Below are 113867 nucleotides of genomic sequence, written 5' to 3'. Positions count from 1 at the left end.
GGACTCGTCCAGTACGAGGGCGAGGGTGCCGTCGGCCTGACCGGGCCCGAGGTGGGCGCGCAGGACGGCGGGCTCGGCGGCCACCGCGGTCCGTACCGCCTGCTGCACGGCGGGGTCGGCGAGGGGGTCGGCCGTCGTGCGGCCCTCGGCGAGGGCGAGCAGCGCGGAGCCCGTCAGCTCGTACGGCACGGGTCCGGCCAGGTCCAGCACGATCGTGTCCGCCTTCTCGTGCGCCGCTGCCTGCAGGGCCTGGTGCAGGGGTACGGCGACGGGGCGGGCCGCCGGGTCCCAGCGGGCCAGCGAGTCGGTGGAGGTGAAGGCCGGCAGGGCGGTGCGGGATCCGGCCTTGAGGGTCGGGACGGCCATGTCGCTGGTCTTCTCGCGGCGCAGCCCGTTCTCGTCCTCCTCGACCTCGCCGAGGACGGCCACCACCGGGACGAGCAGCCGGGCGCCCTTGAGCGCCTCCAGGACGGGGCCCACGGCGGTGCGGTCCTCGGCCCAGGCGGTGAGCGCGGCGCTCAGCCGGGGGTCGGCTGTGCCGTCGTCGTCGGAGAAGCCGGAGTCGGGAATGTTCTTGTTCGCCACGGTCACCGACCCTATCGGGCGGATATCGGGGGGATGCTGCTGGGCTTGTGCGGCCCCGGAAACCGCTTGTTCACAAGGTTCACGGCTTTCTCAGATTTCCCTGACACACATCTAACCTTCGTCTAACGGCGCGCACAGTCGGCGCCCCGAGCATCGCGGGCATGGAGTCCTTCAGAGCCCGCCGCAGCCGCCGCGCGCGTCCGTCCAGGACGCGCACCCTGCTCCAGATCGCCCTCGCGAGCGTGGCCGTCGTCGGCGTCACGGCCGCCGGGACGGTGTATGTGAAGGCTCGGGCGCACTCCGGTGCGAGCCCCGTATCGTCGTCGGCGACGGCGTCGGCCTCCACCTCGGCCACGGCGGACGGGGAGGATGCGGTGGAACCTGTTGCACAGCCGACGGTGGACTACGGCGCGCTGCTGGCCGAGGCCGTGAAGTCGGTGTCCGTCGAGAACGGCACGCAGGTGTCGGTGGCGGTGCTGGACCTGGATTCGGGCGAGAGCGCTTCGTACGGAGACGGTGCCTTCGACACCGCGAGCATCGTCAAGGTCGACATCCTGGCGACGCTGCTGCTGCAGGCGCAGGACGCGGGCCGGCACCTCACGGCGAGCGAGAAGTCGTACGCCACCACGATGATCGAGAACAGCGACAACACCGCCGCGTCCGCGCTGTGGCGGACCATCGGCAAGGCGGACGGGCTCGACGCCGCCAACAAGCGGCTGGGACTCACGGACACCGAGGGCGGCGACGACATGCTGTGGGGGCTGACCCAGACCACGGCCGCCGATCAACTCGCGCTGCTGCAGCAGGTGTTCGGGGACGACTCGGCGCTGAGCGAGGCCTCGCAGACGTATCTGCAGGGGCTGATGGGGCGGATAGAGGCCGACCAGCACTGGGGCGTGTCGGCCGCGGCCGACGGCTCCAAATGGGCGCTGAAGAACGGCTGGCTGGCGCGCAGCACCACCGGCCTGTGGGACATCAACAGCATCGGGCGGGTGACGGTCGACGGCCGCGACTACCTGGTGGCCGCACTGTCCAAGGGCAACTCGACGCAGGCGAAGGGGATTTCGCTGGTCGAGTCGGCGGCGAAGGCGGCGGTCTCGGCGCTGGCCGGGGACACCTCGGCGTCGTCCGCTGCTGCTTCTGCTTCGCCCTCCGCCTCGGTCTCGGAATAGCAGGCCGACGGCTCAGAAGCCGTCGAAGCGTGGGCGGCGGCCGCGCCACAGGACGACGGCCGCGACGAGCAGTACGCCGCCGAGGCTGCCCGCGAGCGGGGCCGCCCAACTGCTGGTGCCGCCTTCGGACTTGGCGGCGTCCGGGCCGGAACCGAAGTACTTGTCGCGATACGACGCCGCCTGCAGGCCCTTGGGTTTGAGGCGGCCGGCGGCCTTGATGGCGGCGGCCGGGTCGATCATGCCGAAGCCGCGGGAGTCGTCGCGGCCGCCGGTGGGGGCGTTGCGGGCGGTGTTCTCGAGGAGCTGCTTGATCTGGGCGGGAGTCAGCCCGGGGTGGGCGGCCTTGATGAGCGCCACCGCGCCCGAGACGAACGCCGAGGCCGCGCTGGTGCCCCAGCCCTCGTAGTACTTGTGGTCGGGGTCGGCGATGACGATCTTGTCGCCGGGAGCGCTGACGGTGGCGTACCAGCGGCGGGTGGAGAACGAGGCGCGGGTGCCGAAGCGGTCGACGGCGGTCGCGGCGATGACGCCCGGGTAGGCGGCCGGGTAGGAGACGTGGTCGCCCTTGTCGCCGCCGTTGCCTGCGGAGGCGACGACGGCGACGTTCTTCTTCAAGGCGTACTGGATGGCCTCGTCCTCGGCGGGTTCGGGGTGGGCGGAGGCGGAGTCGTCGCCGAGGGAGAGGTTGATGATGTCGGCGCCGTGGTCGGCGGCCCAGCGGATGCCTTCGGCGAGGGCGTTGCCGCGGGTGGAGCGGGCCTTGCCGCGGGCCGAGTCGCCGTCCTCGAGGATCACGCGGACCGGGAGGATCTTCGCCTCGGGGGCGATGCCCATGACGCCGTCGGAATCGCCCGCGCCGTGTCCGTGCCCGGCGATGATGCCGGCCATGGCGGTGCCGTGCCGGGCCCAGGCCCGCTGCCCCTGCCTGGCCCCGAATCCGATCATGTCCTTGGCGGGCAGGACGTTGCCGGCGAGGTCGGGGTGGTCGGCCTCCACGCCGGTGTCGAGGACGGCGACGGTGATGCCCTTGCCCTTGGTGGTCTGCCAGGCCTGCTGGGTGTGCATGGCGTCGAGGGCCCACTGCTGGGCGCGGATGCCGTCGGCGTGGGCGACGGTGGGCGGGACGAGGGCGAGGGAGGCGGCAAGGAGGACGCTCAGCGCTCCGACCCGGTGCCTCGCTCCGAAACGACGTTCTGCTCCGATACGGCGGTCTGCTCCGCTCCCGTTCTTCACGAGGGGTTCTCCGTGGGCGAGGTGACGTCTTTGCGCAGGGCCCGTTCGATGCGGTCGGCGAGGCCCTGGGCCTCGTTGCCGAGGCCTGCCTGGGCGGGGGCCGAGGTGGCGCCGGACTGTATGGCCTGCTCGGCGGAGAGCGGGGTGTCGACGGTGCGGCCGTCGGCCCAGCCGGAGACGGCGTAGACGACGACGGGGGCGTCGGTGAGGACGGAGACGGTCCAGGAGGCGCGCTGCTTGGTGCCGAAGTGAGCGGCGGCGGTGTTCTTCGCGGCGTAGGGGCGGGGCATCAGGTCGGTGCGGGTGCCGAGGCCCTGGCTCTGGAATCGCTTGGCGAGGGACTCCATGGATGCGGTGTCCGCCTCGGTGAAGAGGAGGCCGACGGTGGTGACGAAGCTCTGGGTGGCGTCGGTGTAGGTGGCGCGGAGCAGCCGCTGGCAGCCGACCGGCGCGAGGGCCTTCTTCAGCAGCGGATCGAAGGCGTCCTTGCATCCGCTGTCCGGTGCGACGGCGATGCGGGTCCAGGTCCGGTCGGCGCCACCGGGGCCGGCACCCGTCCCCTGCACGGTCCGCGGGAACAACTGGTCCACGGGCACGCTGTGCCACAGACTTCCGGCCTCGGCGAACGTGTCCTGCCCGCCTTCGTCCCCGGAACCCCCGACCAGCCAACTCCCGGTCATGGCCCCGCCGATGAGCCCGAGCCCGAGCACGACACAGGCGGCGACGGCGGCGGTACGCGACCGCACCCGGTCCCCGAGCGGCCGCGGCCGGACCCGCTCGTCGTACCCCTCGGGCTCCCCGAACGACACGACGGGCCGCCGGGTCCCCTGGGTCCCTCCGGGCACCGTCGGAGCACTCCAGGAGAGCGCCGGGTCGGGCCCCGCACCCGCGGTTTCCACCCGGCTGCCCGGCGTGGGCGGCATGGGCGGCGACTGCGACACCTGGGGGGAGCTCGGGCGGGTGGAGGGCATGGGGGGAGTGACCGGGCGGGCGGGCGGCATGGGCCCGGCGGTCGCGTCCGGGCGCCGCGGCGGTTCGGCGGGAGCCGAGGCCGGCGTGGCCTTACCCGCGGAGGCGTCCGGAGTGGGCGGGACGGCCGGGCCGGAGCCGGAAGCCGCACGCGCAGGAGGCATGGGCCCAGCAGCCGACTCGGGGCGCCGCGGCGGATCCGCGGATGCCGGAGCCGACGGCACCGGCCGCCCGGCCGAACCGGCGGGGGCGTTCGGGGGCTGCGGGACGGGGCGGACCCTGGGATCGGCCGGTGCGGATGTCCGGCCCGTGCCCGGCACGGTGGTCGGGCGGGCAGGTGTCTCGGCCGGGGGGATCGGGCGCAGGCGCGTGGTGGTTTCCTGAGCGGTTTCCGCGGGGGCGTTCGTGCGGCCGAGGGATGGTGCGGGGCGGTGGCTCGGGCGCGGTGGTACGGCGGTGCCCGGTGGGGTCGTACCGCCGCTGCCCCGCTCCTCCTCGCGGCCGGCCGCCGGAGGGGTGTCCGGGAAGCGGGCCGTGGCCTGCGGCGGGGGCGGGGTCTGCGGACCGGCGTCCCGGGCGAAAGGCACGCTCGGGCTCGGGGAATGCGGCTGCGGCTGCGAAGAGTTGGCCGCCGCAGAGCCCGCGGAGGAGTCGCTGCCGGGGCGACGCGCCGAGTCCGCGTCGGATCCGGGTCCGCGCCCGGATGACGAGACCGCACCGGGCTGCGGCTGACGCCCGGACGACCAGCCTCCCTCGGCGTCCCCGCCGTCCCAGGACGACCAGCCCTCACCCCGCGCACCGCCACCCCGGGACGGCGGCAGCGCGCCGGAGCCGGTCCCGGGACGGGACTGTGCCGCCGGAGCAGGTTCGTTCTCGGCAGGTGATTCAGGCCCGGCTTCGGCGTTCGAACCCATGGCGGGCGTGCGGTGGCCGAAAGCCTCGAAGGGTTCGGAGCCTCGCCATGGGGACCAGACGCCGCCGGACGCCTGCGTGTCCGGCGTACGGCCGGAGGGCGTCGCGGCGTCCGGCTGAGCTGCCGGTCCGGTGCCGGCCCGGCTCTCCGAGGGCAGCGGGCCGACCGTCGGGGGCTGGGGTGGGCGCGGCGGAATGGAGGCGTGCTGCGCTTCCGTGCTCATGCACCCCCCGTTTCCTCCGCGCCCGGGCCGTCTACCTGTACGCGGGCCGTCGTCCTTGCGCTCAACCGGTCGACGCCGGGCCAGTCCGTCCCGGGCACGCATACCCGTACGGGCGGATCGGCATCCGGATGCATGTGCAACGGCCGCCGTTCCGCCGTACGTGCGCGTCACTCTACGGGCTGCCCCTGTCGATACGGGAACCAGTCCACGAGCACGGGGCATCTGCCCGGAACGTCCCCCTACCCTGCGGTAATCCTGTCTGGCAGGCTTCGTTCATGACTGCGCGCGCCGCCGACCGAGTCCGCTACGACCGGGCCACCGCCCATCTCGACGCCCCCCTCGCCATCGTGGACCTGGACGCCTTCGACGCCAACGCGGACGATCTCGTTCGCCGGGCGGGAGGCAAGCCGATCCGGGTCGCCAGCAAGTCCGTCCGCTGCCGGGCCCTGCTGGAGCGGGTCCTCGCGAAGGACGGGTTCGCGGGCATCATGTCCTTCACCCTCGCCGAGTCCCTGTGGCTGGCGCGCGGCGGATTCGACGACATCCTGCTCGCCTATCCGTCCGCGGACCGCGCCGCGTTCGCCGAACTGGCCGCCGACCCCAAACTCGCCGCCGCCGTGACGGTCATGATCGACGACCCCGCGCAGCTCAGGTTCATCGACGAGGCCCGCGACGGCGGGCGTGAAGTCATCCGGGTCTGCCTGGAGTTGGACACCTCGCTGAAGCTGTTCGGGGGGCGCGTGCGGGTCGGGGCGCGTCGGTCGCCGCTGCACTCCCCCGCCCAGGTCGCCGACATGGCCCGGGTGGTGGCACGGCGGCCGGGGTTCAAGGTCGTGGGGATCATGGCGTACGAGGGGCACATCGCGGGCGTCGGTGACTCCGTCGCCGGGCGGCCGCTGCGGTCGCGTGCCGTACGGCTCATGCAGGCCACCGCCCGCCGGGAGCTCGCCGAGCGGCGCGGCGAAGTGGTGCGCGCGGTGCGGGCCGTCGTACCGGATCTGGAGTTCGTCAACGGCGGTGGCACCGGCAGTGTGCAGCACACCGCCGCCGAGGACGCCGTCACCGAGATCGGCGCCGGGTCCGGGCTGTACGTACCGCGGCTGTTCGACAACTACACATCCTTCAGCGGCCGTCCGGCCGCGCTGTTCGCCCAGCCCGTCGTACGGCGGCCGGGGGTCGGGGTCGTCACGGTCCTCGGCGGCGGATACCCCGCCTCCGGTGCGCCCGGAAGCGACCGGCTGCCCGTCCCCCACCTGCCTCAGGGGCTGCGCTACGACCCCCAGGAGGGGCCGGGCGAGGTGCAGACGCCGCTGCTCGGCTCCCCCGCCGACGATCTGCTGATCGGCGACAAGGTGTGGTTCCGGCACGCCAAGGCCGGTGAGCTGTGCGAGCGCTTCGACGTGCTGCATCTGATCGAGGGGGATGCGGTGACGGCGGCCGTCCCGACGTACCGCGGGGAAGGCCACACCTTCCTGTAGCCGGTACGCGGTCGGTCAGTACACGGTGTCCGGCTGGTCCGGGACCACGAAACCGTCGTCCCGCAGGAGGGGGTCCTTGGAGCCGTCGGACGCGTTGTGGGCCCTGGTCGAGCACGGGTACGGGTCGGGCCTGCGCGGCAGGGGCGCGATGAACATCGGGTTGATCAGCCAGCGGCCGTCCGCGTCGTCGTAGGCCCGGCACATCAGCTCGGTCTTGTTGCGGTTGAGGACGAGGTGCGCGCCGGTCGCGTCGCCGACGAAGGTGACGTCGGTGTCGGCGTCCCCGGCCGCGAGGGCCGGGCGCCGCGGCCACGGCTGCCGCTGCCAGGCGGCGGCGCCCCGGATACCGTAGATCTCCTGGTTGATCCAGCAGCGTTTGCCGTCGATGTAAGGGATCGCCGTGCCGCGGGTCGCGGGTACGTTGCCGCAGCCCTGGTTCCGGGGTGTGATGCGGCCGCGGCGGTCCAGGAGCGAGCGGATGGCGATGGTGTGGGCGGGGTCGATGCCGACGGCCCGGGACCAGACCTCGGTGATCGGTTCGGAGCCCGCGGAGACGATGTAGACGTCGAATCCGGCCCGTTGGAGGGTGCGGATGAGGTCGCGCTGCTGGTCGTAGTAGCGGACGTAGGCGGGGACGGTGCGGGTGCCGAGGGTGCGGGTGGCGCCGATGGGGGCTGCCAGGGCTTCGGTGCGGGCCCTGCGGGCGTAGGAGGAGAGCTCGGCCGGGGTGCGGCCGGCGAAGAGCTGGGGTACCCAGGCGTACTGCGGGACGGTGCGGCGGTGGTTCCAGGTGCCTGCGAAGGCGGGGGCGCCGCTCGTGGTGGTGGCGTTCTCGCGGATGTCGAGGATCTCGTCCGTGCAGCGGGGGTTCGTCGAGGTGCGCAGGGGTTCGGGGGTGCCGGTGCCGCAGGCCTCGGTCAGGGCGCGGTCGGCGGCGTCCGTGAGCCAGGGGCTGGTGTTCTTCCAGCGGGCGGGGCGCAGGAGTCCGTCATGCCTGAGGGACCAGGAGAGGGTGGCGTCGGTGACGTCGTTCTTGGTGACCGTGTTGTCCCAGTCGAAGACGGCGACCGGGTGGCCGGCGGCTCCTGAGCAGGTGCCGCGCTCGTCGATCACCCGCTGGAGGCGGGCGCGGTTGTCGCCGTACCAAGTGCCGGACAGGCGCGGGCAGTTCGAGTGCGAGGTGACGGGGTGGGCGGTGGGCGCGGCCGCCAGGGCGGCGGCCGCGGCCAGGGTCCACGCGAGAAGGGGTCGCATACGCGTGGACCGTACCGTTTCGTCCCTACAGGGGCGTGACGTACGCGCCCGCGATTCCGCCGTCCACCAGGAAGTCGGTGGCGTTGACGAAGGAGGAGTCGTCGCTGGCCAGGAAGGCCACGGCGGCGGCGATCTCCTCGGCCTCGGCGAACCGGCCGACCGGGATGTGGACCAGACGGCGGGCGGCCCGCTCCGGGTCCTTCGCGAACAGCTCCTGCAGGAGCGGGGTGTTGACCGGGCCCGGGCAGAGGGCATTCACACGGATGCCCTCGCGGGCGAACTGCACGCCCAGCTCGCGGGACATGGCGAGCACGCCGCCCTTGGAGGCGGTGTACGAGATCTGACTCGTGGCCGCGCCCATCCTCGCCACGAACGACGCCGTGTTGATGATGGAGCCCTTGCCCTGCTGCCGCATGTAGGGGATGGCGGCCTTGCAGCACAGGTAGACGGAGGTGAGGTTGACCTCCTGGACGCGCTTCCAGGCCTCCAGGCCGGTCTCCAGGATGGAGTCGTCGTCGGGCGGGGAGATGCCCGCGTTGTTGAAGGCGATGTCGACGCTGCCGTAGGTGTCGTAGGCCGTCTTGAAGAGGGCCTCGACCTGCTCGGCGTCGGTGACGTCGACCTTCACGAAGGTTCCGCCGACCTCGTCGGCGGCCGCCTTGCCGCGGGCCTCGTCGACGTCGCCGCAGACGACGTGCGCGCCCTCGGAGGCGAGCCGGCGCGCGGTGGCGAGGCCGATGCCGCTGCCGGCTCCGGTGATGACGGCCGTGCGGCCGACGAGTCGACGGCAGATGGTTTCTTCGGTCATGAGCGGCTCAGGCCTCCGTGCTGATGAAGACGTTCTTGGTTTCGGTGAAGGCGGTCAGGGCGTCCGGGCCCAGCTCGCGGCCCAGGCCGGACTGCTTGTAGCCGCCGAAGGGGGTCCAGTAGCGGACGCTGGAGTGGGAGTTGACGGACAGGTTGCCGGCCCGGACGGCCCGCGAGACGCGCAGGGCACGGCCCAGGTCGCGGGTCCACAGGGAGCCGGCCAGTCCGTACGGGGTGTCGTTGGCGAGGCGGATCGCGTCGGCCTCGTCGGTGAAGGGGAGGAGGACGGCGACGGGGCCGAAGATCTCCTCGCGGGCCGCGGCGGAGTCGTGCCGCTCGCCGGTGAGGACGGTCGGCGGGAACCAGAAGCCGGGCCCGTCGGGTGCGCTGCCGCGCAGGGCCGGGGCCTCGTCCGGCACGAACGACCGTACCCGGTCCAGCTGTTGACGGCTGATCAGCGGGCCCATCTGGGTCTTCTCGTCGGCCGGGTCGCCCACCACCACGCCGGCCAGCGTGTCGGCGAGCAGCTCACGGACCTCGTCGTACACCTGCTCCTGGACCAGGATCCGGGTGCGGGCGCAGCAGTCCTGGCCGGAGTTGTCCAGGAAGGAGAAGGGGTCGACGGCGGTCTTGAGGTCGGCGTCGGCGAAGACGATATTGGGGCTCTTGCCGCCGAGTTCGAGGGTGACGGGCTTGACCAGGCGGGCGCAGCGCTCCATGACCTCGCGGCCGGTGCGGGTGGAGCCCGTGAACACGATCTTCGCCACGTCGGGATGGTCGACGAGGGCGCGTCCGGCGATGTGGCCATACCCCGGGAGGACCTGGAAGAGGTGCTCCGGCAGGCCCGCCTCCAGGGCGAGTTCGGCCAGCCGCAGGGCCGTCAGCGGAGTGGTCTCGGCGGGCTTGAGGACGACCGCGTTGCCCGCGGCGAGGGCCGGGAAGGAGCCCCAGGCGGCGATGGGCATCGGGAAGTTCCAGGGGGCGATCACGCCGACCACGCCGAGCGGTTCCTGGAAGGTGACGTCCCAGCCGCCCGGCACCGGGATCTGCTTGCCGAGGAGGCGTTCGGCGCCGCCCGCGGAGTACAGCAGCAGGTCGCGGGCGTTGCCGGCCTCCCAGCGGGCGTTGCCCAGGACGTGGCCGGCCTCGCGGACCTCCAGCTGGGCCAGTTCCTCGACGTGGGCGTCGACCACGTCGGCGAAGCGGCGCAGCAGGCGGGCCCGGTCGGCGGGGGCGGCGGCCGCCCAGGTCCGCTGGGCAGCCGACGCGCGGGCGACGGCTCGGTCCACATCGGCCGCGTCGGCGGCGGGGACGGTGGCGACGACCTCCTCGGTGGCGGGGTTCAGTACTACGAGTTCGTGCTCGGCAGACAACAGGGGCCTCACATGCGTTCGAAGGAGCGGCGCAGCTCCCAGTCGGTGACCGCGGCGTCGAAGGCCTCGAGCTCGACGCGCGCCATGTTGCGGTAGTGCGCGACGACCTCGTCGCCGAAGGCGGCCTTGGCGATCGGGCTGTTCTCCCAGAGCTCGGCGGCCTCGCGCAGGGTGGTCGGGACATGCTCGTACTCGGCGGTGTACGCGTTCCCCGCACAGGGCTCGGGCAGCTCCAGTTTCTGCTCGATGCCGTACAGTCCGGCCGCGACCAGCCCGGCGACAGCGAGGTGCGGGTTGACGTCACCGCCGGGCAGCCGGTTCTCGAAGCGCAGGGAGCGCCCGTGCCCGACGACTCGCAGCGCGCAGGTGCGGTTGTCGTAGCCCCAGGCGACGGCGGTCGGAGCGAAGGAGCCCGGCTGGAACCGCTTGTAGGAGTTGATGTTGGGGGCGTACAGGAGCGAGAAGTCCCGCAGGGCGGCGAGCTGTCCGGCGAGGAAGTACCGCATGACGTCCGACATGCCGCCGGGGTCGTCGGAGGAGCCCGCCATGGCGTTGTTGCCGGCCGCGTCCGCGAGGGAGAGGTGGATGTGGCAGGAGTTGCCCTCGCGCTCGTTGTACTTGGCCATGAAGGTGATCGACACGCCCTCCTGGGCGGCGATCTCCTTGGTGCCGGTCTTGTAGATCGCGTGCTGGTCGCAGGTGACGAGGGCGTCGTCGTAGCGGAAGGCGATCTCGTGCTGGCCGGGGTTGCACTCGCCCTTGGCGGACTCGACGGTGAGGCCGGCGCCCGCCATTTCGTTGCGGATACGGCGGAGCAGGGGCTCGATGCGCCCGGTCCCGAGGACCGAGTAGTCGATGTTGTACTGGTTCGCCGGTGTCAGCCCTCGGTAATTGGCGTCCCAGGCCTGCTCGTAGGTGTCCTTGAAGACGATGAACTCCAGCTCGGTGCCCACCTGGGCGGTGAAGCCGTGCTCGGCGAGGCGCTCCAGCTGGCGGCGCAGGATCTGCCGCGGGGCGGCGACCACGGGCGATCCGTCGTTCCAGGCGAGGTCGGCGATCAGCATGGCCGTACCGGCGTTCCAGGGCACGCGGCGCAGGGTGCGCAGGTCGGGGTGCATGGCGAAGTCGCCGTAGCCGCGCTCCCAGGAGGACATGGCGTATCCGTCGACGGTGTTCATCTCGGTGTCGACGGCAAGGAGGTAGTTGCAGCCCTCGGTGCCGTGGTGGAGGACCTCGTCGAGGAAGAAACGTGCGGCGAACCGCTTGCCCTGGAGCCGCCCTTGCATGTCGGGGAAGGCGAGGACGACAGTGTCGATCTCACCGCTCGCGACGAGGGCGTGCAGTTCCTCGACGCTGAGCGGGGGTGTGCGGTCTGCCACGGGAAAGCTCCTTCGGCTTCTGCGCTTTTTTCGGCCGGGCCGGAAGCCATAAGGTATTGCGGAGAACCATTGCTTGGGAAGGGGGTGCGGCGGGATGTCACTGGATCCGGACGGCAGCCTGGAGGACCGGTTGACGCCGGTACTGCGGCCGGTGCGGGCGGGCAACGGCTTCGAGGAGGCACTGGAGCAGATCCTGCAGGTCGTACGGCTGGGCCTGGTGCCGGGGGGCGACCGGCTGCCGGCCGAGCGGGAGCTGGCGGAGCGGCTCGGGATCAGCCGGGTGACGCTTCGGGAGGTGCTCAAGGTGCTGCAGGACCAGGGTCTGGTGGAGTCCCGGCGCGGGCGCTACGGCGGAACGTTCGTCCTGCCCCGCGCGGACGCGGGCGGCGAGGACGAGCTGCGCCGCCGGATCACCGAGGTCGACATCGAGGACGTCCTGCGTTTCCGGGAGGTCCTGGAGGTCGGGGCGGCGGGGCTGTGCGCGACACACGGCCTGGGCGAGGAGCAGGCGGACCGGCTGCGCGAGGCGCTGGCCCGCACGGGCGACGCTCCGCTCGCCGACTACCGCCGCCTGGACACCCTGCTCCACCTCACCCTCGCCGAACTGTGCGGATCGCCGACGCTGACCGCGCAGTACGCGGCGGTCCGGGCGACCGTGAACGACCTGCTCGACTGCATCCCGCTGCTCGTCCGCAACCTGGAGCACTCGCAGCGGCAGCACGTCGCACTGGTGGAAGCGGTCCTCGACGGGGACGCGGACGGGGCACGGGAGATGATGCGGGAGCACTGCGCGGGGACGGCGGCGCTGCTCAGGGGGTTCCTGGCATGAGGGGCCGCGGCCTCGGAGGCCTTGCCTTCGAGGGCACCTCTCAACAAAGGTATGAATCCAATCCTTTGCCGGACCGGGAGGACGCATGGCGGACGGGCCGCTGATCGGCATCAGTACCTATCTGGAGGCCGGGGCGCGCTGGGGCGTGTGGGAGCTGGAGGCCGCGTTGCTGCCGGCCGGCTATCCGCGGCTCCTGCAGCGGGCGGGCGGGCTGGCCGTGATGCTGCCGCCGGACACGCCGGAGCATGCCACGGCGGCCGTCGCGCGCCTCGACGGCCTGGTGATCGCGGGCGGACCGGACATCGAGCCGGTCCACTACGGCGCCGAGCCCCACCCGCGGACCGGCCCGCCGGCCCGCGCCCGGGACGCCTGGGAACTGGCGTTGATCGATGCGGCCCTGGCCGCCCGAGTCCCCCTGCTGGGCATCTGCCGGGGCATGCAGCTCCTGAACGTCGCCCTGGGCGGCACCCTCGTCCAGCACATCGACGGCCACGCGGACGTCGTCGGCGTCTTCGGCCACCACCCGGTCAAGCCGGTACCCGGCACGCGGTACGCCGCCGCCGTCCCGGAGGAGACGCTCGTACCGACGTATCACCACCAGGCCGTCGACCGCCTGGGCACCGGCCTGATCCCGTCGGCGCACGCCGCGGACGGGACGGTGGAGGCGGTGGAACTGCCTTCCGTCGACGGCTGGGTGCTGGGCGTGCAGTGGCATCCGGAGATGGGGGACGATCTGCGGGTGATGCGGGCGCTGGTGAAGGCGGCGACGCCCAGGTGATCCGCCCCGCCAGGGGGCTCCGCCCCCTGGACCCCCGATCGGCCTGAACGGCCTCGTCCTCAAGCGCCGGACGGGCTGAATCGGGCTGAGCCGAATCCAGGTTCCTAGCCCCGCGTCAGCGACAGCAGCTCCCTCGCCGGCCCCACCGGCCGATGCCCCGTCGGCCACACCGCCCGCAGATCCCTGGCCAGCGCGACGCCGTCGACCGGCACCCGCACCAGCCGCCGCATCGCCAACTCCTCCCCCACCGCCAGTTCGCTCAGCACCGCGGGCCCCGCCCCGCTCACCACCGCCGCCTTCACCGCGGTCGTCGACGACAACTCGATCAGGGGCCGCGCCAGACCGCCCAGCGCCGCGTCCAGGACCTGCCGGGTTCCTGAACCCTTCTCGCGGAGGATCAGGGGCGTGGCCGCCAGCTCCGAGGCCTCCAGCGGACGCCGGCGGCGGGCCCACGCGTGCCCCGGTGCCGTCACCACGATCAGCCGGTCGTGGGCGATGACCGCCGAGTCCAGGCCGGGCGGAACACTGACGCCCTCGACGAAGCCCAGGTCCGCCTCGCCGGACAGCAGCCGCTCAGCGACCGCCGCCGAGTTGCCCGCAAGCAGGGACACCGCCGTGTCGGGGCGCTGGGCGCGCAGCGCCAACAGCCAGCCGGGGAGCAGGTATTCGGCGATCGTCATGCTCGCCGCCACCCGCAGCCGGGAGTCACGCCGGTCCCGCAGCGCCTGCGCCCCCGCGTCGAAGGCCTCCGCCGCCTCCACGATCCGCCGCGCCCAGTCCGTGACCAGCGCACCGGCGTCCGTGAGGCGGGAGCCGCGCGGTGAACGGTCGACGAGGGCCACACCCAACTGCCGTTCCATGGACCTGATCCGGCTGCTCGCCGCCGGCTGCGTGATCCCCACCTCCCGCGCCGCCCCGCCCAGACTGCCCAGCCGTGCCACCGCCAGCAGCAGCTCCAGCGCCCCGAGATCCGGCACGCGGTGCCCCAGCGAGACGGCGGGAGCCGGCTGCTCCTCCCTGTTGCTCATAACCCAAGCTTATGCCCTCATAGAGAGATGCTCCCTGGTCGCAAGGGACCGGCAGCGAGACGGTGGGGACATGGTCACCGCAGCCCAGCCCCTTCCGCGTGCCACCGCACGCCCCCCGCGCGCCACGGCCGTCCGTCACCTCGGACCCAATTGGTACGCCGCCGTCATGGGCACAGCCGTCGTCGCCACCGCCGGGTCGGCACTCCCGCTCGGCATCCCCGGCCTGCGCACCGTCTGCGCGGCCGTGTGGGCGCTCTCCCTCGGCCTGCTCCTCGCCCTGCTCGCCGCCCGCGCGCTGCACTGGACGCACCACCGCGACCAGGCCCGCGCCCACCTCCTCGACCCGGCGACGGCACCGTTCTACGGCTGTCTCGCCATGGCCCTGCTGGCCGTCGGCGGCGGCGCCGTCACCGTCGGCCGGGACTGGATCGGGCTGGACATGGCGCTCGTTCTCGACACCGTGCTGTTCATTGCCGGGACGGTGGTGGGGCTCGCGGCCGCCGTCGCCGTCCCGTACCTCATGGCCGTACGGCACAAGGTCGAGCCGGGGCAGGCCACGCCCGTGTGGCTGCTGCCCGTCGTAGCCCCCATGGTGTCCGCGGCGCTCGGGCCGCTCCTGGTGCCGCACCTGCCGGCCGGGCAGCCCCGGGAGACGCTCCTGCTCGCCTGTTTCGCGATGTTCGGGCTCAGTCTCCTCGCGACCCTGCTGATGCTGCCGGTGATCTTCGGTCGGCTGATCGCCGGTGGGCCGCTGCCGCTCGTCCTGACCCCGACCCTGTTCCTGGTGCTCGGGCCGCTCGGGCAGTCCACCACCGCCGTCGGCAAGTTCGCGGACGTGGCACCGGGGGTCGTACCGGCGCCGTACAGCGAGGGATTCGGCGTCCTCGCCGTCCTGTACGGCGTGCCCGTCATGGGCTTCGCGCTGCTCTGGCTCGTGTTCGCCACCGCCCATGTGGTGCGGGCACGGCGGCAGGGCATGGGCTTCGCGATGACGTGGTGGGCGTTCACCTTCCCGGTGGGGACGTGTGTCACGGGTGCCGAGGCGCTCGCCCGGCACACCGGGCTCGTCGTATACGACTGGCTCGCGGTCGGGCTGTACGTCCTGCTCGTCGCCGCCTGGGGCACCGCCGCCCTCCACACGGCGCGCGGTCTGGTCAGCGGAGCGCTGCTCGCAGCGCCTCGCCCAGTACCCGGGGGGCCTCTGCCAACGACGGTCCGTACCATGTCACATGGCGCCCGCTGACGAGGGCGCACTTCAGCCCTGGGAAGGCCTCCGGACCGTCGTCGGCCGTGAAGCGGTACGGCTCGTCCGGCAGTACGACGAGGTCAGGGGCGGCCGCCCGCAGTTCGTCCAGGGGAATCCGGGGATAGCGCTCGGCGTGGGTCGCGTACAGGTGGTCCACGCCCAGGCGGGACAGTACGTCGCCCGCGAAGGTGTCCCGGCCCAGCACCATCCAGGGCCGCCGCCAGATCGGGACCACGGCCGTCGTACGGTGCTCCGGCGGCGGCAGGGCCGCCCAGACCGTCTCCGCCTCGTCGAGCCAGCGGGGGCGGGACTTCGCCCCGCAGGCCTCCAGCACGCGGGCCAGCTCCGCGAGCGCCTGTGGTATGTCACATACCACCGTCACCAGGACCTCGACGCCCGCCGCGCGCAGCGCCGCCAGGTCGGGCCCGCGGTTCTCCTCCTCATTGGCCACCACCAGGTCGGGGGCGAGCGCGAGGATGCGGTCGAGCTTGGGATTCTTCGTGCCGCCGATGCGGGGGACGTCCAGGTCCGCGGGGTGGCTGCACCAGTCCGTCGCGCCGACCAGGGCGCCGGGCACCGAGACCGCGATCGCCTCCGTCAGCGACGGGACGAGGGAGACGACGCGCACCGGCACTACCTCGACCGGTTCTGGACCGCCTCGACGTGCTCGGCCACCGCGACGACGACCACGCGTGTGTCCGACACGGTCGCCCGCCACCGGTGGCGTACGCCGCCCGTCAGGTACAGGGTGTCGCCGCGGCCGAGCCGGTAGGCGCGGCCCTCCGCCTCGATCTCCACCGCGCCGTCGGCGACGTACATCAACTGGTCGTTGCGGTACTGGAATTCGCGGCCCGCGTCATGGTCCCCGGTGAACTCCGAGGCGTGCATCTGGTGGTGACCCCGCACCAGGGAACGCACCCGCGGTTCCGCCGCCGGCTCGGGCTCGGCGCGCACGACGTCGACGCTGCACGCCGGGTCCGCGGCGGCGAGGAGTTCCACTGCGGTTGTGCGCAGGGCGTCGGCGACCTTTTCGAGGGACGTTCTGCTGGGCCGCGCCCTGTCGTTCTCGACCTGGCTCAGGAACGGAACCGACAGGCCGCTGCGCTCGGCCACGACGGCGAGGGTGAGCTGCAGCGCCCGGCGGCGTCGCCGCACGGCCGCGCCCACTCGCAGGGGCTGATCCTTGTGGTCGTCTTTGTGGTCGCCCATCGCTCCGGCTCCCTCCCCAGCTCGTGGTCCGTATGGCGTGGTTCCGCATTCCGTGCACCGGTGTCCGGGTGCGGTACTTCTGATGAGTTCTCTGCACCTTACGCAGGTTCGGCAAACCGTTTCATGCGCCCGTCACATCCCCGTAAACACTGCGTGCGGTCAATTCGCCAACTCTGGCCCGTGGATGAGCTCTCCGGACTTTGCGGGCGCGGATTCCTCCTTCGGGACGAAGCCGCTGACCAGCGGGGCCGCAGGGCCGTCGGGGCCGGTGCCGCGGGCCATGGGGGTTCGGCGCGGGTGCGGCCGTCTCCGGGCGTGCGGATCGCCCTCCGGGCGGCCCGTCCGATGCCGGGATCGCATGCGTACGTCCGCCGGCTCCCGACGTCCGCGGGCCGACGCCCAGTTGGCGTTCCGTGTCGCGGTCCGGCCGGTAACGGCTGGTCAGTTCGATGGTGTCACCATGCACCGGGGTGGTGTCCGGGGTGCCTTCGGCGCGGCCGGCCAGGGTGTACGGCACGGTGCATGTGCGGTCGGCACTTCCGGCCGGGAGGGCGGTGAGGCTTGGGCGATGGCGTAGCGCTATGTGGTTGGCCGGATCCTTTTCGTACGCCCTTCACGCGCGCGTGGGCGGCCCGTCGCGAAACGGACCGCCCACGCGCGCGTGCTCCCGCTACTGAGGTGTCATCCGGCCGGCCACGTCCGGGTGCTCCTTGAGCCAGGCGGCGACGGCCTCCTCCTCGTGGCCCTGGCCGCGCTTGTTGATCTCGGCCTCCAAGCTGCCGAGCTCGTCCTCGCTCATCCTGAAGTTCTTGATCCACTTGGTGAGCTGCGGGTACTGCCCGGGGAACTTCTCGCTGGAAATGGTGCGGATCGTGTTGCCCGCGCCGAAGAGCTTCTTGTCGTCCTTCAGCTTGGTCAGGTCGTACCGGCTGTAGGCCCAGTGCGGCGACCACAGCACCACCGCGACGGGCTCCTTCTTGGCGTAGGCGCGCTTGAGCTCGGCCAGCATCGCCGGCGTGGAGCCGTCGACGACCTTGTACTCCTTGTCGAGGCCGTAGCCGGGCAGGACCTTCGTCTTGAGCAGGTTCATCTCGCCGGTGCCCGGCTCGATCCCGATGATCCTTCCGCCGAAGGTGGACGCCTTGCCCTTGAGGTCCTCGAGGGACTTGACGTCCTTCACGTACGACGGCACCGCGATCTCCAGCGAGGTCGGCCGGTACCAGGTGCCGAGGTCCTTGAGGCTGTCCTTGCTCTTGTCCCAGTAGTTCTTCTGCGCGTACGGCAGCCAGGCGTCGAAGTTGAGGTCGAGGTCGCCGGAGGCGAGGCCGGTGTAGACCGGGCCGACGTCCATCTGCTTCAGGTTGAGCCGGTAGCCGCGCCGCTCCAGGACGTTCTTCCAGAGGTAGGTGACGGCGATGTCCTCGTCCCAGGGGAACCAGGCGACGTTCACGGGCCGCTCGGCCTCGGCGGCGGCCGTGGTGTGCTGCACCGGGGCCAGCTTGTCGACGACACCGGGGTTCTTCTTCAGCCAGGCGCGCACGGCGTCCTGCTGCTTGCCCTTGCCCGCCGTGTTGATCTCGGCTTCGAGGCTGGTGAGCTGCTTCTCGCTCATCCGGAAGTTCTTCAGCCACTTGCCGACGACGGGGTTGTCGCCCGCGAAGCCCTTTCGGGCGACCGTGTGCACGCCGTCGCCCTCGCCCCAGGCGCCCTTGGGATCCTTGAGCTTCTTCAGCTTGTAGTCGTTGTACGCCCAGTGCGGCGACCAGAGCGTGACGACGACCGGTTCCTTCTTGCCGTACGCCCGCTTGAGCTCGGCCAGCATCGCCGGCGTGGAGCTGTCGACGACCTTGTACTCCTGGTCGAGGCCGTAGTCCTTGAGGACCTTGCTCTTGAGCAGGGCCATCTCGCCGGCGCTGGACTCGATGCCGGTGATCTTCCCGCCGAAGGTGTTCGCCTTGCCCTTGAGGTCGTCCAGGGAGTCGATGCCCTTCATGTACGAGGGGACGCTCAGCTCCAGAGAGGTCTTGCCGTACCAGGCGCCGAGGTCGTCGAGCTTGCTGCCGTACTTCTTCCAGTACTGCTCGTGGGTGGTCGGCAGCCAGGCGTCGGTCTGGAAGTCGACGGTGCCCTGGGCGAGGGCGGTGTAGAGCGGGCCGGCGTCGAGCTGCTTGGCATCCACCTGGTAGCCGCGCTGTTCGAGGATCTCCTTCCACAGATAGGTGGAGGCGACGCCCTCGTCCCAGGGGATGTAGCCGATGCTGATCTTCTTGCCCTGGCCGACGTTCTTGCTGTCGGCGACCGGGGTCGAGTCGCTGTTGCCGCCGAAGATGCCCATGCCGCCCGCGACGAGGCCGAGGATCACGACGCCGATCACGGCGACCTGCGGGCGGGGCCGGTACGACCGGATCTTCAGGCCCTGGGCGGCGCGGGCCTTGGCGGCGGCGCGGCGGCCCAGCGGGGAGACGTGGGTGCCCAGGGCGCCGGTCATGCGGTCGAGGTAGATCGCGAGGATCACGATGGCGACACCGGCCTCGGTGCCGAGGCCGACGTTGAGCTGGCCGATGGCCTCGATGACGTCGCCGCCGAGGCCGCCGGTGCCGACCATGCCCGCGATCGCCGCCATGGACAGGCCGAGCATGATGACCTGGTTCACGCCGGCCATGACGGTCGGCAGTGCGAGCGGCAGCTGGACGCGCAGGAGAGTGTCGCGGGGCGAGGTGCCGAACGCCTCGGCGGCCTCGACCAGTTCCTTGTCGACCTGGCGGATGCCCAGCTCCGTCATGCGCACGCCGGGGGCGAGCGCGAAGATCAGGGTGGCGACGATGCCCGGGGCGGGGCCGGTGCCGAAGAACAGGATCGCCGGGATGAGGTAGATCATCGCGGGCAGCGTCTGCATGAAGTCCAGGACCGGCCGGACCAGCCCGCTGACGCGGTCGGAGCGGGCGGCCCAGATGCCCACCGGCACCGAGATCACCAGCGCGATGATCGTGGCGACGAGGACGAGCGACAGGGTCACCATCGCGTCGTCCCAGAGTTCGAGGGAGTCGATGAAGGCGAATCCCACGAAGGTGAGGACACCGGCGAGGGTGCCGCGCAGCCAGAAGGCGAGCACGGCGAAGATGCCCGCGAGCAGCAGGGGTTCGGGGGCCTGGAGGACGGTGCTGATGCCGTCGTAGGTGCCCGAGAAGACGGTCTTGAGGAAGTCGAAGAGCCAGGACATGTGGCCCAGCAGCCAGTCGACGGTGCTGTTGACCCAGTCGCCGAGCGGAATCCTAGGCATGGGCGGCCTCCTCGTTGCCGAGGAAGGCGACCAGGCGCCTGGTCGGGACCACTCCGACGAGTTCTCGTTGCGCGTCGAGGACGGCCACCGGGTGGGTCAACCGGGCGCTGATCGCACAGAGTTCGGTGAACGGCGTGTCGGGCGTCGCGGTCTCGCAGCCGCTCTCGCAGCCGCAGTCGGCCTCGTCACCCCGTACGTCCGTGTCCATGACGGCGGACGCGGTCAGCACGCGGGAGCGGTCGACGTCCTGGATGAAGGAGGCGACGTAGTCGTTCGCGGGCCGCAGCAGGATGTCCTCGGCCGTGCCGGTCTGGACGATGCGGCCGTCGCGCATGACGGCGATGCGGTCGCCCAGGCGCATGGCCTCGTTGAGGTCGTGGGTGATGAAGACGATGGTCTTCTTCAGGGTCTGCTGCAGCTGGAGCAGCTGGTCCTGCATGTCGCGGCGGATCAGCGGGTCCAGAGCGCTGAACGACTCGTCCATCAGCAGCAGGTCGGCGTCGGTGGCGAGGGCGCGGGCGAGGCCGACACGTTGCTGCATGCCGCCGGAGAGCTCGTCGGGCCAGGACTTCTCCCAGCCGGCCAGTCCGCACAGGGCCAGCGCCTCGCCGGCGCGCTGCTCGCGCTCGGCGCGGGGCACGCCCTGCACGGCCAGGCCGTAGGCGGCGTTCTCCAGGACGCTGCGGTGCGGGAACAGCGCGAAGTGCTGGAAGACCATGCTGATCTTCCTCGCGCGGACCGCACGCAGTTCGCGGTCGCCGAGCGCGGTCAGGTCCTGGCCGTCGAAGCGGACGTGGCCGGCGGTCGGCTCCAGCAGGCCGTTGAGCATGCGCAGCAGCGTGGACTTGCCGGAGCCGGACAGGCCCATGACGACGAAGATCTGGCCCGGTTCCACGGTGAAGGAGGCGTCGATCACGGCGGCTGTGGTGCCGTCGGCGCGCAGCTCCTCCCGGTCGGCTCCCTGCCTCAGCCGCTCGACTGCGTCGTCCGGTCGTCTGCCGAACACCTTGTAGAGCTGTGCGGCCTCAAGTCTGGCTGACACGCGTGCCTCTCGTCTTGTGGGGGGTCAGGGAACGAGGCCGCGCCTGCCCCCGGCCGACCAGGGCAAACGCGGGAGTGGTTCAGTTCACAACCAGTGCGTAGGATCGCCGTCGGTGCTTCACATCGGCGTTGGGGGAACGGCTGTGGAACGACCGGACGACAGACGCGCCTCGGCGCTGCGCTTCGCGACGGAGCTGGTGGCCTGGATCGCGACGCCCTGGGCGCTGTGGTCGTACTCCTGGCTGCCTGCCGTGTTGTCGCTGGTGGTGCTGATCGGCCTGCCGACCGTCTTCTCCACGCCGGGCGACAAGGCGAACGTGATCGTGCCGGTTCCGGGCGCGGTCACGATCCTGCTCGTGCTGCTCCAGCTCGGTGCGGCCGTGGTCTCGGCCTGGTGGATCTGGCCCGTGTGGGCAGCCGTCCTCGTCTCCCTCCTGGCCGCCGCCACCCTTGTCACGGAGCGCCCGCGATGGCGGTGGCTGCTCGCCTCCGGGTGACTGTCAGTGGCGTACGGCATGATGCGAAGCGTGACCGGACGACTGATGCTCCTCGACACCGCTTCGCTCTATTTCCGCGCCTACTTCGGCGTGCCGGAGTCCGTGAAGGCCCCGGACGGCACTCCGGTGAACGCCGTGCGCGGGCTCCTCGAATTCATCGACCGCCTGGTCAAGGACCATCGCCCCGACCATCTGGTGGCGTGCATGGACGCCGACTGGCGCCCCCAGTGGCGGGTCGACCTCATCCCCTCCTACAAGGCGCACCGCGTCGCCGAGGAGCACGAGGCGGGGCCGGACGAGGAGGAGGTGCCGGACACGCTCTCCCCGCAGGTGCCCGTCATCGAGGCCGTCCTCGACGCGCTCGGCATCGCGCGCGTGGGCGTCGAGCCGTACGAGGCGGACGACGTGATCGGCACGTTCACGGCGCGGGCGAAGGGCCCGGTCGACATCGTCACCGGCGACCGCGACCTGTACCAGCTGGTCGACGACGCGCGCGGGGTGCGCGTGCTCTACCCGCTCAAGGGCGTGGGCACGCTGCAGCTCACCGACGAGGCGTGGCTGCGCGAGAAGTACGGGGTGGACGGCAAGGGGTACGCGGATCTGGCGCTGCTGCGCGGCGACCCGAGCGACGGGCTGCCGGGCGTGCCGGGCATCGGCGAGAAGACGGCCGCGAAGCTGCTTGCCGAGTTCGGCGACCTGGCCGGGATCATGGCCGCGGTCGAGGACCCGAAGGCGAAGCTCACACCGTCGCAGCGCAAGCGGCTGGACGAGTCGCGGCCGTACGTCGCCGTCGCCCCGAAGGTCGTCAAGGTCGCGGACGACGTCCCGCTGCCGGACGTGGACACGACCCTGCCGCACGCCCCGCGCGACCCGGCGGCGCTGGACGAGCTGGCGGTCCGCTGGGGACTGGGCGGGTCGCTGCAGCGGCTGCTGGCGACGCTGGGGACGTGACGATTCCGCCGACGCACGCTCATCAAGTCTTCATGGGAGAGGTGTTAACTGGGGGAAGATGCTAACTTAGGTAAACCTAAGCTTGGGAACAGGGAGGCCGCCATGGCAGAACGTCCGGCACGGAAGCCGCGGAAGGCCCAGTCCGCGCAGGTCGTCCGCACCGAACGGCTGACCCCGCACATGCAGCGCGTGGTCCTCGGCGGCGAGGGTCTGGCCGGGTTCTCGGCCGACACCTGCACCGACCACTACGTGAAGCTGCTGTTCCCCCCGGCCGAGGGTGTGACCTATCCCGAGCCCTTCGACGTGGAGCGCATCCGCGAGGAGTTCCCGCGCGAACAGTGGCCGGTGACCAGGACGTACACCGTGCGGGCCTGGGACCCGCAGCAGCGCGAGCTGTCGTTGGACTTCGTGATCCACGGCGACGAGGGCCTGGCCGGCCCGTGGGCGGCGCGCGTCCAGCCGGGCGAGACCGTGCACTTCATGGGCCCTGGCGGCGCCTACGCCCCCGACACGAGCGCCGACTGGCATCTGCTCGTCGGCGACGAGAGCGCCCTGCCGGCGATCGCCCGCTCCCTGGAGTCGCTGCCCGACGGTGCCACGGCGCACGCCTTCGTGGAGGTCTCCGGACCCGAGGAGGAGCAGAAGATCGACTCCGACGTGGAGGTCGTCTGGCTGCACCGCGGGGACCGGCCCGTGGGCGAGCTGCTGGTGGAGGCCGTACAGGCGCTGGAGTTCCCGGAGGGCCGCCCGCACGCGTTCGTGCACGGCGAGGCGCACTTCGTGAAGCAGCTGCGCCAACTCCTGCGCTGCGACCTGGAGATCCCGCGTGAGGATCTGTCGATCTCCGGTTACTGGCGGCTCGGCCACAACGAGGACGGCTGGCAGGCCTCCAAGCGGGAGTGGAACGCGCGTATCGAGGCGGAGCAGGAGGGCGCGGCGCCGGCCGCGTGAAGGTCCTGAAGGGGCGGCACCTCAGTGAGGTGCCGCCCCTTCAGTGTGCTCACACCGACCGCTGGTACGACCGGAACGTCCGGATCGACAGCCACACCGCCGCCACCGCGAGCGCCAGCAGCGCCCCGCCGCGGCTGAGCACGTCACCCCAGTCGGGGTGCTCGGACAGTGCCGAACGGCCCGCGACCATCGCCCAGTTGAGCGGGTTGAAGTCGGCGATGTGCCGCATCCAGGAGGGCATCTGGGACGGCGCCATGAAGGCGCTCGACAGGAACGTCAGCGGCAGAAGCAGGAAGGTGTTGATGCCGATGATCGACTCCCGCTCCTGCACCAGCATGCCCAGTGCGTTGGACAGCGCCCCGAAGACCGTGCCGAGCAGCACGGAGGCGAGGACCAGGATCGCGATGCCGCCGATGCCGCCCGGGTAGTCGGCGCCGCCCGCCAGCGCGAGCAGCACGATGACGACCGACTGGAAGGCGGTGACCAGACCGTTGTTGACGACGTTGCCGTTCATCAGCGCGGCCCGGCTGACCGGTGTGGTCAGGAAGCGGTTGAGCGTGCCCCGCTGGATCTCCTCCAAGGTGCCCATCCCGGCCCACATGTTGGAGCTGAGCGCGCTCATCACGACGACGCCCGGCACCAGGTAGTCGAGGTATGTGGTCGTCCCGAAGCCGCCCAGCTCGACGACCTTCTTGAAGAGGTTGCCGAACAGGAACAGCCAGATCACCGGCTGGATCAGCGTGATGATCGCGTACGCGGGCTGCCGTGTGAACACCATGAGTTGACGCTGCGTCATGTACCAGGTCTGGGAGACGGCCGTGCTCATCGCGCACCTCCGGCGAGGACGAGGTTCTCGGTGGCTTCGGCGTCGGCCTCGGAGTAACGGCGGCCGGCGTAACGGAGGTAGACGTCGTCGAGGGAGGGCCGGGCGACGGTCGCGGCGGCCACACCGACTCCGGCGCGCTCCAGGGCCCCGAGCAATGCGGGTACGGCGGCTGCTCCGTCGTCGGCGCGGACGCTGACGCGGCGCCCGTCCACCAGCACCTCGTGCATGCCGGGCAGTGAGCCGAGGGCGCCCTTGAGGAGCGTACGGCCGGCCTCGCCGACCGCCTCCCGCAGCTCCAAGTGGACGGCGTCGCCGCGCAGTTCGCCCTTGAGGGAGTCCGGGGTGCCTTCGACGACGACCCGGCCGCGGTCGACGATGGCGATGCGCTCGGCGAGCCGGTCGGCCTCCTCGAGGTAGTGCGTGGTGAGCAGGATCGTCAGGCCCTCCTCCCCCGCCAGCCGGTCGATCTCGTCCCACATCGCCGTGCGGGCTTCGGGGTCCAGGCCGGTGGTGGGCTCGTCGAGGAAGAGCACCTCGGGCCGGTGCACCAGGCCGAGGGCCACGTCGAGGCGGCGTCGCATACCGCCGGAGTAGCCCTTGACCTGGCGCCCGGCGGCGTCGGCGAGGCTGAAGCGGTCGAGCAGTTCGGCAACGCGCGTGTTGAGCGCGGCGCCCTTCAACCCGTAGAGCCTGCCCTGGAGTTGGAGGTTCTCGCGGCCGGTGGCGACCGGGTCGGCGCCGGAGCTCTGGGCGACCACGCCGATCGCGCGACGCACCCGGTCCGGGTGGCGCAGCACATCGTGCCCGGCGACTGCGGCGGTGCCCGAGTCGGGCTTGGCCAGGGTGGTGAGGATCTTGACGGTGGTGGACTTGCCGGCGCCGTTGGGTCCGAGGAGCCCGAAGACGGTGCCCGGTTCGACGGTGACGTCCATGCCGCACAGGGCGGTGACCTCACCGGCGTAGGTCTTGATCAGCTGGCGCGCCTCCACTGCGGGCGCACGGGTAGCACTCACGACTGCTCTCCTGAATGAGCGGATGACAACTGATCCGTCCGCATGAAGAGCGCCGGGCTATCCTGGGTGTGCCGCACCTCGATCGCCTGGAGCCGCTTCACGGCGGATTCAGTTCGGGGTTCGAGACCCCGGCAGAGCTGCTGCAACAGCTCGGTCGGGGTCGTTTCTCGTTATGTGAACTCCGGTGGCAGCTCCCCCGTTTCGTGGAAGTGGCGCCACCCGTCGACGCCCGGCAGCGAGCCCTTCTCGATCTCCTCCAGGAAACCGCGGACCCAGTCCGCCTGCGCCTCGACCATGTGCAACTGGTACTCGACCTCGACGAGGAAGAGCCGCGGGAGCGTCTCGTAGAGCTTCTCCAGCGCCGCGCGCCCGCTCGCCACCTCCACCTCGAGGTTCTGCAGCCGCTCCGCGAGCAGCCGCACCACGTCGTCGGGAGGCAGGGCCCCGAGCAGCGACAGCGCGGTCTCGAAGATCGGGAACTCCTTGGCCGGGACGGCCAGCAGATCGGACAGCCAGTCGGCCATCTCCTCCCGCCCCGCCTCGGTGAGCCCGTAGACCGTGCGCTCGGGCCGGTTGCCCTGCCGCTCGACGTCGGCGACCTCGACGAAGCCGTGCTTCTGAAGGTTCTGCACGACCGTGTAGAGCGAGCCGTACTTGATCTTCGTGCTGACGTCCTTGCCCTGCCTGCGCAGGGTCTGGGCGATCTCGTACGGATGCATCGGCTTCTGCCAGAGCGTGACCATCACGGCAAGAGCCAGCGGATTGCTGAGCTTGCGGCGCTTCATCGCCATGACGATCACCTCGCTTACGAATATCCGTGGCCGAACATATCGCGATCCACGGCCAGCCGTCAATACACACGATGTATCGCGTTTCGGTGTGCATAGCAAGGGCGTGAGGACTTGGGCCCGCCGTGGACATGGCGGCGTGACGCGCACGAAACAGCCCGTCCCTAATTTCTGTCGCCTGACAGGAACTCCGCGCCACTCTCCGCTCCCCGCGCCGAAGGCAGGTGCCGCCGTGACGACAACCACCCCCTCCGACGTACGCCCCGACCCGCCGCACTCCCCCGACGACGGCTCCCTCGCGGAGTTCGGCTACCGCCAGGAACTGCACCGCAGCCTGGGCCGGTATGCGTCCTTCGCGGCCGGGTTCTCCTTCATCTCCGTCCTGACCACCGTCTTCCAGTTCTTCGCCTTCGGGTACGCGTTCGGCGGCCCCGTCTTCTTCTGGGCCTGGCCGGCGGTGCTGGTCGGGCAACTTCTGGTCGCCGCGTGCTTCGCGGAGCTGGCCGCCCGGTATCCGATCTCGGGCGCCATCTACCAGTGGTCCTCGAGGCTCTCGAACCTCACCTTCGGCTGGTTCGCCGGCTGGATCATGGTGATCGGGCAGATCGTGGTGGTCGCGGCGGCCGCGCTGGCACTCCAGATGGTGCTGCCGGCGATCTGGTCGGGCTTCCAACTGGTGGGCACCGACCCGACGGTGACGTCGCAGGACGGCGCGGCCAACGCGGCCGTCCTCGGGGTGATCCTCCTGGTCCTCACCACACTCGTGAATATCGTGGACAACCGCGTGCTGTCCGTGATCAACCGGGTCGGCGTGACGGCCGAGATCATCGGCGCGGTCCTCATCATCGTGCTGCTGCTCACCCACTCCGAGCGCTCCCCCGGCATCACCTTCCACACCACGGGAGCCGCAAGTTCCGGTCTGTTCGGGGCACTTGCCGTGGGTTCCTTCACGGCGGCGTACGTGATGATCGGCTTCGACAGCGCGGGCGAGATGAGCGAGGAGACACACAATCCTCGGCGTACGGCGCCCCGCACGATCCTCACCGCGCTCGGCGCCGCGGGCCTGCTCGGCGGCCTGGTCATCCTCGGCGGCCTGCTCGCCGCGCCCAGCCTGACCGACGGTCACCTGGGCGTCGACGGTCTGAGCTACGTCCTGACCAGCCGCCTGGGCGACGGGGTCGGCAAGGCCCTGCTCGCCGACGTGGTGGTGGCGATCGCGGTGGCCACCCTCGCCATCCAGACCGCGGCCTGCCGGATGCTGTTCTCCATGGCCCGCGACGGCCAGCTCCCCTTCGCCCGGCGTCTCGCCCGCGTGAACCCGCGCACGGGCATGCCGAGCGCCCCCGCTCTCGTCGTCGGCGTCCTCGCCGCGGCCCTCCTGCTGCTCAACTTCGCCTCCCCGGACGCGTTCCTGGCCATCGGCACCACCTGCATCGTGATGCTGTACCTGGCGTACGCGATGGTCACGGGCCCGCTCCTGATCCGCCGCCTGCGCGGCGAGTTCACCCCCGAGGGCACGGACGAGACGGGCGGCAAGCTCTTCTCCCTGGGCCGCTGGGGCATCCCGGTCAACGCCCTAGCCCTCCTCTACGGCCTCCTCATGACGGTCAACCTGGCCTGGCCGAGGGCGGCGGTGTACGACCCGACGGGCGGGCACTGGTACTTCCAGTGGTTCACGGTGCTGTTCCTGGGCGCGACGGTGGTGCTCGGCGTGGGCTGGCGGGCGTATCGGAGCCGTACGACCGCGGCTGTGCCCGAGGCGGCCGTATAGGTCAGGCGCCCCGCACGCGCGCGTGGAGGTGCATGTCGTGCCAGCCGTCCGGGTGGAGGAAGGCGCTGCGCTTGATGCCCTCCAGAGCGAAGCCGGTCTTGGCGGCGACACGGCAGGAGGCCTCGTTGGCGGTGGCGTGCAGGAGTTCGAGGCGGTGGAAACCGATCTCCTCGAAGGCCCAGCGGGTCAGGGCGGCCGTCGCGCGGGCGGCGACGCCCCGGCCACGGGCCGCCGCCGTCGTCCAGTACGCGACCTTGGCCAGGCCGTCGACGAGCACGATGTCGCGCAGCGCCACCCGCCCCAGCAGCCGGTCGCCGTCCGCGTCGACCACGGCCCACTGGGCGATGCGTTCCGCCTCCCACTGCTTCAGCCACCCCTCGATCCAGCCGGCGGCCTCCGCCTGCGAGCCGCTGGCCATGAGGTGCCACTGGTGCATGAGCGGGTCCTGGAAGGCCTGGTGGACGGCCGGCGCGTCCTCGGTCCGCCAGGGGCGCAGGACCAGCCCGTCGCCGGTGGGGAGCACGGGCTGCGGGGTCCGGGCAAGGGCTCCGGCGGGCAGGACGGGGCTCGTGGTGTAGGGCATGATCCGCATCCTGCCCCCGGGGCGCGGCCGGTCCAACGGGTTTTCCCGGCGCCGTACGCTTGATCGTGATGCGACGCAAGCCACGGATCCCGCCCTCTCCCCTGCCACAGCGGCAGGGGGTGGATCCGGTGCGGGTGCGGCTGCCCTTCGGGGGCCCGTGGGCCACCGTCCGCGAGCACCTGGTGCAGCGGCTGTCCGGCGCGGGGGCCGGTGTCGTGGACGGGATGTTCGACGCGGGGAAGATCGTCGGGGCCGACGGGCGGGCCGTGGCGCCCGACGCGGCGTACGAACCCGGCATGTTCGTGTGGTTCCACCGGGAGCTGCCCGACGAGGTGCCGGTGCCGTTCCCGCTGGAGGTCGTGCACCGCGACGAGCACATCGTCCTCGTCGACAAGCCGCACTTCCTCGCCACCACCCCGCGCGGCAGCCATGTCACGCAGACCGTGCTCGCCCGTCTGCGCCGGGAACTGGGCATCCCCACGCTGGGCGCAGCCCACCGCCTGGACCGGCTCACCGCCGGGCTGGTGCTGTTCACGGTGCGGCCCGAGGAGCGGGGGACGTACCAGTCGCTGTTCCGTGACCGGCGCGTGGGGAAGGAGTACGAGGCGCTGGCTCCTTACGATCCCGGGCTCGCCCTGCCCCGGACCGTGCGGAGCCGGATCGTGAAGGAGCGGGGCGTGCCGGCGGCCTACGAGGTGGCGGGCGAGCCGAACGCCGTCAGCCGCGTCGAGCTGATCGAGCACAACACGCACGGCCTCGGCCGGTACCGGCTGACCCCGAGCACCGGGCAGACCCATCAGCTGCGCGTCCACATGAACGCGCTGGGGGTGCCCATCCTCGGCGATCCGCTCTACCCCGTGGTGACCAGCCCCGTGCCGACCGGTGACTTCCGGCGGCCCCTCCAACTGCTGGCCCGGGCACTGGAGTTCACCGATCCCGTCACGGGGGCGGAGCACCGGTTCCGCAGTGCGCGAACCCTCGAGGCCTGGAGCTCCTACGGCGACTGGGCCGCTGCGTAGCCGTGCCTCGACCGTCACAACTGCCGCGCGTGGCCCACCAGTTGACTTGCACAGCTATGAACGAATCGGCACCAACTCTTTCGGATCGAGTCCACACATGACAACATTTCAACCAAGTGCGCCCCTCGTGTGCCGTCGTACGCTCCTTCTACGCTCCTTCACGGGGACCTGGGTCGCGCGCACGCTTGGGATTACAGCGAGAAGTGGGATGTTCTTGCGGAGGCTCGGGTCATGGCACCAAGTCGCGTTGCGGTCGAGGCAGTAACCCCGGACATGCCGGCTTGGAAGGGCTCTGCATTACCCGCGAAACCCACTTTCACCGGCTGCCCTTCGACGGCTACGTGGACTCAGTCGCGCAGTGCCGACGGATAAACGTGCCGTGACGCCATCCCATGGATGGCCTGTCCAGTTCCGCGCTTCCCACGCCCCGTGTTCGAGGGAGATGCTCGCCAACAAGATCGTCAGCCACTCTTCGTGATGAGGACATCGCTATGCCGACTCTTGAGCTCGACGTACCGTTCGCCCTGCGGACAAACCCCCGGCTGGAAAAGGCTCTCCCAGGACATGTGCAGCGGCTGTGGAGCTTCGGCCTGCCGGAGAAGGTCTACCTGGCGCAACGGTGCCCCGACATCGTCGGAGGGTGGTGGCCCGAGGCACATGGCGATGACCTGGACTTGGGGCTGGACTTCTTCGCCTGGCTGTTCCTGGTCGACGATGCCTTCGACGGCCTCAACAAACAGGACGCAGAGAAGCTGATCAAGACGTTCACCGGCGTCGTGGAGGGTGCCGGCGGCAATGGCGACAGCCGGGTCGACTTCTTCGCCGATGTGTGGGCCCGCCAGTGCAAGGGGATGTCAGCCCGGTACTGCCGGCGCGCGGCGGACAACTGGACGAAAGTGTTCGACGCCCTCCTGACGGAGGTTGTGAACATGTCGGAGGGCCACTTCCCCACGATCGAGGAGTACCGAAGTATCCGGTACCGATCCGGATACATGCCCCCCATACTCGATATGACCGAGCGCCTGCGGGGTTTCGAGCTGACGCCGGAGGTATATGCCGACCCGGTATTCCAAACCCTCTACGACGCGAATGTGTGGTGTCTCAACCTGGTCGATGACCTCTTCTCGTTCGAGAAAGAGGCGGCTCAGGGAGAGCCTCACAATATGGTGCTCGTCGTCGAGCGTGAGCGTGGCTGCTCGCGTTCGGAGGCGGTCGATGCGGTGGTGTCCATGCTGGGTGACCACCTCGCCGACTTCCTCACGGCTGAGGCCCGGCTGTCGGCCGCACTGGAGGCCCGCGGCGTCTCGCTGACGGACCGGGCGAACACCTACGCCTTCGTCGACGACCTGCGATCCAGCTGCGCGTCCTCCTACTACTGGTGCCGCAGCTCTCCCCGATACACCGGGGAGATGGAGTGGCTGAGCTTCCGCGACGACTGAGCACGGATGCGCCGGCCGGTGACTTCCAGTGCCCGCTCCAACTACTGGCGCGGGCACTGGAGTTCAGCGACCGGGCCGGTCAGTAGCCGCGCCACCACAGCCGGAAGCGGCGCCAGGCGCCCTTTCGGCGGGCCGGTTCCTCCGGTGCCGGCGCGGCCGGCTGGGGCGCCGTAGCCGGCTGGGTGGGTGCGGCCGGCTGCGGCTCCGGGGCAGCGGCGGCCGGCTCGGGCTGCGTGGTGCCGATCTGCCAGTCGGTGCGCTGCGGCGGGACGAGGGCGGGGCCGGGCAGCGCCTTGACCTCCTGCTGGGGCTTCGGCTCGAAGCGGACCGGCAGTTCCACCAGGTGCCGGTTCGAGATGGACGCCCGCCAGCGCAGCTCGTTCTCCTCGCAGGCGAGTTGAACGTCCGGGAGGCGGGTCAGCAGCGCGTCGACGCCGACGTCGGCGATGGCGCGGCCGATGTCCTGGCCCGGGCACTCGTGCGGGCCGCCGCTGAAGGCGAGGTGGGAACGGTTGCCCATCATGTTGGCCGACGGGTCGGGGCGTACTCGCGGGTCGACGTTGCCCGGCGCGATGCCCAGCAGGAGGCCGTCGCCCTTGCGGATGCGCTGACCGCCCAGCTCGGTCTCCTGCGTGGCGAAGTAGCCCAGGATGGTGCTGAACGGCGGCTCGTCCCACAGGGACTGCTCGACCGCCTGGGGCACCGTCATCTGGCCGCCGTTGAGCTGGGCACGGAACCCGGGGTCGGTGAGCACCACTCGCAGTACGTTGGCGAGGAGGTTGGCGGTGGACTCGAACGCGACGATCAGGACGACGCGCAGGTGCTGGCTGACCTCCTCGTCGGTGAGCCCTGCCGGGTGGTTGATCAGATGGCTGGTGAAGTCGTCCTCGGGTTCGGCACGGCGGCGGACGGTGAGCCGCATCAGGGTGTCCATGATGTATTGGTTGCTGGCGATGGCGGTCTCGGTGCCCTTGAGCATGTCCCGGGCGGCCTGCACGATCCGGTCGTTGTACTCGTCGGGCATGCCGAGGATCTCGCACATCACCGCCATCGGCAGGTGCTCGGCGAACTGACTGACCAGGTCGGCCCTGCCCTCCTTGCAGAACTTGTTGACGAGGTGCTGGGTCGCGCGGTTGATATGGCGGCGGATGCCCCGGTGGTCGATGGTCGACATGGCGCCGGTGACCGCGCCGCGCAACCGCAGATGCTCGTCGCCCTCGGCGTGGCAGCAGATGGGCTGCCAGGCGATGTGCGGCATGAGCGGGTGATCCGGCTTGATCGTGCCGTCCTGCAGGGCGGTCCACAACCGGGTGTCCCGGCTGTACTGCGAGGGAGTGCTCACCATGTGCAGGTTCTCGCTGTGGCCGAGCACCACCCACATCGGCACGTCCTCGTGCAGCAGCGCGGGAGCCACGCTGCCGTGCTCGGCGCGCAGCTTCTCGTACACGGCTCCGAGGTCCTCGGCCTCGGGGCCGTAGAGCCGTCGCAGCCCGCCGGCGCCGATGCCGTGCGCGGGGCAGCCGGGGGGCGGGCCGGCCATGGACTCGTCCGTACCGGTCGGGGAGAGGGGTTCAGGCGTCACGATGCTCGCTCCGAAGCTGAAGTGAATCCGGTGTACAGGAGGTGATGGGGTCCCCCGGGTCCGGGCGGTTCGAGCGAGGCCGGGAACGTGGGGGAGGTCGTGCGCGGGACGGGGACGGGCGGGCCGTACGGCTCGGGGACGGGACGGGGCTGCGTACGGCTCGGCTCGATCCGTGCGGGTGTCAGGTGGGGGCCTTCGCCCTCGCCAGGGAATGCAGGAAGCGCAGCAGCGTCATCAGGACGTCCCGGCTGGAGGCCCGGCGGCGCGCGTCGCAGTCGATGATCGGGATCTCCTCGGCCAGGTCGAGCGCGGTGCGCAGATCGGAGATGGGGTAACGAGGCGCGTCCGGGAAGGAGTTGACGGCGACCACGAAGGGCACGCCGCGCTCCTCCAGCCGCCCTATGACGTCGAAGCTGACCTCGAGCCGGCGGGTGTCGATCAGCACGACCGCGCCCAGCGCGCCCTCGAACAGGCCGTTCCACAGGAACCAGAAGCGTTCCTGACCGGGCGTGCCGAAGAGGTACAGCACCAGCTGGTCGGTGATGCTGATGCGGCCGAAGTCCATGGCCACGGTGGTGGCCGTCTTGGTCTCGGAGCCGTAGTTGTCGTCGACCCCGACGCCGGCCTGCGTCATGGTCTCCTCGGTGGTCAGCGGCCTGATCTCGCTGACCGAGCCGACCATCGTCGTCTTGCCGACTCCGAAGCCGCCCACGATCACGATCTTCACCGCGGCCTGGGCCGTGTGCGGCAGATGATCCTCTGTTCGTGGTCCGGGGATGGTGTCAGAGCCTTTGAAGTCCATGCATCACCGCTTCGAGGAGGGAACGGTCGGGTAGCGCCTGCCGCACGATCGGGGCGCGCGCCTGCACCAGTTCTGCCGTCAGCATGTCGGTCAGCAGTACGGTCACCACGCTGAACGGCAGGCTCAGATAGGCCGAGAGCTCGGCCACCGACAGGGGGGCCGTGCAGAGCCGGAGCATCGCCGTCTGCTCCGGAGGGGCGGAAGGCGGCGGGTCGGCGCGCGCCACGATTAACGTGACCAGGTCGATGTCGGCGCGCTCCCCGTCAGGCCCGGCGACGACGTAGAGCCGCTCCGGGGCCTTCTCGTCTCCCTCTTTGCCTTTGCCTTCTTTGAAGAGGGGTGTCGGGGGAGGTGTCGCGGTTTCCTGACCGGGATGTCGCCGCCGGCGTTGCGGAGGAGTCATACGGTCTGCCCGTTGCGCCGGGGCGGACTGGTGAGATGGGCCCCGATGCGTACGACGAGATCACGCATGCGGTTGCTCATCAGGCCGGGTTCGGCGACCACGTCGGAGAGCACCGCGAGGTAGGCGTTGGCTCCGGCGGCCATCAGATAGAAGTAGCCGCCGTTGATCTCGATGATGACCAGCTTCATCCGGCCGTCGCTGCCCGGGATCTCGTGGGCGACGGCGCCCGCCAGGCTCTGGAGTCCCGCGCAGGCCGCGGCGACGCGGTCGGCGGCGTCCGGATCACCCCCGTAGCGAGCGATGCGCAGACCGTCGGCGGAGAGCACCACGATCATCTCGATGCCCGGTACTCCGTCGGCGAGATCCTTGAGCATCCAGTCGAAGTTGGCTCGCTGCTGGATCACTTGTGGTCCCTCTCGTCGTCGGCCTCGATATGGGCCGGCTCGGTGGTCGGCTGCGTGAATGCGGTCGGGTCCGGGTCGCCCTTGAGGCCCTCCCAGAACGCCTCGACCCACAGCCCGGGTTCGGGTTCCTTCGTCTCCGGCTCCGGTTCCGGCACGGGCGTCGCCCAGGCGGGCCGGGTCGCCCGGGCCTCCCGCTCCGCCTCTTCGGCGGCGGCCTGTTCGGCGAGCCGCTGGCTGAGCGGGATCTTGACCCGGCTGCGCCGCTGCGGCAGGCCGCCCGCGGTCCACTCGGTGACCTCGGGGACCTCGTCCTCCATGGACACGCCGGCCGGGATGCGCGGGCTGGTGGGACGCCGCCGCTTCGGTGCGCGCTTGGGACCTTCGAGCGCACCGAGTTCGAGTTTGGGCGCCGCGGTGGCGCCGATGCCGTGGGCGAGGCCGGGAGCGAAGTCGCTGGTCATCATCGCGCGCGGCACCACGAGGACGGCGCGGACACCGCCGTATGCGGAGGAGCGCAGCGAGATCTGCATGTCGTACGCCTTGCACAGGCGGCCCACGACGGCCAGGCCCAGTCGGGGGGAATCGCCGAGTTCCTGGAGGTCGACGCCGGCCTTGGCGCGCTCCAGCATGGACTCGGCCTTGGCGCGGGCCTCCTCGCTGAGGCTGACGCCGGCGTCTTCGATCTCGATGGCGATGCCGGTCTGCACCTCGGTCGCGATGACGTGCACCTTGGTCTGCGGCGGCGAGTAGCGCGTGGCGTTGTCGAGGAGTTCGGCGCAGGCGTGGATGACCGGCTCGACGGAGATGCCGCTGATGTTGACCTTGGCGATGTTGTCCAGCGAGATGCGCCGGTACTCCAGGATCCGGGACATGGCGCCGCGCAGCACGCTGTACAGCGGAACGGGCTGCGGCCACTGGCGTCCGGGGCGGCCGCCGCCGAGCACCGCGATGGAGTCGGCGAGGCGGCCGATCAGCGCGGTGCCGTGGTCGATGCGCAGCAGGTCGTCGAAGACCTCGGGGTTGCGGCCGTGGTCCTCCTCCATCTCCCGGAGTTCCTTGGCCTGTTGGTGCACGATCGCCTGGACGCGGCGGGCGATGTTGACGAAGGAGCGCTGCGAGGAGTCCCGCAGGGCTTCCTCGGTGTCGATGATGTCGAGCATCCGCTTGACCAACGCCACCTGGGCCTTGGGCAGTTCGCGGTAGGCGGGGTCGATGTCGCCGAGTTGGCGGATCACCTCTCTGGGCGAATTCCCCCCGCGCAGGTAGTGGATGGTGGTCGGCACGATCTCGTGCGCGAGGCGGTGCATCTCCTGGTCGTGTCCGGCGATGCGCCGTTCCATGTACGCACGGTGACGGGCGCTCTCCTCGCGCAGGGCCCGCAGGGTGCGGCCGCGGCGTACCGCTTCGGCCGTCGTCGCGACCACCAGAAGCGTGGCGATGGCACCGCACCAGACGACGGCCACGCGGGCCGGCACGGTCACCAGGGCGACGGCTGCTCCGGTCGCTGCGGCCATCAATATGGCGGGCAGCAACAGAACGCGCGCGTAAGGAAGTTCACGGCGCCCGGGAGGGGATTGAACACTCACCATGTAGGCCCTCTGAAAAGGATCGGCTGGGTGTCTGGGGAGCTTGCAAGTGGGGTACGCATGGGACTGCGCTGGATCTTCGGTATTTTTGGGAACAAGCGCACGAATACACCTCAACTCGGTGCGCTGCGGGCGAGCTTAGTCCGACCGGATCATCGCCGTGTCATATTCAGCAAGCACCTGAAATGGGCCCGACCCAAGGGGTACTCTCGGCTCCATTTGCACACTCAGCCTCTGTTCGAACACGGTGCGTCACTGCGTACGGGCGTACGAAAATCACTCACCGTGACGGGTGAAGACCAGCTTGCCTGGTGCTCGTTCAGACGCCGGCGATCCGCAGGGCCGCGTCCGCCGTGGCCTCGGCGAACACCGACACCGGGCGCTCGGGGTCGGAGCGGTGCACGAGGATCACGCCCTCGATCAGACCGAACAACAGGTCCGTACGGAGATCGAGCTCGCTCTTGGCGAGCACGCTCCCGGCGGCCGTGCCGGCCAGCAACTGCCGGTAGGCGTCCTTGAGTTCGGCGCGCACGGCATGGAAGCCGGCGAACCGCTCGGCGCGCACCTCGGGCAGCAGATAGAGCCCGCCGAGGTTGTGCGGGCCGCCGCACAGCAGCTCCACGTCCGTCCGGCACAGCTCCCACAGCCGGTCCTCGGGCGGAGTCGCGTCGTCGGCCAGGAGCTGTCGGGCGTAGGTCAGCGAGGGCGTGACCGTGGACTCCAGCAGCTCGGCGAGGAGCTCCTCCTTGCCGGAGACGTAGTGGTACATGGAGGCCTGCCGCATACCCGCACGCTCAGCGACCGCACGGGTGGTGGTGGCCGCGTAGCCACGGGTGGTGAACAACTCCGCGGCGGCCGCGAGCAGTTCGTCACGGGGCTGCAGACCGCTGTCCGGCCGCTGTGCGGCCCGCGGCCTGCCGACCCGGCGGCCGCCTCCTCCACCCGGCGTTCCCATGCGTTCGATCCTCGCACACGGCCAGGCAGGACGATCTCCTGACGAGCTCCGGGCGGCCTTCGTGAGGGCTCGGTAACCCAGCGGCAACGCGCGGGCAATGCCCGCGACCCGCCCGCCTCCTAATTTCTGTCGGGCGACAGAAATAACCCGGGAAGAGACCCCACACCGGAGCCGGAGGTCCCGCGATGGCGACAGCGACCACACACGGAGCCCGCGACCACGCACGCGCACAGGAGGGCACACACGCCGAGGCCATGCCCGTCGTGCCGTCGGCCGCCTGGCCGAACCCGCCCTGCGAGGCGGGCCACCTGGTCTGGGCCGAGACGGTGGCGGGCGGCAACTACACCCACCGGGTGCTGGCCCGCGGCACGGAGCTGCGCCTGACCGACCTGCAGGGCGATGCCTGCGCGCACCTGCTGCTGTACGTGGCCGACCGGCCCTGGGAGCGGCTGAACGTGGCCGACACCGTGAAGGTCCAGTGGAACGCCTACCTCGCCGAGGGCCGGCTGCTCCTGTCCGACCAGGGCCGCGTCCTCGCGAGTGTCGTCGCCGACACCTCCGGTCGGCACGACGCGCTGTGCGGTACCTCCACCCTCGTACGCAACTCGCAGCGGTACGGCGACGGCGCCCCGCAGTCCGCCTCCCCCGCGGGCCGCGAGCTGTTCAAGCTGGCGGCCGCGAAGAACGGCCTTCAGCCGCGCGACCTGCCGCCGTCGCTGTCTTTCTTCCAGGGCGTCGAGGTGCGCGAGGACGGCGGCCTGGACTTCACCGGCTCCACCGGCCCCGGCGGCAGCGTCACGCTCCGCGCCGAACAGGACCTCACCGTACTGATCGCGAATGTGCCGCACCCGGCCGACCCGCGCCCCGACTACGTCAGCACCCCGCTGGAGGTCCTCGCCTGGCGCGCCGCGCCGACCTCACCGGGCGACCCGCTGTGGGAGGCCACGCCCGAGGGCCGCCGCGCCTTCCTGAACACCGCCGAATTCCTTGCCGCGAGGGGGCTCACATGACCAAGACCGTCGTTCCGGCACGCGCCGCCTGGTCGTCCGTCGTCCGCACGGGCGAGACGCTGACCATCACCGACCTGCACGGCAACCAGGCCGTCGACTTCCTCGTCTACGACGCCCACGACACTTCGGTCCGCTACAGCGCCCCCGACACCATCCACGCCCAGGGCAACATCTTCCTGACCACGGGCAGCGTACTGATGTCCAACGAGCACACCCCGCTGATGACGGTCGTCGACGACAAGGTGGGCCGCCACGACACGGTCGGCGGCGCCTGCTCCAAGGAGTCGAACACCCTCCGCTACGGCCACCACACCTGGTCCCAGCACGCGTGCGTGGACAACTTCCTGGCGGAGGGCGCCAGGCACGGCCTGGGCAAGCGCGACCTCGTCTCCAACATCAACTGGTACATGAACGTGCCCGTCGAGAAGGACGGCACCCTCGGCATCGTCGACGGCCTCTCGGCGCCGGGCCTGAAGCTGACCCTGCGCGCCGAGCGCGACGTGCTCGTGCTCGTCTCCAACTGCCCTCAGATCAACAACCCTTGCAACGGCTTCGAGCCGACGGCGGTGGAGATGACCATCGAGGTTGCCGGATGAGCTTCGACACGCTGCTGGTCGCCAACCGGGGCGAGATCGCGGTCCGGATCATCCGCACCGCCCGCGAACTCGGCCTGCGCACGGTCGCCGTGTACTCCGACCCGGACCGCTCCGCGCCCCACGTCCGGCTCGCCGACGAGGCGGTGCGGCTCGGCCCGGCGCCCGCGAAGGAGTCGTATCTCGACGCCGACCTTGTGCTGAAGGCGGCCAAGGACACCGGCGCGGGCGCGATCCACCCGGGCTACGGCTTCCTGTCCGAGGACGCGGCCTTCGCGCGCCGCTGCGAGGACGCCGGGATCGTGTTCGTCGGCCCGACGCCCGGGCAGCTGGAGCTGTTCGGCGCCAAGCACACGGCGCGGGCGGCGGCCGAGGCGGCGGGGGTGCCGCTGGCACCGGGGACGGGGTTGCTGGCCTCGGTGGACGAGGCCCTCGCGCAGGCCGCCGTGATCGGCTACCCGGTCATGCTCAAGGCGACCGGCGGTGGCGGCGGTATCGGTATGTCGGCATGTCGCTGCGCCGATGAACTGACCGACGCCTGGGAGCGGGTGCAGCGCGTCGCCTCCGCGTCCTTCTCCTCCGCCGGTGTCTTCCTGGAGCGGCTCGTCGAGCATGCCCGCCATGTCGAGGTGCAGGTCTTCGGCGACGGCGAGGGCAGGGTCGTCACCTTCGGCGACCGCGACTGCTCCCTCCAGCGCCGCAACCAGAAGGTCCTGGAGGAGGCCCCGGCGCCGGGACTCCCGGACCGCGTGCGCGAGCAACTCGCCGCGAGCGCCCGCGACTTGTGCGCCTCCGTCGCCTACCGCTCCGCCGGAACCGTCGAGTTCGTCTACGACGCAGCCCGCGAGGAGGCGTACTTCCTCGAGGTCAACACCCGTCTCCAGGTGGAGCATCCGGTCACGGAGGAGATCTACGGCGTCGACCTCGTCGCCTGGATGCTGCGCCTGGCCCGCGGCGAGTCCGACGTCGTACGCGATCCGGGCGCACCCCGCGGCCACGCGGTCGAGGCCCGCCTCTACGCCGAGGACCCCTCGCGTGAACACCGGCCCAGCGCGGGCCTGTTGACGCGGGTCGAGTTCCCGCCGGGCGTCCGCGTCGACGGCTGGGTGGAGACCGGCACCGAGGTGACGACGTCGTACGACCCTATGCTCGCCAAGGTCATCGCGTACGGCCCCGACCGCGCCCACGCGCTCCAAAGGCTCGAGGAGGCGCTGGCCCGCACCCGCGTCGACGGCATCGAGACCAACCTGGGCCTGGTGCGCGCGGCGCTCGCCGACCCGGACTTGCGGGCCGCCGGTCACTCCACGGCGACACTGGCCTCCGTGACCGACCCGACGCCGCGTGTCGAGGTCCTCTCCGGCGGCACCCTCACCACCGTGCAGGACTGGCCGGGCCGCACCGGCTACTGGCAGGTCGGCGTGCCGCCGTGCGGCCCCATGGACGACCTGTCCTTCCGGCTCGGCAACCGGGCGCTCGGCAACCAGGAGGGCGCTCCCGGCCTCGAATGCACCCTGCAGGGACCGGAGTTGAGGTTCACGCACCCCACGACCGTGTGCGTGACGGGGGCTCCGGCCGAGGTCACCGTCGACGGCACGCCGGTCGCGCAGTGGGAGCCGGTGACGGTGCCCGCGGGTGCCGTACTGGAGATCGGCGCACCGGCACGGCACGGCCTGCGCACCTATGTGCTCTTCGCCGGCGGCCTGGACGTTCCGGCCTTCCTGGGCAGCGCGAGCACCTTCACGCTGGGCCGGTTCGGCGGGCACGGCGGCCGCGCGCTGCGCACCGGCGACGTGCTGCACGGCGGTGCGGTCGCCGACGGGGCCCCGGTGCCTGTCGAGGACCGCCCGTCCTTCACCGCCGTATGGCACGTCGCCGCGGTCGAAGGCCCGCACGCCGCACCGGAGTTCTTCACCGAGGAGGACATCCGCGACTTCTACGCCGCCGACTGGAAGGTCCACTTCAACTCGGCCCGCACGGGCGTACGGCTGGTCGGCCCCAAGCCCCGCTGGGCGCGCACGGACGGCGGCGAGGCGGGCCTGCACCCCTCCAACATCCACGACACCCCGTACTCCGTCGGCGCCGTCGACTACACCGGCGACATGCCGGTACTGCTCGGCCCGGACGGCCCCTCGCTCGGCGGATTCGTCTGCCCGGCGACGGTCCTGAGCGGCGAACGGTGGAAGCTGGGCCAGCTGCGCCCGGGCGACACGGTGCGCTTCGCACCGGTCGGCGTCGACGGCTCGCCCCGCGCGGACATCGTGGACGGCGGCGTACTGGCCCGGGACGGCGACATCACCTACCGCCGCAGCGGCGACGACAACCTGCTGGTCGAATTCGGGCCCATGCAGCTCGACCTGGCGCTGCGCATGCGCGTCCACGCACTGATGGAGGCGGTGACCGAGGAGGGCCCCGACGGCATCACGGACCTCACTCCGGGCATCCGCTCCCTGCAGATCCGGGCCGACCCGAGGCGCCTGCCGCAACCTCAACTGCTCGCCGCCGTACGGGAGATCACGGCGACCCTCCCGCCCACGGACGAACTCGTCGTCCCCTCCCGCACCGTCCACCTCCCCCTCTCCTGGGACGACCCGGCGACCCGCGAGGCGATCGCCCGCTACATGGCGGGCGTCCGCGACGACGCCCCCTGGTGCCCGTGGAACATCGAGTTCATCCGCCGGGTCAACGGCCTGGAGTCGGTGAACGACGTGTACGACACGGTCTTCGACGCGGAGTACCTCGTACTCGGCCTGGGCGACGTGTACCTGGGCGCCCCGGTGGCCACTCCCCTCGACCCCCGCCACCGCCTGGTGACCACGAAGTACAACCCGGCGCGCACCTGGACCGCCGAGAACTCGGTCGGCATCGGCGGGGCGTACCTGTGCATCTACGGGATGGAGGGCCCGGGCGGCTACCAGTTCGTGGGCCGTACGACGCAGGTGTGGTCGGGGTGGCAGCAGCGCGGCGCGTTCGAGCCGGGCTCGCCCTGGCTGCTGCGCTTCTTCGACCGCATCAAGTGGTACCCGGTGGACGCGGACGAACTCCTCGACCTGCGCGCCGACATCACCTCCGGCCGCTTCCTGCCGCGCATCGAGGAAGGCACCTTCTCGCTCGCCGAGTACCAGGCCTTCCTGGACGAGAACGCCGAGTCGATCGGTGGGTTCAGGGCTCGGCAGCAGACAGCGTTCGCCGCGGAGCGGGACGCGTGGGAGGCCGCGGGCGAGTTCGCCCGGGCCGAGGCGGCGTCCGCACCGGCGGCTCCCGCGGCCGAGGTGACCGTCCCGGCGGGCGGCCGCCTGGTCGAGGCCGAATTCGCCGCGTCCGTCTGGCAGTTGAACGTCGAGCCGGGCGACGAGGTGACCACGGGGCAGCCTCTGCTCGCCCTGGAGGCGATGAAGATGGAGTCCAGGGTGCACGCGCCGATGGACGGCGTGGTGGCGGAGATCCTGGCCAGGCCGGGCGACCAGGTTGAGGCGGGGACGGCACTTCTCGTCCTGGCCCCCGCAGCGCGCTGAACCACACCGAGGAGCAAGAGATGTCCACTCTGACCCGTGTCCGTGCCGCCTACGCCCGCATCGAGGCGGTGGACCGTCCCGAGATCTGGATCGACCTGCGCCCGCAGACGGAGGTCGAGGCGGAGGCCCGGGCGATCGACGCCCGCGTGGCAGCAGGTGAGCAACTCCCCCTTGCCGGGCGCCTGTTCGCCGCGAAGGGCAATGTCGACGTGGCGAGCCTGCCCACCACCGCGGGCTGCCCGGCCTACGCCTACGAGCCCGAGACGGACGCACCGGTCGTCGCCCGCCTGCGCGCGGCCGGCGCGATCGTGCTGGGCACGACGAACCTGGACCAGTTCGCGACGGGCCTGGTGGGCACGCGTTCGCCCCATGGCGCCGTGCGCAACGCCCATGACCCTTCCCGCATCAGCGGCGGCTCCAGCTCCGGCTCGGCCGTCGCCGTGGCCCTGGGCATCGTCGACCTCGCCCTGGGCACGGACACCGCGGGCTCGGGCCGGGTCCCGGCCGCTTTCAACGGCATCGTCGGCCTCAAGCCGACCCGAGGCCTGGTCCCGACAACAGGCGTGGTCCCGGCCTGCGCCTCCATCGACTGCGTGACGGTGTTCGCCCGCACGCTCCCGGAGGCCGAGCAGGCGCTGTCCTTCATGGCCTCCCCGCCGGACCGCGAACTCCCGCCGCTCCCCCAGCGCGCCCCCGGCCCGTGGCGCATCGCGATCCCGCCGCGGGAACAACTCGGCGAACTGGACGAGGGCTGGGCTCAGGCGTACGAGGCGGCGGTACGGCAGCTCGAAGCAGCCGGGGCCGACATCCGCACCCTCGACCTGGCCCCCTTCACCGAGGCCGCCGCGATGCTCTACGAGGGCGCGTTCGTCGCCGAGCGCTACACAGCAGTAGGCACCTTTGTCGACAAGGCGATCGCGGACGGCGCCCAGGGCCTGGACCCCACCGTCGCCGGCATCATCACCCGCGCCCGCGACATCCCGGCCCACCAGCTCTACGCCGACACCGACCGCCTGTCCGCCCTGCGTGCCCGCGCCCTCGCGGAACTGGCCGACGCGGACGCCCTGCTGCTCCCCACCACCCCCGGCCACCCGACGCTCGCCGAGGTGGCCGCCGACCCGCTGGGCGCCAACGCCCGCCTGGGCCGCTTCACCAACTCCACCAACCTCTTCGACCTGGCGGCGGTCGCCGTCCCGGCCGGCGAGGTCAACGCCCTCCCCTTCGGCGTGATGCTGATCGGCCCGGCGTTCACGGACGAACGACTGGCCCGGATCGCCGCACTGCTCGAGCCGGACACACAGGTGGCTGTGGTGGGCGCGCACCTGACGGGCCAGCCCCTCAACCCCCAACTCCTGGCCCTGGGCGCCCGGCTGGACCGCGCAACCACGACCGCCCCCGCCTACCGACTGCACGCCCTGCGGACGACGCCGCCCAAGCCGGGCCTCGTCCACGTCGGCGAGGGCGGCGCGGCCATCGAAACGGAGGTCTGGACCCTCCCCGCACAGGGCCTGGGCCGCCTGCTTGCAGCACTCCCCCGCCCAATGACCCTGGGCAGCGTGGAACTGACGGACGGCACCCACGTCCCCGGCTTCCTGTGCGAACCGTCCGCCCTGACGAACGCCGAGGACATCACGTCGTACGGCGGCTGGCGGGCGTATCTCAGCCGCTAGGCGTTCGGACCCGCAAGCCGCGTACGGCGGGAAGGGGACGTGTCGGGGGGTGTCCGCCCGCAGCGGCGGGCGTCCACCCCCGAGCACAGCCCCACCGGACAGCACCGCCCGACCGAGGACGGACACCCCCCGGCGCGGCCCCGCCCCACAACACACCCGCAGGCGCTACCCGCACCCCACCAAAGCCGCAGCTGCGCCGCAGGCATCAGGGACGCGGGGCTGCATCAATACGCGACTCCATCGCCTGATCCGCACGCGCGCCCGCCCGACGACAATCACCCCACCGACGAGTAGGCCACCACACCCCGCAGCAGCAGATCGACCGCCTTGCGCGCGTTCTTCGCGACCGTCGAACTCTGCCCGCCGGACACGGGTGCCGCAGCCGAGATCTGCCCGAGCACGTCGATGACCTGCTTGCACCACCGCACGAAGTCCCCGGCCGGCATCTCGGCCTCCCGCAGCACCTCGTCGAGCCCCTTGCCGTCGGCCCACATGTATGCGGCCCAGGCGAACCCGAGGTCCGGTTCCCGCTGTCCCACGCCCTCGGTCTGGGTGATCCGGAAGTCCTCCTCCAGGGCGTCCAGCCGCCCCCAGATCCGCACCATCTCGCCGAGCGCGGCCTTCGCCTTGCCGGAGGGCAGCTTCGGCGCCATGGCGTCGTCACCCACCCGTGCCTCGTACACCAACGCCGAGACGCAGGCGGCCAGTTCGGCAGGGCCGAGCCCGTCCCAGACACCGGCCCGCAGGCACTCACTGGCCAGCAGGTCGAGCTCGCCGTACAGCCGCGCCAGCCGCTTGCCGTGCTCGGTGACCTCGTCACCCCGCAGGTAGTCCAGCTCGGTCAGCAGCGCCACGATCCGGTCAAACGTCCGCGCGATCGTGTTCGTCCGGCCCTCGATACGACGCTCCAGCTGCGATGTGTCCCGCAGCAGCCGGTGATACCGCTCCGCCCAACGCGCGTGGTCCTCACGCTCGTTGCACCCATGACAGGAGTGCGCACGAATAGCGGTCCGCAGGCGCGCGATCTCACGGTCGTCGGCCGCCTGGGAACGCTTCTTCCGGGCTCGCTCCGGCGGAATGTGCCCGGCCTTGGTACGCAACGCGGACGCGAGGTCCCGACGCGACTGCGGCGACCGCGGGTTGAAGGACTTCGGAATCCGCATCCGCTCCAGCGCCTCGACCGGCACCGGGAAGTCCATCGACGCCAGCCGCTTGACCTGCCGCTCCGCGGTCAGGACCAGCGGACGCGGCCCGTCGTGGTGCTCGAAGCCCCGGTGGCCGTTGGAACGCCCGGCCGGCAGCCCGGGATCCAGCACCAGCGCCAGACCGGCGTACTTGCCTGTCGGCACATGGATGACGTCACCCGGCTTGAGCCTCTCCAGCGCGACGGCGGCCTCGGCACGCCGCTCGGCCGCACCCTGCCGGGCCAGCTCGGTCTCCCGGTCCTTGAGCTCGCGGCGCAGCCGCGCGTACTCCTCGAAGTCGCCCAAGTGGCAGGTCATGGAGGCCTTGTAGCCCTCGAGCCCCTCCTCGTTGCGCTGCACCTGCCGGGAGATCCCGACGACCGACTTGTCGGCCTGGAACTGCGCGAAGGAGGTCTCGAGGAGCTCGCGCGAGCGGTGCCGCCCGAACTGCTCGACCAGGTTGACCGCCATGTTGTACGACGGCTTGAAGCTGGAGCGCAGCGGATACGTACGCGTACCGGCCAGTCCGGCCAGATGCTCGGGGCTGATCCCGCGCTGCCACAGCACGACGGCATGACCCTCGACGTCGATACCGCGCCGCCCCGCACGCCCCGTCAACTGCGTGTACTCACCCGGGGTGATGTCCGCGTGCTGCTCGCCGTTCCACTTGACGAGCTTCTCCAGCACCACCGAACGCGCGGGCATGTTGATGCCGAGCGCCAGTGTCTCGGTCGCGAAGACAGCCTTCACCAGACCGCGGACGAACAGCTCCTCGACGACCTCCTTGAACGTCGGCAGCATGCCCGCGTGGTGGGCCGCGATACCGCGCTCCAGGCCCTCCAGCCACTCGTAGTACCCGAGGACGTGCAGGTCCTCGGTCGGGATGGCGGCGGTGCGCTCCTCGACGAGGGCACGCACCTTGCCGCGCGCCTCGTCGTCGTTGAGCCGAAGCCCGGCGTACAGACACTGCTGTACGGCGGCCTCGCAGGCGGCGCGGCTGAAGATGAAGGTGATGGCGGGCAGCAGGCCCTCGGCGTCGAGCCGCTCGATGACCTCGGGGCGCCCTGGGGTCCACACCCGCGACCGCTGTCTGCGCTCCCGCTCCCGGTCGGCCTCGCGCATCGCCCGGCCGCGTCTGCGGTCCTGGTACGACGGCCGCTGTGCCTCCATGCGGGCCAGGCGTGTGAGGTCGGGGTTGACGGCCTTCTTGTTGCCCTCGCCCTCCTCGAACAGGTCGTACATCCGCCGCCCGGCGAGCACGTGCTGGAACAGCGGCACGGGCCGGTGCTCGGAGACGATCACCTCGGTGTCGCCGCGGACCGTGTCGAGCCAGTCGCCGAACTCCTCGGCGTTGGAGACCGTCGCCGACAGCGAGACGAGGGTGACCGACTCGGGCAGGTGGATGATCACCTCTTCCCATACGGCACCGCGGAAGCGGTCGGAGAGGTAGTGCACCTCGTCCATGACCACGTAGCCGAGGCCGAGGAGGGTCTGCGAGCCCGCGTACAGCATGTTCCGCAGCACCTCGGTGGTCATCACGACCACCGGGGCGTCGGGGTTGATGCTGTTGTCGCCGGTGAGCAGCCCGACCATGCCGTCGCCGTAACGACGGCACAGGTCGGCGTACTTCTGGTTCGACAGCGCCTTGATGGGTGTCGTGTAGAAGCACTTCTTGCCCTGTGTCAGGGCGAGGTGGACGGCGAACTCGCCCACGATCGTCTTGCCGGAGCCGGTGGGCGCGGCGACCAGCACGCCCTTGCCCGCTTCGAGTGCCTGGCAGGCCTCTATCTGGAACGGGTCGAGGCCGAAGTCGTACATCTCGCGGAAGGGGGCGAGCGCGGTGGCCTGCTCGGCAGCGCGCCTGCGGGCAGCCGCGTACCGCTCAGCCGGGGAGAGGTCCTCTGTCATCGTGCTTTCGAGCGTACCGGGCCGCACTGACAACAGGACGATCATTATCCGTTCCGGGCCCCTCGCCGGGCACAGCACAAGGGCCGGACGGGTCTTCCGTCCGGCCCTCGCTCATGCCGCCCGCCTCGTGGTGGTGCTCAGGTGACGTCGTCGTAGCCGTTGACGCTCCCGTTGGCCTGCTCGGGCACGGCCGGCCTCGCCGACACGCGCTCGACTTCGCCGACGGGTTCCGGCGTCAGGTCGAGGTCCGACGCCTCGTCGTCGTCCAGCTCGGCGTCCGGATTGGCACGCTGCCGGCGCCGGTCGTTCAGCATGGCGACGCCGACGGCGATGAAGTACAGGACCACGATGGGCCCGGCCAGCGCGATCATGCCGAAGGGGTCGGTGGTGGGAGTCGCCACCGCTCCGAAGACGAAGACGCCCATGACGACGCCACGCCACCAGCTGACCATCCTGCGGCCGGTCACCATGCCCGCGAAGTTGAGCATGACCAGCACCAGGGGCAGCTCGAAGGCGCCGCCGAAGATCAGGATCATCCGGACGATGAAGTCCAGGACCTTGTCCATCGGCAGGATGTTCGCCGAGCCCTGGGGCGTGATCCCCAGGAGCACCCGCATGCTGATGGGCAGGATCGTGTAGGCGAGCCAGGCACCGCCCAGGAAGAGCGGAACGGCGGCCGACACGAACCAGTACGTGTACTTCCGCTCGTGCTTGTGCAGGCCCGGTGCCACGAACGCCCAGAGCTGGTAGAGCCAGACCGGGCTGGAGAGGACGGCGCCCGCCATGAAGCACACCTTCACCGTGGTGGTGAAGGGGGACAGCAAGTCGGTGTACGCGATGACAGCGCAGGTGCCTCCGGTGGACTCGCCCAGACCCGTCGTGCACCGCGGCACAGGGTCTATGAGGAAGTTCATCAGCTCCTGGCTGTAAAAGGCAGCCACCACGGATACGACCGTGATGGCCAGCATGCCCTTCGCGAGCCGGTTGCGGAGCTCACGAAGGTGATCCACGAGCGGCATCCGCCCCTCGGGATCCTTCTCCTTCTTGCGGGCAGACTTGAGCAACCCACGTCCTCATCTCGTGCGGCAGGCCGGAAGTCTCCGGCCCTGCGTCAGCGCTTGGTGGTGTCCGTCGGCTCGCTGACCGGGCGCGAGCTCGTCACGTCGCCGGGCGAGGCCTGGATGGTGCGCTGAGCCGGGGGCTGCTCGTCGGTGTTGGGCGGGCCGGCCGGAGTGGCCGTGCTGCTGCCCTCTTCCTTCATCGCCTTGGCCTCGCTCTTGAGGATGCGAGCGGACTTGCCGAGCGAGCGCGCCATGTCGGGAAGCTTCTTCGCGCCGAAAAGCAGAACGACGACGATGAGGATGAGAATGATCTCGGGGGCGCCGAGCCTTCCGAACATAAGTTTTACCTTCTCACCGAGGCGGCTTGGGGGTGGGATGCTGTCCGACCGGTCGGACAAGTGTCCGATCGACCGTGCTGCCAGCGATCGTAACGCTCAGGGGTAAACGTGAGGCAATCCCCGTGCGTACTCCCGGTCCGCGGTCCGGGCCTCGTTCTCCGGGCCGCGACCAGCAGCGTACCCGCCAGGGCGGTCCCGGTGACAGGTCGAAGTGACCCAAACCGCCTGAAGCGCAGGACTCACACGCCTTGCACAGCGGCGCTCAGAGGGAGTCCACAGCGCGGGCCGTACTCACGGCCGCCCGCTCGAGGTCCTCGGCGGCTCTGTTGATACGGCGCGCGGAGTCCGTGACCTGCCTGCCGAGGCGCTGCGCCTCGACGAACACACGCACAGCGAACACTCCGAGGACGGCGAGACCCAGAAAACCCACGGCTACCGCGAACATCGGCCAGAACATGACGCCGAGCCTAGACGGTCCGCGCCCCGACAACCCCCCGCAAGAGATCACGGGGCGGTAGCTGCCGGCCTCCCGCACGCTGTAATGACAGCCCCCAGGACCACGTCGGCCACCGCAAGAACAAACGGAAACAGGGCCTGCCGCAGCGCCACTAGACCGCGGAGTGCAGCCGCAAGGTCCGGACCCCGCCGCCGGTCAGCAGCTCGACAATCCGCTCTCCTGCCGGCTTGCGGACCGAGGCGCCGCAGTCGGGGCAGGTGAAGGAGTAGAAGGTGGTGCGGCTCGTGGCGCCGATCGCGAGGCGCAGGGCTGCGGCGGCGAGCTCGAAGCTGCCGCGGCAGTCCGGGCAGCCCGCCCTGAACGTCACCCGGGACACGCTTCTCATCCCGGCGAAGGCGGCCGCCACCGACATGCCCCCCGCGCCAGACACCGACGACTCGCTCAAAGCCCCTGCTCCTCTTCCCTAGGTCGTTCGCCTCCGGGGCCCCTGGGCCGGCGCCCCCTCCAGCGCACTCCCGCCTGTCGGACTACCCGTCGTGAACCGCATGCCCTCCGTGCGCCCCCTGCGCCTCGACCCCGTCGTACGCCGCCAGCGCCTCACGGGCCGCCCGGCGGGCGCTGTCGGCCAGCTCGGGCGGCGAGACGATCCGGCCGTCACGGCCGAGCCGCAGCGCCAGCCGCCGCAGGGACGTCGGGTCAGGGGTCCGCAGGGTGATACGCAGCCCGCCGTCCGGAAGCTCATCCGCACTGTCGTGCGGGTAGTACTCGGCGACCCAGCGGCCGCCGGGGCCGACCTCAACGACGACCTCGGGGTCCTCCGCGGCGGGCTGCACCAGCGCCTCCGACAGGTCCCTGAGCTCGATCTCGGGCGGCGCGGACGGCTCGTCCAGGATCCTGATCTCGGCGACCCGGTCGAGCCGGAAGGTGCGGCGCGCCTCGGAGCGGCGGCACCAGGCCTCCACGTACGTGTGCCCGACGCTGACCAGCCGGATGGGGTCGATCTCGCGCTCGGTGAGCTCGTCGCGTGCGGGCGAGTAGTAGCGGATCCACAGGCGGCGCCGCTCGGAGATCGCACGGTCGACGTCGGCGAAGACGCCGCCCTCGGACTCGAAGGTCACCGACAGCCGGGAGCTGGCGCCGGCCGCCTCGCCGGCCGCGGCCTCCAGCTTGGCGTTGGCCCTCAGCAGCGCCTGCCGGTCGCTCTCCCGCAGCCCGGGCAGCGTGGACACCGCGCGGGCGGCCACCAGCAGCGCGGTCGCCTCGTCGGCGGCCAGCCGCAGCGGCTCCGCTGTTTCTTCGCCGAGGGCAGCGGGGTTGTGCCACCAGATGCGCTCGCCGTCGGTATCGATGTCGAGCAGGTCGCCGCCACGGAAGCTGGTGCCGCACATGGGCAGCACGTCCAGGTCGGAGACCAGCTCGTCCTCGGTGATGCCGAAGGCGCGCGCGACGTCCTCGACCCGGGCTCCGGGGCGCTCCTTGAGATACGTCACCAGGGAGAGCATCCGCCGGGTCTGGTCGATGGCGTTCACGGGCCTGACCGGTTTGCCTGCCACCTGCTCGCTCCCCCTCAGCCCTTGGCCACGGCACGCAGCCGGTCCACCACGTCCGCGCGCAGCTCGGCCGGCTCCAGCACCACCACGTCCGGCCCGAACTCCACCAGCCAGGCATCCAGCCCGTGCCCGTACGGAATCTCCAACTCGTCCCAGCCGTCGCCGAGTTCCCGCACCGCGGTGGCCCTCGCCCGCAGGGGGTACCCCGACCCGGAACGCAGCCGGATCAGCGCGGAGCGGTCGGCGGTCTCCCCCGCCCAGCCCGCCACGGTCTCCCGGACGGTGACCACATCCGGCACCTCGGCGGTGAACGGCCCGCTGCGGCTGCGCACCTTGCCGGTGATCCGCGACAGCCGGAAGACCCGTTCGGCACCGCGGTCACGGTCCCAGCCGGCCAGGTACCAGTGGCCGCGCCAGCACTCCAGCGCCCACGGCTCCACATGCCGGGGCTCGGGGTGGGCTGCGGTGGCCTTGCGGTAGTCGAAGACGACCGGGCGGCGGTCCCGGCAGGCCAGCATCAGCGGCTCGAACGCGACCTCGTGCACGGGGATACGCGGCTCCAGGGCGCCGTGGACCTCGTACGGGTCGACGTCCTCCGGCAGCCCGGCCGCGCGCAGCTTCTGCAGGGCGCCGCTGGCCGCGCCCGCCAGCCGGGCCTGCTGCCACACCTTGGCGGCGAGCCCCAGCGCGGCGGCCTCCTCGGCGTCGAGGGTGATGGGCGGGAGGCGGTTGCTGTCGCGGCGGGCGAGGTAGCCCATCTCGCCGTCGAGGTTCTCAACGGTCTCGATGACCAGGCCGAGTTCGCGCAGATCGTCCTTGTCGCGCTCGAACATCCGGCTGAAGGAGTCGTCCGAGTTGGCTTCCAGATACGCCTCGATGGACTCACGCAGCTCGCGCTTGCTGAGCGGCCGCCGCGTCCCGAGCAGACACAGCGCCAGGTTCATCAGCCGCTCGGCCTTGGCAATGGCCATCGACGCCCTTCGCCTCCCTATGGTGCTTGACGACGTTGACCGTACCGCCCCCAGGTGGCGCGGCAAAAGCCGAGGGCCCATGCCCGGACAGGCATGGGCCCCAGGTGATCGGGTCCGGTCGGAACCGACGATCAGACGGCGACGAGGTCGACCACGAAGATCAGGGTCTCGCCCGGCTTGATCGCCGGCGTCGGGCTCTGGTTGCCGTAGGCGAGGTGGGCAGGGATGGTCAGCTGGCGGCGGCCGCCGACCTTCATGCCCTGCACGCCCTGGTCCCAGCCCTTGATGACACGGCCGCCACCGAGCGGGAAGCGGAACGGCGTCCCGCGGTTCCAGCTGGCGTCGAACTCCTCACCGGTGCTGAAGGCAACGCCCACGTAGTGGACGGTGACGGTCTGGCCCGCCTGCGCAACAGCGCCGTCGCCCTCCCAGATGTCCTTGATCTCGAGGTCCGCCGGGGGCTCGCCGCCCGGGAAGTCGATCTCGGGCTTCTCGATGCTCACGTCTCTAGCTCCTGCTTGTCTGCGGAAAGGCAACACGCACAGTCTTACATCACCGGGCAGTTACATCTTGGCCAGGATGTCGACCGAGAAGACCATCACCGAGTCCTTCTTGATGCCGCTGTTGGCCGGCGGCTTGTCGCCGTAGCCCAGCTTCGGCGGGATGACAATGAGGACCCGGCTGCCGACCTTCTTGCCGGTCAGGCCCTGCCCCCAGCCCTTCACGACCTGCTGGATCCCGAACGACTGCAGCGCCTTGCGGTCGTACGTCGAGTCGAACACCTTGCCCGAGTCCCAGAACACGCCCTTGTACTGCACAAGCACGCTGTCCTGCGCTCCGACCACAGCGCCGTCGCCCTCGATGATGTACGTCGCCACCAGCTTGGTGGGCGCGGCCTTCTTGGGGATGTCGATGGACGGCGCCGCACCGTCGGTGTTGGTGCCGACCTTGGGCAGCGCGGCGTCCTTCTGCGCCACCTCCGTCCCCTTGGCGGAGCTCTTCGCGTTGAACGTGGCCTGCACATCCACCACGAACACCAGCGTGTCGGTACCCTTGATGCCCGCCTGCGAGTTCCCCGAGGTGCCGTACGCCCACGTGGGCGGAACCGCCATCTGAACGCGGCTGCCGGTCTTCTTGCCCGTCAGCCCGTACCGCCAGCCGTCAATGATGCTGCCCTGGGCGAGCTGGATGATCAGAGGCGTCTTGCGGTCGTAGGAGTTGTCGAAGACCTTCGCCGTGTTCCAGATCTGGCCCAGGTAGTGGGCCTGGACATAGTCGTTCTCCGCGACCGTCTTGCCTCCGCCCGCAATCAGCGTCTTGACCGCGAGGTTCTTCGAGGGGTCGCCGGTGCCCTTGGCGACGGTCGGCTTCTCACCGAACTTCGTGCCCGCCGTGATCGCCGGCAGCGGCCCCTCGACGATCTTCGGCGGCGGCGCGGCGGACGTGGCCGATGCGGAGGGCGACGGACTCGCTTCGGCCTTGCTCGAGTCGGACTTGTCCGAGCCGCATGCGGCGAGCGTGACCAGTCCTGCGGGTACGGCGGTGAGAAGGGAGCGTCGGCGCACGGTAAAAGCCTCGTATCGGTCGATCTTGTGGATGGCGTGCGCGCAACTCTACGGCGTGAGAAGGGCGCCGTACGGGAAACGTACGGCGCCCGTGTTGCGTTCCGGCCTATCACCGGAACGCGTTGTTCACATTGCTCACATTCCTGCGATCAGCTTCTCCACCCGGTCGTCCACCGAACGGAACGGGTCCTTGCACAACACCGTGCGCTGCGCCTGGTCGTTGAGCTTCAGATGGACCCAGTCGACCGTGAAGTCCCGGCGCTGTTCCTGGGCCCTGCGAATGAAGTCACCGCGCAGCCGGGCCCGAGTGGTCTGCGGGGGAACGGACTTGCCCTCGAAGATCTTCAAGTCGTTGCAGATCCGTGCTGCTTGACCCTTCCTCTCGAGCAGGTAGTACAGCCCACGACGGCGGTGAATGTCGTGGTAGGCGAGGTCTATCTGCGCGACCCTCGGATGCGACATGGTCATGTTGTGCTTGGCCCGGTACCGCTCGATGAGCTTGTACTTCATCACCCAGTCGATCTCGGTGCCGATCCGGTCGAGGTCCTCGGCCTCGATCGAGTCCAGCGTGCGGCCCCACAGCTCCAGGACCTGTTCGACGGTGCCGGTACGGATGCCGCGACGCTCGCAGAAGTCCACGGCTTTCTCGTAGTACTCGCGCTGCACCTCAAGGGCGGAGGCCTCGCGGCCGCTGGCCAGGCGCACCTTGCGCCGGCCCGTGATGTCGTGGCTGACCTCACGGATCGCCCGGATCGGGTTCTCCAGGGTCAGATCCCGCATCACCGTGCCCGCCTCGATCATGCGCAGCACCAGATCGGTCGCTCCGACCTTGAGCAGCATGGTCGTCTCGGACATGTTCGAGTCGCCCACGATGACATGCAGGCGGCGATAGCGCTCGGCGTCCGCATGCGGTTCGTCGCGGGTGTTGATGATGGGCCTCGAGCGGGTCGTCGCCGAGGAGACGCCCTCCCAGATGTGCTCGGCCCGCTGACTGACGCAGTACACCGCGCCCCGCGGCGTCTGCAGCACCTTGCCGGCGCCGCACAGAAGCTGCCTCGTGACGAGGAACGGAATGAGGATGTCCGCGAGCCGGGAGAACTCCCCATGGCGTGCGACGAGATAGTTCTCGTGACAGCCGTAGGAGTTGCCCGCCGAGTCGGTGTTGTTCTTGAAGAGGTAGACGTCGCCCGCGATTCCCTCCTCGTGCAGGCGTCGTTCGGCGTCCACCAGGAGTCCTTCGAGAATGCGCTCGCCCGCTTTGTCGTGGGTGACCAGTTCGGTCACGTTGTCACACTCGGGTGTCGCGTATTCCGGATGTGAGCCCACGTCGAGATAGAGGCGGGCGCCGTTTCGCAGAAAGACATTGCTGCTGCGGCCCCATGACACGACACGGCGGAAGAGGTACCGCGCCACCTCGTCGGGAGACAGGCGGCGCTGTCCCCTGAACGTACACGTGACGCCGTACTCGTTCTCCAGCCCGAAAATGCGGCGGTCCATGACTGAACATTACGCCCGATCCCCTGACCTGAAACGGGGTTCGACGGCACGGTTTGGATCATTTTCCGATGAAGCCGCAACCACCGCACGCCCTGCGGGAGCTGCAAGGACCCGCCCGGTGGCCAGCAGAACCAGCAACGACACGGCCCCCGCGGCACCCGGCACGGCGAAGCCCCACACCGCCCCGCCCCACTCGACGACCGGGCCCGCCAGGCCCGTTCCCACCGAGGAACCCACCGTGAACGTCGTCACAATCCAGGAGAACGCCTCGGTGACCGTGCCACGCGGCGCGTGCCGGTCGACGAGGACGAACGCACAGGCGAGACACGGCGCAAGGAAGAGCCCGGCGACGGCCGTGAGCGCCGTCATCGCCACCGGACCCGGCGTCAGCGTGAGCGGCAGGTAACACACCGCCAGAAATGCCACCAGCACCCGCAGTCGCCGCTCCGGCGCACCGCTCCACTGCCGCGCCCCGTACGCCGTACCCCCCACGAGCGCGCCGAGGCCGACGGCCGCCATCAGCCAGCCGTACACCGCATCCCCGCCGTGGCCGTCGGCGTAGGCCACAGCCGCGACCGCGATGGAGCCGAGCGCAATCCCCACGGCCAGGAACGCACCGAGCAGGACGAGCAGTCCGGGCGAGCGCAGCGCACCCAGCCAGTGCGCCTCGCGCGGCGCCGAACGCCACGCGCGCGAGGGCGGCGACACCACCACCGACAGGGCACCCAGCACACCGATGACGTTGACGAGCACCAGCGCCGCCTGCGCCGACCACAGCGACACGCACAGGGTCACCAGCAACGGGCCGACGGTGAACATGACTTCCTGGGCGACGGCATCCATCGCATACGCCGTCTGCACCTGACCCTCGCTGCGCAGCACCGAGGACCACAGCGCGCGCAGACCGCCCTCCAGGGGCGGCGTGAAGAGCCCCGAGAGCGCCACGCACGCGTACGCGAGCGCCAGCGGATCGATGCCGGCGAAGGCGAAGGCGGACATGGCGAGCGCGGAGCCGAGCGCCGCAGGCAGCTGGACACGCGGCTGCCCGTACAGGTCCACAAGCCGCCCCAGCAGCGGCTGCCCCACGGCATTGGCCACCCCGTACACCGCGGCAAGCCCGCCGGCCAGGCTGTACGTGCCGCCCTCAGCCCGCACGAACAGCACAATCGCGATCGCGGCGACGGCACACGGCAGCCGGCCCACGAGCGTGCCGGCGAGCAGACGCCCGGCGTGCCTGGTCCTGAGGATCTCCACGTATCCCGCAGCCATGTCCGCTCCCCCTCACCCGGACCGTCGCCGGAAGTTTTACGTATAACGTCCGCTCTCATACGTACCATGTGCGCTGTTCACGAGTCCAGACGAAGGAGCAGGCCCACGGTGGCACCAGGCAGCACCCGCCCCACCAGCCGTGACGTCGCCCAGGCCGCCGGCGTCTCCCAGGCCGCCGTCTCCCTGGTACTCGGCGACAAATGGCGCGGCCGGGTCTCCGAGGCCACCGCCGAACGCGTACGCGAAGCCGCCCGCGACCTCGGCTACCGGCCCAACCTCGCCGCCCGCAACCTCCGCCTCGGCCGCACCCGGACCGTGCTCCTCGTGGTCCCGGCACTGACGACGGAGTTCTTCGCAGGCGTCTACACAGGCGCAGCCCGCGTCGCCGCCGACCACGGCTTCGGCGTGGTCCTCTACCCCTCCCCCGAAGGCATCGGCCCCGCCCGAGACCCCTTCGCCTCCGCCCAAGCCGCCCTGGACGGCGTCATCGCCTCCTCCATGGCCGCCGACGCCCTCACCGCCATCCGCGGCGACCAGCTGCCCCTGGTGATGCTCGACAGCGACCCCGGGGGCAGCCTGGGCGCGGCGACGGTGAACCTGGACATCGCGGACGGCGTCCGTCAGGTCGCCGACCACCTGCTGGGCCTGGGCCACCGGCGCTTCCTGCACCTGGCGGCAGACGTGGCGTCCTGGACCTTCGAGGCACGCGCGCGTGAACTGACCGCCCGGGTCGGCGCCGTCCCGGGCACGTCGGTACGGACGACCCGGGCACCGATCTCCATCGAGGGCGCACTGGCCGCCGCCGAGGCAGCCCTGTCCGCGCCGGGCCCCCGACCCACGGCCCTGGTCTGCGACGACGACAAACTCGCGGCCGGCGCCTACAAAGCAGCCCGCCGCCTGGGCCTGCGCATCCCCGACGACATCTCCGTCACCGGCCTCGACGACCTCGCCCTCGCCACCGCCCTCGACCCCGAACTCACGACCGTACGCCTCGACGCCGAACTCTTCGGCGAACACGGCATGCGAGCCCTGCTGGCCGTCCTGGAAGGCCGCACCCCGGACGCGGGCGACATCCCCGTCGACTTGGTCGTACGGGGCTCCACAGCGCCGCCAGGCGCCCCCTGAACGCCCTGTGCCCCGGCCGCATCGACGACCGGGGCACCCAAGGAGCGGGGTGAGGCGGACTACTCCTCGTCCGAGCCCTCCTCCGAGCTGCTCTCGGCCTCCGTGGCCGCTCCATCAGCCTCCAGAAGCCGGGACAGCTGGCGGCCCACGATCCGCTTGAACTTCCGCGCCTGCGGACGCGTACGGTCCAGCACCGCGACCTCCAGACGCTCGGCGGGAATCTCCCGCTGCGTGCCATTCGTGTCACGGGACAGAGCCTGGACGGCCAGCTTCAGCCCCTCGGCGAGAGACATGCCCTCACGGTGCTGCTGATCGAGATAGGTGCTGATCTGCTCGGCGTTGCCACCGACCGCGACCGAGCCATGCTCGTCCACGATCGACCCGTCGTGCGGCAGCCGATAGATCTGGTCACCCTCGGGCGTCTCACCGACCTCCGCAACGACCAGCTCCACCTCGTACGGCTTCTCGGCCGCACTGGAGAAGATCGTGCCCAGCGTCTGGGCATAGACGTTGGCGAGACCACGAGCGGTCACGTCGTCACGGTCATAGGTGTAACCACGAAGATCGGCATACCGCACACCGCCGATCCGGAGGTTCTCGTACTCGTTGTACTTACCGGCGGCCGCAAAGCCGATCCGGTCATAGATCTCGCTGAACTTGTGCAGCGCACGGGACGGGTTCTCGCCGACGAACACGATGCCGTCGGCATACTGCAGCACGACCAGGCTGCGGCCACGGGCGATGCCCTTGCGGGCGTACTCCGCCCGGTCGGCCATGGCCTGCTGGGGTGAGACATAGAACGGCGTCGACACCGGTTATCCGTCCCTTTCTGTCGAAGTCACTGGATCACCTTGATAAGACAGGCCGTCGGCTAGAGCAGCGCAGCCCGCGGACCGTCGGGCTGCTCCAGACGCCGCTCCAGGATCGAGCGGGCGATCTCGGAGGACTCGTCGTCGGTGAGCCGGCGGAATCCGTCCTCGGTGATCACGGTGACGATCGGGTAGATCCGGCGGGCGACATCGGGACCACCGGTCGCCGAGTCGTCGTCTGCCGCGTCGTAGAGGGCCTGGACCACGAGGGTCGTGGCCTCGTCCTCGGTCAGCGCGTCATGGAAGAGCTTCTTCATGGCACCGCGCGCGAAGATCGAGCCGGAACCGGTGGCAGCGAAGTTGTGCTCCTCGGAGCGGCCGCCCGTCACGTCGTAGGAGAAGATACGGCCCCTCTCGCGGTCCACGTCATACCCCGCGAAAAGGGGAACCACGGCCAGCCCCTGCATGGCCATGCCCAGGTTGGAACGGATCATGGTCGACAGCCGGTTCGCCTTGCCCTCCAGCGAGAGCTGCGCCCCCTCGACCTTCTCGAAGTGCTCCAGCTCGAGCTGGAACAGCTTGACCATCTCCACGGCCAGGCCGGCCGCACCGGCGATGCCCACCGCCGAGTACTCGTCGGCCGGGAAGACCTTCTCGATATCGCGCTGGGCGATGACGTTGCCCATGGTGGCGCGACGGTCACCGGCGAGCACGACACCACCCGGGAACGTCACGGCCACGATCGTGGTGCCGTGCGGCGCCTCGATCACACCCTGCGTCGGGAGCAGCTGCCGGTTGCCCGGAAGCATCTCCGGCTGGTGCTCGGACAGAAAGTCCATGAAGGACGACGACCCAGGCGTCAGGAAGGCAGCTGGTAGACGCCCGGTGCTACGAGTGTTGGCTTCCACGCGATTCCTTCCAAGTAAGCGGCGGCCCGACGGACAGCGTCGGGGTCATCTCCCAACTTGCCGATGGCCGAATTGCAGTTGAAGCACAGTACGCCTCGGACCCTACCCGTCTTGTGGCAGTGATCCACATGAATGGCTGGGGCCTTCAGACAGATCACACAGAGACCCATCTGAGCCGCAACCATCTCCTCACGCTCGGCTTCCGTCATGCCGTACTGGCGCTTCAGATGGCCCGCGCGGCCCTCGGCGGCCCGACACGCCTTGCAGCGCGTCGACAACCCATCCGAGGCCGTTGCATTGCGGTGCCACTCGCTCCACGGCTTGACCTCACCGCACTTCAGGCAGAGCTTGTGCCCCTCTGGCACCTCTACCTTGGGTCGCACCTTCCGCCCCAAGCTCTGCTGACGCGTCCGGTGATAGTCCGATGCACAGTCCCGACAGTGCCGCTGCAAGCCATCCAGGTTGGACCGCCTGCGAGCGAAGGCCGCGTGCGGCTTGATCTCACCGCACCGCACGCAACGCTTCACGCCCTCTTCGCTTGCCAAGTTCGACGCCCCCCGTAACCTTCGAATCGAAGGTTACTCGCCGCCTTTCTGAACGAATGACCGAACGAAATCCTCTGCGTTCTCCTCCAGGACGTCATCGATCTCGTCCAGGACGGAGTCCACGTCGTCGCTCAGCTTCTCCTGGCGCTCCTTGAGGTCTTCGGATGCCTGCGCCTCGGGCGCCTCCTCGACCTCCTCCGTGGAGCGCGTCGCCTTCTGCTGTCCGCCGCCGGTGTCCTTGGTCGCCATAAACCCTCACCCCGCTCGGTTCGACGTTCTTGATCAGACCCTACAAGCAGGGTCTGACATCGGCCCCGCAGTTCCTACAACGTACGGCGGCCACCTCGATGATTCCCTGCCGCCAGAAATTCCACCCTGCCCGGCGACCCGGGTACGTGGGCCCGCTCAGCCGCCGGACAGCACCCTGACCAGGTCTTCCGCCGTGCGGCAGCGGTCCAGGAGTTCCTTGACGTGATTTCGCGTTCCGCGAAGCGGTTCCAGGGTTGGGACACGCTGGAGCGAGTCCCGGCCCGGGAGGTCGAAGATCACGGAGTCCCAGGAGGCTGCCGCGACGTCGTCCGCGTACTGCTCCAGGCAGCGTCCGCGGAAATAGGCGCGAGTGTCCTCCGGGGGCTTTGTACGGGCCCGCTCGACCTCGTTCTCGTCCAGCAGGCGCTTCATACGGCCGCGGGCCGCGAGGCGGTTGTAGAGGCCCTTCTCGGGGCGTACGTCGGCGTACTGGAGGTCGAGGAGGTGGAGCTTCGCGGCGTCCCAGTCGAGGCCGTCGCGGCGTCGGTAGCCCTCCATGAGCTCCTTTTTGGCGACCCAGTCCAGCTCGCCGGCCAGGCTCATGGGGTCGTTCTCCAGGCGGTTGAGGGTGTCTTCCCAGCGGGCCAGGACGTCCTTGGTCTGCTCGTCGGCATCCGCCCCGAACCGCTCCTCGACGTACTTGCGGGAGAGTTCGAAGTACTCCATCTGGAGCTGGACCGCGGTGAGTGTGCGGCCGCTGCGGAGGGTGACCAGGCGCTTGAGTGTCGGGTCGTGGGAGACCTGGTGGAGGGTGCGGACGGGCTGGTCCACGGCCAGGTCGACGGCGATGAAGCCGTCTTCGATCATGGACAGGACGAGCGCCGTCGTGCCCAGCTTGAGGTACGTCGAGATCTCCGAGAGGTTCGCGTCGCCGATGATCACGTGCAGGCGGCGGTACTTCTCGGCGTCGGCGTGCGGCTCGTCGCGGGTGTTGATGATCGGGCGCTTGAGGGTTGTCTCGAGGCCTACCTCGACCTCGAAGTAGTCGGCGCGCTGGCTGAGCTGGAAGCCGTGTTCGTGTCCGTCCTGGCCGATGCCGACGCGGCCTGCTCCGGTGACGACCTGGCGGGAGACGAAGAAGGGCGTGAGGTGGCGCACGATGTCGGAGAAGGGGGTTTCCCGCTTCATCAGGTAGTTCTCGTGCGTGCCGTAGGAGGCGCCCTTGTTGTCGGTGTTGTTCTTGTAGAGGTGGATCGGCTGGGCGCCCGGGAGCGCGGCCGCCCGCTCGGCGGCCTCCGCCATGATGCGCTCGCCGGCCTTGTCCCAGAGGACGGCGTCGCGCGGATTGGTGACCTCCGGAGCGCTGTATTCCGGGTGTGCGTGGTCGACGTAGAGTCGTGCGCCGTTGGTGAGGATGACGTTGGCGAGGCCGATGTCCTCGTCGGTGAGCTGGCTGGCGTCGGCGGCCTCGCGGGCGAGGTCGAAGCCTCGCGCGTCCCGCAGCGGGTTCTCCTCCTCGAAGTCCCAGCGGGCCCGGCGGGCCCGGTGCATCGCCGCCGCGTAGGCGTTGACGATCTGGGACGAGGTGAGCATGGCATTGGCGTTGGGGTGGCCGGGGACGGAGATGCCGTACTCCGTCTCGATGCCCATTACTCGCCGTACGGTCATGCGGCCCTCCTTGCCCGGCGGCGCCCTCGGTCGGGGACGCTGCTCAAGTACCGCTGGCGCTCCGGTGCGTGTGCGGTGCCCGTCCCCGCACTGCGCGACTCGGCGGTACCGAAGAGCCTAGAACGGCTTTGCGCTGGTGGGGAGATCATTTGCGTCATTGCCTTGCGCGCCTCTTGTTGCGGTCTTGGCCTGAAAAACAGTGGGCTGCGGGTACCCGGTGAGGGCACCCGCAGCCGCCCTGTCTTTTACAGGTACTGACCGGTGTTCGCCACCGTGTCGATGGAGCGTCCGGTGTCGGCGCCCTGCTTTCCGGTGATGAGGGTGCGGATGTAGACGATCCGTTCGCCCTTCTTTCCGGAGATTCGGGCCCAGTCGTCCGGGTTGGTGGTGTTGGGCAGGTCTTCGTTCTCCTTGAACTCGTCCACGCATGCCTGGAGGAGGTGGGAGACTCGGAGGCCCTTGGAGTTGTGGTCGAGGAAGTCCTTGATCGCCATCTTCTTGGCGCGGCCGACGATGTTCTCGATCATGGCGCCGGAGTTGAAGTCCTTGAAGTAGAGGACTTCCTTGTCACCGTTGGCGTAGGTGACCTCCAGGAAGCGGTTCTCCTCGGATTCTGCGTACATGTGCTCGACGGCCGTCTGGATCATGCTTTCGACGGTGGTCGTCTTGCTGCCGCCGTGCTCGCCGAGGTCGTCGGCGTGGAGCGGGAGGCGTTCGGTGAGGTACTTGCCGAAGATGTCCTTGGCGGCTTCGGCGTCGGGACGCTCGATCTTGATCTTCACATCCAGGCGGCCGGGGCGCAGGATGGCGGGGTCGATCATGTCCTCGCGGTTGGAGGCGCCGATCACGACCACGTTCTGCAGGCCTTCGACACCGTCGATCTCGGCGAGCAGCTGGGGGACGATGGTGTTCTCCACGTCCGAGCTGACACCGGAGCCACGGGTGCGGAAGAGGGATTCCATCTCGTCGAAGAAGACGATGACGGGTGTGCCCTCGCTGGCCTTCTCACGGGCACGCTGGAAGACGAGGCGGATCTGCCGCTCGGTCTCGCCGACGTACTTGTTCAGGAGCTCGGGGCCCTTGATGTTGAGGAAGAAGCTCTTGCCGGCGGCCTGGCCGGTGACCTCGGCGACCTTCTTGGCCAGCGAGTTGGCGACGGCCTTGGCGATGAGCGTCTTTCCGCATCCGGGGGGTCCGTAGAGCAGGACGCCCTTGGGCGGCCGCAGTTCGTGCTCCTTGAAAAGGTCGGGGTAGAGGTACGGCAGCTCGACCGCGTCGCGGATCGCCTCGATCTGGCCCCCGAGGCCGCCGATCTGCTCGTAGCCGATGTCGGGGACCTCTTCGAGGACGAGTTCCTCGACCTCGCTCTTGGGAACGATCTCGTAGACATAGCCGGATCGGGGTTCGAGCAGCAGGGCGTCGCCGGGGCGGATGTTGACGTCCAGCAGTGGCTCGGCGAGCCGTACCACCCGCTCCTCGTCGGTGTGCCCGAGCACCAGGGCTCGTTCGCCGTCCTCGAGGATTTCCTTGAGGGTGACGATGTCGCCGACGCGCTCGTACTCCATGGCCTCGACCACGTTGAGCGCTTCGTTGAGCATTACTTCCTGGCCGCGCCGGAGCTCTTCGAGGTCGACGCTGGGGCTGACGTTCACGCGGAGCTTGCGGCCGCCGGTGAAGATGTCGGCGGTGCCGTCCTCGTTCGCCGTGAGGAAGACTCCGAAGCCGGCCGGTGGCTGTGCGAGCCGGTCGACTTCCTCCTTGAGGGCCACGATCTGGTCGCGGGCCTCACGGAGCGTGTTGGCGAGTCGCTCGTTCTGGGCGGACACGCCGGCCAGGTTGGTCTGCAGCTCGACGATCCGCTCTTCGAGAATCCTCGTGTGTCGCGGAGAGTCGGCGAGCTTGCGTCGCAGGACGGCGATCTCCTGCTCAAGGTAGGCAATCTGCCCGGCCGGGTCGTCGGACCCTCGTCCCGGGCGGATGCCGCGGTTCATGTCGTCGTCGTGGGCTGCCACGGTCCTCACCTCCTCCAAGGGGAGCTGGACGCTTCCAGACCCTACCTGGGTGGGTGTCGATTGAAACCCCTAGATCACAAAGACTGTCGAGGTGTGTCCGATCTTCACCCTTGCGCTCTCCCTCACGCCAGGGGAATACCCACCGAACATGATTGGGAAGCCGCCACAGGTAGGGTCGAAGTGTTCAACACCCGTCAGAGCTGGCCGGATTCCCGGTTCGGCTCGGCATCTCTACGGCAGGAGACATGAGCGTGCAGCAGGAGGCCGCGGTCGGCGGCGAGGCGCTGGAGGTCTGGATCGACCAGGACCTGTGTACCGGCGACGGGATCTGCGCCCAGTACGCGCCCGAGGTGTTCGAGCTGGACATCGACGGGCTGGCCTATGTGAAGGGCTCGGACGAGGAGCTGTTGCAGGCCAGGGGCGCTGCAACGCCCGTTCCGCTGCCGCTTCTCACGGATGTGGTGGACTCGGCGAAGGAGTGTCCGGGCGAGTGCATCCATGTGCGGCGGGTTTCGGACAGGGTCGAGGTCTACGGGCCGGACGCCGAGTGACCGGGCGGGTACTGCCTGTTACTGCTGTCTGATATCTCACACGCTTTATTGCGCGGCTCAGACGCTGTGTGCTCCGGCGGGTGTCGAGCGCATGAACGCGCCGTTCTTCCACTGCCACTTCGCGCTGTCGGTGACGTCGGGGCAGCAGCGGGGGACGTTGTTCGTCGAGTAGCCGAGGAGTGTGGCGAGGACGGCTCCGTCGCGTACGGCGAAGTCACTGACGGTGTCGCCGGTCTTGGGGTCGAGCAGGGTGGCCACCACGCGGGGTTTGTTGCTGCCGGTCGCGTGTGTGAGGACGTAGACGCCGTCGGGCGGGGTGCCCATGGGCGCGTCGCAGTGGACCACGGCCACGGTTTCGGGGTTTCCGTCGCCGTCGAGGTCTCCGGTGGCCTTCTTCTGTACGACTGCCTTCACCGGGCCGCAGGTGATGGGGAAGTCGACTCCCGTGGTGCTGGGCGCGGTCGCCGTGTGGGCGGTCTTCGTCCGGGGGCCGGCCGTCTGGGCTGCTGTGGCCGAGTTGGGCTGCAGGAGCGAGGAGAGGGCCATGACGCCTGAGACGGCTGTGGCGGTGGCGACCCAGTGGATCGGGCGGGTGTGCGTGTGTGCCAGTTCCGGGACGGCGGATTGCTGCACTAGGAGTGTCTCCTGTGAGGGCTGTGCCGGTGGGGGTGGCCTGCATCGTGCCACACGTCACAGTGCGGGGGAACGGCGGGGTGTTCGGTTCCTCGAATGGGTCGTGCCGGGTTTGTTCGGTTTGTGGCGTGGTGTCAACAGAAGGGCGCTGCGGCCGAGTTGCGGATGGTGTCCGGGAACTCGGCCGCAGCGCCCATTCGTTGGGTGCGGCACGGACCGCCCTAGCGGCCGGTGCCTCCGTCGGCGTTGGGGCCGGCGTAGTCCTCGCCGTAGGCGCCCTTGGCGGGGCGGCGGCGGCGCATGGGGGGCTCGACGCCGTCGGCGAGGCGGCGGGCGGTGAGGAGGAAGCCGGTGTGGCCGATCATGCGGTGGTCGGGGCGGACGGCGAGGCCCTCGATGTGCCAGTTGCGGATCATCGTCTCCCAGGCGGTCGGCTCGTTGAAGGAGCCGATCTCGCGGATGGACTCGACGGTCCTGGCGAGCTGGGTGGTGGTGGCGACGTAGCAGCAGAGGATGCCGCCGGGGACGAGCGCCTTGGAGACGGCCTCCAGGCACTCCCAGGGGGCGAGCATGTCGAGGATGACGCGGTCGACGTCGGTGTCGCTCAGGTTGTCCTGGAGGTCGCCGACGGTGAGCTGCCAGGCGGGGTGCGGGCCGCCGAAGTAGCGCTCGACGTTCTGCTGGGCGATCTCGGCGAAGTCCTCGCGGCGCTCGTAGCTGTGCAGCATGCCCTGGTCGCCGATGGCGCGCAGCAGGAAGCTGCTGAGCGAGCCGGAGCCGACGCCGGCCTCGACGACGCGTGCGCCGGGGAAGATGTCGGCGAAGGCGAGGATCTGCCCCGCGTCCTTCGGGTACACAACGGCTGCCCCGCGGGGCATGGACAGGACGTAGTCGGGGAGCAGGGGGCGCAGCGCGAGGTAGGCGACGTTCCCGGTGGTGCGGACAACGCTGCCCTCGGGAGCACCGATCAGTTCGTCGTGCGGGAAGGAACCCTTGTGGGTGTGGAAGTTCTTCCCGGCCTCGAGCGTGAACGTGTAGTGGCGGCCCTTGGGGTCGGTCAGCTGAACCTGGTCCCCGACCTTGAAGGGCCCGCGCCTGCGGGCGGCACCGGTCGGTTCGGACATGTGAACAGACTACCGGGGTTTGGCGGGGTCGCCGACCACTAGGACGGTCTGGCCATGGCCTTCACGAAGGCGCGCTCGACGTCGGCGGCGGACAGGACGCCGTAGATCTCGCCGGTCTCCTCGACCACCAGGTATTCGGTTGCGGGGGTGGCGCGCAGGACGTCGAGGAGGTCCTCTCCCGCCAGTTCCACGGAGATGCGCATGCCGTCCGTGAGGTCCTGGGCGAGGCCGCTGACGGCGACCCAGGGGCGGCGGTGTTCCGGTACGCCGACGATGGCGGCCTCGCGGACGAGGGAGAGGGGGTTGCCGTCGGGGTCGACGACCACGAGGGCGCGGGCGCCGGCGGCGTTGGCGCGGCGCAGTGCCTCGGAGAGGGGGGTGTCTGTCTCGACGGGGACGGCACGGCGGGTGAGGTTGCGGGCGCGCAGCTCGGGGAGGTGTTCGCGCAGCCGGGCCATGCGCAGGCTGTTGCCGGCGCCGGTCCAGATGATGGCGGCGAGGATCGCGGCGAGCAGGGCGTCGGTGACGGTGTCCATGCCGACGCTGTCCTCGGCGGTGGTGCCGAGGGCTCCGGACTGGGTGAGCAGCGGGAGGCCGATGAGGACGGAGACGGCGAGGGCGCGGCCGACCCAGGCGGCGGCGATGGTGCCGCTCATCGGGCGGCCGGTGATCTTCCAGACGACGGCGCGGAGCATGCGGCCGCCGTCGAGGGGCAGGCCGGGCAGGAGGTTGAAGGCGGCCACGATGAGGTTGGAGATCATCAGGCCGGCGAGCAGGACGCCGGGGACGGTGCCGGGCTCGACGGGCTGCAGGGCGACGTAGAAGAGGCCGGCGAGGACGAGGGAGAGGAGTGGGCCGACAAAGGCCAGCACGAATTCTCGGCCGGGGGTCTCGGCCTCTTTCTCGATCTCGGAGACGCCGCCGAAGAACTGGAGCTGGATGCGGCGCACGGGGAGCTTGAAGCGGAGGGCCGCGACGGTGTGGGCCAGTTCGTGGACGAGGACGGAGGCGTAGAAGGCGACTGCGAAGAAGAGGGAGACGAGGTAGCGGGCGGCGCCGAGTTCGGGCAGGACGCGGTCGAGCTGGCCGCCGAAGACCCAGGTGATCAGGGCGGCGACGAGGAACCAGCTGGGGGCGACGTACACGGGCACGCCGAAGGGGCGGCCCATGAGGAGGCCGCCGGGTTCCCGGGGGCGTTTGGGCGGGCGGGTCTTGGCGGTGCCGGAGTGGGCGAAGGTGCGGTCGTCTGCCGGGCTTTTCGCTGCGGGGCTGTCCGCGGGGCTCGTTTCCGGGGCGGATGCGTCGCTTGCGGTGGGCTCGGTTTCGCGCTCGCCGGAGGTCGGAGCGTCTGTGCCGTTGTCCGGTGCCGGGTTCTTCCTGGCATCCGTCGGGGGCTGTTCGTCGGCCGGGGTGGGTGTAGGGGCGTCCGGGGCCGTAGACCCTGCGTGGTGGTCGGCCGGCTCGTCGGTGCCGGACCGCGGCTGCCCGCTCCCGCCGCTCTCGTCCACGATGTCCCCTCGTTCGAAGCGTCTTCCGCGCCTGCCGGGCGGAAGGGTCTGGGGTCGATGGTATGCGGCCGTCGCAACGCGTTCCGCCCCGGCACCCCCTGTATTTCCCCAGGCGTCGCAGCTGTCACGGCCGCGGATGGGTCACTGTCAGTGGCGGGCCGTAAGGTCTGGGGCATGGAGACGAGCGCGGAGGGCGGGGCTCAGGCCCCCAGCGGCGATACGGCGCAGGCGGATGCGCCGGTGGCGGTGGAACCGGCGGCAGCGGCGCCGGTTGTCGGCACGGCGGGCACGGTCCCGCGCGTCGCCATAGCCCCCGCCAGTCTGTCGCCCTCGCGCGCCAGTGACTTCATGCAGTGCCCGCTGCTCTACCGGTTCCGCGTCATCGACCGGCTGCCCGAGAAGCCGAGCGAGGCGGCGACCCGGGGCACGCTGGTGCATGCGGTGCTGGAGCGGCTCTTCGACGCCCCGGCCGCGGAGCGGACCGCGCCGCGCGCCAAGTCCCTGATCCCGGGGCAGTGGGACCGGCTGCGGGAGACCCGGCCGGAGGTGGTGGAGCTGTTCGAGGACGATCCGGAGGGCGAGCGGCTGGCGCGCTGGCTCGGCGAGGCGGAGCAGCTCGTCGAGCGCTGGTTCACTCTCGAGGATCCGACCCGGCTCGAGCCGGCCGAGCGGGAGCTGTTCGTGCAGGCCGAGCTGGACTCGGGGCTGATGCTGCGCGGGATCATCGACCGGGTCGATGTGGCGCCCACGGGCGAGGTGCGGATCGTCGACTACAAGACGGGCAAGGCGCCCCGGCCCGAGTACGCCGAAGGCGCACTGTTCCAGATGAAGTTCTACGCCCTGGTGGTGTGGCGTTTGAAGAACGTCGTGCCGAGGCGGCTGCAGCTCGTGTATCTCGGCAGCGGGGACGTTTTGACCTACGACCCCGTCCTCGCCGACCTGGAGCGCGTCGAGCGCAAGCTGCTCGCGCTGTGGGAGGCGATCCGGCAGGCGACGGAGTCGGGGGACTGGCGCCCGCGCCCCACCAAGCTCTGCGGCTGGTGCGACCACCAGGCGCACTGCCCGGAATTCGGCGGTACTCCCCCGCCCTATCCACTGCCGGTGAGGGCGGCCGAGTCGGTTGATGTCGGTCAGGGCAGAATGGGGCCGGACTAGCGAAGGAGACTTACGTGGCCATCCGCGTCCTACTGGTCGACGACCAGCCGCTGCTGCGTACCGGGTTCCGGATGATTCTGGAGGCCGAGCAGGACATCGCGGTCGTCGGCGAGGCCGGAGACGGCCTCCAGGCTCTCGATCAGGTGCGGGCGCTGCAGCCCGATGTGGTTCTGATGGACATCCGCATGCCGCGGATGGACGGGGTGGAGGCGACCCGGCAGATCACCGGGCCCGGGCGGGACGGCCCGGCGAAGGTGCTGGTGCTGACCACGTTCGACCTCGACGAGTACGTGGTGGAGGCGCTGCGGGCGGGTGCCAGTGGCTTCCTGCTGAAGGACGCGCCTGCCAATGAGCTGGTGCAGGCGATCCGGGTGGTGGCCGGCGGCGAGGCCATGCTGGCGCCGAGCATCACCCGGCGGCTGCTCGACAAGTACGCCACGCATCTGCCCTCCGGGGACGAGCCGGTGCCGGACACGCTGCACACGCTCACCGATCGCGAGGTGGAGGTACTGAAGCTGGTGGCCCGTGGGCTGTCCAACGCGGAGATCGCCGCAGATCTGTTCGTCAGCGAGACCACCGTCAAGACGCACGTGGGACATGTGCTGACCAAGCTGGGGCTGCGTGACCGGGTGCAGGCCGCGGTGTATGCGTACGAGAGCGGGCTGGTGCGTCCCGGCGCGCAGTAAGTCGTTTTACATACGCATCGGGCGCTGCTTCCTCCTAGGAGGAAGCAGCGCCCGATGCAATGTACGGCTCAGTCCTTGCTGAGTTCCCAGAAGCGGAAGACCGTCGAGGCGTCGAGGCAGTACTCGAGGCCGTAGACGTTCTCGCGGGTGACCGCGTACTGCTTGGCCTGCCAGACCGGGAGGACGGGCAGCTGGTCGGCGACGATGTCCTGCAGCCTGCCGTAGTCGTTGTCGGTCGCGGCGCGGTCGCTCTCGGCGGCGGTGCGCGGGATGAGCGTGCCGGTGATCGTGCTGTTGCTGTAGTTGTTGCTCAGCACGTTGCCGCGGCCGAAGAAGGGGGCCGTGAAGTTGTCGGCGTCCGGGTAGTCGGGCACCCAGCCCTTCACGTACACGCCGTACTTGCCCTTGGCGATGTCCTTCTCGTACTGGTCGAAGGCGACGGACTTCACGTCGGCGTCGAAGAGACCGCTGGCGTTGAGCTGCTCCGCGATCGCCTTCAGCTCCTGGTCGGTTGCCGGGCCGTAGCGCGACGGGGTGGACCAGAGGGTCAGCTTGACCTTGCCGGTGATGCCCTCGGCCTTCAGGGCGGCGGCGGCCTTGGCCGGTGAGGGGCTGGCGCCGTAGGTGTCGAAGAAGGCCGTGTTGTGGCCTGCGATGCCCGCCGGGATGATCGAGTACAGCGGGGTGGCGGTGCCCTGGTAGACGTTCTTGATGAGGGCGTCGCGGTCGAGCAGGTAGGCGATGGCCTTGCGCACGCCGAGCTTTCCGGCGACCGGGTCCTTCATGTTGAAGACCAGGTGCTGGACCTCGGCGCTGCTGCCCTCGACGACCTCGGCCTTGGAGCTGTTGTCGGCGTTCTGGATGTCGGCGATGTCGCCCGCGCTGAGGCCTCGGTAGGCGATGTCGATCTTGTTGTCGAGCAGTGACTTCTTCAGGGCGGACGAGTCGCCGTGGAAGAACTTCAGCGTCACGCCGGAGTTCTTCACCTTCGCGGTGCCCTTGTAGTTCTCATTGACCGAGAAGACGGCCTGGTCGTCGCCGAACGAGTCCAGCTTGTAGGGGCCGGAGCCGACCGCCTTGCCGTCCTTGCGCAGTCCGTTCGCGTCGTACTGGGTGTGGTCGACGATGGAGCCCGCACCGGAGGCGATCTTGCTGGGGAAGGTGGCGTCGGGCACCTTCAGCCGGAAGCGGACGGTCTTGGCGTCGGGCGCCTCGACCTTGTCCAGCATGGGGAACATGATCGCCGGACCGGCAGCGTCGTTGATCTTGAGCATGCGGTCGAAGGAGAACTTGACGTCCTCGGAGGTGAGCGAGTCACCGTTGCTGAACTTGAGGCCGTCCTTCAGCGTGCACTGGTAGACCTTGGTCGTCGCGTCGGTGAAGACGCATGACTTGGCTGCCTCCGGCTCGGGCTCCGTGCCTCCGTCGGGGAAGCTGAGCAGCGACTGGAAGACGTTGTTGAACAACAGCCAGGAGCCCGGGTCGTAGCCGGAGGCGGGGTCGGTGGCCAGGACGTCGTCCGACATTCCCATGACAATGGACGCCCCGCTCCCTCCGGAGTCTCCACTGCTCGTTCCGCAGCCGGTCAAAAGCCCGGAGGCCAGCCCCGCCACTACGGGCAGGACTGGCCACTGGTTACGCATGTTCACTGCATGTGCCTTCTCGTCGGGTTCGGGACCCCGGAGCCACCGTCCCTGGGCCCCGGGCACGAGAGAGATCAGCCGCTCACGCCACGGCCGAGCTCCCACAGTTGAAGGGTCGAGGAGGAGTTGAGCGCGTACGCGGTCCCCGTCACGTCGCCGCGGGCGGCGACGTACTGCTTGCCCTGCCACAGCGGCAGGATCGGGACGTCGTCGGCGACGATGTCCTGGATTTCCGTCAGGTTGGAGGAGGCGGCGATGCGGTCGGCCTCACGGCGGGACGCCGGGATCAGCGTGTTGATGATCTTGCTGTTGCGGTACGGCGACTTGAGGAAGTTGTCCTTGTCGAGGAACGGCGCGAGGTAGTTGTCGGCGTCCGGGAAGTCCGGGAACCAGCCCATGCCCCACACGTCGTACTGGCCCTTGCGCTCGGCCGGGACGAACTTCGACCAGGGCGAGCCCTGGATGGTGACGTCGAACAGGCCGCTGTCGTTCAGCTGCTTCTGAAGGATCTCGAATTCCTTCTTGGTGGCCGAGCCGTAGTGGTCGGTCGTGTAGTGCACCGTCAGCTTGACCGGCGTGGTGATGTTCGCGGCGGTCAACAGGGCCTTGGCCTTGGTGGTGCTCGGGTCGCCGTACTTGTTGAAGAACGAGTTCGAGTGGCCGGTGATGCTCGCCGGGACCAGCGAGTAGAGCGGCTCGGCCTGGGTGCCGTACACCTTGGAGACGATCTCGCCGCGGTTGATCAGCTGGGCCATCGCCTGGCGGACGGCCTTGGTCTTCACGGTCGACGCATTGGTGTTGAAGGCGAGGTAGCGGATCTCCAGACCCGCCATCTCGACCAGGTCCTCGTTGCTGTCCGTGCCGGCGGACAGCTTCTGGATCTGCTCCGGCGACATCGTGCGGGTCATGACGTCGATGTCACCCTGGTCGAGCGCCTTGCCCATCGCGTCGGCGTCCGCGTAGGAGATCATGTCGACCTTGGAGTTGTTCACCGTCAGCGTCCCCTTGTAGTTGGGGTTCTTGGTGAACGTGGCCTTGACGATCTCGTCGTTCTTGACGTCGGCCGAGAGGGTGTACGGGCCGGAGCCGTCCACGTCGAAGCCGTCGCGCAGCTTGTTCTTCTCGTAGTCGTCGGGGTTGATGATGCCCGCGACCGGAGTCGACAGCTTGTACGGGAAGGTGGCGTCCGCGGTCTTGAGGTGGAAGATGACCTGGTTGTCACCCTGCGTCTCGACGGTGTCGACGGTGTTCAGCAGGGCGGAGACGCCGGAGTCGGCCTTGATGGCGCGGGCGCGGTCGATGGAGTACTTCACATCGGCCGCGGTGATCTTGTCGCCGTTGGCGAACTTCAGGCCGTCGCGCAGCGTGCAGGCGTAGCGCTCGTTGCCCGAGTCGGTGAAGCCGCAGCTCTGCGCGGCCTCGGGCACCGGGTCGCCCTCGCCCTTCGGCTGGATCATCAGGGTCTGCACGGTCTGGCGCAGGATGTTCCAGGTGCCCACGTCGTACGCGTACGCCGGATCGAGCGGCGCCGGTGCGTCCTTCGTGGCGGTGAACCGGTCCGTGGTGCCGACGGCGATCGCGTCCCCACCGCTGCCGCTGCTGTCGGAGCCCCCACAGGCGGCGAGCACGGGCGCGAGCAGGCCGACCACGGCCGGCAGCACCAAAGTCTTGCGGTTCATGCTCGTGTTTCTCCAGAGCTGTGCTAGTCCGTGTATCCGGCATGCAGGGGTGTCGCGGCGGATCACGGGGGTAGAGGCGTTGGTTCTCGCGACGAGATTAGTCCGCACCTGCACGGCGGTTCGCAGTCACCGGAGTTGAGCCCCCATCACGCAGCGAAACCGGTTGCGGACAGACCGAAAACCCGACAGGGGAAGGATTCGTGCAGCGTTCCACCAATCGGGACACAAGGGCACGTCCTCGCACCCCGAAAAGGGGTGAAGAGCACACGTCGTACGACCTGTCGAGCTCCGGATGAGTGGGGAACCTCACATCCCCAATGGCGGGGATCGGCACCGGAATTCGGCCATCCACCGCACTTCGAATTCCCTCGTACACCAGCACTGGGAATTCATGTCCTATCGGCGCTGCACGCTGGGTGAACGCTCAGCGCATTTCCGTCATCAAGTGGCGATCAGAGGACGATCAGAGGGTGATCAGTCCGCGCAGAAATGCCAGGTCGACGTCTTCCAGGGAGGTGACGACGGTGCGCCGGACGGCGGGGGCGATGGGGGCGACGGAGGGCACCGCAACCACGTGACAGCCCGCGGCCTCGGCCGACGCGACGCCGGTCGCGGTGTCCTCGACGACCGCGCATCTGGTGGGATCCACGCCGAGTCCGGCGGCCGCGGCCAGGTAGGGGTCGGGGTGCGGCTTGGTGCGGGGCACCTCGTCGCCGGCCACCGACAGGGCGAAGTGCTGGGGGCCGAGCGAGCTGAGCACGCGGTCGATGATGCGCCGGTGGGAGGCCGAGACCAGGGCGGTGGGGATCTCGAACTCGGAGAGCTCGGCGAGCAGCCTGGCGGCGCCCGGCATCAGCGGCAGGGCGCGGTCGATGCGGTCCTCGAAGCCCTCGTTGAGCAGCACCGTGAGCTCGGCGAGGGCGATGTCGGCGCCGGTGGCCTCGATCAGGAACCCCGCGCTGCGGGTCATGGGACCGCCGACCACGACATGGCGCCAGGTGTCGTCGAGGGTGTGGCCGAGGCCGGCGAAGACCTCGACCTCGACGTCCCACCAGAAGCCCTCGGTGTCCACGAGGGTTCCGTCCATGTCGAGGAGCACGGCCTGCAGGGCTGAGCCTTCGGCCGTACGGGTTCCGAGCGCGGGGACCGTACTGGTCATCCGGGCGCACCTCCTTGAGGGGCGATCAGGCCGGTTCCCGCGCGGGGAACCGGCCTGCAGTGGACCGACCAGTGTACGGCTGTCGCGACCGAAACGCCTCGTTTATTCGGCGTGGTCCGGGGCACACCGTGGATACCGCCGGGGGATGCCCTGACGTGCGCCGATGTGCCCTCGGGTGGGTCTGGTCAGCGGGCGTTGAAGTACTTCGCCTCGGGGTGGTGGATCACGATCGCGTCCGTGGACTGCTCCGGGTGCAGCTGGAACTCCTCGGAGAGGTGGACGCCGATGCGCTCCGGCTGGAGCAGGTCGGCGATCTTGGCGCGGTCCTCCAGGTTCGGGCAGGCGCCGTAGCCGAGGGAGAAGCGGGCGCCCCGGTACTTCAGGGCGAACATGTCCTCCATCTCGCTGGGGTCCTCGCCGGCGAAGCCCAGCTCGGAACGCACGCGCGCGTGCCAGTACTCGGCGAGCGCCTCGGCCAGCTGGACGGACAGGCCGTGCAGTTCGAGGTAGTCGCGGTAGGCGTTCGCCTCGAACATGCGGGCCGTCTCCTCGCCGATCCGCGAGCCGACGGTGACGACCTGCAGGCCGACGACGTCGGTCTCCCCCGCCTCCTGCGGGCGGAAGAAGTCCGCGAGGCACAGCCGGCGGCCGCGGCGCTGGCGCGGGAAGGTGAAGCGGGTGCGCTCGTTGCCGTGCTCGTCCAGGATGATCAGGTCGTCGTCCTTGGAGACGCACGGGAAGTAGCCGTAGACGACGGCCGCCTCGAGGAGGTTGTCGGTCTGCAGCTTGTCCAGCAGACCCCGCAGCCGCGGCCGGCCGTCGGTGTCGACGAGTTCCTCGTACGTCGGTCCCTCGCCGGTGCGGGCCTGCTTGAGGCCCCACTGGCCCTTGAACAGGGCGCCCTCGTCCAGCCAGCTCGCGTACTCCTTGAGCTGGATGCCCTTGATGACGCGGGTGTCCCAGAAGGGCGGGGTGGGGATGCGGTTGTCGGTGGCGACGTCGGAGCGGACGTGGCCCTCCTCGGGGCGTTCCTCGACCGCGACTGCGGCCGCCGCGCGGACCCGGCGCTGCTTGAGTTCCGGCAGCTTCACCCCGGGTACGCCCCGCTTGACGCCGATCAGCGCGTCCATCAGGCGCAGGCCCTCGAAGGCGTCGCGGGCGTAGCGGACCTCGCCCTCGTACAGCTCGTGCAGGTCCTGCTCGACGTAGGCGCGGGTGAGGGCGGCGCCGCCGAGGATGACCGGGAAGTCGGCCGCCAGGCCGCGCTGGTTGAGCTCCTCCAGGTTCTCCTTCATGATCACCGTGGACTTGACCAGGAGGCCGGACATGCCGATGACGTCGGCGCGGTGCTCCTCGGCGGCTTCCAGGATCGCGGAGACCGGCTGCTTGATGCCGAGGTTGACGACGTTGTAGCCGTTGTTGGACAGGATGATGTCGACGAGGTTCTTGCCGATGTCGTGCACGTCGCCGCGCACGGTCGCCAGCACGATGGTGCCCTTGCCCTCGGCGTCGGACTTCTCCATGTGCGGTTCGAGGTGGGCGACCGCGGCCTTCATGACCTCCGCGGACTGCAGCACGAACGGCAGCTGCATCTGGCCGGAGCCGAAGAGCTCGCCGACGACCTTCATGCCGTCCAGGAGCGTCTCGTTGACGATGTCGAGGGCCGGGCGGTCCTGGAGGGCCGCGTCGAGGTCGGCCTCCAGGCCGTTGCGCTCGCCGTCGATGATGCGGCGCTTGAGGCGCTCCTCCAGCGGCAGGGCGGCCAGCTCCTCGGCCTTGCCCGCCTTCAGGGACTTGGCGGTGGCGCCCTCGAACAGGGCCATCAGCTTCTGGAGGGGGTCGTAGCCCTCGGTGCGGCGGTCGTGGATCAGGTCGAGGGCCGTCTGGACCTCTTCCTCGCTGAACCGGGCGATCGGCAGGATCTTCGACGCGTGCACGATCGCCGAGTCCAGGCCCGCCTTGACGCACTCGTCCAGGAAGACGGAGTTGAGCAGGATGCGGGCGGCCGGGTTGAGGCCGAAGGAGATGTTGGACAGGCCCAGCGTGGTCTGTACGTCCGGGTGGCGGCGCTTGAGTTCGCGGATCGCCTCGATGGTGGCGATGCCGTCCCCCCGCGACTCCTCCTGGCCGGTGCAGATGGTGAAGGTCAGGGTGTCGATGAGGATGTCCGACTCGTGGATGCCCCAGTTGCCGGTCAGGTCGTCGATGAGCCGCTCGGCGATCTCGACCTTCTTCTCGGGGGTGCGGGCCTGGCCCTCCTCGTCGATGGTCAGCGCGATCAGTGCGGCGCCGTGCTCCTGCGCGAGCTTGGTGACCTTCGCGAAGCGGGACTCGGGGCCGTCGCCGTCCTCGTAGTTGACGGAGTTGATGACCGCGCGGCCGCCGAGCTTCTCCAACCCCGCCTGGATGACGTCGACTTCGGTGGAGTCGAGAACGATCGGCAGGGTGGAGGCGGTGGCGAAGCGGCCGGCCAGCTCCTCCATGTCGGCGACGCCGTCGCGGCCGACGTAGTCCACACACAGGTCCAGCATGTGGGCGCCCTCGCGGATCTGGTCGCGGGCCATCTCCACACAGTCGTCCCAGCGGGCGGCCAGCATGGCCTCGCGGAACTTCTTCGAGCCGTTGGCGTTGGTGCGCTCACCGATGGCCAGGTACGAGGTGTCCTGGCGGAACGGCACGGTCTGGTAGAGGGAGGCCGCGCCCGGCTCGGGCTGCGGGTGGCGCTCGGTCGGCGCGAGGCCGCTGACCCGCTCGACGACCTGGCGCAGGTGCTCGGGGGTGGTGCCGCAGCAGCCGCCGATGAGGGAGAGGCCGTATTCGCGTACGAAGGTCTCCTGGGCGTCGGCGAGCTCCGGCGCCGTGAGCGGGTAGTGGGCGCCGTCCTTGCCCAGGACCGGGAGGCCCGCGTTGGGCATGCAGGACAGCTGGATGCGGGAGTGGCGGGCCAGGTAGCGCAGGTGCTCGCTCATCTCGGCCGGGCCGGTCGCGCAGTTCAGACCGATCATGTCGATGCCCAGCGGCTCCAGCGCGGTGAGCGCGGCACCGATCTCCGAGCCGAGCAGCATGGTGCCGGTCGTCTCCACAGTCACCGACACGATCAGCGGGACCTGGTACCCGGCCGTGTCCATCGCCCGGCGGGCGGCCAGGACGGAAGCCTTGGTCTGCAGCAGGTCCTGCGTGGTCTCGACGAGCAGCGCGTCCGCGCCGCCGGCGAGCAGGCCCTCGGCGTTCTGCTGGTAGGCGTCGCGGATGGCGTGGAAGGTGGTGTGGCCGAGGGTGGGCAGCTTGGTGCCGGGTCCCATCGAACCCAGTACCCAGCGCTGCCGGCCGTCGCGTGCGGCGAACTCGTCCGCCGTCTCGCGGGCGATGCGGGCACCGGCCTCGGACAGCTCGGCGACGCGCTCGGGGATGTCGTACTCGCCCAGGGCGGTGAGGTTCGCGCCGAAGGTGTTGGTCTCCACGCAGTCCACGCCCGCGTCGAAGTACTCGGAGTGCACCGAGCGGACGATGTCGGGGCGGGTCACGTTGAGGACCTCGTTGCAGCCCTCCAGCTGCTGGAAGTCTTCCAGGGTGGGGTCCTGCGCCTGGAGCATGGTGCCCATGGCTCCGTCGGCGACCACCACCCGGGTGGCTAGCGCCTCGCGGAGCGCGGACACACGGGTCCGGCTGTCGGCGGAAGGGGTCAGTGGCAACGAGGCCATGAAGGGGCTCCCTTAGGGTGCGACGGCTGTCGGCTTTGCGCGGTCCGCGGAACTCTCCGCGATGGGCGCACCTCGCCAGGGTAACCGGGGTCGGCCGGGGATGGTCAGGGGCGTCCACGGGGCGGACGTGGATGACGGGCAGGCCACTCGCGGGATACGAGTGACACAACACAACCCGACGGATGCGGACCGACCATTAGCGGGAGGTCGTCATCGACCGGTAGTGTTCGACATTGCCGAACAGCGGCAGCGGCGTCGCACGTCGACGGTCGAAGGGGACGGAGGCAGCACGGCGATGGCACGGAACATCCAGTCGCTCGAACGGGCGGCCGCGATGCTGCGGCTGCTCGCGGGCGGCGAGCGACGGCTCGGCCTCTCGGACATCGCCTCGTCACTGGGCCTCGCCAAGGGCACCGCCCACGGGATTCTGCGCACCCTCCAGCAGGAGGGCTTCGTCGAGCAGGACGACGCCTCCGGGCGCTATCAGCTGGGCGCCGAACTGCTGCGCCTGGGCACCACCTATCTCGACGTGCACGAGCTGCGGGCGCGCGCCCTGGTGTGGACGGACGACCTGGCCCGCTCCAGCGGGGAGAGCGTGTATCTCGGCGTCCTGCACCAGCAGGGCGTCCTGATCGTGCACCACGTCTTCCGGCCCGACGACAGCAGGCAGGTGCTGGAGATAGGGGCCATGCAGCCCCTGCACTCCACGGCCCTGGGCAAGGTCCTGTCGGCGTACGACCCGGTGGCGCACAGCGAGGCGATCGAGGCGGACCGCAAGCCCTTCACCGACCGGACCGTGTGCGAGCTGGAGGACTTCGAGCACATCCTCGACATGTCACGCGCGCGTGGCTACGCGGCCGACGTCGAGGAGACCTGGGAGGGCGTCGCGTCCGTGGCCGCACCCATCCACGACCGGCGGCGGATGCCGGTGGGCGCGGTGGGCATCACCGGCGCGGTGGAGCGGCTGTGCCGGGACGGCGAGCTGCGCCCGGAGCTGATCGCCGCGGTGCGGGACTGCGCCCGTGCGGTGTCGCGGGATCTGGGCGCCGGGCGGTTCTGACAAGCACAGCGGGACGCAGGAGGAGGCCGGGACGTCGGACGACGTTCCGGCCTCCGTCGCACCCGGACACCGCCGCACCGACCGCCCGGTCGGTACGCACTGCGCTTGTTACCGGGCCGTACGCATCTGACCTGCAAGATCGACAGCTCGCGGCAATCGGTAACGATCGCATTTTCGCCAACACAGCCCTTGACGCACACCTGACGCCGGAGCAAGACTCCCGTCCATCGGTCGGCATTGTCGAACACCTACCGGCAATACGCGCTAGAGTGTGACAACGCCAAGGGCCGGCATCGCTCTCACCCCCGAGGGCAGCTCGAACTCCCGGAGGGACCCGGGGTTCGGTCCCCTGGACGAAGGACAAAGGAGTCGCGGGTGTCCAGCTCCGACATCTTCATCGGCGAGACCATCGGTACCGCCATACTCATCCTGCTCGGCGGCGGCGTCTGCGCCGCCGTGACGCTGAAGGCCTCCAAGGCCCGTAACGCCGGCTGGCTGGCCATCACCTTCGGGTGGGGCTTCGCGGTACTCACGGCGGTCTACACCTCGGCGCCGCTCTCCGGCGCCCACCTGAACCCGGCCGTGACGCTCGCACTCGCGCTCAAGAAGAACGGCATCGACTGGAGCGACGTCCCGATCTACTGGGGCGGGCAGCTGCTCGGCGCCATGATCGGTGCGGCTCTGGTCTGGGTCGCCTACTACGGCCAGTTCCACGCGCACCTCACCGACAAGGAGATCGTCGGCGGTCCGGGTGCGCAGGCCACGGCCGCCAAGGCCGTCGAGGCGCAGGAGAAGGGCGCCGGCCCGGTCCTGGGCATCTTCTCCACCGGCCCCGAGGTCCGGGTCGCCTGGCAGAACGTCGCCACGGAGGTCATCGGCACCATCGTGCTGGTGCTCGCGGTCCTCACGCAGGGCCTCAACGACAGTGGCAAGGGCCTGGGCGTCCTGGGCGCCCTGATCACCTCGCTCGTCGTCGTCTCCATCGGTCTGTCCCTCGGCGGTCCGACCGGTTACGCGATCAACCCGGCCCGTGACCTCGGTCCGCGTGTCGTGCACGCCCTCCTGCCCCTGCCCAACAAGGGCGGTTCCGACTGGGGGTACGCCTGGGTCCCGGTCGTCGGTCCCCTGATCGGCGCCGCGCTCGCTGCAGGCATCTACAACGTCGCTTTTGCTTAAGAGCACCAGCCTTCACCGCACTTAAACAGCACCGCGCCGTACAGACAGCCCTCCCTCCAAGGAACTTCAGGAGCACACAGTGACCGACGCCCACACCGCCGGCCCGTTCATCGCCGCGATCGACCAGGGCACCACCTCTTCCCGCTGCATCGTCTTCGACCGCGACGGACGTATCGTCTCCGTCGACCAGAAGGAGCACGAGCAGATCTTCCCGAAGCCGGGCTGGGTCGAGCACAACGCCAACGAGATCTGGACCAACGTCCAGGAAGTCGTCGCCGGAGCCATCCAGAAGGCCGGCATCACCCGTGACGACATCAAGGCCATCGGCATCACCAACCAGCGCGAGACCACGCTGCTCTGGGACAAGAACACCGGTGAGCCCGTCCACAACGCCATCGTCTGGCAGGACACCCGCACCGACGCCCTGTGCAAGGAGCTCGGCCGCAACGTCGGCCAGGACCGCTTCCGCCGCGAGACCGGCCTTCCGCTGGCCTCCTACTTCGCCGGCCCCAAGGCCCGCTGGCTGCTCGACAACGTCGAGGGCCTGCGCGAGCGCGCCGAGGCGGGCGACATCCTCTTCGGCACCATGGACACCTGGGTCATCTGGAACCTGACCGGTGGTGTCGACGGCGGCAAGCACTACACCGACGTCACCAACGCCTCCCGCACCATGCTGATGAACCTGCACACGCTGGAGTGGGACGAGAAGATCGCCGAGTCCATCGGCGTCCCGCTGGCGATGCTGCCGGAGATCCGCTCCTCCGCCGAGGTCTACGGCGAGATCAAGGGCGGCAAGCTGGGCGACCTGCTCGGCGGCATCCCGGTCGCCTCCGCGCTCGGCGACCAGCAGGCGGCCCTGTTCGGCCAGACCTGTTTCGCGGAGGGCGAGGCCAAGTCGACGTACGGCACCGGCACCTTCATGCTGCTGAACACCGGCGAGAAGATCATCAACTCGTACAGCGGCCTGCTGACCACCGTCGGCTACCGCATCGGCGACGACAAGCCGGTCTACGCCCTCGAGGGCTCGATCGCCGTCACCGGCTCGCTGGTGCAGTGGATGCGCGACCAGATGGGCCTGATCTCCACCGCCGCCGAGATCGAGACGCTCGCGCTCTCGGTCGAGGACAACGGCGGCGCCTACTTCGTGCCGGCCTTCTCCGGTCTGTTCGCCCCGTACTGGCGCTCCGACGCCCGCGGTGTGATCGCCGGTCTGACCCGGTACGTCACCAAGGCGCACCTCGCGCGCGCCGTCCTGGAGGCCACCGCCTGGCAGACCCGTGAGATCACGGACGCCATGACCAAGGACTCGGGCGTCGAGCTCGCGGCCCTCAAGGTCGACGGCGGCATGACCTCCAACAACCTGCTGATGCAGACCCTCTCGGACTTCCTGGACGCCCCCGTGGTGCGCCCGATGGTCGCCGAGACCACCTGCCTCGGCGCCGCCTACGCCGCCGGTCTCGCCGTCGGCTTCTGGACCAGCACCGACGACCTGCGTGCCAACTGGCGCCGGGCCGCCGAGTGGACCCCCCGCATGGACGCGGACACCCGCGACCGTGAGTACAAGAGCTGGCTCAAGGCCGTCGAGCGGACGATGGGCTGGCTCGAGGACGAAGAGAGCTGACGAGGACTCCTTCAAGGCCCTCGAAAGCTCTGATGAGGAGTAAGAACCCGAAATGACCAGTCAGACCACCCTGCAGTCCGTGCCTGCCCTCGGTACGCGCCCGGCCTCCGGCTCCAACCCGAGCCGCGCCGAGACCCGGGAGCAGCTCGCCAAGGCGTCGTACGACCTCCTCGTGATCGGCGGCGGCATCCTGGGCATCTCCACCGCCTGGCACGCCGCGCAGTCCGGCCTCAGGGTGGCGCTGGTCGACGCCGGCGACTTCGCCGGCGCCACCTCTTCCGCCTCCTCCAAGCTGCTCCACGGCGGTCTGCGCTACCTGCAGACCGGCGCGGTGAAGCTGGTGGCGGAGAACCACTTCGAGCGCCGTGCGGTCTCTCGCCAGGTGGCCCCCCACCTGGCGAACCCGCTCACGTTCTACCTCCCCGTGTACAAGGGCGGGCCGCACGGCGCTGCGAAGCTCGGGGCGGGCGTCTTCGCCTACTCCGCGCTCTCCGCGTTCGGTGACGGCGTCGGCCACCTCCTGTCCCCCGCCAAGGCGGCGCAGGACGTGCCCGAGCTGCGCACCGAGAACCTGAAGGCCGTCGCCGTCTACGGCGACGACCAGATGAACGACGCGCGCATGGCGCTGATGACGGTCCGCGCGGCCGTCGAGGCGGGTGCCGTCGTCCTCAACCACGCCGAGGTGACCGGCCTGCGGTTCACCAAGGGCCGCGTGACCGGTGCGGACCTCAAGGACCGTACGACCGGTGACGAGTTCGGCGTCAACGCCCGTCTGGTGCTCAACGCGACCGGCCCCTGGGTCGACCACCTGCGCCGTATGGAGGACGCGAATGCCGCTCCGTCGATCCGGCTGTCGAAGGGCGCGCATCTGGTCCTGAAGCGGACCTCCCCCTGGAAGGCCGCGCTGGCGACCCCGATCGACAAGTACCGCATCACGTTCGCCCTGCCCTGGGAGGACATGCTCCTTCTCGGTACGACCGACGAGGAGTTCGAGGGCGACCCGGCGGACGTCGCGGTCACCGAGAAGGACATAGCCCAGATCCTGGACGAGGCCGCGTTCTCGGTCCGGGACCAGCAGCTGAGCCGTGACCTGATCACGTACTCCTTCGCGGGTCTGCGGGTGCTGCCGGGCGGCCCCGGTGACACGGCGAAGGCCAAGCGCGAGACCGTGGTGACCGAGGGCAAGGGCGGGATGCTGTCCGTCGCGGGCGGCAAGTGGACGACCTTCCGGCACATCGGCCGTACGGTGATGCAGAAGCTGGAGGCGCTGCCGGGCGCTCCGCTGGGCGACGACTTCGAGCCCATCTCCTCGCTGCCGAAGAAGCTGCCGCTGCCGGGAGTTGCCAACCCCCGGGCCGTTGCCCACCGTCTGTTGGTCGACAACCCGGCGCCGGGACCTCGCATGGCGGCGGACACGGCCAAGCACCTTGCCACGCATTACGGTTCGCTGGCCTTCGACATCGCGCGCCTGGCGAACGACAACCCGGAGCTGGGCGAGCGCGTCCACCCCGACGCGCCGGAGATCTGGGCGCAGGTCGTCTACGCCCGGGACAACGAGTGGGCCGAGACGGCGGACGACGTGCTGCGCCGTCGTACGACGCTGACGATCCGGGGTCTGGCCACGGACGAAGTCCGCGCCAAGGTCCAGGACCTGCTCGACAAGAAGTGACCTGCTCGGAAACGAAGCAGACCTCGCGCCGGCCCATTCCCTGACCAGGGCCGGCACGACCGGGAACGGCTCCTCTCCCCTAGGGGGCCGGATCCGCGAAGAGGGGCGACTCCATGCCGACGGAGCCGCCCCTTTTCGCGTGCGCGCGATATTCAGCGGCGCCCGACCCCGGCTGTGCCTATGGTGCCGGTGTGACGATCACGGACGCCGAGATGGCCGCCCAACTCGCGCCGGGCGGATTCCTCTTCCTACGGCGTCTGGGCGAGGACGAGGTACCTCCCTACCCCTTGCCGCCGATGTACGGTCCCGCGAGTGCACTGCCCGAACATGGGCGGTTCGACTCGCCACCGGTCGACATCGACGACCCGGACTTGCCGACCCTGGTCAAGGAGAGCTGGTTCCGGATGGCGAACGAGTACGGACTCCTCGACGACGACCGTGAGTTCCTGCTCGGAGTCGACTACGCCGACCCCGAGGATGTGAACCGGGAGTGGGCCTGGGCGCAGGTGCGGCTCCTCAACGAGTGGAACCTGGGCGGTGGTGACGACGGTCCGTTGCCGCCGTGGATGAGGTTCTACATGGGGAGACGTTTCGTACCCGAGTTCACCGTGATGGCCCTGGACGGCCGCATGATGATGAACACCACCTTGTGGGGCAACGGCAGGGTCAGCACCATCGCCATCTGCCCCACCAGGATGTCCTGACCGTCAGACGAGCGCCCGGATGTGCGCGGGCGTGGCCAACTCCTCGCGCCGCACGATCAGTTCACGTCCCAGCAGCAGTGCCCGCCGCGACGCCGGTACCGGGTCGGGCAGGGTCGTCAGGTCGGTCAGGTGGGCGAAGCCGATGATGCGGCGGATGATTTCCGTGCCGGCGTAGCCGAGGGACTCGGTCCAGACGCGGCGCAGGAAGCGGTCCAGGTAGGCGTCGTCGAAGAACGTGTCGACCCGGGTCGGCCACAGGCGGCGGAATTCGGTCTCGAACGCCTCCCAGGAGAGGCGGAGTTGGTCACCGTGGTCGCTCAACCCGCCCAGCGCCCGGGCCCGCTCCTCCGACACCAGCGCGTTCGCCCAGTACAGGCCGAGGTCGAAGCCGATCGGGCCGACGAAGGAGAACTCGGGGTCGAAGACCTGGACGACGGGGGCGCCTTCGCGGGTGCCGACCATGATGCTGCCGGTGTGCAGGTCGCCGTGGAGGAGGGCCTGGGCGCTGGTCATGAAGGTGTGGCGGAGGTCTGCGACCTCCGTGCGCAGCCGGGCGTCGGCGCGGAACTCCGCCGCCAGGTCGTCCAACCCCTCGTGCCAGTGGTTGTGTTCGTGCTCGATGTACGGCTCGGAGAGGACCACGTCCTCGGTGATCTTGCAGAGCTCGGGGCTGACCGATGCCGCGATCAGGGCCTTGCGATCCGCCGACTCCATGCCGAAGTCGCTGGTGGCGAAGGAGAACTGGGCGACGAACTCGCCGATCCGCGCCGATGTGTGCGGGCCGTACGCTGCGCCCTCGTTGAGGAGCGTGCGCAGGACCTCCAGGTCGGACATGTCCTCCATGACGAGGGCGTAGTTCTCGGGGTCGTAGCCGTGGATCGCCGGGATCTTGTCGGGGGCGACCTTGGCGACCTGCTCGTAGGCGCGGGCCTCGGCGTCGGCGCGGTCCGGGTTCATCGGCCAGGAGGGGCCGGCGACACGGACCCAGGGCAGCGCCTGCTTGACGGCGACGCTGCGGGTGCCGTCGGCGGAGGAGGCCAGGAAGACCCGGTTCATGTTGCCGTCGGAGACCTCGCGGACGCGGATGTCGCTCACGTCCTCCCAGTGGCCCCGCTCGTGCAGGTAGCCGGGGATGTCGTCGGTCTCCAGGATGCGGTAGCCCATCGCAGAAAACTCCTCGAACTTCCTTATGCGGTACGGCGCTTGGACAACGTGAAGCTGAAGACGAGGGCGAGGATCAGTACCGCGCCCTCGACGACGTCCTGCGTGTAGTACGGCAGGCCCTTGATCGTCAGGCCGGTGGTGATGATGCCGATGAGGACCGCGCCCAGGGCCGTGCCCCAGACGTTCGGACGGCCCCTGCCGAGGACGGACGTGCCGACCAGCGCCACCGCGACCGCCTCCAGCAGCTGCGAGGTGCCGGCGGAGACGTCGCCCTGGCCGATGCGGGACGCCAGGATCAGGCCGCCGACGGAGGCGAGGACGCCGGAGATGACGTAGGCCAGCGCTCGGTAGGCGCCGACGCGGATGCCGGCCAGTCGGGAGGCTTCGGGGTTGGCTCCGATGGCGTACAGGATCCGGCCCCAGCGGGTGCGGGCGAGGAAGACCCACGCGGCGATCGTCAGGCCGCCGAAGATCAGGACGGAGATGGGGATGCCGAGGACCGACCCCCGATCGATCTTCAGGAAGCCCGCGGTGAACCTGCCGGGCGCGGTCGAGCCGTCGGACATCGTCATGCCGGGGGTGATGGACTGGCCGTCGACCAGGATGAGTTTGCTGCCCTGGATCACGAACATGGTGCCGAGGGTGGCCAGCATGTCGGGGATTTTGAGCACGACGATGAGAAGTGCGTTGAGCAGGCCCGCGAGGGCGCCTGCCGCGAGTACCGCGATGATGGCGACCGTGCCGATCTGGTTGTGGACCACCATCGTCTGGGCTGCGACCGAGACACCCAGGCCCGCGACCGCGCCGACGGACATGTCCATTCCGCCGACGGCCATGGTGAGGGTGACACCGAGGCCGAGGATCGCGGCCACGGAGACGTATCTCAACGTGTCCAGGAGCGTCGCCGACTCGCGGAAGGAGCCCTCGCTGAGGGCGAAGTACAGGAAGAGCGCGACCGTGACGAAGATGAAGCCGTACTTGATCACGGCGTTCTGGACGCGCACGGCGGTGGAGGTCGCGGGCGGGATCGCCGCCTTGACGGGGACCTCGGTGCTCTGGCTGGTGGTCATGGGTGGTTGCTTCCTTCGGCGGCGACAGCGGCGGGTGTCACACCGACGCCGAGATGGTCTGGATGACGCGGTCGCGCTCCGCGTCCTCGCCGTATGCGTCGAGGTGGATCTCACCGGCGGCGAGTACGACGACCCGGTCGGCGATCTCGAGGATCTCGTCCACGTCGGCGGACAGGACAAGGACGGCGGAGCCCTCGGCGGCCAGGGCGCGGGCCCGGCGGCCGATGTCGCGGCGAGCGCCGATGTCCACGCCTCGGAACGGCTCGTCCAGGATGAGGACACAGGGTGTCTCGGCGAGCCAGCGGCCGACGACGACCTTCTGCTGGTTGCCGCCTGAGAGTTCCTCCACGGTGCTGTGCTCGTCGCGGGTGACGACACCGAGGGCGTCGATGATGTCGCGGCCCAGCGCGTCCTCCTTCGCCGAGTTCACGAGCCCGAGCCGGGACAGCGACTTCAGGAACGGCAGCGAGATGTTCTGCGCCAGCGACCAGCCGGGGACGAGCGCGTCGGCGTGCCGGTCCTCGGGGACGAGGTGGATGCCGCCGCGGATGGCGTCGGCCGGGCGCCGCGGCTCGTACGGCTTGCCGTCGAGTTCTACCGTGCCAGCGGTGAAGGGTTCGGCGCCGAACAGGCCGCGGGCCAGCTCGGTCTTGCCCGCGCCCAACAGACCTACGACGCCGGTGACTTCGCCGGTGCGCAGGTCGAGGTCGAGGGGTGCGCGCCCCTCGAAGAGTCGTACTCCTCGGAGGGACAGCACGACCTCTCCCTCGGTCCCTTCCCGCACCGGGCGAGCCGTCGTCGCCTCCTCCGCCTGGGCGAGCATCGCGCGCAGGGCGGCGTCCCAGTCGAAGGGCCTGGCCTGGTCCTCGGTGAGACGGCCGTCTCGGAGTACGACCAGGCGGTCGGCCAGCGCGTCGATCTCGCCGAGGCGGTGGGAGACGTACAACACCGCGATGCCGTCGTCCCGCATCTTCTCGACGAGCGCGAACAGCCGCTCTGCCTCGGCGGCGGAGAGCGCGGAGGTAGGCTCGTCGAGGATCAGCAGGCGGGGGTGGGTGGCCAGGGCGCGGGCGAGGATGAGCAACTGGCGGTCGGAGATGCCGAGTTCGCTCACCTCCTTCTTCAACAGCGCGTCGCTCCAGTCGAGGCCGAGGCCCGCCTGGATCCCGCGGGCGCGGGCCAGGACCTTGCCGCTGTTGAGGAATGGGTTGCCCCGCTTCTGCGCCAGCTCCTCGAAGACCAGGTTCTCGGCGACCGTGAGGCCGGGCACGATGCCTTCGCCGATGCGCTGGTGCACCGTCTGGATGCCCAACTGACGGGCCGCAAGGGGTGATTGGAGAGCTGCGGGCTCCCCTGCGACCCGCACCTCCCCGCCATGGTCCGTGTGCACACCGGACAGGATCTTGATCAGCGTGGACTTGCCGGCACCGTTCGCACCGAGCAGCGCGACCACGCTGCCCGGTGCGATGTCGAGGGAGACGGAGGCGAGCACCGTCTTGCCGCCGAAGGCCATGCTGACGTCGGTCAGGCTGACCGCGGGCACCACGGACTCGCCGCCGGGGCGCCCGTCAAGTCCCGTGTCAGTGGGCGACATTGGGAATCCAGTCCGCGGTGCTGATTTTGGACAGGTTCAGCGCGGGCAGGGCCGTGCGCAGCTGGTCCATGTTCTCGATCTTGTTCTTGCGCAGGAAGTCCTGGGTGATGGCGACGGCCGGGAAGGAGACCGTGCCCTTGTTCAGCTGTCCGGCCAGCTCCAGGGCGGCCGTACGGACGACGGCGGCGCCGACCGCGGACGGGTCGGTGCCCGCCGTGGCGACCCAGGGGCTGTTCGCCGCGGTCATGTTCTGGATGTCGGCGTTGGAGACGTCGGCGCCGAACACCTTCACCTTGCCCTGCAGCTTCTTGTTCTGCACGGCGAGGACCGTGCCCTTCGCCAACTCGTCGTAGGGGGCGAAGATGCCGGTCACGTCGGAGTGCTGGGTGAGGGCGGCGGAGACCAGGGGAACGTTGTCGGTTGCCGTGGAGTCGGTGACCTTGCCGACCTTGAACTGCTGCTTCCAGCCCTGGGCGTCGACCGTCGACTTCCAGACGGTGTTGCGCTTGTCGAGGGCCGCGTAGCCCGCCACGTTCACATAACCGACCTTGGCGTTCTTGCCGACCGACTTGGCCATCACGTCGAGGACGGCCTGGGCCATGCTCGCGTCGTCCTGCTCGGTGGAGACGACACCCTTGGTCTTGGTCTCGACGTCGTAGACGACGACCTTGATCCCCTTCTTCACGGCCTTGTCGATCTCCGGCTGGATGGTCGCCGGGAAGCCGTGGTCGATGATGATCGCCTGCGCGCCGGAGTTGATGGCCGAGGACAGGTCGGTGGCCTGCTTGGCGTTGTCGGCCTGGGCGTCGTACGTGGTCAGGTCGATGCCGAGGGCCTTGGCCTGCGCCTTGGCGCCGTTGCCCCACTGCTCGAAGTAGTCGCCTGCGCCGCTCTGTCGGACCAGTGCCACCTTGACCGTGCCCTTGCTGAAGGGGGCGGGCTTCTTGCCGGTGGCGGCGGAGGCCGAGGCCGCGGTGTCGCCGGTGTTCTTCGAGGCGTCCGTGGACTGCGAGCAGCCCGCGAGCAGGAGCGCGGAGGCGGAGGCCAGCGAGAGCGCGGCAAGGGGGAGGCGGGTACGGGACATGAGGGGGCTCCAGGTGCAAGGGGTGGCGCAGAGGGGACGAAGCGGTGCTTGAACCGGAGCAGGGCATGGAATGCGCCAACACGCAGAGAGGTGGCGAACGCACGCCCGGGCAGGGCGCGGCGGGGCTCCGGGGAGGGTCAGCGACAGCTGGCCGTGGTCGACCGGAGCAGGTCCACGTACAGCCGCCGCACGAGCAGCAGCATCTTCATGCACAGATCATGAGAACGATTTCAGCCATGCGTCAAAGGGATGAATGCGCTTTCTCAATTGTTGAGACAACGACTACGTCACACCTGATCGCCGTGTCCTCGGGAGTTACCATCGCCTGACCGGCACCCGACCCGGCACAGTGAGGCCCTGATGACGACCCCTCGCGCGACCGCGCTGCTCATGCCCTGCATGCGCCGCTGTCCCGGCGCGCTGTGTCGCGGCTGAATCCCTGTTCGCCGAAGTCCTCCTTTCCTCCCCGCCCGTCCGGTGCTTGTCTCGGTATCCGGACTTCCCTTCCAGACTCCTGGAGTTGCTGCCATGACCCTGCTGACGACCTGGTCCGAGTCCGGTCCGGAGACCCTCGTGCGCCGCACCGCGGACCCCGCCGAGATCGCCGAGGCGCTCAAGCCGCTCGGCGTGCGCTACGAGCAGTGGCCGGTCCGCGAGGACGTCCCCTTCGACGCGGACAGCGAGACCGTCTTCGCCGCCTACGGCCCGGAGATCGACAAGCTGAACGCCGAGGAGGGCTTCACCACCGTCGACGTGCTCGGCCTGCACCCCAGCGACGACCCGGAGTTCCCCGCGAAGGCCAAGGCGGCCCGCGAGAAGTTCCTGCAGGAGCACACCCACGACGACGATGACGAGGTCCGCTTCTTCGTCTCCGGCTCCGGCATCTTCTACCTGCACGTGAACGGCGAGGTGCACGCGGTCTTCTGCGAGAAGGGCGACCTGCTGGGCGTGCCGCGCGGCACCACGCACTGGTTCGACATGGGCACGAAGCCGTCGTTCACCGCGATCCGGTTCTTCCACGAGGAGGACGGCTGGATCGGGAACTTCACCGGGTCCACCATTGCTTCGCGGTTCCCGGACTACGACACGATCGCGGCCGGGTATGCGGCGGACAAGGGTGCAGTGTGACATTGCACTACGACGTGGACGCCGTGGTACTCGACATCGAGGGCACCACGAGCGCCACGGGTTTCGTCGTCGACGTGCTGTACCCGTACTCGCGCTCCCGCTTCGGCGCCCTGCTCTCGGAGCGGGCCGACGATCCCGAGGTGGCGCGGGCGGTCGCGCAGGTGCGGGAGGAGCTCGGCGAGCCCGCCGCCGACGACGTCCGCATCGAGAAGGCGCTGAACGCCTGGCTCGACGAAGACCGCAAGGCAACCCCGCTGAAGACCCTCCAGGGCGTCATCTGGTCCGAGGGCTTCGCGCGCGGGGACCTCGTCTCGCACTTCTACGACGACGTCGTACCGGCGCTGCGCGCGTGGCACGCGGCGGGCCTACGGCTGTACGTCTACTCGTCCGGGTCGGTGGCCGCGCAGCGGGCGTGGTTCGCCTCCAGCCCCGAGGGCGATCTGCTGCCGCTGGTCTCGGGGTTGTACGACACCGAGAACGCGGGGCCCAAGCAGGAACCCGAGTCGTACGGCCGTATCGCCGCGGCGACCGGCATCGCGCCGGACCGTCTCCTCTTCCTCTCCGACCGGCCGGGCGAACTGGACGCGGCCCGCTCGGCCGGCTGGCATGCGGTCGGGATCCGGCGGCCCGGGGAGCCGTACTTCGAGCAGGGTGTCGGGGACCACGCGCAGGCGGGGACCTTCGACGAGATCAGCATCAGCACTTCCAGGAGCACCACATGACCGACGGCATCAGCGCACTCGACCTGGAGGAGGCGGGGGCGGTGCTCGCCGCCGAGTCCGCCCGTTTCGCATCCTTCGGCTGGATGCGTGGCACCTCCGGGAACCTGTCCGTGGTTCTCTCGCGCGAGCCGCTGCGCCTCGCGGTCACCGCGAGCGGACACGACAAGGGCGAACTGACGCCCGCGGACGTGGTGTTGGTGGACGGCCAGGGGGCGGCCGTACAGGGCGGGAAGCCTTCAGCCGAGGCCGAGCTGCACGCGCGTGTGGCCGCGCTGACCGGTGCGGGTGCGGTGGTGCACGTGCACACCGTCGCCTCGGTGGCGATGGGCAAGCGCGAGCCGGGCGGGGTCGTCTTCAAGGACCTGGAGATGCTGAAGGGGGTCGGGCAGCCGGCGCACGACGTCGAGGTGACGCTGCCCGTCATCGTCAACAGCCAGGACATGAAGGTGCTCGGGGACCGGCTGGAGGCGGCGCGGAATCCACGGATGCCGGCCGTGGTGGTCGCCGGGCACGGGCTGTACGTGTGGGGGGACGATCCACGGCAGGCCCGCCATCACACCGAAGTGGTCGAGTGGCTGCTGGAGTTGGAACTCACAGAGCGCTGACACACGGCACACAAAGAAGGGCTCCCCGAGTTCGGGGACCCCTTCTTTTTTCTTTCTGCTTCAGGTGGTCGGCGGGTTCTTTCTACTTCAGGTGGTCGGCGGGCAGTTGACCGGATGCCACTTCCAGCACGCCGCGCTCGGTGACCAATCCGGTCACCAACCGCCCGGGCGTCACGTCGAACGCCGGGTTGTGGCCGCGCGACTTTGCGGGGGCCACGCGCACCCCGCCCCACTCCAACACCTCGGCCTCGCCGCGGAGTTCGATGTGGATGTCGTCGCCGGTCTTGGTCGCGAGGTCGACCGTCGTCGTGGGCGCCGCCACCAGGAACGGGATGCCCGCATCCGCACAGGCCAGAGCCACGCCCACGGTGCCGACCTTGTTCGCGGTGTCGCCGTTCGCCGCGATGCGGTCGGCGCCGACGATCGCCGCGTCGACCTCGCCGCGCAGGATGGTGCCGGCGGCGGCGCCGTCGGCCTGGACGTAGTGCGGGATGCCCTCCTGGACCAACTCCCAGGCGGTCAGGCGGGATCCCTGGAGCAGGGGGCGCGTCTCGTCGGCGTACACGACCTCGAGGCGGCCGCGCGCGTGCAGTTCGCGGACGACGCCGAGTGCCGTGCCCCAGCCGGCCGTCGCAAGGGCGCCCGTGTTGCAGTGCGTGAGGATGCGCAACGGCCGCTCCACGCCGACCCGTTCGAGCAGCCAGTCTGCGCCGTACGCGCCCATGGCCCGGTTGGCCTGGACGTCTTCGCGCTGGACCGCGGCGGCCTCCTCCAGCACCGCTTCGAGACCCTCGCCGAAGCGGGTCATGACCCGGTCCACGCACACCATGAGGTTGACGGCGGTGGGCCGGGCCTCGCGGACACGGGCGACTGCCGCGCGCGTCTCGGCCTCGGACCAGCCCTCCCGCTCCCCCTGCAGCAGCGCGAGCGCGACGCCGTACGCTCCCGCCGCCCCGATCGCGGGCGCGCCGCGCACCACGAGGCGCTGGATCGCGTCGACCAGGGTGTCCACATCGCGGACATCCATCGTTTCGGTGCGGTGCGGGAGCAGGGTCTGGTCGATCAGCGCGAGGCCTGTTCCGGTCCAGTGGACGGCGCGCAATTCCTGGGACATGGCGGACACTCCTGCAGTTCCTGGGGGTCTCGTCACGGTACATGACCTTGAAGAACCACAGTTCGAGACGGCCGAGCGGGTGTCCGAATGTCCGGTGTACAGTCCACCCACCCGCAGCCCACCAGTCGAGACGAGGGAGGACGAGTGCTGCTCACCAAGCGCCGCTTCCTGGACTTCGGCCGGTGCGCCGGCGACGGCTGTCGACTCTGAGTCCCGAGTCGCCTCGGATCCGCTGAGCCTCCCCCTCTCAGCCCTGCCTCGTCGCCCGCCCTCACCCTCACCGCTCACCGTCGAGCACCGCTCGCGTCGAGCGCCGCTCACCCTCGAGCACTCTTCGCCGCACCCCCGGAAGGTCCCCGATGCCCCGCAGATCCCGCCGTACCCTCCAAGTCGCCGCCGCCACCGCGCTCCTGGTCACCGCGGCCACGGCGTGCAACGCCGCCGCGAAGAACGACGCCTCCGCCAGCGCGAGCGGCGGCAGCGGCAAGTCCTTCACGCTGGTCACTCCCGACGCCGTCGGGCAGAACGAGTTCCTCAAGCTCGCCGTCACCGGCGTCAAGGCCGCGGCGAAGCAGCACGACGGGTCGCAGAAGGTCTACGAGTCGACGGACACCGCCTCGCAGCAGCAGAACGTGCAGGCCGCCGTGGAGGCGAAGCCGGACGTCATCGTGCTGGTCGGTTTCGAGTTCGCCGACCTGGTGGCGCAGCAGGCGAAGGCGCACCCCGAGCAGCAGTTCCTGATGATCGACGCGTGCACCACGAAGACCTTCAAGAACGTGAGTTGCGCGGTGTTCCGGGAGCACGAGGGCGTCTACCTTGCGGGCGCCGAGGCGGGCCTGCTCAGCAAGTCCGGCAAGGTCGGCGCGGTCGACGTGCTCGACACGCCCCAGTTCCGGCGCTACAGCGACCCGTTCGCGGCCGGTGCCAAGAAGGTCGCCGCCAAGTCGCAGGCCTCCACGCGGTTCGTCGGGGGCCAGTCCCCGTTCGACGATTCGGCGCGCGCCAAGGAGCAGGCGAACTCGCTGCTGTCCAAGGGCTACGACCAGATCATGGCGGCGGCCGCGGCCGGCAACTACGGCGTGTTCGAGGCCGCCAAGGCCAAGGGCGCGTTCGCGTACGGCGTCGACGTCAACCAGTGCCCCTCGGCGCCCGGCACGGTCGTCGACAATGTGATCAAGCGCACGGATGTCGCCGTGGAGAAGGGCATCGAGCAGGTCCTCGGCGGCAAGGCGGGCACGACCGTCTCGTACGGCCTGAAGGAGGGCGGCATCAGCCTGACCGGCCTGGAGTCCGGTGTCGCCTCCTCGAAGTGCGTGATCGCCGACCACAAGGACGTGCTGAAGAAGGTCGAGGCGCTGCGCGACCAGATCGTCGGCGGGAAGCTGAAGGTCGATGACCCCGCCGCAGGCTGACCGGGACATCGCGGTCGAACTCCGGGGAATCACCAAGCGGTTCCCCGGCACGCTCGCCAACGACGCGGTCGACCTGACCGTGCGCCGCGGCGAGATCCACGCCCTGATGGGCGAGAACGGGGCCGGCAAGTCCACGCTGATGTCGATCCTGTACGGCATGGAGCGCCCGGATGCCGGGACGATCCGTATCGACGGGCGGGCAATCAATTCCGGCTTCGGCAGCCCCTCCGCCGCCATGGCGGCCGGGCTCGGCATGGTCCACCAGAGCTTCAAGCTGTTCGACTCGCTGACGGTCGCCGAGAACGTCGTGTACGCCGCCGAGCCGCGCCGCTTCGGCCTGGTGGACCGGGCGGCAGCACGCCGCCGGGTGCGCGAACTCGCGGCGGAGCACGGCCTCGCCGTCGATCCGGACGCCCGGGTCGGCGAGCTGCCGGTGGGGCTGCGGCAGCGCGTGGAGATCCTCAAGCTGCTGCATCGCGGCGCCCGTACGCTCATCCTCGACGAGCCGACCGCCGTTCTCACTCCGGCCGAGGCGGACGCCCTGTTCGCGGTGCTGAAGTCCCTTGCTGCGCAAGGCCGTTCGGTCATCCTCGTCACGCACAAGCTGCGCGAGGTGCTGGAGGGCAGCGACCGGGTGACCGTGCTGCGGGACGGCCGGGTCGCGGCCCGGCTGGTCACCGCCGAGACCTCGGCCGCCGAGATCGCGGCGGCGATGACCGGCCGCGCGGTCGAGTTGGACCGCATGCACGCGCCGGGCACGCCGGGCGAGGCCGTCCTCGACGTCTCCGGTCTGACGACCGACGCCGTGCACGGGGTCGAACTCGCCGTCCGCGCCGGGGAGATCGTCGGTATAGCGGGTGTCGCCGGGAACGGGCAGAGCGAACTGGTCGAGGCGCTGGCCGGGCTGCGGCCCGTCACGGCGGGCCGGGTCACGCTCGCCGGGCAGGACATCACGCACGCCTCGGCCACCGAACGCCGGGCGCGGGGGCTGGCATACGTGCCCGAGGACCGCCACGCGGTCGGCACGGCACCTGCGGCGTCCGTCGCGGACAACCTTGCGATGGGCCACCACCGTACGACCCTGTCGTCCCGCGGCCTGCTCCCGCCGGCGGCCGTCCGCGCCCACGCCGAGCGGCTCGTCGAGCGGTTCGGCATCAAGGCGGCCACGCCCGACGTGCCCGCCACCGCCCTGTCCGGCGGCAATCTCCAGAAGCTGCTGATCGGCCGCGAACTCGCCCACGGCGCACCGCTGCTGCTCGTCGAACAGCCCACCCGCGGTGTCGACATCGGCGCGATCCAGAACATTCACGACCAGCTGATCGCCCACCGCGACGCCGGTCACGCGGTCCTTCTCGTCTCGGCCGAGCTGAGCGAGATCCGGGGGCTCGCGGACCGGGTGCTGGTGATGTACGAGGGCCGGATCACGGCGTCGTACGGCAAGGACGAGGCGGACGAGCGGATGCTGGGGCTGGCCATGGCGGGTGTGCCGGCAGGGGACGGTGGTATGTCACATATCGCTGAGCCCGCTTCGACCAGTGGCATGTCACATACCACCGCACCCACCTCGACCAGTGACATGTCACATACCACCACCTCCCCGGAGGCCGGCGACTGACATGAACCAGCGAATATCGGGAGCTCTCCGCTCCCCCATCACCTTCTCCGTACTCGCCGGCGTCCTCATCGGCGCCCTCTTCCTCATCGGCACGGGCGCGGACCCGATCGCGGCCTACGACGCGGTCCTCACCGGCTCGCTCGGCGGCGACGGCATCGGCTCCACGCTCACCACCGGCACCAGCGTCCTCGGCATGGCGCTCGCGCTGGCGATCCCGTTGCGCGCCGGGCTGATCAACCTGGGCGGTGACGGGCAGATGGTGCTCGGCGGGATCACCGCGGCCGTGACCGGCCTCAGTTCCCCGCTGCCCGCGCCCCTCACCGTCGTCCTCGCCCTGCTCGCGGGGATGGCGGCGGGCGCCGCATACGCCGTCCTGGCCGCCCTCTGCGAGAACCATCTCGGCGTTCCGCTGCTGGTCAGCAGCCTCCTGCTGAGCTACCCGGCGGTGTCGCTCGCCTCCTATCTGGCGCGCTACCCGCTCAAGGAGCCGGGCTCCAGCCTCCCGCAGACCCGCGCGCTGCCGGACGGGGTGGCGCTGCCTGCCTTCGGCGACTCCACCGTGACCGTGGGCCTCGTCCTCGTCGTGCTCGCGGCAGCCGCGTACTGGTTCACCGACCGGCGTACGGCCTTCGGCTACGAGATCCGCATGACCGGCCTCAACGCGCGCTTCTCCGCGTACGCGGGCGTGGAACGCCGTGGCCTGACGCTGAAGTTGATGTCGGTCTCGGGCTCCCTTGCCGGACTCGTGGGCGCCATCGGAGTGTTGAGCTTCCCGTACCGCTTCGTCGACGGCTCGCTGACCGCCCCCGGCTACACCTGGACGGGGCTCACGGCCGCACTGCTGGCGACCGCGGCCCCCTTCGGCACGGTCGTGGCGTCGTTCTTCTTCGCGGTCCTCCAGGTCGGCGGGCTCGCGATGGAGCGGACGACCGAGGTGCCGCGCGAGCTGACGCAGGTGCTGCAGGCCGTGGTGATCGTGTTCCTGGCGGCCCGGCTGCGCTTTCCCACCCGGTGGTTCAGCCGTCGCTTCGACCGTCGTGAGGAGGCGGTGTGATGTTCTTCGACTCCGATCTCCTGATGTCGGCGCTGCGCGCGCTGACCCCGATCCTGCTGGCCGCGCTGGGCGGTGCCCTGTGCGAGCGGGCGGGTGTGTTCAACATCGGCCTCGAAGGCATGATGCTGATGGGCTGCTTCACGTCGGTCGCGACGAGCTGGTTCACCGGCAGCCCGTGGCTGGGCGTGCTGGCGGCGGCCCTTGCCTCCGCCGCGTACTCGCTGATCCTGGCCGTAGGGGCCGTGACCCTGCGCGGAGACGCGGTGGTGCTGGGAATCGCCATGAATCTCCTGGCAGTCGGCCTGACCAGCTTCCTCCTGCGTACGGTCTTCGGCGTGCAGGGCACTTTTGACGATCCGTCACTTGCGGGGCTGCCGCTGGTCGGTGGTTTCACGCCGCTCGCGTATCTGGCGTGGGCGGCGGTGGCAGTGGCTGCCGTCATGCTGTCGCGGCACGTGTGGGGGCTCAGGCTGCGCGGGGTGGGCGAGGCACCGGACGCGGCGGCGACGCTCGGGGTGAGCCCTGCCAAGTACAAGTACGCGGCCGTGCTGGTCTCGGGCGTGCTGTGCGGTCTCGCCGGCGCTCAACTCGCCCTCGGGAACGTCACGTTGTTCTCCGAGAACATGACCGCGGGCCGCGGCTGGATCGCGGTGGTGGCGGTGATGCTCGGGCGTGCCGCGCCCGTCGGCGTGCTGCTGGCCGCGCTGCTCTTCGGCCTCGCCGAGGCGGCCGGTTTCCGGCTTCAGGGCCTTGGCCTGCCGCAGCAGGCGACCGACGCCGCGCCGTACGTCGTCACGCTCGGCGCCCTCTTCCTCACGACGGCCCGCCGTCGCCGCACCCGTCCCTCCTCCGGAGTCGCTTCATGACGCAGGACCTGCTGCCCATCACCCGCATACCGCGCACGGGCCTTCCGGCGCACGCGGTCGTCGTCGGCGACCCGGCGCGCGCGGCCGCCGTCGCCGCACTGCTGGACGGCGTCGAGGAGGTGTCGTACCACCGCGAATACCGTGTGTTCAGCGGGAGTTGGAAGGACCTGCCGGTCACCGTCGCCTCGCACGGGGTGGGCGGGCCGGGCGCGATCCTGCTGTTCCAGGAGCTCGCCGACGCGGGCGTGCGGGTGTTCCTGCGGTTCGGCACGGCGGGCGCGATGAAGCCGGGCATCGGCGACGGCGACCTGGTCATCGCGGAGGCGGCCGTACGCGACGACGGGGTCACGCAGCAGCTGCTGCCGCCGGAGTACCCGGCGGTCTCCTCCCCCGAGGCGGTCCTCGCGCTGCAGCGCGCGGCGCGCGAGGCGGGCGCCCCGCACCACCGGGGGATCGTGTGGACGCGGGCCGCCTTCCAGCCGGGGCTCATTCCCCTCTTCTCCTACGACGGTGCCGGGCTCGCCGCCATCGAGATGGAGCTGTCCGCGCTGCTGGTGACGGCCTCGCTGCGCGGGCTGGTCGCGGGAGGCGTGCTCGTCGTCGACGGGGCGAACGCCGACGAACTCGTCGACGAGGCGGCCACCGGTGGGTACGACCCGCATCGGGAGGTCGTCGCGGCGGGCGTCGAGCGGGGCGCGGTGGTGTCGCTGGAGGCGCTGCGGCTGCTGGCGGAGGGGGGTCCGGCGTGACCATCGACCTGTTGGTGCACGGCGGTGACGTTCTGACCGTCGACGAGGCCGGAACCGTCGTACGGGACGGGGCAGTTGCCGTCGACGAGGGCGAGATCGTCGCCGTGGGACCCGCCGAAGAGCTGTGTACGCGGTTCACAGCTCGGGAGTCTGTTGACGCGCAGGGCTGTCTCGTCCTGCCCGGCCTCGTCAACACCCACACCCATCTCGCGATGACCCTGCTGCGCGGCCGCGCCGACGACGTCACCCTGCAGGGCTTCCTGGAGCGGGTGCTGAAGTGGGAGGCCGAGCTGCTGACGCCGAAGAACGTGGCGGCGGCGGTGCGGCTGGCGGTCGCCGAGAGCGTACGGGCGGGAGTCACCTCCGCGCTCGACATGTACTGGTTCCACGAGGCTGCCGAGCAGGCGGCCCGCGAGGCGGGCTGGCGGCTGCACAGCGGCCCCACCTTCATGGACGTGCCGGAGCCGCCCGACGGCATGTCCTACGAGGACCGGATGCGATGGGCACGGCAGGATCTGGAGGCGCGCGGCGCGGCCCGCCCCGGCCACCGTCCCGTGGTGTTCGCCCACTCCACCTACACCCTCTCCCCCGATCAGCTGACTGAAATCGCCGCCCTGGCACGGGAGTTCGGGGCGCTGCTGCACCTTCACGCCGCAGAGAACGCCACCGAGGTCGCCACCGTCGAGGTGCGGTACGGCAAGCGGCCGGTCGAGCTGCTCGACTCCCTCGGCGTCCTGGGCCCCGACGTGCTGCTCGCGCACGCCGTCGACCTCACCGGACCCGAGATCGCCGCGCTGGCCCGCACCGGCACGTCCGTCGCGCACTGCCCGGTGTCGAACCTGAAGCTGGGCTGCGGGATCGCGCCGGTGCCTCGGCTGCTGAGCGCCGGGGTGACCGTCGGGCTCGGCACGGACGGGGCCGTCAGCTCCAACACGCTGGACGTGCTGGGGGCGGTGCGGCAGGCGGCGCTGGTGCACAAGGCGGGCGGCGACCCCACGGCGGTCGGCGCCGAGCAGGCCGTGCGCATGGCGACGATCGAGGGTGCACGGGCGCTGGGGCTCGCCGACCAGCTGGGTTCCCTGGAGGCGGGCAAGCGGGCCGACCTGATCGTGCTCGACCTGGGCGCCCCGCATCTGCGGCCGCTGCACGACCCCTGGTCGACGCTCGCCTACGCGGCGCACTCGGCGGACGTACGGGACACCGTCGTGGACGGGCGGGTGCTGATGCGGGACCGTGACGTGAGGACCGTCGACGAGGCCGCCGTCCTCGCCGACCTGGAGATTCTCGCCCTGAGCTGAGCATTCGGCGCCCAGTTCAGCCCACTGAACCCCCATAATGGCCTGAGACATCGGATGTCTGAACGACAGGTCTGAACGACAGGGAGGCCGGCCATGGCAGTCACCGACGAGGCGATCGAGAAGATCAAGGGAATGATCGTCTCCGGCGCGCTGCGCCCCGGCGACCGGCTGCCCAAGGAGAGCGAACTGGCCGCGGAGCTGGGACTGTCCCGCAACTCTTTGCGGGAGGCCGTGCGCGCCCTGTCGCTGATCCGGATCCTGGACGTGCGGCAGGGTGACGGCACGTATGTGACCAGCCTCGATCCGCAGCTGCTGCTGGAGGCGCTGAGCTTCGTCGTCGACTTCCACCGCGACGACACGGTGCTGGAGTTCCTGGCGGTGCGCCGCATCCTGGAGCCGGCCGCCACGGCGATGGCCGCCTCCAGGATCAGCGAGCAGCAACTGGACGCGCTCTCGGCCCAGTTGGACAAGCTCGGCCAGGCGCCGTCGGTGGAGGAGCTGGTCGCCTGTGACCTCGACTTCCACCGGGGCATCGTGCAGAGCTCCGGAAACTCGGTGCTCTGCTCGCTGCTGGACGGCCTGTCGGGGCCGACCACCCGGGCCCGCATCTGGCGCGGTCTCACCCAGGAGGACGCGGTCAGCCGCACCCTGCACGAGCACCGCGCGATCCTGGCCGCCCTGCGCGACCGGGACGCGGAGGCGGCACGGTCCTGGGCGACGGTGCACATCGCGAGTGTGGAGCAGTGGCTTCGCTCCTCGCTCTGAGCGGCTTCGCGCGCGAGGGCGGCCGCGGTGGCGATCATGGGTGTTCGAGGGCACCGGACGGGGCAGTGATCCGTTCACTCCCCCGTGCAAGGGGGCTGCGGGCGCCCCCGCGGAACGCCGTAAGGTTGGGTGGTCAAGCGGAGGGCACGTCGGAAGGAGGCCTGGGTGATCGAGCTCGAGGGGGTTCCCGAGCTGATCGACCCGGTCATGGTGGCCGCGTTCGAGGGCTGGAACGATGCCGGCGACGCCGCCTCCACCGCGGTCGCACATCTGGACAGGGAGTGGAAGGGCGAGGTGTTCGCGGCGCTGGACGCCGAGGACTACTACGACTTCCAGGTGAACCGCCCCACGGTGTGGATGGACGGTGGCGTGCGCAAGATCACGTGGCCGACGACAAGGTTGTCCGTGGTCCGGGTCGGCGGCGAGAAGCCGCGCGACCTGGTACTCGTCCGAGGCATCGAACCGTCGATGCGGTGGCGCTCGTTCTGCAACGAGCTGCTGGGCTTCGCGCACGAGCTGGGTGTGGAGCTGGTGGTCGTGCTGGGCGCCCTGCTGGGCGACACCCCGCACACCCGGCCGGTCCCGATCAGCGGCACCACGTCCGACTCGGACCTGGCGCAGCGCATGGACCTGGAGGAGACCAAGTACGAGGGCCCGACGGGCATCGTCGGTGTCCTGCAGGAGGCCTGTACGCACGCGGGTGTGCCGGCCGTCTCCCTGTGGGCGGCCGTGCCGCACTACGTGTCGCAGCCGCCGAACCCGAAGGCGACGCTGGCCCTGCTCAACCGTCTGGAGGACCTGATCGACGTGCGCATCCCGCTGGGCGAACTGCCCGAGGACGCGCGCGCCTGGCAGGTGGGCGTGGACCAGCTGGCCGCCGAGGACAGCGAGGTCGCGGAGTACGTCCAGACGCTGGAGGAGGCCCGGGACACCGCGGAGCTGCCGGAGGCGTCCGGCGAGGCGATCGCCCGCGAGTTCGAGCGGTATCTGCGGCGCCGGGACGGTGGAGGCCCGTCGAGCGGCGGACACGCGACCGCGGACGGCAGCGACAGCACGTCGTATCTGCGGGACAACCCCAGCGGTCGTACGAAGCCGCCGAAGCCACCGAAGCCGGATCCGGACGACGAGGAGTCGTCGGAGGAATGACCGGGTGAGGGCGGTGCGCACGGAGCGCACCGCCCTCCTTGCGTCCACGCGTTCACACCTGGTGCACGGCCACCGCGTCGTAATCCGTGTCGGGCGTCGGCTGTTCCACGTCGAAGCGCGCGTTCGGCAGGTAGATGCGGTTGCCCCAGGCCGCGGCCGTGGTCGGGATGCGGAAGCGCGGGTCGGTGATGCGGGCGATCGCGGTGCCCTTGGTGCCGGCCGCGTTCAGCCGGAACACGTCGATCGCGTTCTGCGCCTGCTGGACGGCGTAGAGGGTCCTGCCGAGCAGCAACAGGCCGTCGCCGTTGGGGAGTTTCGACGTGCCGAGGTCGACGGCGCGGGCCGCTCCGGTGCGCGGGTCCACCCGCATCAGGTCGCCGCCGTTCGCGACGACGTTGACCACGAGGAGGGCGCTGCCGTCGGGGGTGCGCTCGATGCCGTTGGCGGTGAAGCCGTCGCCCTGCACCCAGTCGCCGCTCAGCGCCACGGTCTCGACGCCGACCGGTGCGCCGTGCCGGCCGAGGACGAGCTTGTAGAGCACGGCCTTGTACGTCTCCGTGAACCAGGCGGCGTCCGGAGTGAGGATCACGTCGTTCACGAAGGTGCCGCCGACGGCGTACACCTTCTCGATCGCGCCCGAGCGGGCGTCGACGGTGCGCAGTTCGCCACTGGCGCCGCCGCTGAGGAACAGCCTGCCGTGGCGGTCGATCTTCAGGCCCACGGTGGGGTGTCCGGCGCCCAGGCCCTTGCTGATCACGGAGCCGCGGCCGGTGGAGAGGGCGGCGCGGTAGATGTCCCCGTCGGCCAGGGAACCGAAGTAGGCGAACGGGCTCGAGCCGATGGTGATGCCCTCGGGCTGGAAGCCGTTCGGGAGCGGGAACCCGGCGGGCCACGCGGCCTTGCGGGTTTCGGCCGCGTGGGCGGTGCCGCCCAGAAAGGCCGCTCCCGTGAGAGCGGCCGTGGTGGTGAGGAGTCTTCGACGTGCGAAGGAACGTGCTGGGGATGCCACTGTGCGTCCTTCCGCCAAGGGGCCGGGCGAGCCGGCCGACCGGTCAACAGACGCTGTCACCCCATCACATGACAGCCGCCTCCGCAGCCTTTGGCCGGTTTGCTACGTGACATCTGTTTCAGGACGGATTGCACACGCTACCCAATTCAACTTGTTTTCAAACCGAGTTGGTGAAGACGGGGTGGACGCCTCGCCGAGATCGTGGTTGGTTGTGCACCGATGGCGCACCCGCACGGACCGAAGGGAGCGGTACCGATGAGCGACCAGGGACAGCCGGCGCAGGGGCCGGGAACGTCCGGGCCGGGGCCCGACGGAGCGGGATTCACCTATCGAGGAGCCGAGCGGGAGCTGATCGTCGTCGCCCGTCCCGAGGCCAGGCTGCGCGCCCAGGCCGACGGCGTCCGCTCGGCAGCGGGAGCCGACGTATCCGCTCTCAACATGTTCCTCAGCGATGAACAGCTGGCCCTGCAGCCGCTGTTCGGCAGCGAGGAACGACTGCAGCAGTCCGCCGCCCCGGGCGACGGCAACGTGCCCGACCTCGCGATGTTCTACCGGGTGCGCGGCGGCGAGAGCCGCGCCGAGGAGCTGCGCTCGCGGATGGCCGCGCTGCCGGGCGTCGAGACGGCGTACATCAAGCCCGGTGCCGTACCGGCGTCGTTGGCGGAGGAGAGCGGCCGGCTGAAGGAAGGCGCGCCCGTCACGCCCGACTTCAGCAGCCGGCAGGGCTATCTGCGCCCCTCCCCCGAGGGGATAGACGCCCACTGGGCATGGCAGCGCCCTGGTGGGTCGGGTCAGGGGGTGACGGTCATCGACGTCGAGGGCGCCTGGCAGTTGGGCCATGAGGACCTGGCCGCCAAGCTGGCCGGCGTGGTGGTCGGCACCCCGTTGACCGACCTCGCCTGGCGCAACCACGGCACCGCCGTGATCGGCGTGATCGGCGGCGACCGCAACGAGTACGGTGTCAACGGCATCGTGCCCGAGGCGGTGACCGCGGCCGCGTCCTTCCAGGGCATCGGCACGGCGGCCGCAATCCACGCGGCGGCCGACCGGCTCGGCCCCGGCGACGTCGTACTGATCGAACTGCACCGCCCCGGACCGCGGTTCGAGTACGCCGAGCGCGACGACCAGCGCGGCTATGTCGCGATCGAGTGGTGGCCGGACGACTACGCGGCCATCCGGTACGCCACCGCCAAGGGCGTGCTCGTGGTCGAGGCGGCCGGCAACGGCGGCGAGTCGCTGGACGACGCGGTCTACGAGCGCCGCCCCGACGAATTCCCCGAGTGGTGGCGCAACCCGTTCAACCCCTCCAACCAGTCCTCCGGTGCCGTCCTGGTCGGCGCGGGCGCACCACCGCCCGGCACGCACGGCCGCGACCACGGCCCGGACCGGTCGAGGCTCTCGTTCTCCAACTACGGCGCCCGGCTGGACGCCCAGGGCTGGGGACGCGAGGTCACGACCACCGGCGGCTTCTGGGACAAGCCCGGCGATCTGCAGGGCGGACCCGAGGAGATCGCCTGGTACACGGACACGTTCTCCGGGACCTCCTCCGCCTCCCCGGTGGTGGTCGGCGCGCTGGCCGCGCTGCAAGGGATGCTCAAGGCGGCCGCCCAGCAGCCGATGTCCCCGGAGAGTGCACGCGCGGTGCTGCGGGCCACGGGTTCCCCGCAGCAGGACGCACCGGGCCGGCCCGCTTCCCAGCGGATCGGCAACCGGCCCGACATCAAGGCGGCGGTCACCCATCTGCTGCCGCAGGCAGTCGGCTCGGGCCAGGCCGAACGGTACTGGGACGAGCTGCTGCCGTACCCCCGTGAACTTCCGCCCAGGCTCAGGCTGTTCGTGGCCGGCGCCTGGCGGAACCTGAACCACCCGTCCCCGGAAGTCCGCCAGGCGGTGCACTCCGCCTTCGCGGGGGGACGGCCCGACGTCCGAGTGTGGTTCTCGGACGACGAAATCGTCGGCCTGGTCGTCACGGGCTGACAAATCCCAACCATCAAGGGAAGGTGACACCCGCATGAGCACCACCCCGCAGATGAGCCACCTGGGACAACAGCAAGGCCAGCAGTTCCCGAGCACATCCCCCTACCAGCAGTACCAGCAGCAGCCGTTCGGGCAGCAGCAGGGCTACGGCGGCCAGCAGCAGCCGTTCGGTCAGCAGCAGCCCGTGGGTATGGGCATGGGCTCGCTGGAGCAGCTCCAGCAGCTCGGCCAGCAGCAGCCCTTCCAGCAGCTGCTCCAGCAGCTCGGTCAGCAGCAGGGCTACGGCCAGCCGCAGCAACAGCAACAGCAGGTCGAGCAGCAGGTGCAGCAGCAGCTCCACCAGATCTCGCAGGCCGCCATGCAGCACGCCCAGCAGCAGCAGCTCCAGGCAGGGGGGCCGCTGGCCGGCATCGCGGACGGCTACATCGACGTCGTCCAGCCATTGCCGGGGCAGCCCAGCCTGATCGCGCTGCGCATCGGCGGACAGTTCAGGATCCTCTTCAACCCGAACGCCCAGACCCACGACCAGGTCCAGGAGGCCTTCGCATTCGGCCACCAGGTGGTCGGCATCTGGGACTCGGGCTCTCCGACGGTCCTGCGCAGCATCCAGGTCCGCAGGATCTGACCGGCGCCAGGTAACACGAGGGGCGCTTCCTCCACGGGGAGGAAGCGCCCCTTTCCGTGCCTGCCGTGGTTAGAGAGCCACGCCCAACAGAGCGTCCACAGCACGCGATACGACGCCGGGGGCCCCGATGTCCGCACCGCCCTGTTCCTGCTGGAGGACGGCCCAGCGGTCGACCGCGGCGAGCGCGGCCGGGGCGTCCAGGTCGCTGGCGAGGGCCTCGCGGAGCTCTTCGACGAGCGCCTCGGCGGGCGGCCCGTCGGGCCGGGACACGGCGGCGCGCCAGCGCCCGAGGCGGGCCACGGCGTCCTCGAGGACCTGGTCGGTCCACTCCCAGTCGGACCGGTAGTGGTGGGCGAGCAGCGCCAGCCGGATCGCGGCCGGGTCCACCCCGTCGCGCCTCAGCTTGGACACGAAGACCAGGTTGCCCTTGGACTTGGACATCTTCTCGCCGTCCAGGGCGACCATGCCGGCGTGCACGTACGCCTTGGCCATGGGGAACTCGCCGGTCAGCACCTGGGCGTGCGAGGCGCCCATCTCGTGATGCGGGAAGGCGAGGTCGGAGCCGCCGCCCTGGACGTCGAAGCCCATGCCGAGGTGGTCGAGGGCGATGGCGACGCACTCGATGTGCCAGCCGGGCCGGCCACGGCCGAGCGAGCCGCCGTCCCAGCTGGGTTCGCCCTCGCGGGCGGCCATCCACAGCATCGGGTCGAGCGGGTTCTTCTTGCCCGGACGGTCCGGGTCGCCGCCGCGCTCGGCGGACAGCAGCCGCATCGCGGCCGCGTCCAGGCCGGACACCTTGCCGAAGTTGGGGTCGGACTCGACGGAGAAGTAGACGTCGCCCTCGAGCTCGTAGGCGGCGCCCGCGTCCCGCAGCCGCTCGACGAGCGGCACGATCCCGGGTATCGCCTCGACGGCGCCTATGTAGTGCTGCGGCGGCAGCATCCGCAGGGCGGTCATGTCCTCGCGGAAGAGGGCGGTCTCCTGCTCGGCGAGGGCGACCCAGTCGATGCCGTCACGGTGCGCCCGCTCCAGCAGCGGGTCGTCCACGTCGGTGACGTTCTGGACGTACTGAACCTGCCGCTTGGTGTCGAGCCACACGCGCTGAACGAGGTCGAACGCGTTGTAGGTCGCCGCGTGACCCATGTGGGTCGCGTCGTACGGCGTGATGCCGCAGACGTAGATACGGGCGACAGGACCGGGGTCGAGGGAGACCAGACCACCGGTCGCGGTGTCGTGGATCCTCAGGTCGCGGCCCTGACCAGGCAGGGCGGGGACCTCGGAAGCGGGCCAGGCATGCATGTCATGAGCCTAACCGGACGGAAGTTCCGTATACGAACCGGACCGGGCCGGATGGCCGGTAAGGCGCCCTTGCGCGATACCGGCCCATCTGCTGCTAGACAGGCGGCCAGGGAATGGCAGGCCACTCGCCGCTCGGCTCCGGGTGCCTGCCGGACTCCAGGAGTACGGCGACACGCGCGCGCGTGGCGTCGAGTTCGGCGCCTGTGATCAGCCCCGCCAGCCGCGTGGCCAGCGCTCCTTGGTCGCTGAGGGCTTCCTGGAGGGCCTTGAGGACGTCGACCGCCTCCGGGTCCAGCGGCTCCCCCGCCCACCCCCACAGCAGCGTTCTGAGTTTGTTCTCGGTGTTGAAGGTCACTCCGTGGTCGATCGCGTACAGCCGGCCGCCGGCCGACGGCAGCAGGTGGCCGCCCTTGCGGTCGGCGTTGTTGATCACGGCGTCGAGCACGGCGAGCCGGCGCAGCCGCTCGTCGTCGGCATGCACCAGCAGCGCCGTCTTCCCGTCGCCGACCTCGGCGAAGGCGATCGCCTTCCAGCCCGGCTCCGGCTCCTCACCGTCGACCAGGGCGAGCAGCTCGGCCTCGGGACTCACCTCGATCCACAGCTGGACCATGCCCTCGCCGTACGGTCCCTCCCGCAGCACGGTGGGCGGGACGAGGCCCCAGCCGGTCGCCTCGGAGACCTCGTAGGCGGCCACCTCACGCCGGGCGAGGTTGCCGTCGGGGAAGTCCCACAGGGGCCGCTCGCCTGCGACGGGCTTGTAGATGCAGGCCGCTTCCCGGCCCTCGTGGGAGATCGTGCAGTACAGCGCCGCGTTGGACGCCTCGCGGATACGGCCGCGCACGGTGAGCTCGCCGTGCGTGAGCAGGTCGGCGAGCGGCTCGTCGGTCGTCACGCCCCGCGGCGGTATCCGTTCTGGCGCGGACATACGTGTCCTTCCGGGTCGAGCGGGAGGCTGCACAGCGGGCACGGCGGCCGCCCGGCGTTGACGACGTCGAGGGCGCGCTTGGCGAAGGCCCGCGCCTGCGCGCCGGTCAGCCGGACCCGCAGCATCGGGGGCCCGTTCTCCTCGTCCTGGAGCAGGCGCTCCTCCGCCTCGGCGAGGTCCTCGTCGGAGTCGGCGTCGAGCTCCACGAGGGCCTGCGCCTCGACGATCATGCGCTGTTCCTCGCCGTCCCAGGCAAGGGCCATGGTGCCGACCCGGAACTCCTCCTCGACAGGGGTGTCCAGCGGATCGTTGTCGGAGATCTCGGTGGCGGCCACAGCCGGGACGGCGGCGCTGCCGCCACTGCGCCGTACGACCTCGTCGAGCAGTTCGTCCATGCGCTCGGCAAGGGCGGCGACCTGAGTCTTCTCCAGGGCCACACTGGTCACGCGGGGGCCCGCGGTGGCCTGGAGGAAGAACGTACGGCGTCCGGGCATACCGACCGTACCGGCCACGAAGCGGTCCGGGGGGTCGTAGAGGAACACCTGACGGGACACGTCCTGTCTCCTGGAAATCGTGGATCGACATCGGACCGGATGACCGCACGGACTGCTGGTGCGGACGGGTGCGGCGCTATTGCGACCGCTTCACCCTACTGCGCCCGACGATCACGGTGCGCCCGCACCGCCCCCGACCGTGGCGTCGTCGGCCGGGGGTTCCTCGCGCGGCGCCAGTGACGCGAAATCACCGGTGTCACCGAGCCGTACGAGAAACGGCCTCAGACGTGTGTAACGGATCGCGGTGATGGAACACGGTTCAACGGAAATCCTCTGGAAAAGGTCGAGATGAAGTCCGAGTGCGTCCGCGACGAGCGACTTGATGATGTCGCCGTGCGAGCACATGAGGTAGACGGCGTCGGCGCCGTGGTCGCGCTCCACGCGCGCGTTCCATTCTCGTACGGCCTCGGCGGCGCGGGTCTGCATCGCGCGCATCGATTCGCCGCCGGGGAACGCGGCGGCCGACGGGTGTGCCTGCACGACCTCCATCAGCGGCTCGTCCTTGAGCTCGGCCAGCTTGCGGCCGGACCAGTCGCCGTAGTGGGCCTCCCCGATCCGCTCGTCGGTGTGCGCGGTCAGCCCGGGCCGCGCCTGCAGCAGCGGCTGGAGCGTCTCCTGGCAGCGCTGCAGAGGGCTGGTGACGACCTCGGAGATCGGCAGCCCGGCGAGCCGCCCGGGCAGTGCGGCGGCCTGCGCGGCCCCGCGCTCGTCGAGGGCGACACCGGGCGTCCAGCCGGCGAGCACCCCCTCGGTGTTGGCGGTGGAACGTCCGTGCCGGACCAGGATCAGCGTGGGCATGCGGCCAAGGGTAGGCGCACGACGGGGTGCGTCCGGGGGCGGACGGCGGGAGAATACGCTCCGTGATCGTCGACTGCGCCATCTACCGTGACGGGCACCGGACGGAGGGGCCCGCGGACTTCTCGCACGCCCTGGCGCAGTGCCGTCGCGGGGGTGACGCCTTCGTGTGGATCGGCCTGTACGAGCCGACGGAGAAGGAGTTCGACCGGGTCTCGGAGGAGTTCGGACTGCACCCGCTGGCCGTCGAGGACGCCCTGAACGCACATCAGCGGCCCAAGCTGGAGGTGTACGACGACTCGCTGTTCATGGTCCTCAAGCCGGTCGGGTACGAGGCGAAGAGCGACATCGTCACCTCCGGCGAGGTCATGGTCTTCATCGGCGACTCGTTCGTGGTGACCGTGCGCCACGGCGAGGAGGCCCCGCTGGCGGCCGTGCGGCACCGGCTGGAGGAGGAGCCCGAAATGCTCCGGCACGGGCCCACCGCGGTGCTGTACTCGATCGCCGACGCGGTGGTCGACCACTACGTGGAGGTGGCGGGCGAGCTGGGCACCGACCTGGAGGAGCTGGAGGCGGAGGTGTTCTCGCCGACCCACGGGGGCTCGCGCCACACGGCGTCCCGCATCTACGCCTTCAAGCGGCAGATCCTGGAGTTCCGCAGGGCCACGGGCCCGCTGGCGCAGCCGCTCGCCCGGCTGGCGGGCGGCAGTCTCTTCGGCGTTCGCGTGCCCTTCGTACACGAGAAGGCACAGCCCTTCTTCCGCGACGTCAGCGACCACCTCACGCGCGTGAACGAGTCGGTGGAGGGCCTGGACCGGCTGGTCTCGGACGTGCTCGCGGCGCATCTCGCGCAGATGAGCGTGCGGCAGAACGACGACATGCGGAAGATCTCCGCGTGGGCGGCCATGGCGGCGGTGCCCACGATGATCGCGGGAATCTACGGCATGAACTTCGACCACATGCCCGAGCTGCACTGGCATGCGTCGTACCCGGCGGTGATCCTGGCGATGGCCGCGCTGGAGGTGCTGCTGTACCGCCTCTTCAAGCGCCGCGGCTGGCTGTAGGCCCTGCCCGGCTCAGGCGAACTCGGGTGCCGTCGTGGCGGATCCGCCCAGTGCGTCGCGCCGCTCCGGCATCTTCAGGCTCACCATCCGCCGCCAGCCCACGAACCGCTCGTATGCGTAGACGGCGTGAATACCGGCGGCGAGCACCGCCGACCTGGCCCTCGGCCAGCCCAGGATGCGCCCCATGTGGTCCATGACGGCGAGGCTGACGTCCCGGTAGATGCGGATCTCCGCGAGCGCGCACTCCCGCAGCGTGCGCTGGATGGCCCGGCCGTGCCCGGCGTGCGCGAAGCGCAGCAACTCCTCGTGGCAGTAGGCCAGGTGGTTGTCCTCGTCGTCGGAGATCATCCGCACCGCGCGGCCGAGTTCGGGATGGTCGGCGAAGTGCCTGCGCAACAGTTCCATCTGCTCGGAGGCGCGCTGCTCGGTGACCCGGCTGTGGGACAGGTAGGTGACGATGTCCTGCACGGTGAGCGGTTCGTCGCTCCTGAGCTTCTCGTGGGCGAGGCCGATGCCGTGCTTCTCCAGGAGCATCGTGTAGTCGGTCTCGGGCGGCACGGGCACGGGTTCAAGGCCGCGCTTCCTCATCAGGGCATTGAAGATCCGCCCGTGCTTGTCCTCGTCGGCGCCGTGCCGGGTGATCTTGGGGGCGAGAGCGCGTTCGCTGCCCGGGACGAGCACGGCGATCCGCCCGTTCTCCCAGCCGCCCTGGGACTCCCCGCTGGCCGCGATGGAGCAGAACAGGGCGAACGACTCGTCGTCGTCGAGGATCTCCTGGAAAAGACTCTTGGCCGAAAGCATCGTGGGCACCTCTCTGCCGGTCTCTGTTCTGCCGGTCCCGGCCGGATTCCGCGGGATTCCGCAAAGAACGAGTCAAATGCGGTGCCAGAGGTGCTGCAACAGCTGTGTCGGACAACTCCGCCAAAAGGAGGACCCAAGGGGTCAGGTCGGAGGCGTAACCGCGGGCGCCCGGGCGCGTTGTTCCCCGTGACGGCCGTGGCGGGGAAGACCCCCGAGCCCCCACCACGGCCGCAGAAAATCTCTCCCGGCCCGCCGCGTTTGTTACGCCAGTCCGGCGCGCTCCAGGGCCTCGGTGCCGGCGCGGAGGGAGGCGATCCGCTCGTCGAGCGTGAAGCCGGCCGGGTTGAGGCTCAGGGTGGTGACACCGGCCTCCGCGTACTCCTTCATCCGGTCCGCGATGCGGTCCACGGAACCGAGCAGCGCCGTCTTGTCGATCAGGTCGTGCGGGATCGCGGCCGCGGCGCCCTGCTTGTCGCCGGACAGGTACTTCTCCTGGACCTCGGCGGCCGCCGCCTCGAACCCCATGCGCCGGGCGAGCTGGTTGTAGAAGTTCTGCTTGGCGCTGCCCATGCCGCCGACGTACAGCGCGGTGTAGGGCCGGAAGGCGTCGGCGAGTGTGGCCACGTCCTTGTCCTCGCCCACGGAGAGCGGGAGCGTCGGGCAGACGTCGAAGCCGTCGAGGGTCTTGCCGGCCTTCTCGCGCCCGGCGCGCAGGTACTTGATCGTGGTTTCCTCGAGGTGCTCGGCCGAGGGGAAGATCAGCAGGGCGCCGTCGGCGATCTCACCGGTCTGCTCGAGGTTCTTGGGGCCGATGGCGGCGATGTACAGCGGGATGTGCTCGCGCTCGGGGTGCACGGTCAGCTTGAGCGGCTTGCCCGGGCCGCCGGGCAGCGGCAGCGTCCAGTGCTCGCCCTCGTACGACAGCCGCTCGCGCGTCATGGCCTTGCGCACGATCTCGACGTACTCACGCGTGCGTGCCAGCGGCTTGTCGAACTTGACGCCGTACCAGCCCTCGGAGACCTGCGGGCCGGAGACGCCGAGACCGAGGCGGAAGCGGCCGCCGGAGAGCGAGTCGAGGGTGGCGGCGGTCATCGCGGTCATCGCGGGCTGGCGGGCCGGGATCTGGAAGATGGCCGAGCCGACGTCGATCCGCTCGGTCTGGGCGGCGACCCAGCTGAGCACGGTGGCCGCGTCCGACCCGTAGGCCTCGGCGGCCCAGCACACGGCGTACCCGAGCCGGTCGGCCTCCTTCGCCACCTCCAGGTTGTCCGCGTCCATTCCGGCACCCCAGTAGCCGAGGTTGATCCCGAGCTGCATGCGCCTGCCCCTTACCGATCAGTAACGTCCCTGTTCGGCAGACCCTAGCGCGTGGAAACTGGTTGTCCACAGGCCCCCACACCGAAGGTTCAGGCCAGTAATCTCGGCGTTCATGGAGCAGAGGTATCTCGGCCGTACCGGCCTTCGTGTGTCCCGCATCGGACTCGGCACACTCACCTGGGGCAGGGACACCGACGAGCACGACGCCGCGGACCTCTTGAAAACGTTCTGGGAAGCGGGCGGGAGCCTTGTCGACACCGCGGACGTGTACGGCGACGGAGAGGCCGAGTACCTGCTCGGACGCCTCATAGAAGGCCTGGTCCCGCGCCGGGACCTGGTGATCTCGACGAAGGCCGGCAGCGTGCCGGACCCGGACCGCCGGGTCGACGGCTCGCGCGGACATCTGCTCTCCGCGCTGGACGCCTCGCTGGCCCGCCTCGGCACGGACTACGTCGACGTCTGGCACATCCACGCCTTCGACCCGTACACCCCGCTCGAGGAGACCCTCCAGGCCCTCGACCTGGCGGTCAGCAGCGGCCGTGCCCGCTATGCGGGAGTCTCCAACTTCTGCGGCTGGCAGCTCGCCAAGGCCGCGACATGGCAGCTGACGGCTCCCGGGATGCGGACCCGGCTGGCGAGTACGCAGATGGAGTACTCGCTGCTGCAGCGCGGCGTCGAGCGCGAGGTGCTGCCGGCCGCGCTGGACCTGGGCATCGGCCTGCTGCCGTCCTCACCGCTGGGCCGCGGGGTCCTGACGGGCAAATACCGGGGCGAGGCCATGCCGCCCGACTCACGCGGCGCCTCGGAGCATCTGGCGCCCTTCGTCGCGCCGTACCTCGACGACACGGCGAGCCGCATCGTGGACGCCGTGCAGACCGCGGCGGACGGCCTCGCGGTGACACCCCTCCAGATCGCCCTGGCGTGGATCCGTGACCGGCCCGGCGTGGCCGCGCCCATCGTCGGCGCACGCAACTCGTCCCAGCTCACGGCGGCATTGTCAGTGGAGACCCTTAGTCTTCCTGACGAGATCTGCCGGGCGCTCGACGACGTGTCGGCGCCCGTGCACCGCTATCCCGATCACGACTGGAGCACGCTGTGAGCACGGAGCCCGAGGCCACCGAGGACGCAGAGAACGCCGAGCCGGGTATGCCGGGCGCCGCGGGGCAGAGCGGCGAGCCGGACGTCCCGGTCGAGCCTGCCGAAGCGGAGGCCGGCGCCGGGCAGACGGCGGGCGGGACCGGTGAGGCGGCGCAGAGCGACACCGGCGCCGGAGCGGCCCTGGCAGCAGGAGGCGGCGACGCCGGGTCGGCGGACCGGACGGCCGGGGGCCGAAGCGGCGACGACGCGGGCGTGTCTGCCACGGCCGCCGCTGCGGGCGGTGAAGACGAATCCGCTTCCCAACTGTCCGAAGCCGAGGCCGAGTTGGCCGCTCAGCGGCTGGAGCGGGAGCGGATCGAGCGGCGCAAGGCCGAGAAGGCGGCGCCCATCGAGAGCGGCGCGAAACTCAGCGGGAGGGCCGCCGATCTGCTGGCCGCCGTCCGTGCCGTGGAGAGCGGCGAGAAGCCCGTGGCCACCGCGTTCAGCGAGTCCGCGCCCGCTCCTCGCCGCCCCGCCCCCGAGCCGGTACGGCATCCGCAGCCGGCGCCCGCGGCCGCACCCGCCGCTCCCGCGCCGGAGGCCGTCGACGCGGTACGCCGCGTGCTGACCGATGGCGGCGCACCGGACGGGCTCGCACCGCAGGTCGCCGCGGCACTCGGCGACGGTGCGGACGAGATTCTCCGGGCCGACCCCTGGCTGCTGTTGCGCGTGGGCGGGGTGCGGCCCGAGCAGGCCGACGGCTTCGCGCGGGCGCTGCTCGGAGCGGAGTGCGCTCCGGACGACGAGCGGCGGGGCCGGGCGCTGACGGGATGGCTGCTGGAGCAGGCGGCGCTGGCCGGGCACACCGCCCTGGAGCTGCCCGCGCTCACCGCTGCGCTGGCCCAGCGGGGCGTGCCCGACGCCGACACGGCCGTGCAGAGCGCCGTCGCGGAGGGCGAGGCCCTGGTCTTCCAGGACGCCCTCGACCCGACCGCGCCTGCGCCGGAGGCGGCCGAGGAAGGCGAGGAGCCGGCCGAGCGCCCGGTCCGGATCCTGGTCGGCCTGGAGCGGTACGCGCTCGCGGAGGAGAGCCTCGCCGACGGACTGGCCCGCCTGATCAACTCGGTGCCGAAGGAGGACGGTTCGGCCGAGGCCTGGGAGCGCGCCGCCGCCTCCGCGCAGGACTCCACCGCCGAACTCGTCCGCGCGGCCGCGGGCCACGGCCTGGTGCTGCACACCGGCGGCGAGGCGTCCCTGGCCGAACCGGCGGCACTGCTGCGTGCGGCAGCCGCCCTCGGCCTGCGGGCCTGGGCCGCCACCCACAGCCCCACGGGCCGAGACCGCTTCGCAGCGTTGTGGGCGGGGGCGGGGCGCCCGAGCGGGTCCGTACCGGGCGACACCGCGGCAAGCGCCACCACGCCGGACAGCCGTGCGCCGGGAAGCCCCGCTGCACCGGACAGTCCCGCGCAGGCCGGCGCCGAGCCGGATGCCCCGTGCGTCGTCACCGTCGCCGGGCTCCTCTCCGGTGCCGAGGGACCCGGACGGGACGCGGACGGGGCCCTGGACCTGGACGTTCTCGTCGTGCTCGACGCGCCCCAACTGGACGTCGAGACGGGGGCCCTGCTCGTCGAGTCGTTGCCCGACGGTGCCCGGCTGGTGCTGGCCGGTGACCCGGGGGTGCTGTGGTCGGCCGGGCCCGGGCGGGTGTTCGCCGATCTGCTGGCGGCGCGGGTCTGCCCCCGGATCGCCTCGCGGCGGCCGGACCTCGGCCCCCTGGGCGAGCTGGTCTCCGGCATCGGCATCGGTGAGCTCAACCAGGTCGAGGCCCCCGGCAAGGAGGTCGTGATCGTCCCGGTGCGGGACGCGGGCGAGGCGGTCCACCGGACCGTGCAGCTCGTCGCCGACTCGGTGCCACGGGCGATCGGTGTACCGCCCGAGCAGACCGTGGTGATCACCCCGGGCCACGGAGGCGCGGCCGGCACCCGCGCGCTCAACGTGGCGCTGAAGGATCGCCTCAACCCGGGCCCCGGCCGCTTCGGCGGCTTCGACCCCGGCGACCGGATCGCCTACTCCCCCGCACCGGGCCGTACGGCACCGGGCCAGGTCGTTACGGCCGACGCCGACGGGCTGCACCTGTCGTGCTCGGGCACCCCCGTCGTCGTACCGAAGGAGCGGGTGGAGCAGTCCGTGCGGCACGGGTGGGCGCTGACCGCGCACCAGGCGGTGGGCAGCCGGTGGCCCGCGGTGGTCGTGGTGCTGCCCGGGGACGCGGCGCAGTCCCTCAGCCGGCCGTGGGTCTACACGGCGTTCGGCAGGGCGGACCGCCACCTGTCCGTGGTCCACGGCGTGGACCAGGCACTCCCGCGAGCCGTGGCCGAGATCCCGGCAAAGCCCCGCACGACCCGTCTGCCGCTACTACTCAGCACCCAGGTACCGGCCACCGACTGACCAAGGGGTCCAGCAGCCCCCCAAGGGGCGCGGGGCGATGTCGATATGCGGCTCCGCCGCGTGGGCGCGACCAGCCACATACGGCCTGCAGACACGCACCCAAACGGCGGCGGGGGGGGGGGGGGGGGGGGGGGGGGGGGGGGCGGGGCCCCCCCCCCCCCCACGGCTGTGTTTCACGTGAAACACGTCCGGCCGTGCAGTCCGCTCGGTCGTTGATCGTGGCGTGCGAGATGACGAAGCTGTGCGGCGGGCG

Annotated in this window: 98 protein-coding genes (1 of these 98 running past the window's edge); 40 read left to right on the top strand and 58 right to left on the bottom strand. The window is 70.4% G+C overall.

Annotation, left to right across the window (positions count from 1 at the left end):
* Window positions 1-585, bottom strand: the 5' portion of a protein-coding gene (locus ACFY10_RS43150) for an SseB family protein (RefSeq protein ID WP_390670814.1). 144 nt of this gene lie to the left of the window's left edge; 585 of the gene's 729 nt are visible here — the first part of the coding sequence; it begins with the start codon at window positions 583-585; the stop codon falls past the left edge of the window.
* A 161-nt stretch (window positions 586-746) separates the two neighbouring features.
* Between ACFY10_RS43150 and ACFY10_RS43145 the strand changes: the two genes are divergently transcribed.
* Window positions 747-1757 carry a serine hydrolase gene (locus ACFY10_RS43145; protein ID WP_390670813.1) on the top strand — a complete coding sequence of 337 codons (1011 nt, stop codon included), beginning with the start codon at window positions 747-749 and terminating at the stop codon, window positions 1755-1757.
* Window positions 1758-1769: 12 nt separating this feature from the next.
* Here the strand turns inward: ACFY10_RS43145 and mycP are convergent, their stop codons facing one another.
* Window positions 1770-2960, bottom strand: a complete 1191-nt coding sequence (gene mycP / locus ACFY10_RS43140; RefSeq protein ID WP_390670935.1) for a type VII secretion-associated serine protease mycosin — start codon at window positions 2958-2960, stop codon at window positions 1770-1772.
* A 26-nt stretch (window positions 2961-2986) separates the two neighbouring features.
* A complete protein-coding gene (locus tag ACFY10_RS43135; RefSeq protein ID WP_390670812.1) occupies window positions 2987-5095 on the bottom strand; it encodes a hypothetical protein in 2109 nt (702 codons plus the stop codon).
* A 275-nt stretch (window positions 5096-5370) separates the two neighbouring features.
* On the opposite strand from ACFY10_RS43135, the gene ACFY10_RS43130 reads away from it, so the two are divergent.
* Complete coding sequence (locus ACFY10_RS43130; protein WP_390670811.1) at window positions 5371-6573, top strand: amino acid deaminase/aldolase; 1203 nt, start codon at window positions 5371-5373, stop codon at window positions 6571-6573.
* Window positions 6574-6588: 15 nt separating this feature from the next.
* Here the strand turns inward: ACFY10_RS43130 and ACFY10_RS43125 are convergent, their stop codons facing one another.
* The 4 genes from ACFY10_RS43125 to ACFY10_RS43110 are packed head-to-tail and all read right to left on the bottom strand — an operon-like array spanning window position 6589 to window position 11386.
* Window positions 6589-7827, bottom strand: a complete 1239-nt coding sequence (locus ACFY10_RS43125) for a haloacid dehalogenase-like hydrolase (protein WP_390670810.1) — start codon at window positions 7825-7827, stop codon at window positions 6589-6591.
* A gap of 25 nt (window positions 7828-7852) precedes the next feature.
* Window positions 7853-8635, bottom strand: coding sequence for a 3-oxoacyl-ACP reductase (locus ACFY10_RS43120; protein WP_390670809.1), 783 nt, complete (start codon window positions 8633-8635; stop codon window positions 7853-7855).
* Window positions 8636-8642: 7 nt separating this feature from the next.
* Entirely contained in the window at window positions 8643-10007 is a 1365-nt protein-coding gene (locus ACFY10_RS43115; protein ID WP_390670808.1) for an aldehyde dehydrogenase family protein, read from the bottom strand.
* Window positions 10008-10015: 8 nt separating this feature from the next.
* Window positions 10016-11386, bottom strand: coding sequence for a glutamine synthetase family protein (locus ACFY10_RS43110; RefSeq protein WP_389075395.1), 1371 nt, complete (start codon window positions 11384-11386; stop codon window positions 10016-10018).
* 94 nt (window positions 11387-11480) lie between these two features.
* On the opposite strand from ACFY10_RS43110, the gene ACFY10_RS43105 reads away from it, so the two are divergent.
* A complete protein-coding gene (locus tag ACFY10_RS43105) occupies window positions 11481-12215 on the top strand; it encodes a FadR/GntR family transcriptional regulator (RefSeq protein WP_390670807.1) in 735 nt (244 codons plus the stop codon).
* Between the two features lie 85 nt (window positions 12216-12300).
* The gene (locus ACFY10_RS43100; protein WP_390670806.1) at window positions 12301-12993 is read left to right on the top strand and encodes a gamma-glutamyl-gamma-aminobutyrate hydrolase family protein; all 693 of its coding nucleotides are present in this window, start codon (window positions 12301-12303) and stop codon (window positions 12991-12993) included.
* Window positions 12994-13097: 104 nt separating this feature from the next.
* Here the strand turns inward: ACFY10_RS43100 and ACFY10_RS43095 are convergent, their stop codons facing one another.
* Window positions 13098-14021, bottom strand: a complete 924-nt coding sequence (locus ACFY10_RS43095; protein WP_390670805.1) for a LysR family transcriptional regulator — start codon at window positions 14019-14021, stop codon at window positions 13098-13100.
* Window positions 14022-14091: 70 nt separating this feature from the next.
* On the opposite strand from ACFY10_RS43095, the gene ACFY10_RS43090 reads away from it, so the two are divergent.
* Entirely contained in the window at window positions 14092-15264 is a 1173-nt protein-coding gene (locus ACFY10_RS43090) for a TDT family transporter (protein WP_390670804.1), read from the top strand.
* On the opposite strand, the gene ACFY10_RS43085 is transcribed toward ACFY10_RS43090, so the two are convergent.
* The 4 genes from ACFY10_RS43085 to ACFY10_RS43070 all read right to left on the bottom strand — a co-directional run bounded on the left by ACFY10_RS43085 (window position 15176) and on the right by ACFY10_RS43070 (window position 20798).
* Complete coding sequence (locus ACFY10_RS43085) at window positions 15176-15895, bottom strand: helical backbone metal receptor (protein WP_390670803.1); 720 nt, start codon at window positions 15893-15895, stop codon at window positions 15176-15178. The two genes, ACFY10_RS43090 and ACFY10_RS43085, sit on opposite strands and share 89 nt — an antisense overlap.
* Before the next feature lie 5 nt (window positions 15896-15900).
* A complete protein-coding gene (locus tag ACFY10_RS43080; protein WP_030945878.1) occupies window positions 15901-16476 on the bottom strand; it encodes a helix-turn-helix domain-containing protein in 576 nt (191 codons plus the stop codon).
* A 670-nt stretch (window positions 16477-17146) separates the two neighbouring features.
* Complete coding sequence (locus tag ACFY10_RS43075) at window positions 17147-19756, bottom strand: ABC transporter permease/substrate binding protein (RefSeq protein ID WP_390670802.1); 2610 nt, start codon at window positions 19754-19756, stop codon at window positions 17147-17149.
* On the bottom strand, window positions 19749-20798 hold the full coding sequence (locus ACFY10_RS43070; RefSeq protein WP_390670801.1) for a glycine betaine/L-proline ABC transporter ATP-binding protein: 1050 nt from the start codon (window positions 20796-20798) through the stop codon (window positions 19749-19751). Before ACFY10_RS43070 ends, ACFY10_RS43075 begins: the two co-directional genes overlap by 8 nt.
* Before the next feature lie 142 nt (window positions 20799-20940).
* Between ACFY10_RS43070 and ACFY10_RS43065 the strand changes: the two genes are divergently transcribed.
* From ACFY10_RS43065 to ACFY10_RS43055, 3 genes are all read left to right on the top strand, one after another.
* Window positions 20941-21294, top strand: a complete 354-nt coding sequence (locus ACFY10_RS43065; protein WP_390670800.1) for a hypothetical protein — start codon at window positions 20941-20943, stop codon at window positions 21292-21294.
* Window positions 21295-21315: 21 nt separating this feature from the next.
* Window positions 21316-22245: a 5'-3' exonuclease H3TH domain-containing protein gene (locus ACFY10_RS43060; protein WP_390670933.1), complete on the top strand. Its 930-nt coding sequence runs from the start codon at window positions 21316-21318 to the stop codon at window positions 22243-22245.
* Between the two features lie 102 nt (window positions 22246-22347).
* Window positions 22348-23196 carry a siderophore-interacting protein gene (locus ACFY10_RS43055; protein WP_390670799.1) on the top strand — a complete coding sequence of 283 codons (849 nt, stop codon included), beginning with the start codon at window positions 22348-22350 and terminating at the stop codon, window positions 23194-23196.
* A gap of 49 nt (window positions 23197-23245) precedes the next feature.
* On the opposite strand, the gene ACFY10_RS43050 is transcribed toward ACFY10_RS43055, so the two are convergent.
* From ACFY10_RS43050 to ACFY10_RS43040, 3 genes are all read right to left on the bottom strand, one after another.
* Complete coding sequence (locus tag ACFY10_RS43050; RefSeq protein WP_390670798.1) at window positions 23246-24022, bottom strand: ABC transporter permease; 777 nt, start codon at window positions 24020-24022, stop codon at window positions 23246-23248.
* Entirely contained in the window at window positions 24019-25035 is a 1017-nt protein-coding gene (locus ACFY10_RS43045) for an ATP-binding cassette domain-containing protein (protein ID WP_390670797.1), read from the bottom strand. Before ACFY10_RS43045 ends, ACFY10_RS43050 begins: the two co-directional genes overlap by 4 nt.
* Before the next feature lie 170 nt (window positions 25036-25205).
* Window positions 25206-25826 carry a PadR family transcriptional regulator gene (locus ACFY10_RS43040; protein ID WP_390670796.1) on the bottom strand — a complete coding sequence of 207 codons (621 nt, stop codon included), beginning with the start codon at window positions 25824-25826 and terminating at the stop codon, window positions 25206-25208.
* A gap of 229 nt (window positions 25827-26055) precedes the next feature.
* Between ACFY10_RS43040 and ACFY10_RS43035 the strand changes: the two genes are divergently transcribed.
* Complete coding sequence (locus ACFY10_RS43035) at window positions 26056-27594, top strand: amino acid permease (RefSeq protein ID WP_390670795.1); 1539 nt, start codon at window positions 26056-26058, stop codon at window positions 27592-27594.
* 1 nt (window position 27595) lies between these two features.
* Here the strand turns inward: ACFY10_RS43035 and ACFY10_RS43030 are convergent, their stop codons facing one another.
* On the bottom strand, window positions 27596-28177 hold the full coding sequence (locus ACFY10_RS43030; RefSeq protein ID WP_390670793.1) for a GNAT family N-acetyltransferase: 582 nt from the start codon (window positions 28175-28177) through the stop codon (window positions 27596-27598).
* 68 nt (window positions 28178-28245) lie between these two features.
* Here ACFY10_RS43030 and ACFY10_RS43025 point away from each other — a divergent pair, with 68 nt between their 5' ends.
* The gene (locus ACFY10_RS43025) at window positions 28246-29196 is read left to right on the top strand and encodes an RluA family pseudouridine synthase (protein ID WP_390670792.1); all 951 of its coding nucleotides are present in this window, start codon (window positions 28246-28248) and stop codon (window positions 29194-29196) included.
* A gap of 491 nt (window positions 29197-29687) precedes the next feature.
* A complete protein-coding gene (locus ACFY10_RS43020; protein WP_390670791.1) occupies window positions 29688-30635 on the top strand; it encodes a terpene synthase family protein in 948 nt (315 codons plus the stop codon).
* Between the two features lie 79 nt (window positions 30636-30714).
* On the opposite strand, the gene ACFY10_RS43015 is transcribed toward ACFY10_RS43020, so the two are convergent.
* The 6 genes from ACFY10_RS43015 to ACFY10_RS42990 form a co-directional block, all read right to left on the bottom strand.
* On the bottom strand, window positions 30715-32217 hold the full coding sequence (locus tag ACFY10_RS43015) for a cytochrome P450 (RefSeq protein ID WP_390670790.1): 1503 nt from the start codon (window positions 32215-32217) through the stop codon (window positions 30715-30717).
* A 181-nt stretch (window positions 32218-32398) separates the two neighbouring features.
* Window positions 32399-33019, bottom strand: a complete 621-nt coding sequence (locus ACFY10_RS43010) for an ATP/GTP-binding protein (protein WP_390670789.1) — start codon at window positions 33017-33019, stop codon at window positions 32399-32401.
* Window positions 33000-33422, bottom strand: coding sequence for a DUF742 domain-containing protein (locus tag ACFY10_RS43005; protein WP_390670787.1), 423 nt, complete (start codon window positions 33420-33422; stop codon window positions 33000-33002). Before ACFY10_RS43005 ends, ACFY10_RS43010 begins: the two co-directional genes overlap by 20 nt.
* The gene (locus ACFY10_RS43000; RefSeq protein WP_016434374.1) at window positions 33419-33826 is read right to left on the bottom strand and encodes a roadblock/LC7 domain-containing protein; all 408 of its coding nucleotides are present in this window, start codon (window positions 33824-33826) and stop codon (window positions 33419-33421) included. Before ACFY10_RS43000 ends, ACFY10_RS43005 begins: the two co-directional genes overlap by 4 nt.
* Complete coding sequence (locus tag ACFY10_RS42995) at window positions 33823-35415, bottom strand: sensor histidine kinase (RefSeq protein WP_390670786.1); 1593 nt, start codon at window positions 35413-35415, stop codon at window positions 33823-33825. The genes ACFY10_RS43000 and ACFY10_RS42995 overlap by 4 nt, the downstream gene beginning before the upstream one ends.
* A 316-nt stretch (window positions 35416-35731) precedes the next feature.
* Window positions 35732-36367, bottom strand: a complete 636-nt coding sequence (locus ACFY10_RS42990) for a TetR/AcrR family transcriptional regulator (RefSeq protein WP_390670785.1) — start codon at window positions 36365-36367, stop codon at window positions 35732-35734.
* A 185-nt stretch (window positions 36368-36552) separates the two neighbouring features.
* Between ACFY10_RS42990 and ACFY10_RS42985 the strand changes: the two genes are divergently transcribed.
* The 4 genes from ACFY10_RS42985 to atzF are packed head-to-tail and all read left to right on the top strand — an operon-like array spanning window position 36553 to window position 43152.
* Window positions 36553-37377, top strand: coding sequence for an urea amidolyase associated protein UAAP1 (locus tag ACFY10_RS42985; RefSeq protein ID WP_390670784.1), 825 nt, complete (start codon window positions 36553-36555; stop codon window positions 37375-37377).
* Window positions 37374-37973 (top strand): urea amidolyase associated protein UAAP2, encoded by a 600-nt coding sequence (locus ACFY10_RS42980; RefSeq protein WP_390670783.1) that lies wholly within the window; start codon window positions 37374-37376, stop codon window positions 37971-37973. The genes ACFY10_RS42985 and ACFY10_RS42980 overlap by 4 nt, the downstream gene beginning before the upstream one ends.
* Window positions 37970-41482, top strand: coding sequence for a 5-oxoprolinase/urea amidolyase family protein (locus ACFY10_RS42975; RefSeq protein ID WP_390670782.1), 3513 nt, complete (start codon window positions 37970-37972; stop codon window positions 41480-41482). Before ACFY10_RS42980 ends, ACFY10_RS42975 begins: the two co-directional genes overlap by 4 nt.
* Window positions 41479-43152: an allophanate hydrolase gene (gene atzF / locus ACFY10_RS42970; protein WP_390670931.1), complete on the top strand. Its 1674-nt coding sequence runs from the start codon at window positions 41479-41481 to the stop codon at window positions 43150-43152. The genes ACFY10_RS42975 and atzF overlap by 4 nt, the downstream gene beginning before the upstream one ends.
* Before the next feature lie 275 nt (window positions 43153-43427).
* Here the strand turns inward: atzF and ACFY10_RS42965 are convergent, their stop codons facing one another.
* The 11 genes from ACFY10_RS42965 to ACFY10_RS42915 all read right to left on the bottom strand — a co-directional run bounded on the left by ACFY10_RS42965 (window position 43428) and on the right by ACFY10_RS42915 (window position 54952).
* Window positions 43428-46289: a DEAD/DEAH box helicase gene (locus ACFY10_RS42965; RefSeq protein WP_390670781.1), complete on the bottom strand. Its 2862-nt coding sequence runs from the start codon at window positions 46287-46289 to the stop codon at window positions 43428-43430.
* A gap of 92 nt (window positions 46290-46381) precedes the next feature.
* Window positions 46382-47263 carry a twin-arginine translocase subunit TatC gene (gene tatC / locus ACFY10_RS42960; RefSeq protein ID WP_390670930.1) on the bottom strand — a complete coding sequence of 294 codons (882 nt, stop codon included), beginning with the start codon at window positions 47261-47263 and terminating at the stop codon, window positions 46382-46384.
* 92 nt (window positions 47264-47355) lie between these two features.
* Entirely contained in the window at window positions 47356-47643 is a 288-nt protein-coding gene (gene tatA / locus ACFY10_RS42955) for a Sec-independent protein translocase subunit TatA (RefSeq protein ID WP_390670780.1), read from the bottom strand.
* Window positions 47644-47905: 262 nt separating this feature from the next.
* A complete protein-coding gene (locus ACFY10_RS42950) occupies window positions 47906-48100 on the bottom strand; it encodes a hypothetical protein (RefSeq protein WP_099927625.1) in 195 nt (64 codons plus the stop codon).
* Between the two features lie 151 nt (window positions 48101-48251).
* Window positions 48252-48545: a hypothetical protein gene (locus tag ACFY10_RS42945; RefSeq protein WP_390670779.1), complete on the bottom strand. Its 294-nt coding sequence runs from the start codon at window positions 48543-48545 to the stop codon at window positions 48252-48254.
* A gap of 82 nt (window positions 48546-48627) precedes the next feature.
* The gene (locus tag ACFY10_RS42940; protein WP_390670778.1) at window positions 48628-49653 is read right to left on the bottom strand and encodes a helix-turn-helix transcriptional regulator; all 1026 of its coding nucleotides are present in this window, start codon (window positions 49651-49653) and stop codon (window positions 48628-48630) included.
* A 14-nt stretch (window positions 49654-49667) separates the two neighbouring features.
* The gene (locus ACFY10_RS42935) at window positions 49668-50621 is read right to left on the bottom strand and encodes a helix-turn-helix transcriptional regulator (RefSeq protein WP_390670777.1); all 954 of its coding nucleotides are present in this window, start codon (window positions 50619-50621) and stop codon (window positions 49668-49670) included.
* Window positions 50622-50752: 131 nt separating this feature from the next.
* On the bottom strand, window positions 50753-51124 hold the full coding sequence (locus ACFY10_RS42930) for an FKBP-type peptidyl-prolyl cis-trans isomerase (RefSeq protein ID WP_232654253.1): 372 nt from the start codon (window positions 51122-51124) through the stop codon (window positions 50753-50755).
* Window positions 51125-51184: 60 nt separating this feature from the next.
* On the bottom strand, window positions 51185-52186 hold the full coding sequence (locus tag ACFY10_RS42925) for an FKBP-type peptidyl-prolyl cis-trans isomerase (RefSeq protein ID WP_390670776.1): 1002 nt from the start codon (window positions 52184-52186) through the stop codon (window positions 51185-51187).
* 135 nt (window positions 52187-52321) lie between these two features.
* The gene (gene pafA, locus ACFY10_RS42920; RefSeq protein ID WP_127181046.1) at window positions 52322-53683 is read right to left on the bottom strand and encodes a Pup--protein ligase; all 1362 of its coding nucleotides are present in this window, start codon (window positions 53681-53683) and stop codon (window positions 52322-52324) included.
* 9 nt (window positions 53684-53692) lie between these two features.
* Window positions 53693-54952 (bottom strand): MFS transporter, encoded by a 1260-nt coding sequence (locus ACFY10_RS42915; protein WP_390670775.1) that lies wholly within the window; start codon window positions 54950-54952, stop codon window positions 53693-53695.
* A gap of 108 nt (window positions 54953-55060) precedes the next feature.
* Here ACFY10_RS42915 and ACFY10_RS42910 point away from each other — a divergent pair, with 108 nt between their 5' ends.
* On the top strand, window positions 55061-56077 hold the full coding sequence (locus ACFY10_RS42910; RefSeq protein WP_390670774.1) for a LacI family DNA-binding transcriptional regulator: 1017 nt from the start codon (window positions 55061-55063) through the stop codon (window positions 56075-56077).
* Window positions 56078-56136: 59 nt separating this feature from the next.
* Here the strand turns inward: ACFY10_RS42910 and prcA are convergent, their stop codons facing one another.
* From prcA to arc, 6 genes are all read right to left on the bottom strand, one after another.
* Complete coding sequence (gene prcA, locus ACFY10_RS42905; protein ID WP_390670773.1) at window positions 56137-56889, bottom strand: proteasome subunit alpha; 753 nt, start codon at window positions 56887-56889, stop codon at window positions 56137-56139.
* A gap of 59 nt (window positions 56890-56948) precedes the next feature.
* On the bottom strand, window positions 56949-57794 hold the full coding sequence (prcB, locus tag ACFY10_RS42900; RefSeq protein ID WP_390670771.1) for a proteasome subunit beta: 846 nt from the start codon (window positions 57792-57794) through the stop codon (window positions 56949-56951).
* On the bottom strand, window positions 57746-58339 hold the full coding sequence (locus tag ACFY10_RS42895; protein ID WP_390670770.1) for an endonuclease VII domain-containing protein: 594 nt from the start codon (window positions 58337-58339) through the stop codon (window positions 57746-57748). Before ACFY10_RS42895 ends, prcB begins: the two co-directional genes overlap by 49 nt.
* A 33-nt stretch (window positions 58340-58372) precedes the next feature.
* The gene (locus tag ACFY10_RS42890) at window positions 58373-58588 is read right to left on the bottom strand and encodes a ubiquitin-like protein Pup (RefSeq protein ID WP_123544333.1); all 216 of its coding nucleotides are present in this window, start codon (window positions 58586-58588) and stop codon (window positions 58373-58375) included.
* A 156-nt stretch (window positions 58589-58744) separates the two neighbouring features.
* The gene (gene dop, locus ACFY10_RS42885; RefSeq protein ID WP_390670769.1) at window positions 58745-60256 is read right to left on the bottom strand and encodes a depupylase/deamidase Dop; all 1512 of its coding nucleotides are present in this window, start codon (window positions 60254-60256) and stop codon (window positions 58745-58747) included.
* Between the two features lie 245 nt (window positions 60257-60501).
* The gene (gene arc, locus ACFY10_RS42880) at window positions 60502-62268 is read right to left on the bottom strand and encodes a proteasome ATPase (RefSeq protein WP_390670768.1); all 1767 of its coding nucleotides are present in this window, start codon (window positions 62266-62268) and stop codon (window positions 60502-60504) included.
* Window positions 62269-62513: 245 nt separating this feature from the next.
* Between arc and ACFY10_RS42875 the strand changes: the two genes are divergently transcribed.
* Window positions 62514-62819 (top strand): ferredoxin, encoded by a 306-nt coding sequence (locus ACFY10_RS42875; protein WP_390670767.1) that lies wholly within the window; start codon window positions 62514-62516, stop codon window positions 62817-62819.
* 57 nt (window positions 62820-62876) lie between these two features.
* Here ACFY10_RS42875 and ACFY10_RS42870 read toward each other — a convergent pair whose 3' ends face one another.
* The 3 genes from ACFY10_RS42870 to ACFY10_RS42860 all read right to left on the bottom strand — a co-directional run bounded on the left by ACFY10_RS42870 (window position 62877) and on the right by ACFY10_RS42860 (window position 66084).
* Complete coding sequence (locus tag ACFY10_RS42870; protein ID WP_390670766.1) at window positions 62877-63452, bottom strand: hypothetical protein; 576 nt, start codon at window positions 63450-63452, stop codon at window positions 62877-62879.
* A gap of 221 nt (window positions 63453-63673) precedes the next feature.
* The gene (locus ACFY10_RS42865; protein ID WP_079663364.1) at window positions 63674-64576 is read right to left on the bottom strand and encodes a tRNA (adenine-N1)-methyltransferase; all 903 of its coding nucleotides are present in this window, start codon (window positions 64574-64576) and stop codon (window positions 63674-63676) included.
* A gap of 38 nt (window positions 64577-64614) precedes the next feature.
* Window positions 64615-66084, bottom strand: a complete 1470-nt coding sequence (locus ACFY10_RS42860; protein ID WP_390670765.1) for a site-2 protease family protein — start codon at window positions 66082-66084, stop codon at window positions 64615-64617.
* Between the two features lie 174 nt (window positions 66085-66258).
* Here ACFY10_RS42860 and ACFY10_RS42855 point away from each other — a divergent pair, with 174 nt between their 5' ends.
* Both ACFY10_RS42855 and ACFY10_RS42850 read left to right on the top strand, forming a co-directional pair.
* The gene (locus ACFY10_RS42855) at window positions 66259-67239 is read left to right on the top strand and encodes a RecB family exonuclease (protein WP_390670764.1); all 981 of its coding nucleotides are present in this window, start codon (window positions 66259-66261) and stop codon (window positions 67237-67239) included.
* A 14-nt stretch (window positions 67240-67253) separates the two neighbouring features.
* A complete protein-coding gene (locus tag ACFY10_RS42850) occupies window positions 67254-67925 on the top strand; it encodes a response regulator transcription factor (protein WP_016434400.1) in 672 nt (223 codons plus the stop codon).
* A gap of 68 nt (window positions 67926-67993) precedes the next feature.
* Here ACFY10_RS42850 and ACFY10_RS42845 read toward each other — a convergent pair whose 3' ends face one another.
* The 4 genes from ACFY10_RS42845 to metH form a co-directional block, all read right to left on the bottom strand.
* A complete protein-coding gene (locus ACFY10_RS42845) occupies window positions 67994-69574 on the bottom strand; it encodes an ABC transporter substrate-binding protein (RefSeq protein WP_390670763.1) in 1581 nt (526 codons plus the stop codon).
* A 68-nt stretch (window positions 69575-69642) separates the two neighbouring features.
* Complete coding sequence (locus ACFY10_RS42840; RefSeq protein WP_390670762.1) at window positions 69643-71247, bottom strand: ABC transporter substrate-binding protein; 1605 nt, start codon at window positions 71245-71247, stop codon at window positions 69643-69645.
* Window positions 71248-71710: 463 nt separating this feature from the next.
* Window positions 71711-72406 (bottom strand): HAD family hydrolase, encoded by a 696-nt coding sequence (locus ACFY10_RS42835; protein ID WP_390670761.1) that lies wholly within the window; start codon window positions 72404-72406, stop codon window positions 71711-71713.
* Window positions 72407-72591: 185 nt separating this feature from the next.
* On the bottom strand, window positions 72592-76107 hold the full coding sequence (metH, locus tag ACFY10_RS42830) for a methionine synthase (protein ID WP_390670760.1): 3516 nt from the start codon (window positions 76105-76107) through the stop codon (window positions 72592-72594).
* A gap of 295 nt (window positions 76108-76402) precedes the next feature.
* On the opposite strand from metH, the gene ACFY10_RS42825 reads away from it, so the two are divergent.
* The 5 genes from ACFY10_RS42825 to ACFY10_RS42805 all read left to right on the top strand — a co-directional run bounded on the left by ACFY10_RS42825 (window position 76403) and on the right by ACFY10_RS42805 (window position 82337).
* Window positions 76403-77167 carry an IclR family transcriptional regulator gene (locus ACFY10_RS42825; RefSeq protein ID WP_123964029.1) on the top strand — a complete coding sequence of 255 codons (765 nt, stop codon included), beginning with the start codon at window positions 76403-76405 and terminating at the stop codon, window positions 77165-77167.
* A 375-nt stretch (window positions 77168-77542) separates the two neighbouring features.
* Window positions 77543-78343 carry an MIP/aquaporin family protein gene (locus tag ACFY10_RS42820; RefSeq protein WP_390670759.1) on the top strand — a complete coding sequence of 267 codons (801 nt, stop codon included), beginning with the start codon at window positions 77543-77545 and terminating at the stop codon, window positions 78341-78343.
* A 79-nt stretch (window positions 78344-78422) separates the two neighbouring features.
* Complete coding sequence (gene glpK, locus ACFY10_RS42815; RefSeq protein ID WP_123964031.1) at window positions 78423-79964, top strand: glycerol kinase GlpK; 1542 nt, start codon at window positions 78423-78425, stop codon at window positions 79962-79964.
* Between the two features lie 52 nt (window positions 79965-80016).
* Window positions 80017-81633, top strand: a complete 1617-nt coding sequence (locus ACFY10_RS42810; protein WP_390670758.1) for an FAD-dependent oxidoreductase — start codon at window positions 80017-80019, stop codon at window positions 81631-81633.
* A gap of 191 nt (window positions 81634-81824) precedes the next feature.
* The gene (locus ACFY10_RS42805) at window positions 81825-82337 is read left to right on the top strand and encodes a hypothetical protein (protein ID WP_390670757.1); all 513 of its coding nucleotides are present in this window, start codon (window positions 81825-81827) and stop codon (window positions 82335-82337) included.
* A gap of 3 nt (window positions 82338-82340) precedes the next feature.
* On the opposite strand, the gene mtnK is transcribed toward ACFY10_RS42805, so the two are convergent.
* The 4 genes from mtnK to ACFY10_RS42785 are packed head-to-tail and all read right to left on the bottom strand — an operon-like array spanning window position 82341 to window position 87249.
* Window positions 82341-83501: an S-methyl-5-thioribose kinase gene (gene mtnK / locus ACFY10_RS42800; protein WP_390670756.1), complete on the bottom strand. Its 1161-nt coding sequence runs from the start codon at window positions 83499-83501 to the stop codon at window positions 82341-82343.
* Between the two features lie 23 nt (window positions 83502-83524).
* Window positions 83525-84571 (bottom strand): ABC transporter permease, encoded by a 1047-nt coding sequence (locus ACFY10_RS42795; protein WP_390670755.1) that lies wholly within the window; start codon window positions 84569-84571, stop codon window positions 83525-83527.
* Window positions 84572-84608: 37 nt separating this feature from the next.
* Window positions 84609-86165, bottom strand: a complete 1557-nt coding sequence (locus ACFY10_RS42790) for a sugar ABC transporter ATP-binding protein (RefSeq protein ID WP_390670753.1) — start codon at window positions 86163-86165, stop codon at window positions 84609-84611.
* Entirely contained in the window at window positions 86152-87249 is a 1098-nt protein-coding gene (locus ACFY10_RS42785; RefSeq protein WP_390670752.1) for a substrate-binding domain-containing protein, read from the bottom strand. The genes ACFY10_RS42790 and ACFY10_RS42785 overlap by 14 nt, the downstream gene beginning before the upstream one ends.
* A gap of 528 nt (window positions 87250-87777) precedes the next feature.
* Between ACFY10_RS42785 and ACFY10_RS42780 the strand changes: the two genes are divergently transcribed.
* The 3 genes from ACFY10_RS42780 to mtnB are packed head-to-tail and all read left to right on the top strand — an operon-like array spanning window position 87778 to window position 89704.
* A complete protein-coding gene (locus ACFY10_RS42780; RefSeq protein ID WP_390670751.1) occupies window positions 87778-88377 on the top strand; it encodes an acireductone dioxygenase in 600 nt (199 codons plus the stop codon).
* Window positions 88374-89099 (top strand): acireductone synthase, encoded by a 726-nt coding sequence (gene mtnC / locus ACFY10_RS42775; protein WP_390670750.1) that lies wholly within the window; start codon window positions 88374-88376, stop codon window positions 89097-89099. The genes ACFY10_RS42780 and mtnC overlap by 4 nt, the downstream gene beginning before the upstream one ends.
* Entirely contained in the window at window positions 89096-89704 is a 609-nt protein-coding gene (mtnB, locus tag ACFY10_RS42770) for a methylthioribulose 1-phosphate dehydratase (protein ID WP_390670749.1), read from the top strand. Before mtnC ends, mtnB begins: the two co-directional genes overlap by 4 nt.
* An 82-nt stretch (window positions 89705-89786) precedes the next feature.
* Here the strand turns inward: mtnB and mtnA are convergent, their stop codons facing one another.
* Window positions 89787-90818 carry an S-methyl-5-thioribose-1-phosphate isomerase gene (gene mtnA / locus ACFY10_RS42765; RefSeq protein WP_390670747.1) on the bottom strand — a complete coding sequence of 344 codons (1032 nt, stop codon included), beginning with the start codon at window positions 90816-90818 and terminating at the stop codon, window positions 89787-89789.
* Window positions 90819-91177: 359 nt separating this feature from the next.
* Here mtnA and ACFY10_RS42760 point away from each other — a divergent pair, with 359 nt between their 5' ends.
* From ACFY10_RS42760 to ACFY10_RS42725, 8 genes are all read left to right on the top strand, one after another.
* A complete protein-coding gene (locus ACFY10_RS42760; RefSeq protein ID WP_390670746.1) occupies window positions 91178-92230 on the top strand; it encodes a BMP family ABC transporter substrate-binding protein in 1053 nt (350 codons plus the stop codon).
* A complete protein-coding gene (locus tag ACFY10_RS42755; protein WP_390670745.1) occupies window positions 92211-93845 on the top strand; it encodes an ABC transporter ATP-binding protein in 1635 nt (544 codons plus the stop codon). Before ACFY10_RS42760 ends, ACFY10_RS42755 begins: the two co-directional genes overlap by 20 nt.
* A 1-nt stretch (window position 93846) precedes the next feature.
* Window positions 93847-94899: an ABC transporter permease gene (locus ACFY10_RS42750; protein WP_390670743.1), complete on the top strand. Its 1053-nt coding sequence runs from the start codon at window positions 93847-93849 to the stop codon at window positions 94897-94899.
* Window positions 94899-95765, top strand: coding sequence for an ABC transporter permease (locus ACFY10_RS42745; RefSeq protein WP_390670742.1), 867 nt, complete (start codon window positions 94899-94901; stop codon window positions 95763-95765). Before ACFY10_RS42750 ends, ACFY10_RS42745 begins: the two co-directional genes overlap by 1 nt.
* Window positions 95762-96514 carry a nucleoside phosphorylase gene (locus tag ACFY10_RS42740; protein ID WP_390670741.1) on the top strand — a complete coding sequence of 251 codons (753 nt, stop codon included), beginning with the start codon at window positions 95762-95764 and terminating at the stop codon, window positions 96512-96514. Before ACFY10_RS42745 ends, ACFY10_RS42740 begins: the two co-directional genes overlap by 4 nt.
* Complete coding sequence (locus ACFY10_RS42735; RefSeq protein ID WP_390670740.1) at window positions 96511-97812, top strand: amidohydrolase; 1302 nt, start codon at window positions 96511-96513, stop codon at window positions 97810-97812. Before ACFY10_RS42740 ends, ACFY10_RS42735 begins: the two co-directional genes overlap by 4 nt.
* 93 nt (window positions 97813-97905) lie before the next feature.
* Window positions 97906-98577 (top strand): FadR/GntR family transcriptional regulator, encoded by a 672-nt coding sequence (locus ACFY10_RS42730; RefSeq protein WP_390670739.1) that lies wholly within the window; start codon window positions 97906-97908, stop codon window positions 98575-98577.
* Between the two features lie 165 nt (window positions 98578-98742).
* On the top strand, window positions 98743-99723 hold the full coding sequence (locus tag ACFY10_RS42725; protein ID WP_390670738.1) for a PAC2 family protein: 981 nt from the start codon (window positions 98743-98745) through the stop codon (window positions 99721-99723).
* Window positions 99724-99775: 52 nt separating this feature from the next.
* On the opposite strand, the gene ACFY10_RS42720 is transcribed toward ACFY10_RS42725, so the two are convergent.
* The gene (locus ACFY10_RS42720; protein WP_390670737.1) at window positions 99776-100732 is read right to left on the bottom strand and encodes a superoxide dismutase; all 957 of its coding nucleotides are present in this window, start codon (window positions 100730-100732) and stop codon (window positions 99776-99778) included.
* A 255-nt stretch (window positions 100733-100987) separates the two neighbouring features.
* On the opposite strand from ACFY10_RS42720, the gene ACFY10_RS42715 reads away from it, so the two are divergent.
* Both ACFY10_RS42715 and ACFY10_RS42710 read left to right on the top strand, forming a co-directional pair.
* Window positions 100988-102709, top strand: a complete 1722-nt coding sequence (locus ACFY10_RS42715) for a S8 family peptidase (RefSeq protein ID WP_390670736.1) — start codon at window positions 100988-100990, stop codon at window positions 102707-102709.
* A 34-nt stretch (window positions 102710-102743) separates the two neighbouring features.
* Entirely contained in the window at window positions 102744-103334 is a 591-nt protein-coding gene (locus ACFY10_RS42710) for a hypothetical protein (RefSeq protein WP_390670735.1), read from the top strand.
* A 69-nt stretch (window positions 103335-103403) separates the two neighbouring features.
* On the opposite strand, the gene mshC is transcribed toward ACFY10_RS42710, so the two are convergent.
* The 4 genes from mshC to ACFY10_RS42690 all read right to left on the bottom strand — a co-directional run bounded on the left by mshC (window position 103404) and on the right by ACFY10_RS42690 (window position 106910).
* Window positions 103404-104633, bottom strand: a complete 1230-nt coding sequence (mshC, locus tag ACFY10_RS42705) for a cysteine--1-D-myo-inosityl 2-amino-2-deoxy-alpha-D-glucopyranoside ligase (RefSeq protein ID WP_390670734.1) — start codon at window positions 104631-104633, stop codon at window positions 103404-103406.
* A gap of 94 nt (window positions 104634-104727) precedes the next feature.
* The gene (locus ACFY10_RS42700) at window positions 104728-105558 is read right to left on the bottom strand and encodes an SCO1664 family protein (protein ID WP_390670733.1); all 831 of its coding nucleotides are present in this window, start codon (window positions 105556-105558) and stop codon (window positions 104728-104730) included.
* Window positions 105522-106112 carry a DUF3090 domain-containing protein gene (locus ACFY10_RS42695; RefSeq protein WP_390670732.1) on the bottom strand — a complete coding sequence of 197 codons (591 nt, stop codon included), beginning with the start codon at window positions 106110-106112 and terminating at the stop codon, window positions 105522-105524. The genes ACFY10_RS42700 and ACFY10_RS42695 overlap by 37 nt, the downstream gene beginning before the upstream one ends.
* A gap of 111 nt (window positions 106113-106223) precedes the next feature.
* A complete protein-coding gene (locus ACFY10_RS42690; RefSeq protein WP_390670731.1) occupies window positions 106224-106910 on the bottom strand; it encodes a histidine phosphatase family protein in 687 nt (228 codons plus the stop codon).
* Window positions 106911-106972: 62 nt separating this feature from the next.
* Between ACFY10_RS42690 and corA the strand changes: the two genes are divergently transcribed.
* Complete coding sequence (gene corA / locus ACFY10_RS42685; protein ID WP_390670730.1) at window positions 106973-107971, top strand: magnesium/cobalt transporter CorA; 999 nt, start codon at window positions 106973-106975, stop codon at window positions 107969-107971.
* A 12-nt stretch (window positions 107972-107983) separates the two neighbouring features.
* Here the strand turns inward: corA and ACFY10_RS42680 are convergent, their stop codons facing one another.
* On the bottom strand, window positions 107984-108772 hold the full coding sequence (locus ACFY10_RS42680) for a ferritin-like domain-containing protein (protein WP_390670729.1): 789 nt from the start codon (window positions 108770-108772) through the stop codon (window positions 107984-107986).
* A gap of 261 nt (window positions 108773-109033) precedes the next feature.
* Entirely contained in the window at window positions 109034-110089 is a 1056-nt protein-coding gene (locus ACFY10_RS42675; protein WP_390670728.1) for an LLM class F420-dependent oxidoreductase, read from the bottom strand.
* 112 nt (window positions 110090-110201) lie between these two features.
* On the opposite strand from ACFY10_RS42675, the gene ACFY10_RS42670 reads away from it, so the two are divergent.
* A complete protein-coding gene (locus tag ACFY10_RS42670) occupies window positions 110202-111188 on the top strand; it encodes an aldo/keto reductase (protein WP_390670727.1) in 987 nt (328 codons plus the stop codon).
* The gene (locus tag ACFY10_RS42665) at window positions 111185-113614 is read left to right on the top strand and encodes a helix-hairpin-helix domain-containing protein (protein ID WP_390670726.1); all 2430 of its coding nucleotides are present in this window, start codon (window positions 111185-111187) and stop codon (window positions 113612-113614) included. Before ACFY10_RS42670 ends, ACFY10_RS42665 begins: the two co-directional genes overlap by 4 nt.
* Window positions 113615-113867 lie beyond the last annotated feature (253 nt).

The sequence above is a fragment of the Streptomyces sp. NPDC001401 genome (assembly GCF_042895385.1).
GTDB lineage: Bacteria > Actinomycetota > Actinomycetes > Streptomycetales > Streptomycetaceae > Streptomyces.
This window is presented reverse-complemented; position numbering and strand designations above follow the sequence as displayed.

What these genes read in the sequence shown, in the direction of transcription:
- ACFY10_RS43145 (WP_390670813.1), top strand. Translation starts at nt 747, where the DNA reads ATGGAGTCCTTCAGAGCCCGCCGCAGCCGCCGCGCGCGTCCGTCCAGG.
- ACFY10_RS43135 (WP_390670812.1), bottom strand. Translation starts at nt 5,095, where the DNA reads ATGAGCACGGAAGCGCAGCACGCCTCCATTCCGCCGCGCCCACCCCAG.
- ACFY10_RS43130 (WP_390670811.1), top strand. Translation starts at nt 5,371, where the DNA reads ATGACTGCGCGCGCCGCCGACCGAGTCCGCTACGACCGGGCCACCGCC.
- ACFY10_RS43125 (WP_390670810.1), bottom strand. Translation starts at nt 7,827, where the DNA reads ATGCGACCCCTTCTCGCGTGGACCCTGGCCGCGGCCGCCGCCCTGGCG.
- ACFY10_RS43120 (WP_390670809.1), bottom strand. Translation starts at nt 8,635, where the DNA reads ATGACCGAAGAAACCATCTGCCGTCGACTCGTCGGCCGCACGGCCGTC.
- ACFY10_RS43105 (WP_390670807.1), top strand. Translation starts at nt 11,481, where the DNA reads ATGTCACTGGATCCGGACGGCAGCCTGGAGGACCGGTTGACGCCGGTA.
- ACFY10_RS43100 (WP_390670806.1), top strand. Translation starts at nt 12,301, where the DNA reads ATGGCGGACGGGCCGCTGATCGGCATCAGTACCTATCTGGAGGCCGGG.
- ACFY10_RS43095 (WP_390670805.1), bottom strand. Translation starts at nt 14,021, where the DNA reads ATGAGCAACAGGGAGGAGCAGCCGGCTCCCGCCGTCTCGCTGGGGCAC.
- ACFY10_RS43090 (WP_390670804.1), top strand. Translation starts at nt 14,092, where the DNA reads ATGGTCACCGCAGCCCAGCCCCTTCCGCGTGCCACCGCACGCCCCCCG.
- ACFY10_RS43080 (WP_030945878.1), bottom strand. Translation starts at nt 16,476, where the DNA reads ATGGGCGACCACAAAGACGACCACAAGGATCAGCCCCTGCGAGTGGGC.
- ACFY10_RS43075 (WP_390670802.1), bottom strand. Translation starts at nt 19,756, where the DNA reads ATGCCTAGGATTCCGCTCGGCGACTGGGTCAACAGCACCGTCGACTGG.
- ACFY10_RS43060 (WP_390670933.1), top strand. Translation starts at nt 21,316, where the DNA reads ATGCGAAGCGTGACCGGACGACTGATGCTCCTCGACACCGCTTCGCTC.
- ACFY10_RS43055 (WP_390670799.1), top strand. Translation starts at nt 22,348, where the DNA reads ATGGCAGAACGTCCGGCACGGAAGCCGCGGAAGGCCCAGTCCGCGCAG.
- ACFY10_RS43050 (WP_390670798.1), bottom strand. Translation starts at nt 24,022, where the DNA reads ATGAGCACGGCCGTCTCCCAGACCTGGTACATGACGCAGCGTCAACTC.
- ACFY10_RS43040 (WP_390670796.1), bottom strand. Translation starts at nt 25,826, where the DNA reads ATGGCGATGAAGCGCCGCAAGCTCAGCAATCCGCTGGCTCTTGCCGTG.
- ACFY10_RS43030 (WP_390670793.1), bottom strand. Translation starts at nt 28,177, where the DNA reads ATGCCCTACACCACGAGCCCCGTCCTGCCCGCCGGAGCCCTTGCCCGG.
- ACFY10_RS43025 (WP_390670792.1), top strand. Translation starts at nt 28,246, where the DNA reads ATGCGACGCAAGCCACGGATCCCGCCCTCTCCCCTGCCACAGCGGCAG.
- ACFY10_RS43020 (WP_390670791.1), top strand. Translation starts at nt 29,688, where the DNA reads ATGCCGACTCTTGAGCTCGACGTACCGTTCGCCCTGCGGACAAACCCC.
- ACFY10_RS43010 (WP_390670789.1), bottom strand. Translation starts at nt 33,019, where the DNA reads ATGGACTTCAAAGGCTCTGACACCATCCCCGGACCACGAACAGAGGAT.
- ACFY10_RS43005 (WP_390670787.1), bottom strand. Translation starts at nt 33,422, where the DNA reads ATGACTCCTCCGCAACGCCGGCGGCGACATCCCGGTCAGGAAACCGCG.
- ACFY10_RS42995 (WP_390670786.1), bottom strand. Translation starts at nt 35,415, where the DNA reads ATGGTGAGTGTTCAATCCCCTCCCGGGCGCCGTGAACTTCCTTACGCG.
- ACFY10_RS42990 (WP_390670785.1), bottom strand. Translation starts at nt 36,367, where the DNA reads ATGGGAACGCCGGGTGGAGGAGGCGGCCGCCGGGTCGGCAGGCCGCGG.
- ACFY10_RS42985 (WP_390670784.1), top strand. Translation starts at nt 36,553, where the DNA reads ATGGCGACAGCGACCACACACGGAGCCCGCGACCACGCACGCGCACAG.
- ACFY10_RS42980 (WP_390670783.1), top strand. Translation starts at nt 37,374, where the DNA reads ATGACCAAGACCGTCGTTCCGGCACGCGCCGCCTGGTCGTCCGTCGTC.
- ACFY10_RS42975 (WP_390670782.1), top strand. Translation starts at nt 37,970, where the DNA reads ATGAGCTTCGACACGCTGCTGGTCGCCAACCGGGGCGAGATCGCGGTC.
- ACFY10_RS42965 (WP_390670781.1), bottom strand. Translation starts at nt 46,289, where the DNA reads ATGATCGTCCTGTTGTCAGTGCGGCCCGGTACGCTCGAAAGCACGATG.
- tatC (WP_390670930.1), bottom strand. Translation starts at nt 47,263, where the DNA reads ATGCCGCTCGTGGATCACCTTCGTGAGCTCCGCAACCGGCTCGCGAAG.
- tatA (WP_390670780.1), bottom strand. Translation starts at nt 47,643, where the DNA reads ATGTTCGGAAGGCTCGGCGCCCCCGAGATCATTCTCATCCTCATCGTC.
- ACFY10_RS42950 (WP_099927625.1), bottom strand. Translation starts at nt 48,100, where the DNA reads ATGTTCTGGCCGATGTTCGCGGTAGCCGTGGGTTTTCTGGGTCTCGCC.
- ACFY10_RS42935 (WP_390670777.1), bottom strand. Translation starts at nt 50,621, where the DNA reads ATGGCCATTGCCAAGGCCGAGCGGCTGATGAACCTGGCGCTGTGTCTG.
- pafA (WP_127181046.1), bottom strand. Translation starts at nt 53,683, where the DNA reads ATGGACCGCCGCATTTTCGGGCTGGAGAACGAGTACGGCGTCACGTGT.
- ACFY10_RS42915 (WP_390670775.1), bottom strand. Translation starts at nt 54,952, where the DNA reads ATGGCTGCGGGATACGTGGAGATCCTCAGGACCAGGCACGCCGGGCGT.
- ACFY10_RS42890 (WP_123544333.1), bottom strand. Translation starts at nt 58,588, where the DNA reads ATGGCGACCAAGGACACCGGCGGCGGACAGCAGAAGGCGACGCGCTCC.
- dop (WP_390670769.1), bottom strand. Translation starts at nt 60,256, where the DNA reads ATGACCGTACGGCGAGTAATGGGCATCGAGACGGAGTACGGCATCTCC.
- ACFY10_RS42875 (WP_390670767.1), top strand. Translation starts at nt 62,514, where the DNA reads ATGAGCGTGCAGCAGGAGGCCGCGGTCGGCGGCGAGGCGCTGGAGGTC.
- ACFY10_RS42865 (WP_079663364.1), bottom strand. Translation starts at nt 64,576, where the DNA reads ATGTCCGAACCGACCGGTGCCGCCCGCAGGCGCGGGCCCTTCAAGGTC.
- ACFY10_RS42855 (WP_390670764.1), top strand. Translation starts at nt 66,259, where the DNA reads ATGGAGACGAGCGCGGAGGGCGGGGCTCAGGCCCCCAGCGGCGATACG.
- ACFY10_RS42840 (WP_390670762.1), bottom strand. Translation starts at nt 71,247, where the DNA reads ATGAACCGCAAGACTTTGGTGCTGCCGGCCGTGGTCGGCCTGCTCGCG.
- ACFY10_RS42835 (WP_390670761.1), bottom strand. Translation starts at nt 72,406, where the DNA reads ATGACCAGTACGGTCCCCGCGCTCGGAACCCGTACGGCCGAAGGCTCA.
- metH (WP_390670760.1), bottom strand. Translation starts at nt 76,107, where the DNA reads ATGGCCTCGTTGCCACTGACCCCTTCCGCCGACAGCCGGACCCGTGTG.
- ACFY10_RS42825 (WP_123964029.1), top strand. Translation starts at nt 76,403, where the DNA reads ATGGCACGGAACATCCAGTCGCTCGAACGGGCGGCCGCGATGCTGCGG.
- ACFY10_RS42810 (WP_390670758.1), top strand. Translation starts at nt 80,017, where the DNA reads ATGACCAGTCAGACCACCCTGCAGTCCGTGCCTGCCCTCGGTACGCGC.
- mtnK (WP_390670756.1), bottom strand. Translation starts at nt 83,501, where the DNA reads ATGGGCTACCGCATCCTGGAGACCGACGACATCCCCGGCTACCTGCAC.
- ACFY10_RS42795 (WP_390670755.1), bottom strand. Translation starts at nt 84,571, where the DNA reads ATGACCACCAGCCAGAGCACCGAGGTCCCCGTCAAGGCGGCGATCCCG.
- ACFY10_RS42790 (WP_390670753.1), bottom strand. Translation starts at nt 86,165, where the DNA reads ATGTCGCCCACTGACACGGGACTTGACGGGCGCCCCGGCGGCGAGTCC.
- ACFY10_RS42785 (WP_390670752.1), bottom strand. Translation starts at nt 87,249, where the DNA reads ATGTCCCGTACCCGCCTCCCCCTTGCCGCGCTCTCGCTGGCCTCCGCC.
- ACFY10_RS42780 (WP_390670751.1), top strand. Translation starts at nt 87,778, where the DNA reads ATGACCCTGCTGACGACCTGGTCCGAGTCCGGTCCGGAGACCCTCGTG.
- mtnB (WP_390670749.1), top strand. Translation starts at nt 89,096, where the DNA reads ATGACCGACGGCATCAGCGCACTCGACCTGGAGGAGGCGGGGGCGGTG.
- mtnA (WP_390670747.1), bottom strand. Translation starts at nt 90,818, where the DNA reads ATGTCCCAGGAATTGCGCGCCGTCCACTGGACCGGAACAGGCCTCGCG.
- ACFY10_RS42760 (WP_390670746.1), top strand. Translation starts at nt 91,178, where the DNA reads ATGCCCCGCAGATCCCGCCGTACCCTCCAAGTCGCCGCCGCCACCGCG.
- ACFY10_RS42755 (WP_390670745.1), top strand. Translation starts at nt 92,211, where the DNA reads ATGACCCCGCCGCAGGCTGACCGGGACATCGCGGTCGAACTCCGGGGA.
- ACFY10_RS42750 (WP_390670743.1), top strand. Translation starts at nt 93,847, where the DNA reads ATGAACCAGCGAATATCGGGAGCTCTCCGCTCCCCCATCACCTTCTCC.
- ACFY10_RS42745 (WP_390670742.1), top strand. Translation starts at nt 94,899, where the DNA reads ATGTTCTTCGACTCCGATCTCCTGATGTCGGCGCTGCGCGCGCTGACC.
- ACFY10_RS42740 (WP_390670741.1), top strand. Translation starts at nt 95,762, where the DNA reads ATGACGCAGGACCTGCTGCCCATCACCCGCATACCGCGCACGGGCCTT.
- ACFY10_RS42730 (WP_390670739.1), top strand. Translation starts at nt 97,906, where the DNA reads ATGGCAGTCACCGACGAGGCGATCGAGAAGATCAAGGGAATGATCGTC.
- ACFY10_RS42715 (WP_390670736.1), top strand. Translation starts at nt 100,988, where the DNA reads ATGAGCGACCAGGGACAGCCGGCGCAGGGGCCGGGAACGTCCGGGCCG.
- ACFY10_RS42710 (WP_390670735.1), top strand. Translation starts at nt 102,744, where the DNA reads ATGAGCACCACCCCGCAGATGAGCCACCTGGGACAACAGCAAGGCCAG.
- mshC (WP_390670734.1), bottom strand. Translation starts at nt 104,633, where the DNA reads ATGCATGCCTGGCCCGCTTCCGAGGTCCCCGCCCTGCCTGGTCAGGGC.
- ACFY10_RS42700 (WP_390670733.1), bottom strand. Translation starts at nt 105,558, where the DNA reads ATGTCCGCGCCAGAACGGATACCGCCGCGGGGCGTGACGACCGACGAG.
- ACFY10_RS42690 (WP_390670731.1), bottom strand. Translation starts at nt 106,910, where the DNA reads ATGCCCACGCTGATCCTGGTCCGGCACGGACGTTCCACCGCCAACACC.
- ACFY10_RS42680 (WP_390670729.1), bottom strand. Translation starts at nt 108,772, where the DNA reads ATGCTTTCGGCCAAGAGTCTTTTCCAGGAGATCCTCGACGACGACGAG.
- ACFY10_RS42675 (WP_390670728.1), bottom strand. Translation starts at nt 110,089, where the DNA reads ATGCAGCTCGGGATCAACCTCGGCTACTGGGGTGCCGGAATGGACGCG.
- ACFY10_RS42670 (WP_390670727.1), top strand. Translation starts at nt 110,202, where the DNA reads ATGGAGCAGAGGTATCTCGGCCGTACCGGCCTTCGTGTGTCCCGCATC.